Annotated in this window: 96 protein-coding genes, 3 tRNA genes and 1 pseudogene (1 of these 100 cut by a window edge); 57 read left to right on the top strand and 43 right to left on the bottom strand. The window is 68.3% G+C overall.

The genetic code is table 11. The annotated features are described in order from the left end of the window. Nucleotides 1-1,815: the 5' portion of a heavy metal translocating P-type ATPase gene (locus tag AC1D1A_RS07720; RefSeq protein ID WP_476947457.1), read on the bottom strand. It extends 105 nt beyond the left edge of the window; 1,815 of the gene's 1,920 nt are visible here — the first part of the coding sequence; its start codon is at nucleotides 1,813-1,815; its stop codon lies off the left edge, out of view. Between the two features lie 214 nt (nucleotides 1,816-2,029). On the opposite strand from AC1D1A_RS07720, the gene AC1D1A_RS07715 reads away from it, so the two are divergent. From AC1D1A_RS07715 to AC1D1A_RS07705, 3 genes are all read left to right on the top strand, one after another. Next, nucleotides 2,030-3,121: an SDR family oxidoreductase gene (locus AC1D1A_RS07715; RefSeq protein ID WP_476856167.1), complete on the top strand. Its 1,092-nt coding sequence runs from the start codon at nucleotides 2,030-2,032 to the stop codon at nucleotides 3,119-3,121. 63 nt (nucleotides 3,122-3,184) lie between these two features. Beyond that, nucleotides 3,185-4,150, top strand: coding sequence for a polysaccharide deacetylase family protein (locus tag AC1D1A_RS07710; protein ID WP_476947456.1), 966 nt, complete (start codon nucleotides 3,185-3,187; stop codon nucleotides 4,148-4,150). 53 nt (nucleotides 4,151-4,203) lie between these two features. Then, entirely contained in the window at nucleotides 4,204-7,401 is a 3,198-nt protein-coding gene (locus AC1D1A_RS07705; RefSeq protein ID WP_476859465.1) for an HAD family hydrolase, read from the top strand. A gap of 56 nt (nucleotides 7,402-7,457) precedes the next feature. Here the strand turns inward: AC1D1A_RS07705 and AC1D1A_RS07700 are convergent, their stop codons facing one another. Together AC1D1A_RS07700 and AC1D1A_RS07695 are read right to left on the bottom strand one after the other, a co-directional pair. After that, nucleotides 7,458-8,465: a zinc-dependent alcohol dehydrogenase family protein gene (locus tag AC1D1A_RS07700; protein ID WP_476849842.1), complete on the bottom strand. Its 1,008-nt coding sequence runs from the start codon at nucleotides 8,463-8,465 to the stop codon at nucleotides 7,458-7,460. 55 nt (nucleotides 8,466-8,520) lie between these two features. Then, a complete protein-coding gene (locus tag AC1D1A_RS07695) occupies nucleotides 8,521-9,432 on the bottom strand; it encodes a universal stress protein (protein ID WP_476947455.1) in 912 nt (303 codons plus the stop codon). Nucleotides 9,433-9,609: 177 nt separating this feature from the next. Between AC1D1A_RS07695 and AC1D1A_RS07690 the strand changes: the two genes are divergently transcribed. Further along, entirely contained in the window at nucleotides 9,610-10,593 is a 984-nt protein-coding gene (locus AC1D1A_RS07690; protein WP_476947454.1) for a spermidine synthase, read from the top strand. Nucleotides 10,594-10,635: 42 nt separating this feature from the next. Here AC1D1A_RS07690 and AC1D1A_RS07685 read toward each other — a convergent pair whose 3' ends face one another. Further along, complete coding sequence (locus AC1D1A_RS07685; protein ID WP_028277129.1) at nucleotides 10,636-11,553, bottom strand: LysR family transcriptional regulator; 918 nt, start codon at nucleotides 11,551-11,553, stop codon at nucleotides 10,636-10,638. A 131-nt stretch (nucleotides 11,554-11,684) separates the two neighbouring features. Here AC1D1A_RS07685 and AC1D1A_RS07680 point away from each other — a divergent pair, with 131 nt between their 5' ends. Together AC1D1A_RS07680 and AC1D1A_RS07675 are read left to right on the top strand one after the other, a co-directional pair. Next, the gene (locus AC1D1A_RS07680) at nucleotides 11,685-13,067 is read left to right on the top strand and encodes an MFS transporter (RefSeq protein WP_223914618.1); all 1,383 of its coding nucleotides are present in this window, start codon (nucleotides 11,685-11,687) and stop codon (nucleotides 13,065-13,067) included. A 78-nt stretch (nucleotides 13,068-13,145) separates the two neighbouring features. Then, complete coding sequence (locus tag AC1D1A_RS07675; protein ID WP_223914617.1) at nucleotides 13,146-13,895, top strand: 3-hydroxybutyrate dehydrogenase; 750 nt, start codon at nucleotides 13,146-13,148, stop codon at nucleotides 13,893-13,895. Nucleotides 13,896-14,007: 112 nt separating this feature from the next. On the opposite strand, the gene AC1D1A_RS07670 is transcribed toward AC1D1A_RS07675, so the two are convergent. Together AC1D1A_RS07670 and AC1D1A_RS07665 are read right to left on the bottom strand one after the other, a co-directional pair. Further along, a complete protein-coding gene (locus AC1D1A_RS07670) occupies nucleotides 14,008-14,643 on the bottom strand; it encodes a LysE family translocator (RefSeq protein WP_230007224.1) in 636 nt (211 codons plus the stop codon). 64 nt (nucleotides 14,644-14,707) lie between these two features. After that, nucleotides 14,708-16,204 (bottom strand): amino acid permease, encoded by a 1,497-nt coding sequence (locus tag AC1D1A_RS07665; protein ID WP_243181342.1) that lies wholly within the window; start codon nucleotides 16,202-16,204, stop codon nucleotides 14,708-14,710. Between the two features lie 267 nt (nucleotides 16,205-16,471). Here AC1D1A_RS07665 and AC1D1A_RS07660 point away from each other — a divergent pair, with 267 nt between their 5' ends. Further along, on the top strand, nucleotides 16,472-17,443 hold the full coding sequence (locus AC1D1A_RS07660) for an NAD(P)-dependent alcohol dehydrogenase (RefSeq protein ID WP_476947453.1): 972 nt from the start codon (nucleotides 16,472-16,474) through the stop codon (nucleotides 17,441-17,443). Between the two features lie 46 nt (nucleotides 17,444-17,489). Here the strand turns inward: AC1D1A_RS07660 and AC1D1A_RS07655 are convergent, their stop codons facing one another. Further along, entirely contained in the window at nucleotides 17,490-17,930 is a 441-nt protein-coding gene (locus AC1D1A_RS07655; RefSeq protein ID WP_230007227.1) for a protein-tyrosine phosphatase family protein, read from the bottom strand. 57 nt (nucleotides 17,931-17,987) lie between these two features. Next, complete coding sequence (locus AC1D1A_RS07650; protein WP_476947452.1) at nucleotides 17,988-18,905, bottom strand: SDR family oxidoreductase; 918 nt, start codon at nucleotides 18,903-18,905, stop codon at nucleotides 17,988-17,990. Nucleotides 18,906-19,174: 269 nt separating this feature from the next. Here AC1D1A_RS07650 and AC1D1A_RS07645 point away from each other — a divergent pair, with 269 nt between their 5' ends. From AC1D1A_RS07645 to AC1D1A_RS07630, 4 genes are all read left to right on the top strand, one after another. After that, entirely contained in the window at nucleotides 19,175-20,095 is a 921-nt protein-coding gene (locus tag AC1D1A_RS07645) for an IclR family transcriptional regulator (RefSeq protein WP_476947451.1), read from the top strand. A 262-nt stretch (nucleotides 20,096-20,357) separates the two neighbouring features. Continuing rightward, a complete protein-coding gene (hutU, locus tag AC1D1A_RS07640; RefSeq protein WP_476947450.1) occupies nucleotides 20,358-22,055 on the top strand; it encodes a urocanate hydratase in 1,698 nt (565 codons plus the stop codon). A gap of 9 nt (nucleotides 22,056-22,064) precedes the next feature. Continuing rightward, nucleotides 22,065-23,657: a histidine ammonia-lyase gene (gene hutH, locus AC1D1A_RS07635; RefSeq protein WP_476947449.1), complete on the top strand. Its 1,593-nt coding sequence runs from the start codon at nucleotides 22,065-22,067 to the stop codon at nucleotides 23,655-23,657. A 152-nt stretch (nucleotides 23,658-23,809) separates the two neighbouring features. After that, nucleotides 23,810-24,046: a hypothetical protein gene (locus AC1D1A_RS07630; protein WP_018774814.1), complete on the top strand. Its 237-nt coding sequence runs from the start codon at nucleotides 23,810-23,812 to the stop codon at nucleotides 24,044-24,046. Between the two features lie 86 nt (nucleotides 24,047-24,132). Here the strand turns inward: AC1D1A_RS07630 and AC1D1A_RS07625 are convergent, their stop codons facing one another. Beyond that, nucleotides 24,133-24,657, bottom strand: coding sequence for a cupin domain-containing protein (locus tag AC1D1A_RS07625; protein WP_476856175.1), 525 nt, complete (start codon nucleotides 24,655-24,657; stop codon nucleotides 24,133-24,135). 70 nt (nucleotides 24,658-24,727) lie between these two features. Between AC1D1A_RS07625 and AC1D1A_RS07620 the strand changes: the two genes are divergently transcribed. After that, nucleotides 24,728-25,348: a TetR/AcrR family transcriptional regulator gene (locus AC1D1A_RS07620; RefSeq protein WP_476856176.1), complete on the top strand. Its 621-nt coding sequence runs from the start codon at nucleotides 24,728-24,730 to the stop codon at nucleotides 25,346-25,348. Here the strand turns inward: AC1D1A_RS07620 and hutG are convergent. Both hutG and AC1D1A_RS07610 read right to left on the bottom strand, forming a co-directional pair. Then, on the bottom strand, nucleotides 25,329-26,288 hold the full coding sequence (gene hutG / locus AC1D1A_RS07615) for a formimidoylglutamase (protein ID WP_476849831.1): 960 nt from the start codon (nucleotides 26,286-26,288) through the stop codon (nucleotides 25,329-25,331). The genes AC1D1A_RS07620 and hutG overlap by 20 nt on opposite strands. Before the next feature lie 160 nt (nucleotides 26,289-26,448). Then, on the bottom strand, nucleotides 26,449-27,891 hold the full coding sequence (locus AC1D1A_RS07610; protein ID WP_223915341.1) for an NCS2 family permease: 1,443 nt from the start codon (nucleotides 27,889-27,891) through the stop codon (nucleotides 26,449-26,451). Between the two features lie 121 nt (nucleotides 27,892-28,012). Here AC1D1A_RS07610 and AC1D1A_RS07605 point away from each other — a divergent pair, with 121 nt between their 5' ends. Beyond that, nucleotides 28,013-28,606 carry a copper resistance CopC family protein gene (locus AC1D1A_RS07605; protein ID WP_476947448.1) on the top strand — a complete coding sequence of 198 codons (594 nt, stop codon included), beginning with the start codon at nucleotides 28,013-28,015 and terminating at the stop codon, nucleotides 28,604-28,606. A 40-nt stretch (nucleotides 28,607-28,646) separates the two neighbouring features. On the opposite strand, the gene AC1D1A_RS07600 is transcribed toward AC1D1A_RS07605, so the two are convergent. Beyond that, nucleotides 28,647-29,276: an FAD-binding protein gene (locus AC1D1A_RS07600; protein WP_476850003.1), complete on the bottom strand. Its 630-nt coding sequence runs from the start codon at nucleotides 29,274-29,276 to the stop codon at nucleotides 28,647-28,649. Nucleotides 29,277-29,748: 472 nt separating this feature from the next. Here AC1D1A_RS07600 and AC1D1A_RS07595 point away from each other — a divergent pair, with 472 nt between their 5' ends. The 6 genes from AC1D1A_RS07595 (at nucleotide 29,749) to AC1D1A_RS07570 (ending at nucleotide 37,722) form a co-directional block, all read left to right on the top strand. Continuing rightward, nucleotides 29,749-30,786 (top strand): universal stress protein, encoded by a 1,038-nt coding sequence (locus AC1D1A_RS07595; protein WP_476947447.1) that lies wholly within the window; start codon nucleotides 29,749-29,751, stop codon nucleotides 30,784-30,786. 37 nt (nucleotides 30,787-30,823) lie between these two features. Continuing rightward, nucleotides 30,824-33,556, top strand: coding sequence for a PEP/pyruvate-binding domain-containing protein (locus AC1D1A_RS07590; protein ID WP_476947446.1), 2,733 nt, complete (start codon nucleotides 30,824-30,826; stop codon nucleotides 33,554-33,556). Between the two features lie 92 nt (nucleotides 33,557-33,648). Beyond that, nucleotides 33,649-34,473 (top strand): hypothetical protein, encoded by an 825-nt coding sequence (locus tag AC1D1A_RS07585; protein WP_476947445.1) that lies wholly within the window; start codon nucleotides 33,649-33,651, stop codon nucleotides 34,471-34,473. Between the two features lie 109 nt (nucleotides 34,474-34,582). Beyond that, on the top strand, nucleotides 34,583-35,671 hold the full coding sequence (locus AC1D1A_RS07580) for a LolA family protein (protein ID WP_476870152.1): 1,089 nt from the start codon (nucleotides 34,583-34,585) through the stop codon (nucleotides 35,669-35,671). 58 nt (nucleotides 35,672-35,729) lie between these two features. Further along, nucleotides 35,730-36,785, top strand: a complete 1,056-nt coding sequence (locus AC1D1A_RS07575) for an ABC transporter ATP-binding protein (protein WP_476947444.1) — start codon at nucleotides 35,730-35,732, stop codon at nucleotides 36,783-36,785. Nucleotides 36,786-36,909: 124 nt separating this feature from the next. Next, nucleotides 36,910-37,722: an ABC transporter permease gene (locus AC1D1A_RS07570; RefSeq protein WP_263407444.1), complete on the top strand. Its 813-nt coding sequence runs from the start codon at nucleotides 36,910-36,912 to the stop codon at nucleotides 37,720-37,722. 9 nt (nucleotides 37,723-37,731) lie between these two features. Here AC1D1A_RS07570 and AC1D1A_RS07565 read toward each other — a convergent pair whose 3' ends face one another. From AC1D1A_RS07565 to AC1D1A_RS07545, 5 genes are all read right to left on the bottom strand, one after another. Next, nucleotides 37,732-39,228, bottom strand: coding sequence for a C40 family peptidase (locus AC1D1A_RS07565; protein ID WP_476947443.1), 1,497 nt, complete (start codon nucleotides 39,226-39,228; stop codon nucleotides 37,732-37,734). Between the two features lie 190 nt (nucleotides 39,229-39,418). Beyond that, a complete protein-coding gene (locus AC1D1A_RS07560) occupies nucleotides 39,419-40,339 on the bottom strand; it encodes a cation diffusion facilitator family transporter (RefSeq protein WP_476849824.1) in 921 nt (306 codons plus the stop codon). Between the two features lie 10 nt (nucleotides 40,340-40,349). Next, complete coding sequence (locus AC1D1A_RS07555; RefSeq protein WP_476886703.1) at nucleotides 40,350-40,811, bottom strand: metallopeptidase family protein; 462 nt, start codon at nucleotides 40,809-40,811, stop codon at nucleotides 40,350-40,352. Between the two features lie 9 nt (nucleotides 40,812-40,820). Beyond that, nucleotides 40,821-41,801 carry a DMT family transporter gene (locus AC1D1A_RS07550; protein ID WP_476859450.1) on the bottom strand — a complete coding sequence of 327 codons (981 nt, stop codon included), beginning with the start codon at nucleotides 41,799-41,801 and terminating at the stop codon, nucleotides 40,821-40,823. Between the two features lie 86 nt (nucleotides 41,802-41,887). Beyond that, nucleotides 41,888-42,769, bottom strand: coding sequence for an ArgP/LysG family DNA-binding transcriptional regulator (locus AC1D1A_RS07545; protein WP_476947442.1), 882 nt, complete (start codon nucleotides 42,767-42,769; stop codon nucleotides 41,888-41,890). 68 nt (nucleotides 42,770-42,837) lie between these two features. On the opposite strand from AC1D1A_RS07545, the gene AC1D1A_RS07540 reads away from it, so the two are divergent. Then, a complete protein-coding gene (locus AC1D1A_RS07540; RefSeq protein ID WP_476947441.1) occupies nucleotides 42,838-43,440 on the top strand; it encodes a LysE/ArgO family amino acid transporter in 603 nt (200 codons plus the stop codon). 143 nt (nucleotides 43,441-43,583) lie between these two features. Continuing rightward, nucleotides 43,584-44,129: a methyltransferase family protein gene (locus AC1D1A_RS07535; protein WP_476849820.1), complete on the top strand. Its 546-nt coding sequence runs from the start codon at nucleotides 43,584-43,586 to the stop codon at nucleotides 44,127-44,129. 103 nt (nucleotides 44,130-44,232) lie between these two features. Here AC1D1A_RS07535 and AC1D1A_RS07530 read toward each other — a convergent pair whose 3' ends face one another. Continuing rightward, a complete protein-coding gene (locus AC1D1A_RS07530; protein WP_476947440.1) occupies nucleotides 44,233-45,252 on the bottom strand; it encodes a PHP domain-containing protein in 1,020 nt (339 codons plus the stop codon). A gap of 200 nt (nucleotides 45,253-45,452) precedes the next feature. Between AC1D1A_RS07530 and AC1D1A_RS07525 the strand changes: the two genes are divergently transcribed. The 14 genes from AC1D1A_RS07525 (at nucleotide 45,453) to AC1D1A_RS07460 (ending at nucleotide 53,919) form a co-directional block, all read left to right on the top strand. After that, a tRNA-Glu gene (locus AC1D1A_RS07525) sits at nucleotides 45,453-45,525 on the top strand. A gap of 105 nt (nucleotides 45,526-45,630) precedes the next feature. Then, a tRNA-Asp gene (locus tag AC1D1A_RS07520) sits at nucleotides 45,631-45,704 on the top strand. A gap of 48 nt (nucleotides 45,705-45,752) precedes the next feature. Next, nucleotides 45,753-45,828, top strand: a tRNA-Phe gene (locus AC1D1A_RS07515). Nucleotides 45,829-46,070: 242 nt separating this feature from the next. After that, nucleotides 46,071-46,544 (top strand): hypothetical protein, encoded by a 474-nt coding sequence (locus AC1D1A_RS07510; protein ID WP_243181367.1) that lies wholly within the window; start codon nucleotides 46,071-46,073, stop codon nucleotides 46,542-46,544. A gap of 196 nt (nucleotides 46,545-46,740) precedes the next feature. Next, the gene (locus AC1D1A_RS07505) at nucleotides 46,741-47,262 is read left to right on the top strand and encodes an Asp23/Gls24 family envelope stress response protein (protein WP_230012588.1); all 522 of its coding nucleotides are present in this window, start codon (nucleotides 46,741-46,743) and stop codon (nucleotides 47,260-47,262) included. Continuing rightward, nucleotides 47,259-47,450, top strand: a complete 192-nt coding sequence (locus tag AC1D1A_RS07500) for a hypothetical protein (RefSeq protein ID WP_223914590.1) — start codon at nucleotides 47,259-47,261, stop codon at nucleotides 47,448-47,450. Before AC1D1A_RS07505 ends, AC1D1A_RS07500 begins: the two co-directional genes overlap by 4 nt. Next, nucleotides 47,447-47,830 carry a hypothetical protein gene (locus tag AC1D1A_RS07495; protein ID WP_476851809.1) on the top strand — a complete coding sequence of 128 codons (384 nt, stop codon included), beginning with the start codon at nucleotides 47,447-47,449 and terminating at the stop codon, nucleotides 47,828-47,830. Before AC1D1A_RS07500 ends, AC1D1A_RS07495 begins: the two co-directional genes overlap by 4 nt. Continuing rightward, entirely contained in the window at nucleotides 47,827-48,486 is a 660-nt protein-coding gene (locus AC1D1A_RS07490; RefSeq protein ID WP_476873259.1) for a hypothetical protein, read from the top strand. The genes AC1D1A_RS07495 and AC1D1A_RS07490 overlap by 4 nt, the downstream gene beginning before the upstream one ends. After that, complete coding sequence (locus AC1D1A_RS07485; protein ID WP_230007798.1) at nucleotides 48,483-49,094, top strand: hypothetical protein; 612 nt, start codon at nucleotides 48,483-48,485, stop codon at nucleotides 49,092-49,094. The genes AC1D1A_RS07490 and AC1D1A_RS07485 overlap by 4 nt, the downstream gene beginning before the upstream one ends. 148 nt (nucleotides 49,095-49,242) lie before the next feature. Beyond that, on the top strand, nucleotides 49,243-50,526 hold the full coding sequence (locus tag AC1D1A_RS07480; RefSeq protein ID WP_028277787.1) for an ABC transporter substrate-binding protein: 1,284 nt from the start codon (nucleotides 49,243-49,245) through the stop codon (nucleotides 50,524-50,526). Nucleotides 50,527-50,533: 7 nt separating this feature from the next. Next, nucleotides 50,534-51,571 carry a carbohydrate ABC transporter permease gene (locus AC1D1A_RS07475; RefSeq protein ID WP_026266860.1) on the top strand — a complete coding sequence of 346 codons (1,038 nt, stop codon included), beginning with the start codon at nucleotides 50,534-50,536 and terminating at the stop codon, nucleotides 51,569-51,571. Then, nucleotides 51,568-52,467, top strand: coding sequence for a carbohydrate ABC transporter permease (locus tag AC1D1A_RS07470; RefSeq protein WP_476859442.1), 900 nt, complete (start codon nucleotides 51,568-51,570; stop codon nucleotides 52,465-52,467). Before AC1D1A_RS07475 ends, AC1D1A_RS07470 begins: the two co-directional genes overlap by 4 nt. 10 nt (nucleotides 52,468-52,477) lie before the next feature. Beyond that, entirely contained in the window at nucleotides 52,478-52,732 is a 255-nt protein-coding gene (locus AC1D1A_RS07465) for a hypothetical protein (protein ID WP_079552393.1), read from the top strand. Nucleotides 52,733-52,851: 119 nt separating this feature from the next. Then, nucleotides 52,852-53,919, top strand: a complete 1,068-nt coding sequence (locus AC1D1A_RS07460; protein WP_476947439.1) for a LacI family DNA-binding transcriptional regulator — start codon at nucleotides 52,852-52,854, stop codon at nucleotides 53,917-53,919. Nucleotides 53,920-53,935: 16 nt separating this feature from the next. Here AC1D1A_RS07460 and AC1D1A_RS07455 read toward each other — a convergent pair whose 3' ends face one another. Beyond that, nucleotides 53,936-54,847 carry a DUF8083 family protein gene (locus tag AC1D1A_RS07455; protein ID WP_476870142.1) on the bottom strand — a complete coding sequence of 304 codons (912 nt, stop codon included), beginning with the start codon at nucleotides 54,845-54,847 and terminating at the stop codon, nucleotides 53,936-53,938. Nucleotides 54,848-54,878: 31 nt separating this feature from the next. Continuing rightward, nucleotides 54,879-55,685 (bottom strand): exodeoxyribonuclease III, encoded by an 807-nt coding sequence (locus AC1D1A_RS07450; protein WP_476873257.1) that lies wholly within the window; start codon nucleotides 55,683-55,685, stop codon nucleotides 54,879-54,881. 131 nt (nucleotides 55,686-55,816) lie between these two features. On the opposite strand from AC1D1A_RS07450, the gene AC1D1A_RS07445 reads away from it, so the two are divergent. The 4 genes from AC1D1A_RS07445 to AC1D1A_RS07430 all read left to right on the top strand — a co-directional run bounded on the left by AC1D1A_RS07445 (nucleotide 55,817) and on the right by AC1D1A_RS07430 (nucleotide 60,264). Further along, nucleotides 55,817-57,316: a CoA-acylating methylmalonate-semialdehyde dehydrogenase gene (locus AC1D1A_RS07445; RefSeq protein ID WP_476859439.1), complete on the top strand. Its 1,500-nt coding sequence runs from the start codon at nucleotides 55,817-55,819 to the stop codon at nucleotides 57,314-57,316. Beyond that, the gene (locus AC1D1A_RS07440) at nucleotides 57,316-58,464 is read left to right on the top strand and encodes an enoyl-CoA hydratase/isomerase family protein (protein WP_476947438.1); all 1,149 of its coding nucleotides are present in this window, start codon (nucleotides 57,316-57,318) and stop codon (nucleotides 58,462-58,464) included. The genes AC1D1A_RS07445 and AC1D1A_RS07440 overlap by 1 nt, the downstream gene beginning before the upstream one ends. Further along, nucleotides 58,457-59,416, top strand: a complete 960-nt coding sequence (gene mmsB, locus AC1D1A_RS07435) for a 3-hydroxyisobutyrate dehydrogenase (protein WP_476886695.1) — start codon at nucleotides 58,457-58,459, stop codon at nucleotides 59,414-59,416. The genes AC1D1A_RS07440 and mmsB overlap by 8 nt, the downstream gene beginning before the upstream one ends. 68 nt (nucleotides 59,417-59,484) lie before the next feature. Next, nucleotides 59,485-60,264, top strand: a complete 780-nt coding sequence (locus tag AC1D1A_RS07430; protein ID WP_223914579.1) for an enoyl-CoA hydratase — start codon at nucleotides 59,485-59,487, stop codon at nucleotides 60,262-60,264. 36 nt (nucleotides 60,265-60,300) lie between these two features. On the opposite strand, the gene AC1D1A_RS07425 is transcribed toward AC1D1A_RS07430, so the two are convergent. The 4 genes from AC1D1A_RS07425 to AC1D1A_RS07410 all read right to left on the bottom strand — a co-directional run bounded on the left by AC1D1A_RS07425 (nucleotide 60,301) and on the right by AC1D1A_RS07410 (nucleotide 67,036). Continuing rightward, complete coding sequence (locus AC1D1A_RS07425; protein ID WP_476947437.1) at nucleotides 60,301-63,480, bottom strand: bifunctional cytochrome P450/NADPH--P450 reductase; 3,180 nt, start codon at nucleotides 63,478-63,480, stop codon at nucleotides 60,301-60,303. A gap of 248 nt (nucleotides 63,481-63,728) precedes the next feature. Further along, on the bottom strand, nucleotides 63,729-64,727 hold the full coding sequence (locus tag AC1D1A_RS07420) for a zinc-binding metallopeptidase family protein (protein ID WP_476947436.1): 999 nt from the start codon (nucleotides 64,725-64,727) through the stop codon (nucleotides 63,729-63,731). Between the two features lie 54 nt (nucleotides 64,728-64,781). Beyond that, a complete protein-coding gene (locus AC1D1A_RS07415) occupies nucleotides 64,782-65,288 on the bottom strand; it encodes a MarR family winged helix-turn-helix transcriptional regulator (protein ID WP_223914576.1) in 507 nt (168 codons plus the stop codon). Nucleotides 65,289-65,290: 2 nt separating this feature from the next. Beyond that, nucleotides 65,291-67,036, bottom strand: coding sequence for an AMP-binding protein (locus AC1D1A_RS07410; protein WP_476856200.1), 1,746 nt, complete (start codon nucleotides 67,034-67,036; stop codon nucleotides 65,291-65,293). A 339-nt stretch (nucleotides 67,037-67,375) separates the two neighbouring features. Between AC1D1A_RS07410 and AC1D1A_RS07405 the strand changes: the two genes are divergently transcribed. Further along, nucleotides 67,376-68,509: an acyl-CoA dehydrogenase family protein gene (locus tag AC1D1A_RS07405; protein ID WP_243181414.1), complete on the top strand. Its 1,134-nt coding sequence runs from the start codon at nucleotides 67,376-67,378 to the stop codon at nucleotides 68,507-68,509. A 14-nt stretch (nucleotides 68,510-68,523) separates the two neighbouring features. Here the strand turns inward: AC1D1A_RS07405 and AC1D1A_RS07400 are convergent, their stop codons facing one another. From AC1D1A_RS07400 to AC1D1A_RS07360, 9 genes are all read right to left on the bottom strand, one after another. Next, nucleotides 68,524-70,386, bottom strand: a complete 1,863-nt coding sequence (locus tag AC1D1A_RS07400; protein ID WP_476947435.1) for a sensor domain-containing diguanylate cyclase — start codon at nucleotides 70,384-70,386, stop codon at nucleotides 68,524-68,526. 73 nt (nucleotides 70,387-70,459) lie between these two features. Then, on the bottom strand, nucleotides 70,460-71,134 hold the full coding sequence (locus tag AC1D1A_RS07395; RefSeq protein ID WP_230008106.1) for a response regulator: 675 nt from the start codon (nucleotides 71,132-71,134) through the stop codon (nucleotides 70,460-70,462). Continuing rightward, nucleotides 71,131-73,809, bottom strand: coding sequence for a DUF4118 domain-containing protein (locus tag AC1D1A_RS07390; RefSeq protein WP_476851795.1), 2,679 nt, complete (start codon nucleotides 73,807-73,809; stop codon nucleotides 71,131-71,133). Before AC1D1A_RS07390 ends, AC1D1A_RS07395 begins: the two co-directional genes overlap by 4 nt. A gap of 12 nt (nucleotides 73,810-73,821) precedes the next feature. After that, nucleotides 73,822-74,451, bottom strand: coding sequence for a K(+)-transporting ATPase subunit C (kdpC, locus tag AC1D1A_RS07385; protein WP_476851794.1), 630 nt, complete (start codon nucleotides 74,449-74,451; stop codon nucleotides 73,822-73,824). Nucleotides 74,452-74,461: 10 nt separating this feature from the next. Beyond that, entirely contained in the window at nucleotides 74,462-76,600 is a 2,139-nt protein-coding gene (gene kdpB / locus AC1D1A_RS07380; RefSeq protein ID WP_476870134.1) for a potassium-transporting ATPase subunit KdpB, read from the bottom strand. Beyond that, nucleotides 76,597-78,264: a potassium-transporting ATPase subunit KdpA gene (gene kdpA, locus AC1D1A_RS07375; protein ID WP_476870133.1), complete on the bottom strand. Its 1,668-nt coding sequence runs from the start codon at nucleotides 78,262-78,264 to the stop codon at nucleotides 76,597-76,599. The genes kdpB and kdpA overlap by 4 nt, the downstream gene beginning before the upstream one ends. Before the next feature lie 7 nt (nucleotides 78,265-78,271). Continuing rightward, a complete protein-coding gene (locus AC1D1A_RS07370; protein WP_344361134.1) occupies nucleotides 78,272-78,370 on the bottom strand; it encodes a potassium-transporting ATPase subunit F in 99 nt (32 codons plus the stop codon). 271 nt (nucleotides 78,371-78,641) lie between these two features. After that, nucleotides 78,642-80,618 carry an APC family permease gene (locus AC1D1A_RS07365; RefSeq protein WP_476932036.1) on the bottom strand — a complete coding sequence of 659 codons (1,977 nt, stop codon included), beginning with the start codon at nucleotides 80,616-80,618 and terminating at the stop codon, nucleotides 78,642-78,644. Between the two features lie 130 nt (nucleotides 80,619-80,748). Next, a complete protein-coding gene (locus tag AC1D1A_RS07360) occupies nucleotides 80,749-81,369 on the bottom strand; it encodes a hypothetical protein (protein ID WP_476932035.1) in 621 nt (206 codons plus the stop codon). Nucleotides 81,370-81,635: 266 nt separating this feature from the next. Here AC1D1A_RS07360 and AC1D1A_RS07355 point away from each other — a divergent pair, with 266 nt between their 5' ends. Next, entirely contained in the window at nucleotides 81,636-83,612 is a 1,977-nt protein-coding gene (locus AC1D1A_RS07355) for an APC family permease (protein ID WP_476874320.1), read from the top strand. A gap of 150 nt (nucleotides 83,613-83,762) precedes the next feature. Here AC1D1A_RS07355 and AC1D1A_RS07350 read toward each other — a convergent pair whose 3' ends face one another. The 8 genes from AC1D1A_RS07350 to AC1D1A_RS07315 form a co-directional block, all read right to left on the bottom strand. Beyond that, entirely contained in the window at nucleotides 83,763-83,966 is a 204-nt protein-coding gene (locus tag AC1D1A_RS07350; protein ID WP_009357211.1) for a cold-shock protein, read from the bottom strand. Between the two features lie 147 nt (nucleotides 83,967-84,113). Then, complete coding sequence (locus tag AC1D1A_RS07345) at nucleotides 84,114-85,061, bottom strand: alpha/beta fold hydrolase (RefSeq protein ID WP_476872366.1); 948 nt, start codon at nucleotides 85,059-85,061, stop codon at nucleotides 84,114-84,116. Between the two features lie 87 nt (nucleotides 85,062-85,148). Next, complete coding sequence (locus tag AC1D1A_RS07340; protein WP_476947434.1) at nucleotides 85,149-87,944, bottom strand: PEP/pyruvate-binding domain-containing protein; 2,796 nt, start codon at nucleotides 87,942-87,944, stop codon at nucleotides 85,149-85,151. Between the two features lie 166 nt (nucleotides 87,945-88,110). Then, complete coding sequence (locus AC1D1A_RS07335; RefSeq protein ID WP_079552423.1) at nucleotides 88,111-88,428, bottom strand: hypothetical protein; 318 nt, start codon at nucleotides 88,426-88,428, stop codon at nucleotides 88,111-88,113. A 144-nt stretch (nucleotides 88,429-88,572) separates the two neighbouring features. Further along, nucleotides 88,573-89,628 (bottom strand): zinc-dependent alcohol dehydrogenase family protein, encoded by a 1,056-nt coding sequence (locus tag AC1D1A_RS07330; protein WP_476851828.1) that lies wholly within the window; start codon nucleotides 89,626-89,628, stop codon nucleotides 88,573-88,575. Nucleotides 89,629-89,772: 144 nt separating this feature from the next. Beyond that, complete coding sequence (locus tag AC1D1A_RS07325) at nucleotides 89,773-90,969, bottom strand: acetyl-CoA acetyltransferase (protein WP_476947433.1); 1,197 nt, start codon at nucleotides 90,967-90,969, stop codon at nucleotides 89,773-89,775. Beyond that, nucleotides 90,966-91,646, bottom strand: a complete 681-nt coding sequence (locus tag AC1D1A_RS07320; protein ID WP_476947432.1) for a CoA transferase subunit B — start codon at nucleotides 91,644-91,646, stop codon at nucleotides 90,966-90,968. Before AC1D1A_RS07320 ends, AC1D1A_RS07325 begins: the two co-directional genes overlap by 4 nt. Before the next feature lie 82 nt (nucleotides 91,647-91,728). Next, on the bottom strand, nucleotides 91,729-92,475 hold the full coding sequence (locus AC1D1A_RS07315; protein ID WP_476856213.1) for a CoA transferase subunit A: 747 nt from the start codon (nucleotides 92,473-92,475) through the stop codon (nucleotides 91,729-91,731). A 249-nt stretch (nucleotides 92,476-92,724) separates the two neighbouring features. Here AC1D1A_RS07315 and AC1D1A_RS07310 point away from each other — a divergent pair, with 249 nt between their 5' ends. Continuing rightward, nucleotides 92,725-93,507 (top strand): IclR family transcriptional regulator, encoded by a 783-nt coding sequence (locus AC1D1A_RS07310; RefSeq protein WP_230010098.1) that lies wholly within the window; start codon nucleotides 92,725-92,727, stop codon nucleotides 93,505-93,507. 135 nt (nucleotides 93,508-93,642) lie between these two features. Continuing rightward, entirely contained in the window at nucleotides 93,643-94,548 is a 906-nt protein-coding gene (locus AC1D1A_RS07305) for an NADP-dependent oxidoreductase (protein WP_476947431.1), read from the top strand. Between the two features lie 52 nt (nucleotides 94,549-94,600). Here the strand turns inward: AC1D1A_RS07305 and nadE are convergent, their stop codons facing one another. Both nadE and AC1D1A_RS07295 read right to left on the bottom strand, forming a co-directional pair. Then, on the bottom strand, nucleotides 94,601-95,422 hold the full coding sequence (nadE, locus tag AC1D1A_RS07300; RefSeq protein WP_026539367.1) for an ammonia-dependent NAD(+) synthetase: 822 nt from the start codon (nucleotides 95,420-95,422) through the stop codon (nucleotides 94,601-94,603). Nucleotides 95,423-95,666: 244 nt separating this feature from the next. Continuing rightward, complete coding sequence (locus tag AC1D1A_RS07295; protein ID WP_223914562.1) at nucleotides 95,667-96,692, bottom strand: LacI family DNA-binding transcriptional regulator; 1,026 nt, start codon at nucleotides 96,690-96,692, stop codon at nucleotides 95,667-95,669. Nucleotides 96,693-96,926: 234 nt separating this feature from the next. On the opposite strand from AC1D1A_RS07295, the gene AC1D1A_RS07290 reads away from it, so the two are divergent. From AC1D1A_RS07290 to AC1D1A_RS07225, 14 genes and pseudogenes are all read left to right on the top strand, one after another. Next, nucleotides 96,927-97,775, top strand: coding sequence for a sugar phosphate isomerase/epimerase family protein (locus AC1D1A_RS07290; protein WP_476947430.1), 849 nt, complete (start codon nucleotides 96,927-96,929; stop codon nucleotides 97,773-97,775). 52 nt (nucleotides 97,776-97,827) lie between these two features. Further along, nucleotides 97,828-98,835, top strand: coding sequence for a Gfo/Idh/MocA family protein (locus AC1D1A_RS07285; RefSeq protein WP_476947429.1), 1,008 nt, complete (start codon nucleotides 97,828-97,830; stop codon nucleotides 98,833-98,835). 309 nt (nucleotides 98,836-99,144) lie between these two features. After that, the gene (locus tag AC1D1A_RS07280) at nucleotides 99,145-100,668 is read left to right on the top strand and encodes an ABC transporter substrate-binding protein (RefSeq protein ID WP_230008163.1); all 1,524 of its coding nucleotides are present in this window, start codon (nucleotides 99,145-99,147) and stop codon (nucleotides 100,666-100,668) included. Nucleotides 100,669-100,674: 6 nt separating this feature from the next. Next, the gene (locus tag AC1D1A_RS07275; RefSeq protein WP_476851820.1) at nucleotides 100,675-101,616 is read left to right on the top strand and encodes an ABC transporter permease; all 942 of its coding nucleotides are present in this window, start codon (nucleotides 100,675-100,677) and stop codon (nucleotides 101,614-101,616) included. Further along, nucleotides 101,613-103,487, top strand: a complete 1,875-nt coding sequence (locus AC1D1A_RS07270) for a dipeptide/oligopeptide/nickel ABC transporter permease/ATP-binding protein (protein ID WP_476947428.1) — start codon at nucleotides 101,613-101,615, stop codon at nucleotides 103,485-103,487. The genes AC1D1A_RS07275 and AC1D1A_RS07270 overlap by 4 nt, the downstream gene beginning before the upstream one ends. Next, the gene (locus AC1D1A_RS07265) at nucleotides 103,484-104,359 is read left to right on the top strand and encodes an ATP-binding cassette domain-containing protein (RefSeq protein ID WP_476872359.1); all 876 of its coding nucleotides are present in this window, start codon (nucleotides 103,484-103,486) and stop codon (nucleotides 104,357-104,359) included. The genes AC1D1A_RS07270 and AC1D1A_RS07265 overlap by 4 nt, the downstream gene beginning before the upstream one ends. Nucleotides 104,360-104,482: 123 nt before the next feature. Beyond that, nucleotides 104,483-105,319 carry a sugar phosphate isomerase/epimerase family protein gene (locus AC1D1A_RS07260; protein WP_476947427.1) on the top strand — a complete coding sequence of 279 codons (837 nt, stop codon included), beginning with the start codon at nucleotides 104,483-104,485 and terminating at the stop codon, nucleotides 105,317-105,319. 31 nt (nucleotides 105,320-105,350) lie between these two features. After that, nucleotides 105,351-106,517, top strand: coding sequence for a Gfo/Idh/MocA family protein (locus AC1D1A_RS07255; protein WP_476947426.1), 1,167 nt, complete (start codon nucleotides 105,351-105,353; stop codon nucleotides 106,515-106,517). Between the two features lie 94 nt (nucleotides 106,518-106,611). Next, nucleotides 106,612-107,673, top strand: a complete 1,062-nt coding sequence (locus AC1D1A_RS07250) for a LacI family DNA-binding transcriptional regulator (protein ID WP_476859412.1) — start codon at nucleotides 106,612-106,614, stop codon at nucleotides 107,671-107,673. Between the two features lie 85 nt (nucleotides 107,674-107,758). Continuing rightward, the gene (gene uxaC, locus AC1D1A_RS07245; protein WP_476859411.1) at nucleotides 107,759-109,165 is read left to right on the top strand and encodes a glucuronate isomerase; all 1,407 of its coding nucleotides are present in this window, start codon (nucleotides 107,759-107,761) and stop codon (nucleotides 109,163-109,165) included. Continuing rightward, nucleotides 109,162-110,607, top strand: a complete 1,446-nt coding sequence (locus AC1D1A_RS07240) for a mannitol dehydrogenase family protein (protein WP_476947425.1) — start codon at nucleotides 109,162-109,164, stop codon at nucleotides 110,605-110,607. Before uxaC ends, AC1D1A_RS07240 begins: the two co-directional genes overlap by 4 nt. A gap of 226 nt (nucleotides 110,608-110,833) precedes the next feature. After that, nucleotides 110,834-112,645, top strand: a complete 1,812-nt coding sequence (uidA, locus tag AC1D1A_RS07235; protein WP_476947424.1) for a beta-glucuronidase — start codon at nucleotides 110,834-110,836, stop codon at nucleotides 112,643-112,645. Between the two features lie 58 nt (nucleotides 112,646-112,703). Then, nucleotides 112,704-114,128, top strand: a complete 1,425-nt coding sequence (gene uidB / locus AC1D1A_RS07230) for a glucuronide transporter (RefSeq protein ID WP_476947423.1) — start codon at nucleotides 112,704-112,706, stop codon at nucleotides 114,126-114,128. A gap of 32 nt (nucleotides 114,129-114,160) precedes the next feature. Then, nucleotides 114,161-114,400 (top strand): annotated as a pseudogene (locus tag AC1D1A_RS07225) (bifunctional D-altronate/D-mannonate dehydratase); the annotation flags it as partial.

Below are 114,400 nucleotides of genomic sequence, written 5' to 3'. Positions count from 1 at the left end.
GAGGTCCACCAGTTCCTGGGACAGGGCGCCGGCGATGGCCGGCACGTAGCCCGCGGCCGCGGCCAGCATGAGGGCCACGCTCAGGCCGATGCCGATCCAGATGCTCTGCAAGGCCACCTGCACGGTGCGTTGCCCGATCCGGACAGCGGTCCCCACCTTGGAGAGATCATCGAGGATGATCACGACGTCGGCCGACTCGCCGGCCGCCGTCGAGCCGCGGGCGCCCATGGCGATTCCGACGTCGGCGACCGCCAGGACGGGGGCATCGTTGACGCCGTCGCCGACCATCATGACCGGACGGTCCGGCAGCGACCTGATGGCCTCGACTTTGTCCCGCGGCAGGCACTCGGCGCGGACGTCAGTGAGCCCTGCCTCGTCCGCGATGTGCCGGGCCGTGGCGAGCGCGTCACCGGTCAGCATGACCGTTCGGCGTACGCCCAGGGCCTTGAGGTCGGCGAGGGTGCGGCGGGTCTCCTTGCGGATGGGATCGCTCATCACCAGGGCGCCCACGAATTTTCCGCCGGCACCGACGTAGATGGCGAGCTCGCCGCTGGCCAGCCCCGCCTCCACCACGCCGGACGCCCACTCTGCGACGAACGCGGGCTTGCCCACCACCACGTCCTGGCCGTCGAACCTGGCGCGGACCCCGTGGGTGGCGAATTCGGTGGCTTCGGTGGCGGCCGCGAAGGGCAGGGCCCGGTTCCGGGCGGCCTCCACCACTGAGGCGGCCAGGACATGCGAGGAATACTGTTCCGCGGACGCCGCCAACTGCAGGACCTCGTCCTCTGCGAGGGGCCCGGCGGTCCGGATACGCAGCAGGGACGGGCGGCCGTACGTGAGGGTCCCTGTCTTGTCGAAGGCGGCCGTCTTGATCCGGCTCAGCTGTTCCAGCACCCCGGCGTACTTGACGATGACGCCGGAGTGCGCGGCGCGGCTCATGCCGCCGAGGAACGCCACCGGCGCGGCGATCAGCAGGGGGCACGGCGTGGCCACCACGAGGACCTCCGCGAAGCGTTCCGGGCTGCCGCTGATGATCCAGCCCACGGCGCCGAGCACGTACGCGAGGGCCGTGAACGGCACGGCATAGCGGTCCGCGAGCCGGACCATGGGCGCCTTGCTGTCCGCAGCCTCCTGCACGAGGGCGACGATCCGGCTGTACTGCGAATCCTCCATGCGCGCCGTGACCCGCATCCGGACCGCGGCCTCACCGTTCAGCGAACCGCTCATGAGCCCGTCCCCGGCGGACCGCTCCACCGGCAGGCTCTCCCCGGTGAGCGATGACTCATCGAAAGAGCCGGACTCGGAGAGCAGGACGCCGTCCAGCGGGACCACCTCGCCGGGCCTGACCAGCAGGATATCCCCGATCTCGACGTCGGCGGCCGCCACATCCTCGTGTTGGCTCTCCGTTGGGGTTCCGGCTGTGTGCGTTCCGGCGGCGGCGGAGCCGTTGCGCTCCCGGTGGGCCGTCTGCGGGACGCGTTCGAGCAATGCGGTGAGTTCGCCCTTTGCCCTGCCGGCGGCGTAGTCCTCAAGGGCAGTGCCGCCCGCAAGCATGAGTACGACGATCATCGAGGCGACGTACTCGCCCACCAGCACGGTGCTGACGATTGCGGTGACGGCCAGGATGTCGATGCCGAACTGGCCGCCTGCGAGCCGGCGCGCCATCCCGACGGCGAGGTAGGCCGCCACAGCCAGGGCATAGACGCTCGCAGCAGCCCGGGCTATGCCTTCCTGCCCGGAGAGCAGCAAGACCAGCACCGCCAGCAGGACGACGAGGGTCCCGGCCACGAGCGGATACCGGAGTACGAATTTCACGGATGTTCCGCCTTAGCTTCGTATCAGTTTTGGCGTCTCCCTGAATCCTACTGCGCGGCCGCGCCCGGCTTGCCGGGGACGGCCTCCCGGACCGTCCCCGGACCTCGGCATGAGAGGCTGGAAGAGCATCCGTCCCGATCAAGCGGGCCGGCGCGCAGGGACCCGATACATGCAATGGGCGCGGCGCAGCACAAGCGATGCCAGGAGGAATGACGTGCGAAGCAGTTCAGAGACCGTCGACACCCGGACCGCCCTGGTGGTGGGGGCAAGCGGAATTGCCGGATCCGCCCTGGTGGACAGGCTCGCCGAGGAGGGCTGGGACGTGGTGGGGCTCTCCCGCAATCCCCTTCGCCGCCGTGACGTGCGCCATGTGAGCGCGGACCTGACATCCGTGGAGAACCTGCGCGAGGCCCTGGCAGGTGTTTCGCCCACCCATGTGTTCTACACCGCCTGGTCCAGGCGGAAGACCGAACAAGAGAACATCGACACAAACGCGGGCATGCTGCGGAACGTCCTCGCCAGCCTCAACGGCAAGCCTGTGAAGCACGTCGCCCTCATGACCGGGCTGAAGCACTATCTGGGCCCGTTTGAAGCGTATGCGGCCGGGGAAATGCCGGACACCCCCTTTCGGGAGAGCGAGCCGAGGCTGCCGACGCCGAACTTCTACTACGCCCAGGAAGACGAGTTGTGGGCTGCGGCCGCGAAGCAGGGCTTTGGCTGGTCCGTGCACCGGGCGCATACGGTGATCGGACATGCGGTCGGGAACGCCATGAACATGGGGCTCACCCTCGCCGTTCAGGCATCCATCTGTAAGGAACTGGGCCAACCGTTCATCTTCCCGGGCTCCGAGACGCAGTGGAACAGCCTCACGGACATGACCGACAGCGGACTGCTGGCGGACCACATGATCTGGGCGGCCACAGCGGACAACGTTGGCGACCAGGCCTACAACATCGTCAACGGCGATGTCTTCCGCTGGCGGCGCATGTGGCCTGCGCTGGCCGACTACTTCGGGGTCGAGCCGGTAGGTTACAGCAACGAACCGCGGCCGTTGGAGCAGCAAATGCGCGGCATGGAAGGCGTGTGGTCGGCCATCGCCGCCCGCCATGGGCTGGCCGAACCCGACCTCGCGCAGGTCGCCTCCTGGTGGCACACGGACGGCGACTTGGGCCGGAACCTCGAGGTGGTCACGGACATGAGCAAGAGCCGGCTTGCCGGTTTCACCGGGTACCGCCGCACGGAAGACGCCTTCCTGCAGCTGTTCGACCGGTACCGTGCGGACGGCCTGATTCCGGCGGCCTCCTAGGCTGCGGCACGGGCGGGGCCTTTGAGCCCTAGCCTGCCGTAGTGCGTGGAGCCAAGGTGAAACATGGGGTCCATGACCGCGGGCCGCCGCCGGCTGTTGGTGATCGCGGCCGTGGTGGTTGCGCTGCTTCTGGCCGCCGGTGCCGCGGTCGTGCTGCTTCAGGGGGCGCCGACGGCGTCACCGCCCCCATCTGCGCCCGTCACCGCCCCGGTATCCGGACCCGTCAGCGCAAGTGCCTCCGGGACCGCGCCCCCTGCCTCCCCGTCCCCTGAACCGACCTCGGCATCGCCGGCCCCGGACACCAGCGGGCCAGTTCCGGCCGAGCCGGTTCCCGTCCCCCCGCCGAGCCGGGCACCGACGGCTCCCGCTCCCGTGCCCCCCGCGGCGCGGTTCCCCGCCGCGCTCGCCGGCCACGACGTCGAGACCATCCCGGGCGCCGGAACCGTAGTGGCCCTGACCTTCGACGCCGGCGCCAACGCTGCCGGACTGCCGAGCATCCTGCAGAGTCTCGCAGCCGCGGACGTGCGGGCCACGTTCTTCCTTACCGGCAGCTGGGCCGCCGCGAACCCCGGAGGCGTGGCGGCGATCGTCGCCGGCGGGCACCGGGTGGGCAACCATTCCATGACCCATCCGGCATTCACCGGGCTGCCCGACGCCGGCATCAAGGACCAGGTCCGATCGGCCGAACAGGCCATCCGGGCGGCCGGGGCTGACCCGCGGCCGCTCTTCCGGTTTCCCTTCGGCGACCGCGACGCCAGGACCATCGCCACGGTCAACAACCTCGGCTACCTTCCGGTGCGCTGGAGCGTCGACACCCTGGGCTGGAAAGGCACCAGCGGCGGAGCGACGGCGCGGCTCGTCGCGGACCGCGTCCTGGCGGGCCTGCAGCCGGGGGAAATTGTCCTGATGCACATCGGCTCCAACCCCGACGACGGCACCACGCTGGACGCCGCTGCCCTGCCCCAGCTGATCAGCCGCATCCGCCAGGCCGGCTATGGCTTCACCACCCTCGACGCACTCCTGGGCTAGGGGCGGGCCGAACGCCACTGTCGCGGCGCACTGATCGCTGATAGGACAGGGCCATGACGGAGTCGCCCACAGTTGCCGCCGCGCTGGCTCCCGTCGATGCCGTGATCTTTGACCTCGACGGCGTCGTGACCGATACCGGCGAGCTCCGCGCGGCAGCTTGGAAACAACTCTTTGACGACGTCATGACGGACCCCCGGCTTCCCGCTGACGCGCGGCGCGCGCCCTTCACGGACGATGACTTCGCACGCTGGATCGAGGGCCGGACCTGGGAGGACGGCGTGGCCGCATTCCTGGCCTCGCGCGGGGTCCCCATTCCCCGCGGCTCGCCCGCGGACGGCCCGGACGAGTGGACGGCGTTCGGACTCGCGCAGCGCCAGAACGGAATTTTCGAAGCCATGCTCGCGGGCCGGCCCGTGCCCGTTTTCCCCGGCACCGTGGCGCTGCTTGAGCGGCTCCGGGCCGGGCGGATCCCCGTGGTCCTCGCCACCTCCAGCCGGAACGCCGCCGCGATCGTGGCCGCCGCGGGCCTTGGCGAGGTCTTTGACCACATCGTGGATGGCCAGACGGCCCTGGACCACGATGTCGCCGGAATGCCGGCGCCGGCTTTGGTCCTCGAAGCCGTGCGCCGGCTGGAGATCACCCCCGCCCGGGCCATGGTGATCGCGGACGCCGCAGCCGGCGTGGAAGCCGGGCGACGTGGGGGATTCGGGCTCGTGGTCGGCCTCGACCGGGCCGGGCGGCGGGCTGCGCTGGAAGCCGCGGGCGCCGACGTCGTGGTTGAAGACGTCAGCGAACTGGACATCGGGCTGGTCATTACGCACCCGTGGCTGCTGGTGTACGAGGGTTTCGATCCCGCCCACGAAGGGCACCGGGAGGCGCTGACCACGCTCGGCAACGGCTACCTCGCCACCCGCGGCGCCGCCCCGGAACACCGCGCGGGGGACGCCCATTATCCCGGCAGCTACCTTGCGGGCGTCTACAACAGCGTCGCGAGCGTCGTCCAGGGCGTAGAAACCGTGGATGAGCACATGGTTAACATCCCGGACTGGCTGCCGCTGGATGTCCGGGTGGGCGACGGTGCGTGGTGGTCCGGCGGCGGCCTGACGCTCCGCAGCGAGCGGCGCACCCTGGACCTCAAGCGGGCCCTGCTGAGCCGGGAAGCACTCGTGGCGGACGACGCCGGACGGCAGCTTCAGGTACTCCAGCGCCGGCTCGTGTCCATGGCCGAGCCCCACTTGGCCGCACTGGAAACCACGCTGACCGCCGTCGGGTGGAGCGGGTCCATCAGCATCCGCAGCGGGTGCGACACCGGCGTCACCAACTCCAACGTGCCCGAGGACGCCCAACTGGCCAACCGGCACCTGACAGGGGTGGCGGTGTCCTCGTCGGAGTCTTCGTCGGAGGACGGTTCGGACGCTGCTGAGCTGACGGTTCAGGTGCAGACGTCCGGGAGCAGGATCGGGATCGCCCTGGCACTGCGGACCCGGATTTCCGGCGGCGGGGTGCCCGTCGGGGCCGGCGCAATTCCCGAGGTGGCAGGAGGGATGTACAGCCACCGCTTCGAGCTGCAGGTCACTGACGGTATCCCCGTCACGGTCACCAAGGCAGCGGCCGTCGCCACCTCCCGGGACCACGCCGTCGCCTCGCCGCTCTCGGGGGCGCTCGCGGTGCTGTCGCGCGCACCCCAGGAGTTCGACGCGCTGCTGGCGGACCACGACGCGGCATGGCGCCTGCTGCTGGCACCGTTCATCATCGAATCCGATGCCACGTCCCAGGCCCAGCTGATACTGAACCTTCACGTTTTCCATCTGCTGCAGACACTCACCACCCACACAGCCGAGCTCGATGCCGGGGTCCCGGCCCGGGGGCTCCACGGTGAAGGCTACCGGGGGCACATCTTCTGGGATGAACTCTTCGTCTTGCCGGTCCTGAACTCCCGGCTGCCCGCGGTGGCCCGCGAGCTGATTGACTACCGCTGGCGGCGGCTGGGAACCGCGCGGGACGCGGCCCGGAAGGCCGGGCTGCGCGGCGCGCTTTTTCCGTGGCAGAGCGGCAGCGACGGCACCGAGCAGACACCCAAGTTCCTGTTCAACAAGCTCTCCGGGCACTGGATGCCGGACTACTCACGCCTGCAGCGGCATGTCGGACTGGCGGTCGCCTACAACGCCTGGCAGTACTTCGAAGCAACCCAGGACCGGGGCTGGCTGACCCGGCACGGCGCCGAGATTGTGGTGGACGTCGCCAGGCTGTTCGTCTCCCTGGCGGAGCACGACGCCGCCCAGGACCGGTTCCACATCAAGGGCGTCATGGGCCCGGATGAATACCACACCGGCCACCCGGGCAACCCCGGCGGCGGCCTGGACGATAACGCCTACACCAACATCATGGCGGCCTGGGTATTTGACCAGGCGGTCTGGATCATGCATTCAGTACAGGGTTTCGACATGGAGGAACTCCGGGCACGGCTGGGGATCACGGGCACGGAAATCGACGCCTGGGCGCACCTGAGCCGGCGCATGTTCGTTCCCTTCCACGACGGCGGCATCATCAGCCAGTTCGACGGTTACGGCGCCCTGCGGGAACTCGACTGGAATCACTACCGCCGCGCCTACCGCAACATCGAACGGCTGGACCTGATTCTCGAAGCCGAAGGGGACAGCACCAACCACTACCGGCTGGCCAAACAGGCGGACGTCCTGATGCTCCTGTATGTCCTGGGCGAAGACCAGCTCCTGGGGTTCCTGCGCCGGATGGGCTACGACGTCGAGCCGGCGCAGATCGCGGCCACCGTGGACTTTTACCTGGCCCGGACCGCGCACGGCTCCACCCTTAGCCGGGTCACCCATGCCTCGGTGCTGGCGCAGCACGATCCGGAGCGGGCGTGGGCGACATTCCGGGAAGCCTTGGACACGGATCTGGACGATACCCAGGGCGGCACCACGCGCGCGGGCATCCATTTGGGCGCCATGGCAGGCTCGATCGACGTGGTCCAGCGCAGCTTCGCCGGGCTACGGATCACCCGGGACGCCTTGGACTTCACCCCGCGGCTGCCGGCCGAGCTGTCCCGGGTGGAGTTCCAGGTCCGCTACCGTGACCAGTTGCTGTCCGTGCACCTCGGGCCGGACCGGCTGCGGGTGTCCGCCGCCCCGGGGGACGCGGCTCCGGTGCTGGTGCGGGTGGGCGTCGAGAAGGTGCTGCTCCGGGCGGGCCAGGAGCACGAGTTCCGCCGGGACGCCGGGACGCCCGGCTGACGCGCCGAAGCGTGTCCCCGGCGTTGTCGTGGTGACTTGCTTGCGATGGTTCCGGGCTATGTCGTGTCCATGTGCAGCACGGCCGCTCCGGTGATCCGGTCCTCCGCCAGGTCCCGCAGGGCCCGGTCCGCGGCCTCGAACGGGTAGGCCACAGTGGTCGGGCGGAGCGGGATCTCGGCGGCGATCCGGAAGAACTCCTCGCCGTCGGCCCTGGTGTTGGCTGTGACACTGCGCAGCTGGCGCTCTTCGAAGAGCTCGTCGGCGTAGTGCAGCGGCGGAATATCGCTCAGGTGGATGCCCGCGACGGCGAGCGTCCCGCCGCGGTCCAGGGCCCGGAGCGCAACCGGCACCAGGCCGCCCGCGGGGGCGAAGAGGATCGCGGCATCCAGGGGATCGGGCGGTTGTTCCTCGGCCCCGCCCGCGAACGTCGCGCCGAGGTCCAGGGCCAGCGCGCGAGCCTGCGCGGACCGGGTCATGACGTACACGCGGGCACCCCGGTAGAGGGCGATTTGGGCCGCCAGATGCGCGGAGCCGCCGAACCCATAGATGCCCAGCCGTCCGCCGATCGGCAGTTCGGCCCGGGTCAGGGCCCGGTAGCCGATGATGCCTGCACACAGGAGCGGCGCAGCCTCCTCATCGCTGAAAGTCTCCGGGATCCGGTAGGCGAAGTTCTCCGCCACGGTGATGAGCTCGGCGTACCCGCCGTCGCGGTCCCAGCCGGTAAACGTGGGGGACAGACAAAGGTTTTCCTGGCCGCGCAGGCAGAACCGGCAGGCGCCACAGGTGCCGCCCAGCCAGGCCACGCCCACCCGTTCGCCGATGCCGAACCTGGCGGCCCCCGGTCCCTGCCCGATCACCTCACCCACTACCTCGTGGCCCGGGATGACCCCGGCGTGCCGCGGCGTGAGGTCGCCCTCGGCCAGGTGCAAGTCCGTGCGGCACACACCGCAGACCCGCACTTTCAGCAGGACTTCACCGCGTCCCGGCACAGGATCCGGGCGGTCGGTGGCCACGAGGGGGCCGCTGGACATGGGCCCCGGAAGTCCAACTTGCCATGCTCGCACCGCGGCCTCCTTCTTTGCAGCGTCTGCAGGTCCGAATCGGTTGCGCTCGCGGCGGCTAGCGGGTGACCAGCACGTTGCAGCGCGCCTTGTGCAGCACGGCGGAGACCGTGTTGCCGGCTCCGGCCGCAGGGTTGTGGGTCCCGAGCACCAGGACGTCGGCGTCGTCCGCGGCGTCGAGGAGCTCCCGGGCCCCATGGCCCTCACGCAGGGCGCCGGCAACCTCCAGCCCGGGCGCCATCCCGCGGGCCTCGTCGATGGCGCGGTCGAGCAGCTCCTGGCCGTGGAGCAGGGCATGGCGGCCGTGCTCTTCCCGTGCCCCGCCGCGCAATGGATCGACGTGGACGAGGTGCAGCGGGGCGCCGAGGACTTTGGCCAACCGGATGGCCTCGGCCACCGTGGCGGGGCTGCGGGGCGAGGCATCGACTCCCACCACGACGGGGTGGGCCCGTCGGCGCGGGCGCCGGATTATCATTACCGGGCAGGGTGCCGAGCCGGCCAGATCGATGCAGACCGAGCCGGCCACCTGGCCCAGGACGGCGCCGAGGCCCCGGCTGCCCACTACCAGCAGCCGTGCGTCCCGGGAGGCGTCGCGCAGCACGGGTGCCGGGAGCCCGGCCTCCATGACGCCGTCGACGGCGGGGCCCGGACGTTCCGGCTGTTGCCCGGTAACGGCGCGCTCGGCCCCCAGCGGTGCGCCGCCGGCCGCTTCGCGGGCGGCGCCGCGTGCCAGCTCGATGCCCTCGGCGAGGACGGCTTCCGCGGAATGCCGCAGCCCGCTGCCGGCCACGCCCTTGACAGGGCCCAGGTTCTTGGTGAAAACCGGCCACACCCAGGCATGGATCACCAGGAGGTCCAGCCCGGCCGCGGCCGCGTATTCGGCCGCCCAGCGAACGGCGAGTTGGGCGGCCCCGGACCCGCCGTAACCGACCGCCACGGTGCCGCCCTGCTGCCCTGTGGGTGCCGACATTATTCCTCCCGGCTCGTCGGACGCACCCCTTCGCCCGGCACTATGTGCAGCCCCAGTAGAACCCTGCGGCCCGGGAATGTGTAGGGGCTTTGGTCCCGCGGTCTGGCCGCGCCCGGGGCCGCCTCCGGGGCCGCCGGTGAACTAGGGTTGAAACATGCACAATGCGGGGGATAGCTGATGGCCAAGCGGGGCAAAGGGCGGGGCGCCCAAACCGCCGGGCCGGGAGTGGTGGAAGTGCCCAAGGGTTCCCGCCCGGCCGGTCCTTTGGCCGGGGTGTACTACATCGATACCGGGGACTGCGAGCTGATCCCGGACCAGGACAATTCCACCGGCTGGCTCCTGCGCATCAACGGCGTCATGAGCTCGCACATTGACCTCGCGGACCCGTTGTTCCTCGACTTCGAGTACATGCGCTGGATGGCAGCCCTGGTGGAGTCGCGCTGGCCGCGGGAGCCTGGGCCCAAGCTGCGCGCCCTGCACCTTGGCGGGGGAGCATGCTCACTGGCGCGCTATTTCCACGCCGCCTACCCGGACGCCCGCCAGGTGGTGGTGGAGCTGGACGGCAAGCTGGCCGACTACGTCCGGGGCTGGTTCGACCTGCCCAAGGCGCCGTTGCTGCGCCTGCGCGTGGGAGAGGCCCGCGAGGTCACCGAGAGCCTGACCCCGCAGACCCGGGACCTGATCATCCGCGACGTCTTCGCCGGCTCGCTGACCCCGCGGCCGCTGACCACCCGGGAATTCATCGAGCACGCCAAGCGCGTCCTGGCCCCCGGCGGGATATATGTGGTCAACTCCGGCGACGCCCCGGACCTCAAGAATGCCCGCGAGGACGCCGCGACCATCGCCGACGCCTTTGCCTACACCGTGATCATCGCGGATCCGGCCATGCTGAAGGGCCGGCGCTACGGCAACATGGTCATGGCCGGCAGCGATGTCCCGTTCGACGACGACCCCGGCCTCGCGCGGCGCCTGCTCGGCGGTGCGGTGCCGGCCCACATCTGGAACGACGAAAAGGTGCGGGCGTTCGCGGCCGGCGCCGCCGTCCGGCATGACCCGAAGTCGCCCGTTCTCGCTGAGCCGGCCGCGGAACCGCCCGTTCTCGCTCAGCCGCCCGCCGAGCCCCCGGCTGGGCCCCGCGCAGGGACGCCGACTGCTCCGTAGCAGCCCTTTTGCGGCACCATATTTGCGGCACTATAGAGGCGGCTACGGAGCAATCGATGGGGCTGCTCCGCGGCCCAGCAGGGCATCGCGGTGCGCCGCGGTCTGCTCCCGCAGCGCCTGCACGAGCGCGGCCACCGCCGGCCGGCGCATCGAATCGGGCCGGAGCACCATCCAGTAGGGCAGCAGCTCCGCGAATTCCTCCGGCAGGAGCCGGACCAGGTCCGGATGCAGGTCGGCCGCGAAACAGGGCAGGAACCCAATCCCGGCGCCGGCCCGGGTGGCCTCCACGTGGACGAAGACGTTGGTGGAGCTCAGCCCGTCCCGCATGGTGGGCACCAGCCGCCGCGGGGCGTCCAGATCGTCCACCTGCAGCATCGAATCGACGAAGTAGACCAGCGAGTGGGCCGTCAGTTCCTCCACGGTGGCCGGGGTGCCGTACTCGGCGAGGTAGCCGCGGGAGGCGTACATTCCCAGCATGTACTCGCCGAGCCGCGCGGCCTCTGCCCGGTGCACCTGCGGCTCGCCGACCACCACCTCGATGTCCAGGCCGGACCGCTGCTGGAGCGCCCGGCGCGTCACGGTGATGATCTCGACGCTGAGGCCGGGATGGTCGCGGCGGAGCCGGGCCACGGCCGGGGCGGCGATGTAGGCGCTGAATCCATCCGTCGCGGTCATCCGTACGACGCCGGTGATGGGGTCCGGGGTGTGCCCGGGCTGCTCCAGGGTGCGCACGGCACTCTCGACCTGCTCGGCCACCCGAACAGCCTCGGCACCGAGCTCGGTGAGCTCCCAGCCGCCCGAGGCGCGGGAGAGCACGCGGCCACCCAGCGCCTTCTCCAGCGCCGCGATCCGGCGGGAAACGGTGGTGTGGTTCAGTCCGAGCGTCTGTGCCGCCGTCGTGAATTTCGCCGAACGGGAGACCGCGAGCAGGACCAGCAGGTCATCGGGATTGGCGTTCATATCTGCAATTCTGCACATAGCGGGTGCTGGTTTGGCCATTGAATCGCCGTGGATGTGCGGCAATACTCAATGAAGCCATTTCAGTGCTGTGCGTCACAGCGCGTGTCACCGTGGACACTAAGGAGAATCAGATGAGCGTAAACGAACGCTCTGCAACAACCGCCGCAGCACCCGCATCCAAGGGTTCCGGGCTCAAGAAAATCGTCGCCGCATCGATGGTGGGAACCGTCGTCGAGTGGTACGAATTCTTCCTCTACGCCACCGCCGCCACCCTGGTGTTCGGCAAGTACTTCTTCCCCGCCACGGGCAACGAACTGGACGGCATCATCCAGGCGTTCCTGACCTACGCCGTCGGTTTCGTGGCCCGCCCCCTGGGCGGCATTGTCTTCGGCCAGATCGGCGACAAGCTCGGCCGCAAGCCCACCCTGCAGCTCACCATCATCATCATCGGTGTCTCCACCTTCCTGATGGGCTGCCTCCCGGGCTTCGCCACCCTCGGCTACCTGGCGCCGGCGCTGCTGGTCCTCCTGCGCTTCATCCAGGGCTTCGCCCTCGGCGGCGAATGGGGCGGCGCAGTCCTGCTCGTCGCCGAGCACAGCCCCAACAAGTCCCGTGGCTTCTGGTCCAGCTGGCCCCAGGCCGCCGTTCCCGTCGGCAACCTGCTGGCCACCCTGGTCCTGTTCATCATGTCCAACGTGCTCAGCTCCGCCGACTTCCTCAGCTGGGGCTGGCGGGTGGCGTTCTGGCTTTCCGCCGTGATCGTGTTCGTCGGTTACTACATCCGCACCCACGTCTCCGAATCGCCCATCTTCCTCGAGGCCAAAGCCCAGCTGGAAGAGGATCAGTCCGCCAGCTACGGCGTCCGCGAAGTCATCCGCAAATACCCCAAGGGCATCCTGCAGGCCATGGGGCTCCGGTTCGCGGAAAACATCATGTACTACCTCGTGGTCAGCTTCGCGATCGTCTACCTGAAGTCCGTGCACAAGTACGACACCTCCTCGCTGCTGCTGGCCCTGCTGATCGCCCACGTCGTCCACTTCCTGGTCATCCCGCAGGTCGGGCGCCTCGTGGACAGCTGGGGCCGGAAGCCGGTCTACCTCATCGGTGCCGTCACCGGTGCCACCTGGCCGTTCTTCGCCTTCCCGATGTTCGATACCCGCAACCCGGTGATCATCGTCCTGGCCGTCACGATCGGCCTGTGCCTGCACGCCTTCATGTATGCCGGCCAGCCGGCCCTCATGTCGGAGCTGTTCCCGACCCGGATGCGCTACGCCGGGGTCTCCCTTGGCTCGCAGGTCACCTCGATCTTCGCCGGTTCGCTGGCGCCGCTCCTGGCCACCCAGTGGCTCAAGGACACCGGCTCCTGGCTGCCCACCGCGATCTACCTGCTGGTCGCCTGCGCCATCACCACCGTCGCAGTGCTGAGCCTGAAGGAAACCAAGGGCATCGCGTTGGAGGACGTGGACCGGGCCGACGCCGAACGCGAAGGCCTGCCCGTAGCAGCCACCCGCTGAGCTGCTTGAGTTTTGGGCCGGCTCCAGCCACGCTGGAGCCGGCCGCCTCATCGAATTTTTGACACGGAAGGCTGAGTTATGGAAAACACGCTGAACGGACGCAAGGCCCTGGTCACCGGCGGCGCCGGCGGGATCGGCGCGGCGAGCGTCCGGGCCCTGGCGGCACGCGGGGCCAAAGTGGTGATCGCGGATAGGGACGAGGCCGCCGCCGCCGCGCTCGCCGACGAAATCGGCGGCACCGCGTGGGCCGTCAACCTGCTCGACGTCGAATCCCTCCAGACGCTCAGCCTGGACTGCGACATCCTGGTGAACAACGCCGGAATCCAGCGCATCAGCCCCATCGAGGAGTTCGATCCGGCCGACTTCCGCCGCATCATCACCCTCATGCTGGAGGCCCCGTTCCTGCTGATCCGGGCCGCGTTGCCGCACATGTACGCCAACAACTTCGGCCGCATCATCAACCTGTCCTCCGTGCACGGGCTCCGGGCCTCGCCGTTCAAGAGCGCCTACGTCTCGGCCAAGCACGGGCTCGAGGGCCTGAGCAAGGTGACGGCCCTCGAAGGTGGGGCGCACGGCGTCACCTCCAACTGCATCAACCCCGGCTACGTCCGCACGCCCCTGGTTGAATCGCAGATCGCGGACCAGGCCAAGGTGCACGGCATCCCGGAGTCCGAGGTGCTCGCCAAGATCATGCTGACCGAATCAGCGGTCAAGCGGCTCGTGGAGCCCGAGGAAGTGGCGTCCCTGGTGGCGTGGCTGGCATCCGACGACGCCGGCATGGTCACCGGCGCCAGCTACACGATGGACGGCGGCTGGTCCGCGCGGTAGCCCGTCGCCGCTCAAACCAACGCGGGGTCAGCTACGGCCCATTCAGAGGGCATTAATGGGCGCTAATTGACCCCGCGTTGTGCTGCTGGAGTTGAGCGGCTGGAGCAGCGTGCTAGTCCTTGGTGCCTGTCAGGGCCAGCGTGCCGCCCAGCCCGATCATCATCACGCCGCCGGTGGTGCTGAGAGCGGCGATCCGCCGGGGGGAGCGGGCAAACCAGTGCCGGGCCGTCCCGGCCGCGAGGGACCACGTGCTGTCCGAGACCAGGGCAATGAGCAGGAAGACCGCACCCAAGGTGGCGAGCTGCACGGGAATCGCTCCGGCCGAGTAGTCCACGAACTGGGGAAGCACGGCCACGAAGAACACAATCGACTTGGGGTTGGTCGCGCCGACGATGAAGCCCTCCCGGAGCACGCGGGCGGTCGAGGCCGGGTTCGAGGTCGACGCCGTCGCCGCTCCGCCGCCGCGGTGCCGGATCGCCTGGATCCCGAGGTAGACCAGATAGGCGGCGCCGGCGAATTTCACCACGCTGAACAGCAGCAGGGACTGCGCCAGCACCACGCCGACGCCCAGGGCCACGGCGGCGATCTGCACCACCTCTCCGGCCGCGTTTCCCAAAACGCTCAACAGGCCGCCCCTGCGTCCCAGGGCCAACGTCCGTCCGATCACGAACAGCACGCTGGGCCCCGGGATGGCGATGAGTACGAGGGCGGCAAGGGCAAAGGCCAAGAGGTTGGTGGCGGGGACCATGCCTGATCCTAACCCCGCGAGGGCCCGCCCGGGAGCGTCTTAATCCCTTGGGGGCGAGGCACCATCACCGCCCGGCGGGAACCTGCGGGAGCTGGGCGGTTTCGTCGACCAGTTCCGCCCGCGCCCGGCCGTGGCCGCGGACCCAGAGGCGGTAAGCGAGCACCAGGACGCCCAGCCAGGCGGCGCCCACGTACAGCGCCACCCGGGTGTCCTCGAAGGCGCCCAGAATCACGATCACCAGGGCCATGAACGCGATCGTCAGTATGGAGGCGGCGGGCCACCACGGCGACGGGAACTCCGACGCCGGCAGGGACTTGCGGGCGATCTCGCGTTTCATGGCGACATGGGAGGCCAGGATCATGGCCCAGACCCAGACGGTCGCGAAGGTGGCGATCGAGGCGATCAGCAGGAAGACGTCTTCCGGGATCACGGCGTTCAGCACCACCCCCACCAGCAGGATGCCGGTCATCATTACCACGGTCATCCACGGCACCCCGTGACGGGAAACCTTGCCGAAGCTCGCCGGTGCGTGGCCCTGCCGGGCCAGGCCGAAGAGGATCCGGCCGGCGCCGAAGATGTCGCTGTTGACTGCCGAGAGCGCCGCCGTGATCACCACGGCGTTGAGGATGTGGGGTGCGGCGGGGATGCCCAGGCCGCTGAAGATCTGCACGAAGGGGCTGCCGTTGCTGCCAATTTCGTCCCACGGGAACAGGCTCATCAGCACGCCGAGGGTCAGCACATAGAACAGCAGGACCCGGACGGGCACGGTGTTGACGGCCTTGGGGATGACCTTTTTCGGATCGGCGGCCTCACCGGCGGTGATGCCGAGGGTCTCCACGCCGCCAAACGCGAACATCACCACGGCGAAGGAGGCAAGGAGTCCTTCGAATCCGTTCGGGAACAGGCCTCCGTGGTCCACGAGGTTGCCGAGCCCTGGTGCCACGGTGGCGCCGCCGGCCTGGAAACCGAAGACGATGATCGCCGCCCCGCCCGCGATCATGGCGATGATGGCCGCCACCTTGATCAGGGAGAACCAGAATTCCAGCTCGCCGAACACCTTGACGCTGAGCAGGTTCAGGGCAGCCAGGAAGAAGATGATGGCCAGAATCCAGACCCAGCGCTCCACGCCGGGGAACCAGAATCCCATGTAGATGCTGAACGCCGTGACATCCGCGATGGCCACGATCGCCATCTCAAAGACGTAAGTCCAACCGGTCACAAACCCGGCCAGCGGTCCCAAGTAGCGGCTCGCGTACTGGCCGAAGGACCCGGACACCGGATGCCGCACCGCCATCTCGCCGAGGGCGCGCATCACCATGAAGACCGCGGCGCCGCCGATCATGTAGGCCAACAAGACGGCGGGCCCGGCCTTCTGGATGGCGGAGGCGGAGCCGTAGAACAGCCCCGTGCCGATCGCCGAGCCCAGCGCCATGAAGCGGATGTGGCGGACGTTGAGTCCCCGGCTGAGTACGGAGTCGACGGCTGCGCCGACGGCGGTGGCAGCGCTGCCGGTGCCGGCCTCGGCAGGAGCCGCCTTCGTAGCGGTTTGGGCTTGTTGCATGCGAATACCTTCTCGTCATTGGGAGGGGGATCGCCATCCAGCAGACCATGTCCGGCCTTGCTGTGAGGAGTCTCACGGGAACTTCGTGTCTTTGATTTCAGACTGTGCGGCGCCCCCGCGCGCGGAGCCGGCCGCCGTCGCCGTCGAACCCCAACCGGCGGGGGAGCGGCGAAAGAGCTTGACAACATGTCAGGATTTCTTCACATTCAAGGTGTCGCCCGGCGCCTGCGGTTACGGAATGGCGAGCTGACCCAGAGGAGAAGCACCATGAAAGCGATCGTCCAGGATGTTTACGGTTCCGTTGAGGTGCTGGAACTGCGCGACGTCGACGCCCCGGTGCCCGGCGACGACGACGTGCTGATCCGGGTCCGGGCCGCCGGCGTCGACCAGGGCGTCTGGCACCTCATGACGGGCCTTCCGTACCTGACCCGTGTGGTCGGCTACGGGCTCAGGAAACCGAAGACCCGGATCCGGGGCCGGGCCGTGGCCGGCCGGGTGGAGGCTGTCGGCCGGAATATCGTCGGCTTCCGGACCGGGGATGAGGTGTACGGCACCTGCGAGGGATCCTTCGCCGAATACGCGTGTGCAAAAGAAGGCCGGCTCGCGCCGAAGCCGAAAAACCTCAGCTTCGAACAGGCCGCCGCCGTCCCGATCTCGGCCGTCACGGCCCTGCAGGCGCTCCGGAACGCCGGCAGGATCCAGGCCGGGCAGGAGGTCCTCGTCATCGGCGCGGCCGGCGGTGTCGGCGCGTACGCCGTACAGCTCGCCAAGGCGTTCGGGGCGCAGGTGACGGGGGTGTGCAGCACCGCGAAAACCGATCTGGTCCGCTCCATCGGCGCGGACCACGTCATCGACTACACACACGACGATTTCGCGGACGGATCCCGGCAATTCGACCTCATTGTGGACACCGCCGGCAACCGCCCGCTCACCGTCCTGCGGCGGGCGCTCAAGCCGAAGGGCACGCTCGCGATCGTCGGCGGGGAAGGCGGAGGGCGGCTGACGGGCGGATTTCAACGCTCGCTCGGCGCCGGGCTGCTCTCCGTGTTTGTCGGCCAGCGGCTCAGAGGCGTCATGGCTGCAGAGCGGGCGGAGGACCTCCGGTTCCTGACCGGGCTCATCGAGGCGGGCGCGGTGACCCCGGTCATCGGCAAGAGCTACGCCCTGGCGGACGCGCCGGCGGCAATCCGGGACCTGCGTGATGGACACCTCCGCGGGCAGGCCGTCGTCACCGTTTGAGCCCGCTTGCCGGTTGGCCGGCGTTACGGTTTTTGGGCGGAGCCGCCTAGGGCGTTCCGGTCCGGAAGCGGGTCACGTACTGCCGCTGCCAGGGAGTTTCCACTGTCCGGCGCCGGTACTGGCGGCGGACGTAGGACACTGCCTGGCCGGGCGGGACTCCGTCCAGGATCGCGATGCAGGCCAGTGCGGTGCCGGTCCTGCCGATCCCGCGCCAGCAGGCCACTTCAACCCGTTCGGTCTCGGCCCGGCGCCAGGCCTCCCGGAACGCCTCGAGGGCATCCGGCTGGTCGACCGGCAGCCGAAGGTCGGGCCAGGGCACCCATCGGGACTCCCACCCCACGGGCGGCGGCTGCTTGCCCAGCAGGTACACGCCGAACTCGGGAAACGGCCCGGCCGGAAGCGGATAGTGCAGGCCGCGCCCACGAATGAGCCGGCCGGACGGAAGAGCCATGATGCCGTCCGCGGAAGTTTCCCACGTGTGCTTCATGAACCCGATCGTAGTCTTTCCCGCCGCCGGTTGTCCGTGACACGGAACGGCCGGATGTCAGCGGTATCCGGAGGCATCGGCGTCGAGTCCTGCTTCCTGGACCTCCACGAGGTACCTCCAGCAGTCCGGCTGCGAGCCGTCGGTGTCGGTGAAGCCGTACTCGCGGGCCAGCGCGCCGGACGAATACGAGCCGCCCGTGCGGCCGAGCACGTGGGGGTCCGCCGCCAGGGCCGCGACCGCACGCCCGACGAACAGCGGGCTTTCCGAGATCGCGGCAAAGTGCGGCTGCGTCCCGGCGGCCTCCCGCCAGTTTGCCTCGGTGACGCCAAAGTGTTCGAGCATCATCTCCGAACGCATCCAGCCGGGCGTCAGCGCCACCGCCGCGCAGCCGGAGGATCTCAGCTCCTCCGCCTGGCTGAACGCCAGGCGGAGCACCGCGGTCTTGACGAGGTCGTAAAAGACGGAGACCCGGTAGTGCTGTGCGTTGTACTCGCGGGTGCCGTCGGTCATCTCCACCACCAGGCCGCCGGGGCGGCGGTTGAGCAGCGGCAGCGCGAAGTGGCTTGTGATGAGGTGGGTGTCCAGGCCAAGGCGGAGCATCTGCAGTCCGGCATTCAGATCGTGCGCCCAGAGCGGAGTGTTCCATTCGATGAAGTCCTCGCCGCCCCAGATGTCGTTGACAAGGATGTCCAGGCGGCCCTGCTCGGCGTCGATCCGCTGCACGAGGGCTTCCACCTCCGCAGCCTGGCGGTGATCGACCTCGATGGCGATTCCAGTGCCGCCAGCGGTGCTGACAAGCCCGGACGTCTCCTCGATCGTCTCGGGCCGGTTGTAGTCCGAACGGTGGCGGGAGGTCGTGCGGCCGGTGCAGTACACCACCGCTCCTGCCTCGCCGAGGGCGACGGCGGTGCCGCGGCCGGCGCCGCGCGTGGCCCCGGCAACCAGGGCGACCCTGCCCGACAGCGCTGCATCCACGTCTGTGCCTTCCCTCCGGAACCATCCCGCATGGGGCTCAGCCGGCGACGGGCTGGTTCCAATGACCGGGCATACCACGGGGAAGCCGGCGCCCACATTCATCGGAACACCGGGGGGCTGGCCGGGCTAGGGGCGGAAGGCCCGCCGCAGGTATGTGGCCTTTGTCCGGCATTCCAGACAGCCGTTCCTGTGCGAGGCTGTCGGTTGACCGTCGCCGGGCGCATGCTTAAGTACGGGATACCGGACACCACCGACCCTGAAGAGGATCCATGCCACCCACCAATACTGCCGTGAGCCCCGCCGCCGAGACTTTGTCGGCTGCGACCGACGCGACTCCGGCGCAGTCCGCCGCGACTTTGTCCGCAGCGCCTGACACACCCGCGCCCAAGGCCGTCCACCGGGCCGCCGGAACCAAGGCGGCGTCGAAGGTGCCGGCCGCCGAGAACACGCTGCGCATCCTCAAGCTGCTGGCCTCCCGGCGCGGGCCGATGGCGGCGTCGAACATTGCCACCGCGCTGGGACTGCCGCGCTCCAGCGTCTACCACCTGCTCGGGGTGATGGAGGCGAACGGCTTCGTGCTGCACCTGCACGAGGAGCAGCGCTACGGCCTGGGCATCAGCGCATTCGAACTCAGCTCGGCCTACTCCCGGCAGGAGCCGCTGTCCCGGCTGGGCCGGCCGATGCTCGCCTCGCTCGTGGACGTGATCGGCGAAAGCGCGCACCTGGCGGTGCTGCACGGCCGCGACGTGCTCTACATCGTGGAGGAGCGGGCCAAGAACCGGCCGTCCCTGGTGACCGACGTCGGCGTCCGGCTGCCCAGCCATCTCACGGCCAGCGGGCGGGCCATCCTCGCCGCGCTGCCGAAGTCGCAGGTGCGGGCGCTGTACCCGAACGCTGCAGCCTTCACGGCCCGGCACGAAACCGAATCGCCCATCATGAAGTACTCCGCGCTGTCTTCGCATCTGGACCAGGTCCGCCAGCGCGGCTACGCCACCGAACACGGCGAGGTCACGCCCGGATTCGGTTCGATCGCCGCCGCCGTGACCGACCACGTGGGGTGGCCCACCGCCGCCGTCGCCGTGACGTTCCTGGAGGACAAGCTGCCCGCGGATCAGTGGCCGGTCCTGGCCGCCCGGGTCCAGAAGGTCGCCAACGAGCTCTCGGTCCGGATCCACGGCCGCCCCGCCTGACCGGTTGCCCCATCCCACCCCACCCCACCCCCGGTTGCGCTGTCACCTAGGGCTCCCATTCGCCCTTTTTGGCAACCGGAAGTGATAGCGCAACGGGGGAGGGGAAGGGTCTGGAATCCCGGACAGCACCCCTCCGGCAGGCCTGTTTCCGCGGCCGCTAAGGGGCTTTAGTTGATACAGAACCTCATTCCTCCGGATACACCAGGACACCAGTCCGAACAGACATCATCCGGCCACATATCCAGCGACAAAGGAGACCCTCATGGCACCCGCCGATTTCACCACCGGTGCCCGCCCGGTCAAAGCAGCCCGCGGCACCGAGCTCACCGCCAAGAGCTGGCAGACGGAAGCCCCGCTGCGCATGCTCATGAACAACCTCGATCCCGAGGTCGCCGAGCGCCCCGATGACCTGGTGGTCTACGGCGGCACCGGCCGCGCCGTCCGGTCCTGGGCCGCGTTCGACGCCATCACCCGCACCCTGGAAACCATGGAAAAGGACGAGACCCTGCTGGTCCAGTCCGGCAAGCCGGTTGGCGTCTTCCGCACCAACGAATGGGCACCGCGCGTGCTGCTGGCAAACTCCAACCTCGTCGGCGACTGGGCGAACTGGCCCGAGTTCCGCCGGCTCGAGGCCGAGGGCCTGATGATGTACGGCCAGATGACCGCCGGGTCCTGGATCTATATCGGCACCCAGGGCATCCTGCAGGGCACCTTCGAGACCTTCGCCGCGATCGCCCGTAAGCTCACCGGGGACGAGAACGGCACGCTCGCCGGCACCCTGACCCTCACCGGCGGCTGCGGCGGCATGGGCGGCGCCCAGCCGCTCGCCGTCACCCTGAACGACGGCGCCTGCCTGATTGTCGACGTCGACGAGACCCGCCTGCGCCGCCGGGCCGGGAAGCGCTACCTCGACGAGGTCGAAACTGATCTCGACGCCGCGATCGCCAAGGTCCTGAAGGCCAAGGAAGAACGCCGCGGCTGGTCCGTGGGCTACGTCGGCAACGCCGCCGAGGTCTTCCCCGAGATCCTGCGCCGCCACAACGCCGGCGAGCTCACCGTCGACATCGTCACGGACCAGACCTCCGCGCACGACCCCCTGAGCTACCTGCCCGAGGGCATCACGGTGGAGGAATGGCACAGCGAGGCTGCGGCAGATCCCGAGGGCTTCACCAAGAAGGCCCAGGCCTCGATGGCCAAGCACGTCCAGGCGATGGTCGAGTTCCAGGACGCCGGCGCCGAGGTCTTCGACTACGGCAACTCCATCCGCGACGAGGCCCGCAAGGGCGGCTACAACCGCGCCTTCGATTTCCCCGGCTTCGTCCCGGCCTACATCCGGCCGCTGTTCTGCGAGGGCCTCGGCCCGTTCCGCTGGGTGGCCCTCTCCGGCGACCCCGAGGACATCGCAGTCACGGACAAGGCCATCAAAGAGCTCTTCCCCGAGAACAAGCACCTGCACCGCTGGCTCGATGCCGCCGCCGAACGGGTCGAGTTCGAAGGCCTGCCGGCCCGCATCTGCTGGCTCGGCTATGGCGAACGCGCCAAGGCCGGCCTGCTGTTCAACCAGCTCGTCAAGGAGGGCAAGGTCAAGGCGCCCATCGTGATCGGCCGCGACCACCTCGACTCCGGCTCCGTCGCCTCCCCGTACCGCGAGACCGAGGCCATGGCCGACGGCTCCGACGCGATCGCCGACTGGCCGCTGCTCAACGCCCTTCTCAACACGGCCTCCGGCGCCACCTGGGTTTCCATCCACCACGGCGGCGGGGTCGGCATCGGCCGCTCCATCCACGCCGGCCAGGTCTCCGTCGCCGACGGCACCGACCTCGCCGCGGAAAAGCTCGCGCGCCTCCTGACCAACGATCCCGGCATGGGCGTCATCCGCCACGCCGACGCCGGCTACGACCGCGCCGTCGAAGTCGCCAAGGAACGCGGCGTCCGCATCCCGATGAACGAAACGAAGTAGGACTTCACCATGACTATCACCACGCATTCACCGCTCACCGTCACCCTCGGCTCCAGCGGTGTCACCCCCGAAGACGTCGTCGCCGTCGCCCGCCACGACGCCCACGTCACCATCGCCCAGGACGCCCTGGACGCCGTCGCCAAGGTCCGTGCCCACATCGACGACCTCGCCCACAGCGAGGTCCCGGCCTACGGGATCTCCACCGGCTTCGGGGCGCTGGCCAACCGGCACATCCCCAACGAGCTGCGCACCCAGCTGCAGAAATCCCTGATCCGCAGCCACGCCGCCGGCATGGGCCCGGCCGTGGAACGCGAAGTGGTCCGCGGCATCATGTTCCTGCGCGCCAAAACCCTGGCCTCCGGCCGCACCGGCGTCCGCCCGGTGGTGCTGCAGACCATGGTGGACGTGCTCAACGCCGGCATCACCCCGGTGGTCCGCGAATTCGGCTCCCTTGGCTGCTCGGGCGACCTCGCGCCGCTGTCCCACTGCGCCCTGGTCCTGATGGGCGAAGGCGAGGCGACCGGCCCCGACGGCACACTGTACGGGAGCAAGGATGCCCGCCCGGTCGCCGAGCTCCTCGCCGCGCACGGCATCGAACCCGTCACGCTGGCCGAAAAGGAGGGCCTGGCCCTCGTCAACGGCACCGAGGGCATGCTCGGCATGCTGCTGATGGCCATCGCGGACATCCGCCAGCTGCTTACGACGGCGGACATCACCGCCGCGCTCAGCGTCGAGGCGCTGCTCGGCACCGACCAGGTGTTCCTGCCGGAGCTGCACGTGGCGCTGCGCCCGCACCCAGGCCAGGCCGCCGCCGCGGACAACATGCTCCGTGTGCTGTCCAACTCCCCGATCGTGGCCTCGCACCGGATCAACGACACCAAGGTCCAGGACGCCTACTCGCTGCGCTGCGCACCCCAGGTGGCCGGCGCCGTCCGCGACACCGTGGACCATGCCGCCCTGGTCGCCTCCCGCGAACTGGCCGCCGCGATCGACAACCCGGTGGTCCTGCCCGACGGCCGGGTCAGCTCCAACGGCAACTTCCACGGCGCCCCGGTGGCCTACGTGCTGGACTTCCTGGCGATCGCCGTCGCGGACCTGAGCTCCATCGCCGAGCGCCGGACCGACCGGATGCTGGACCCGGCCCGCTCGCACGGGCTGCCCGCCTTCCTGGCCTCGGACCCCGGCGTCGACTCGGGCCTCATGATCGCCCAGTACACGCAGGCCGGCCTGGTCTCGGACAACAAGCGGCTGGCCGTCCCGGCGTCGGTGGACTCGATCCCGAGCTCGGCGATGCAGGAGGACCACGTCTCCATGGGCTGGCACGCGGCCCGCAAGCTCCGCCGCTCGGTGGAGAACCTGCGCCGGGTCCTGGCGATCGAACTGGTGACCTCGGCCCGGGCGCTGGACATCCGCACCCAGCTCTCCGGCGGCGAACTCACGCCGGGACCTGCGGGCGCGGCCGTGATCGCCGCGCTGCGCGACGTCGTCGACGGTCCGGGCACCGACAGGTTCCTGTCACCGGAGCTCGAAGCGGCGGATGTCCTCGTGGCCTCGGGCAAGGTCCGGGCGGCGGCCGAATCCGCCGTCGGAAATCTCGCCTGAGAAGAAACAAAATGCAGGGCAGCTGAACAATTCCCGGCGCCCCCGAAATCTTTGGCGACACGGACGGCGGGGGCCCGGGAACTGTAGTACAAATGGAGAGTCCACACCAACGAAGTTGTGGCAAAGAACACATACAAAGGGGTAGAAGTTCTATGAAAGCACGCGGCACGGTACTGTCCAGGCGCCTTGCATCCGCAGCTACGGTTTCCGACTGGAGCGGCCTTCGGGTCGGCGAACGCGTCGAAATTGTCAAGCACGCACAGGTCATTGCGGCCGGTGAGGTCGAAGAGGTCTCGGTAAGCGGGAATGTGCTCTGGCTGGTCCCCGCGGGGCCGTCCGAAACGCAGCTTTTCCTGCAGTCCGACGGCGTGCAGGTCCGCCGCAGCTAGGCTGAGCGTTTTCACCAGAAAGTCCCCGCCACGGCGGGGACTTTCTGCGTTTCGGGGCCCAGGGCCCAGATGTGGGCGCGGTGCTGTCAGTGCCCAGTGAACGGCGGCGGACCCAGCAGCACGATCCCGCCGTTTTTACGTGCCGACTCCTGGACTCTGCCAAAGTCAACCAGGCCCGGCGCGACGGATTCGCCGGCAGGGTCCCCGGCATCGTTGCCGGGGGAGAGGGGTATGCTCGCGTCCCAGTAAAAGGCCTCGCAGCATCCGGGGGTGTGCAGGCAAAGCATCCGGGCGGAGTCGGAGACCACCATGAAGGCGTGTGGAACGCCCCGCGGGGCCACGGCCAGTCCGCCGGGGCCGATCCGGTGCTCTCTCCCGTCCATATGCACGAGGATCTCGCCGTCCAGGATGTACATGGTTTCATCCGAATCGGGGTGGCTGTGCAGCGGTGTCATTTTCCCGCCGGACATCTGGTCCTCGAACAGCAGGAAGGCCCCGGCGGTCTCTTCCGCCCTGGCCTTCCAGGTGTGGACTCCGCCGCCGAAAAACCATCGGCGCTCGCCCTGGTCTTCCGCGCGGATGATGGCTGCCGGGTTGCTGGCCGTTTCCATAAGATCGCCCCTTCGCCGAGGACTACATGGGACGCGTGTCCCATGACAAGACTCGGGTACCATGAGATCCATGTCAACCCCCTATCAGGACGCCGGCCGGACGGGGCAGAAGCGCCGCACTTTTGAGGCCCTGTTGGCTGCAGCCCGCGAGGCCGTCGCGGACGGGGTCGCCCCCACCGTTGACGGCACCGCGGCAGCGGCCGGGATTGCCCGGAGCACGGCCTACCGCTACTTCCCGAGCCAGCGGGAATTGCTCGCCGCAGCCCACCCGGAAACGGCCCGGCAGTCCCTGCTGCCGGCGGATGCCCCCGAGGATCCAGCGGAGCGGCTCGACGCCGTCGTGCTGGAGTTCACACGGCTGATCCTCTCCACCGAGGCGCAGCAGCGGACCATGCTCAGGCTGTCCCTGGAACGTGACCGCGGAAAGTCGGACTTGCCGCTGCGGCAGGGGCGCGCGATCGCTTGGCTTGAGGAAGCACTCGCGCCGCTCCAGCGGAAGCTGTCCGGACCTGAAATCCGGGCGCTAGCGCTGGCCATCCGCAGTGCCATCGGGATTGAGGCCCTCGTCTGGCTGACGGACATCGGCGGTCTTACGCAGGAACAGGCTGTGGCGTCGATGCGTTGGTCCGCCCAGGCCCTGCTCGCACAGACCCTGACGTCCGGGCCGCCGCCTATCCCAGCAGCGTATTGACCAGCCGGGCCGCCACTTTGGCGGTGCGGCCGTCGATGTCGAACTCCGGGTTCAGCTCGGCGATATCCAGATGCAGGAGCTTCCCGCTCGCGGCCACCTGGCGGCACACGGCGCTGATCACCGGCAGCGGCACACCAAAGGCCGCGGGAGCGCTCACCCCGGGGGCCACGGAGGCCGGCAGCACGTCCAGGTCGATGGTCAGGTACACAGCGTCCACCTGTGCCAGGAAGGCTGCCACAAACGCGTACGCGGCGTCCGCCGAGCAGTCCTCGTCCAGCAGATAGTCCACGCCGAGCTCGTCTGCCGTCCGGAACAGCGTCCGGGTGTTGTTCGGCTCGGAAATCCCGACGACGGCGTAGCGCAGCTCCCGGCCGGCGGCTGCTTCGGCGCGGGCCATCTGGAGGAAGGGCGTGCCGGAGCTGGGCACCGGCTCATCGCGGAGGTCGAAGTGCGCATCGAGATTCAGCACGCCGACGCTCAGGCCCTCGCGCACGGCCGCCGACCCGGCCACGCCGAGATAGCTGGCAAAGGCGGTCTCGTGCCCGCCGCCGAGCACCACGGGAAGCCCGCCGGCGTCGAGCAGACTGGTGATCGCGAGCCCGGCGCGTGCCTGTCCTGCCTCTAGCGCGTCCCCGGCCACGGTGACGTCGCCGGCGTCGTGCACGGCCCGCGTCAGGTGGAACGCGAGCGGGCCGAGCGCGGCCCGGATGGCGGCGGGGGCGGCCGCGGCGCCGGTCCGGCCCTTGTTGCGCCGCACCCCGGCGTCGCTGCCGAAGCCGAGGATGACGGCGGGGCGCGCAGCAGGGACACCCGCCGGAACCGTGCCGGGAGCGTAGGGGGTCACCCCCTGCCACCAGCGCCGGTGCTCGTCGCCGTCGCCGTCGAACCTGCCGGTCCAGGGCTGGGGCGGGACATCAACGGGGAGCGCGGGAGAAACCATGCCCCTAGCTCACCGCAGCCCGGGCCGGAAAACCAGCCGGGCCGCCGTCGGACTGTCCGGAATCCCGGAAACTGAGCTTAACAACGGTTAAGCAGCGCCGGGTGGGCCACGCCCGGGTGGGCGTGGCCCACCCGGCGGCGTGACCGCGGGCGGGGCTGCGTTAGTGGATCCCCAGGACGGCCTCGATCGGGCCGATCGCGAAGAAGAGCAGGAACGCGGACGCCACGGCCCACATGAGCGGGTGCACCTCGCGGGCCCGGCCCTCGAACAGGCGGATCAGCACGAAGCTGATGAAGCCCGCGCCCAGGCCGTTGGCGATCGAGTACGTGAACGGCATGAGGGTGAAGGTCAGGAAGGCCGGGATCGCGATGCCCCAGTCCTGCCAGTCGATCTTGCCCACCTGGGAGACCATCATGAAGCCGACCACCACGAGGGCGGGGGCCACGGCCTCGAACGGCACGAGGTTGATCAGCGGGGTGAAGAACATCGCCACAAGGAACAGCAGGCCGGTCACGACCGAGGCCAGGCCGGTGCGTGCGCCTTCGCCGATGCCGGCACCGGACTCGACGTAGATCTGGTTCGAGGAGACGGAGGCGCCGCCGCCGATGATCGCGCCCAGGGCGTCCACCTGCAGCACGCGGTCGACGTCGGGGATGTTGCCGTCCTTGTCGATGGTGCCGGCCTCGGTGGCCAGGCCAACCATCGTGCCCATGGCATCGAAGAAGATGCTGAGCAGGATCACGAACGCCAGCAGGGTCGCCGCGACGAAGCCGAGGTGTTCAAAGGCGCCGAAGGGGTTGGCCTTGCCGATCAGGGACAGGTCCGGGGCCGCCCACTCGGAGAACTGCGGTGCCACGAGGGACCAGCCCTGCGGGTTGTGGTTCTTGCCGTCAAAGCTGGGCCCGATGTGCAGGATGGATTCCAGGATCACGGACAGGATGGTCGAGGCCACGATGCCGATCAGGATGGCGCCCTTGACCTTGCGGACCACCAGCGCGATGGTCAGGATCAGGCCGAAGACGAACACGAACGTCGGCCAGCCCAGGAGCTTGCCGTCGAAGCCCAGGCCGACCGGGACGGTGGTGCCGGCGACATCGGGGACGCGGCGCACGAAGCCCGCGTTGACGAGACCGATCAGGGCGATGAACAGGCCGATGCCCACCACGATCGCGGTCTTCAGCCCCTCGGGTACGGCCTTGAACACGGCCGTCCGGAAGCCCGTGAGGACCAGGATCAGCATGGTGATGCCCGAGAGCATCACCAGGCCCATCATGTCCGGCCAGGTCAGGCCGGGGTTCGTGGCCACCGTGACGGCGACGAACGCGTTGACGCCGAGCCCGGTGGCCAGGGCGAAGGGATGCTTGGCCCACGCGCCCATGAGGATGGTCAGGATGCCGGCCACGAACGCGGTGACGGCGGCGACGGCGGGGAAGCCCAGCGTGGCGCCCGAGGAGTCCGGCCCGGAGAGGATCAGCGGATTCAGCACCACGATGTAGCTCATGGCGAAGAACGTGGCGAACCCTCCGCGGATCTCGCGCGAGACGTTCGACCCCCGCTCGGATATTTTGAAATACCGGTCGAGTGCCGAGCCCTGCTTGAGCATTAGGTCTTGCATTAGTCCTCCGGGAGTGATGGGTGTTGCATATATCTTATTTGGCGCCCGAGGGCCAACCCTGCGTTTTCGCCTAGTCTGTAAGGAAGCCAACACTAGGAGTAGCCTGCCCATGCGCCGTATCCGCCAGCTTCGCAGTGCCCTGCTGGGCGCCGTCGTCCTTGTGGCCGTCCTGCTGGGAGCAGTGAGCCCGGCGTCGGCGCACGATACCGCGGAGTCCACCAGCCCGGCTGCCGGAGCAACCGTCGCGGCACCGCCGGAGCAGGTCTCGGTCACGTTCAACCACAATCCGCTCGCCCTGGGGTCGCAGATCGTGGTCAATGATGCCACCGGCGCCAACTGGTCGGACGGTCCCGTGGAAATCGTGGACAACGTCGCTGCGCAGAAGCTGAAGTCCGGCGCCCCTAAGGGGCAGTACACCGTGCACTGGCGGGTGGCCAGTTCCGACGGCCACCCGATCGAGGGCAGCTTCACCTTCACAGCGACGGCGGCTGCGGCAGGCACGACGGCGGCTGCCGCAGTCCCCACGATGGGCACCGCCCAGCCGGGGACCACGCCCGCGCCTGCCCCTGCGCCGGCCGGGTCGCAGCAGTTTCCCTGGAGCGTCATGGTCTTCGTCGCCGTCGGGGTCGGCATCCTGGTGGCCCTGGGCCTGATGGCGAAACGCCGCCTCACACCGGACGAGGGCGGCGACACCGAAGGCTGAAACAAGCCAATGCAACTCCGGCAACGCGGCCAAAGCGCTGCTAGGCGGGGGCGGCCAGGGCAAAGCCGCCGGGCAGCAGCGCGGGGATCCCGTTCGGGTGGACCTTGGCCGAGATTGCCTGTCCCACCACTTTGGCCTGACGCAGGACTTCCTTGGGCGTCGGGGTAATGAGCTCGCCCACCCCCACGAGGTACATACCCAGGGCATGCATCGCCGCCATGAGATTCTGCCCGGCTGCCATGCCAAGTTCCGAGAGCATCCGGCGCAGCTGGCTGTGGGCGCAGCGGGTCAGGACAAGGTGGTCGGCCAGCAGGACGCCGCCCGGGGTCTGGACGGCCCACTTCTCCGTGGGTGAGCCGTCCGTGCCGGCCTCCAGGAGGTCCAGCTGCAGGGCCCGGATGTTGTTCCGCACGTCGAGCTTGTGGCTTGCGGCGTAGTTGCGCAGGTGCCGCAGGATTTCGTTGCGCTCCCTCAGGCTGCCGGCGTCCGCCGCGTCGCAGCGCTGGAGCGAGGAGGTGTTGGCCGGATGGCCGGCACCCAGGAGGTCGAGCCCGTCCACAATGATGGACGCAACGCCCCGGCGCTGGAGCTCGCTGGCCACAGCCAGGCCCGAGAGCCCCGTCCCGATGACTACGGCGGTGGTCCGCTCAATCCCGCCGTACAAAGGCATGCTCGACACTGCAGGGTACCTCCTTGAAATGGTGCGAGTCGCGGGGGAAACCCCGGACGCCAACCCGTGCCTGGTTCCACAGCCCCAGCGGCTGCTTTCTGGAACACCAGTCTCGGTTCAGCAATGCCTCGAAGGATACCTAAGATTCCCGCCCGTGGATAGGGGAGGTAGGACATTGGCTGTGGTGCCGGATTCCGGCGGTTTCCGCGCTCCCGCTCCAGCGGAAACCGGCTCAAAAGCCTGAATTTCCGGGTCAGGAAACGGCGTGTTAATTCTGCGTAAATCCTTCCGCCGCGGGCGGCCGGGGGCGCCTTGCCGCCGTCTTGAATGTTCGCAATTAACCGAGAATAGTGAGGAAAATCAGGGGTTCCTGCACGCAGATTCCGGGTCGCCTCGCCGGTGGACGCCGGGCGGCAGTACTTCTGGCAGAATAGCCGCAACATCAGGCAAGAATCGCGAGGAGGCGGACCCTATGGGCCGTGAACAGGTGCATCCGGACCCGGCATGGGAGACCGGTGGCGAGCCGGCGCCGCCCCGCGGAATCGTCGTGGGAGTGGACGGCTCGGACCACAGCCACTGCGCCTTGGTGTGGGCGGCCCGTGAGGCGGAGCGCCGCCGCCGCCCGCTGCACATCGTGACCGCCTATTCCGTTCCGATCTTCGCCGCTTCCGGGCTCGACGGCGGCTACGCCACGGTGGACGACTCCGTGATCCGCGAGGGCGCCGAAGCCATCCTCAAGCACGCCATGGACAAGATCGCCTTCTACAACATCGACGTCGACGCGTCCGTCGAAAACGGGGACGCGTCCGGCGTGCTGCTGGAAATCAGCGAAACCGCGGAGCTTCTGGTCTTCGGCACCCGCGGCCGCGGTGGCTTCGTGGGCCGGCTGCTCGGCTCCGTCAGCAGCGCGCTGCCCGCCCACTCGAAGTGCCCCACCGTGACTGTGCCGCTGATCTGCGCGGACCGCCTGGGCGAAACCACAGACGACAAGCACGTCCTCGCCGAACGGGCCAAGTCGGGCAGCCAGCCGGTGGAGAACGTCGTGGTCGTCGGCGTCGACGGTTCCGAGCAGGCCCGCGTCGCCGTGCTGGAGGCCGCAGCGCAGGCCGAGCGGCTCTCCGCCCGGCTCCGCGTGGTGTGCGCGGTGCCGCAGTACACCGGCTCGCTGGCATGGGTGCCCACCCCGATGGACCGCGACGCACTGTTCGCCGACATCAAGGTCCAGCTCGACGCCGGCGTGGCCTGGCTGCGGAGCCACTTCCCCGCCCTGCAGGTGGAGACGCAGCTCGTGGACGGCTCGCCCGTCGACATCCTCGTCGACGCCAGCCGGCACGTGGAGCTCGTGGTGGTCGGCACCCGCGGGCGCGGCGGATTCACCGGAATGCTGCTGGGCTCCACGTCCGACGGCGTCCTCCACCACGCCAAGGGGCCGGTCATGGTGGTGCCGGACCGCGACGACCCGCGGCTGGCGGACAGAGCCACCTTCGGCCCGATGCTCGGCGACTCCTAGAAGGCGACGGGCCCGGCGTCGGAAGGACGGTTAACGGATGGAGCACCCCGGGACGCCGGACCCTGCCGAGGGCGGGCCGGTCCTGGCCCTTGAACGCCTCGGCCCGGACATGCTCGCCACCGTCGGCGGGAAGGCGGCGAACCTGGGCGAACTGGCACGCGCCGGCCTGCCGGTGCCCGCCGGCTTCTGCCTGACCACCACTGCGTATCTGGACGCCACGGCATCCCCGGCGCTGGCGGACGTGCACCGCGCCCTCGCCGCAACAGCCCCCGACGACCTGGCGGGGCTGGCTGCGCGTGCGGCGAAGGCCCGCGCGCTGGTGCTCGACGCCGATGTCCCCGCCGGCATCGACGCCGCCGTGCGCGCCGCCTACGCGGCGCTGGGCACCGACGCGGCGGTCGCCGTGCGGTCCTCCGCGACCGCCGAAGACCTGCCGTTTGCCAGCTTCGCCGGCCAGCAGGACACTTTCCTGAACGTGGTGGGCGCGGATGCCGTGCTGGCTGCCGTCCGCCGGTGCTGGGCCTCGCTGTGGACAGACCGCGCGGTGACCTACCGCGCGGTGCAGGGGATTGAGCCCTCGGCGGTGTCCCTCGCCGTGGTGGTCCAGCGCATGGTGGACGCGGCCGTGGCCGGGGTGCTGTTCACAGCCAATCCCGTGACCGGCCGGCGGCACGAGGCCGTCATCGACGCCAGCCCGGGGCTGGGGGAGGCCGTGGTGTCCGGGGCGGTCAACCCTGACCACTTCGTGCTCGACGGCACCACGGGACGGATCCTCGAGCGACGAATCGGGGACAAGGGCATGCTCATTCGTCCCCTGCCCGGCGGCGGCACCGAGCGGGTGGCGCAACCTGACGCCGGGCTGGCGCCCAGCCTGGACGACGCGCAACTGGCGGCACTGGAGCTCCTGGGCCGACGCGCGGAGGTGCACTTCGGCTCGCCGCAGGACCTCGAATGGGCCATCGGCCGGGACGGTGCCGTGTGGCTGACGCAGTCCAGGCCGATCACCACGCTCTATCCGATGCCGGACCGGCCTCCCTCCGGGCCGACGCCGCGCGTGTATTTGTGCTTCAGCCTGGCCCAGGGGCTGACCCGGCCCCTCACCCCGATGGGACTCGCCGGCATCCGGCTGATTGCGTCCTCGGTTGCGGGGGCCGCGCATTTCCCGGTGCCGGTGCCCCGTGACGGGCCCGCGCCGTACGCCGAGGCAGGCCAGCGCATTTTCTTCGATCTCACGCCGGTTCTCCGGAGCCAGACCGGGCGCGCCATTGTCCCCCGGGTATTCGACATCATGGAGGCGCGCTCCGCGGCCGTGCTGCGCAACCTGTTCGACGATCCCAGATTCTCCGTCACCATAGGATCGCCGTGGCCGCTCCTGCGCCACGTCGCTCCGGTGGCGGCGCGGGCGAAGGTCCCGGAGACCTTGATCCGCGGCCTCCTCCGGCCCGAGGCGGCACTGCGCCGGGCAGACCGTGTGGGCGAACAGCTCCGCGCGGCACTCGCGGTGCCCGCCGGCGCCACCGCCACGGAGCGTCTGGACCACGTCGAGCGGATCCTTGGCCAGCATGTCTTTGCCGTGGTTCCCGCGATCCTGCCGCTGCCCGCCCTGGGGTTCGCCTTGCTGGCCATGGCCGGAAAACTCGCCGGGAACCCCGGGAACGGGGCGCTGCAGGAAGTCCTGCGGGGGCTGCCCAACAACGTGACCACCGAGATGGATCTGGACCTGTGGTCGCTGGCTACTGCCATCCGCAACGACCCGGCGTCGGCGGCGGTGTTCGGGGAAGCCGCATTGCCCGAGATAGCCCGGCGTTACCGGGCGGCGGACCTGCCCGGCGTCGTGCAATCCGAGCTGCGGGACTTCCTGGGCCGGTACGGCCACCGCGCCGTGGCGGAGATCGATGTCGGCATGCCCCGCTGGTCTGATGACCCGACCCACATCCTCGGGGTTCTGGCCAACTATCTGCGCATGGATGATCCTGCGCTCGCCCCGGACCGGCAGTTCGGCAAGGCGGCCCGCGAGGCGGAGGCGCAGGTGGCCCGGCTGGTGGCAGCGGCGGGGCAGCGCAACCGCCTTCGCGGTGCACTCGCGCGGGCCGCGCTGCGGCGGACCCGGATGTTCGCCGGGCTGCGTGAGCTGCCCAAGTACCACCTCGTGGAAGCGCTCGGCGCCGTCCGGCAGCAGCTCGCAGCCGTCGGGGCCGAACTCGCCGCGGCCGGGGCCATCGATGCGGCGGACGATATCTTCTTCCTCGACCTGGCTGACGCGCACCGGGGGCTCGGCGGCGCCGCGCTGCAGGGTCTCGTGGCACGGCGCCGGGAGGCTTACGCGGCCGAACTGGGCCGCCGGCACATTCCCCGCGTGCTGCTCTCGGACGGCACCGAGCCCGAGGCGGTGCAGACCACAGCCGGCGGAAGGGGGCCGGCGGGTTCTGACGGCGGCGCGGGGCGGCTCTCCGGCACGCCGGCTTCGGCCGGCACCATCACTGCCCGGGCCCGGGTGATCCTGGACCCCCAGGGCGCGCACCTGGAACCGGGCGAGATCCTCGTGGCGCCGTCCACCGATCCGGGCTGGACGCCGTTGTTCCTGACAGCCGGCGGCCTCGTGATGGAAATGGGCGGGCCCAACTCCCACGGCGCCGTCGTCGCCCGGGAATACGGGATCCCCGCAGTGGTGGGGGTCCCCGACGCGACGTCGAGGATCGCCACGGGCCACAGCATTACGGTCGACGGCGCCGCCGGCACCGTGACGCCGTCAACGTCGCCGGCACCCTGACGCCGCCACTCTGACGCCGGCCAATTCGTGCCGGGCCGCCCGCGGCGGCGGGCTCCGCACCATGGTGTCGGCCGGCTCGCTACAGTGGGGCCATGAGCGAAGTGCGCGGCTCCGAGGGCCGGGAGCCCGGGAGCGCCGGAGTTCCTGCGGCGGGCATACCGGCGCCTGACACCCGGCCGCCCGCAAGCCCCGCGCCCGGAGCCCCCGCGCCCGCGACTGACGCCCCCGCGCCCGCGGCCCCCGCGCCCGCGACTGACGCCCCCGCGCCCGTGGACCCGGACGCGTGGCTGCCGGAGTGGTTCGTGGGGCGTCCGCTCACGGCCGGCTGGGCGTGGGCCGGGTTCTGGGCGGTGCTGATCGTGGCCGACGAGTTCCTGGATCTGGCCGGCTGGTCCTGGTACGTGCTGGTTGGCCTCGCCGCCCTGCCGACGCTGCTGGCAAGCATCGCCCTTCTGCACGCCACCCCGCGCCGCTACCTGAAGCCGCGCCGGGACTCCGTCCTGGGCCACTTCTTCGTCCGCTTCCTGGCCCTGATCGCCGCCTTCCTCGTGTGGGGCGTGTCCGTGGTCATGAGCGCCTCGATCTCAACCACCCTCCAGTCACTCGTCGGGGCGTCCGAACGCGAGGTCACCGCGGTGGGCTTCAACCTCCTGCTGGCCGCGATCCCGCTGGTGGTCTCAGTACTGTGGCTGGCCTTCATCATTCGCTGCGCCTGGTTCCTGCGGCGGCTCCGGGGCTGGAAACAAACGCCGGAACCGGGCGCCGTGCCCAAGAAGTTCCTGCGGGACAGGCCGCGGCTGAGGCGGGTGGTGGTGGGCCTGGCCCATCCCGGCCTGCTGCTCGTGGCGGGCCTGGGCACCTCCGTGCTCGCGTTCCTGCTGGGCGCCGTGGAACTGACCATTAATGTGCTGAAGTAGGATAACCGGGCCGCCGGGGCCAGGCGTACTGTTGACCTATGAGCTGCACTGAAGCGCGCATTCCCCAGGCGCGGATAGTTGGAACATCTCTTTCCGGAGCGCGGTCACGATGACGCGCACGTGGCTGCGCTGGCTGCCCGCTGCCGCCGTTCCTGCCGTTATTGCCGCCGGCGCGCTGGCCGGATCCCTGCCCGCCAGCGCCGGGGATCCCCTGCCGCCCAAGACGCCGGAGCAGGTGCTGCAGTTGATTGCCCAGCACCGCCAGCCCGCTCTCTCCGGAACCCTGGAACAGTCCTCTGCGCTCGGGCTTCCTGAGCTGCCCAAGACCGGTGCCGGCCCGGACGCGTCAGGGACGGCATGGCTCGAACTGCTGACGGGGCCGCACACCGCGCGGGTTTATCGCGACGGCCCGGACAACGCCCGCGTCCAGGTGATGGACCGGCTGGCCGAACGCAACGCCATCCGCCACGGCAACGACGTGTGGTTCTACAACTCCAAGGACAACACGGCCGCCCATGCCCAGCTCCCGGCCGACGACGCCGGTGACACAGGCCGTCACAGCGCCGGCACCGACGTCACCGCCACCCCCGACCAGCTCGCCGCGATGCTTCTGGCCAAGATCGAACCGGGCACCGACGTGGCGGTGGGCGCCGATGTCCAGGTAGCCGGCCGGCCCGCCTACAACCTGGTGCTGACACCAAAGTCCGATGCGACGCTGGTCGGGTCCATCGCAGTAGCCGTTGACGGCCAGACCGGGCTGCCGCTGGGCGTCGAGGTGAAGGCGCGCGGACAGTCGGATCCCGCCTTCCGCGTCGCCTACACCAGCCTGACCCTCGGGGCCCCCGACGCGTCGGTCTTCACGTTCACCCCGCCGCCGGGCGCCACGGTCGAGGAGATTCCGGTAAAGGAGCACAAACACGGAAACGACGCCGGGAACGCCACAGCGCCGGCGGCCAAGGACCGCGCCGGCAAGCCGGCCGTCACCGGCTCTGGCTGGGACTCGGTTGTTGAGTTCCCGGCGGGAACGGCCGGCCCGGCGTCGGACGCCACGGCCCTGCTCGAACAGGCCACCGTCCCGGTCCAGGGCGGCCGGCTCTTGTCCACCGCGCTGGTGAACGTGTTGGTGCTCGACGACGGCCGGGTCGTCGCCGGCTCCGTGCCACTGGAGCGGCTCCAGGCCGCTGCCGCACAGAAGTGATGTCCGGTGCGGTATCCGGTGGCCGACGGTTGCTCCCTGACCATCCGGTGACGGCCGCGTGAGCGCCGCCGGGCCGGCGGCCGAGCTGAGCATTGAGACCACGGGCCTGACCAAACGGTTCGGCCAGCAGATGGCTGTCGACGGCGTCGACCTGGCCGTGCCGAAAGGCGCGGTCTTTGGTTTCCTGGGCCCGAACGGTTCGGGGAAGACCACCACCATCAGGCTCCTGCTCGGCCTGGCCACGGCCACCGGAGGTTCCATGCGCGTGCTGGGCGAGGAGATGCCCGGCAAACTCAATGACGTGCTGCCCCGGGTCGGGGCGCTGGTGGAAGGACCGGCGTTCTACCCTTTCCTCTCCGGCGCCGCGAATCTGCGCCGCATGGACGCCGCGGACCCCTATGGTTCGGGCGCCACTCGGCGTGCCCGCGTCCAGGCAGCCCTGGAACGGGTGGGTTTGACGCACGCCGCGGACAAGCTGGTCCGGGCCTATTCGCTGGGGATGAAGCAGCGGCTGGGGATCGCCAACGCCCTGCTCGCCCCGCGGGAACTGCTGGTGCTGGACGAGCCCACCAACGGGCTGGATCCGCAGGGCACCCGTGAGGTGCGGAGCCTGGTGCGATCGCTCGCGGCCGACGGCGCCACGGTGTTCGTCTCCAGCCACCTGCTGGCCGAGGTCGAGCAGATCTGCACCCATGCGGCCATCATGAGCGCTGGCCGGCTTGTGGCGCAGGGAACCCTGACGGAACTGCGCGGGGCCGGCCAGGCAAGGATCCGCGTGTTGACCCCGGATCCGGGTACTGCGGCGCAGGTGCTGGCCGGCCTCGGCCTGACCGCGACCCTGGGCACCGACGGCCGTACTCCCGGTGGCGCTGCTTCCGGTGCCGCCGGCTCCGGGACCGACGCGGCCCTGTTCGCGTCCCTGCCTGGGGCTCCGGCTGCCAGGGAAGACGGAGGATCGTCCCGGTCCGTGGAGCGGGCGGCCGTGCAGCCGGAGGCCGTGGTGGCGGCCCTCGTGGCGGCGGGGGTCCGGGTCCGCGGCTTCGCGACCGAACAGGCCAGCCTTGAGGACCGGTTTGTGGCATTGACGGGGGAGGGGTTCGACGTTGTCCAGTAACAGCTCATCCGCGGGCGATCCGGCAGCCGGCCCGTCAGTTGCCCCGGCGCCGGGCCCCAACGAAGCGGCCGCAGGCGCTGGCGGGGACGGCGGGGCGGGCGCTGCGCCGGTCCGGCACGGGTCCCTGACCGGTGACCTGCTGGCGTCCGAGCTCGGGGTGCTGTTCCGCCGCCGCAGGACGTGGGCCATGTTGTGCGCGCTGGCGGCCATCCCGATCCTGATCGCGGTGGCGGTGCGGGTCTCCTCGGCCGTGCCGGCAGGCCGCGGGCCGGCCTTCCTGGACCGGATCGCCCAGAACGGCCTGTTCGTGGGCGTCACGGCAATGGTGGTCTCCGTTCCGCTGTTCCTGCCCCTTACCGTCGGCGTCGTGGCCGGAGACACGATCGCCGGAGAGGCCGGACAGGGGACCCTGAGGTACCTGCTGGTGGCTCCCGCCGGGCGGATCCGCCTGCTGATCGTCAAATATGCCGGGGCGGCCGTGTTCGTGATCGTTGCCCCGCTCGTGGTGGCCCTGACCGGGGCCGGAATCGGCGCGGCGCTCTTCCCCGTGGGGCCGGTGACCCTGCTCTCCGGCGACACGATCGGCACCGGCGAGGCCCTGGTCCGGCTCCTGCTGATCGCCGCCTATCTGGCGGTTTCGCTGCTGGGGTTGTCGGCGATCGGGCTGTTCATCTCCACCCTGACCGATGTTCCGGTGGGGGCCATGGCGGCCACCGTGGTGCTCTCTGTCGTCGCGCAGGTCCTGGACGCGCTGCCGCAACTCGAGTGGCTGCATCCCTGGCTTTTCAGCCACTACTGGCTGGACTTTGGCGATCTGCTCCGGCAGCCGGTTTCCTGGGATTCCTTTGCCGCCAATGCCCTGCTCCAGGGCGGTTACGTCGCCGTCTTCGGCGCGCTGGCCTACGGCAGGTTCATCACCAAGGACGTGCTCTCCTAGCCGCCAGTCTCAGTAACGGGCCGCGTAGCCGTACAGCTGCATCCCGGACATGGCGGCAACATCGGTCACGGTAATGCCGGCGTCGGGGTTCAGCGCCTGGACCACGCGGCCGCCGCCGAGGTAGATGGCCACGTGGTAGAAGCCCGGGGCCGAACCCCAGACGAACAGATCGCCCGGACGCGCCTGGGAGAGCGGGACATGGACGGGGGCCTGGGCGAACTGCTGGGAGGCCGTGCGGGGCAGGTACTTCCCTGCGGCGGCGAACGCATTCTGCACCAGGCCCGAGCAGTCAAACCCATAGCTCCCGGTTCCGCCGTACTGGTAGAAGAACGGCGATCCGGTCTTGCCGAGCGCCACCGAAATCGCGGTCTGGTTTGACCCGCCGGAAATCGGCGCCGGAACCGGAACGGGTACTGGCGCCGGGACCGGGGCAGGAATCGGTGCGGGGACCGGAGCAGGTACCGGTGCGGGATCCGGCGCGGACGCCGGAGCCGGAGCGGAGGCCGGTGCGGGCGCGGGTGCGGGCGCGGGTGCGGGCGCTGCAGCGGGGGCCGGCACGTCGGCGGGAGCCGGAGCGGCTGGCTGTCCTGCGGCTGAATCGTCCCGTCCCGGTGCTGCCGGTGCCGGCTGTGAACCCGTGCCAGGCTGCGGCGCTGGGCCTGCCGCCGCGGTCAGTGCTGCGAGCCGAGCCTGCTGGCGCTGGCGGTCGAGGGCGTCCACCCGGGCCGATTCCAGCGCCGCGGTGGTGTTTCTCAGGCTTGCCAGCTGGTCCACGAGCGCGCTGCGCTGCGCTTTGGCATCGGCCACGACCTGGCGCTGGGCGGCGTCGGCGCGGCCGGCGTCGGCCTTGCGGTCCGCGGCAGTCGCGGCGGCCTCGTCGGCGGCGCGGTTGGCGTCCGCTGCGGCTTCGGTCAGGGACTGCGCGGCCGTGGCCGCGTTTTCCGCGGACTCGAAGGCCCGCGCGCGTCCGGCCGTTACAGCCTCCAGCGTGGCTGCATCCTCCAGGGCCCGCCCGGAGCCGCTGACAAAGCTGCTGAGGGCCGGGTTCAGCCCGCCGTTGCGGTACAGGTCACCGGCCAGCTGGCCCAGCTGTTTGCGGGTTTTGGCCTGTTCTGCCCCGGCGGCGGCAGCCCTGGCGGCCGCCACAGCCGCCGCGTCACGGCGTGTGGCCAGCTCCACGAGGGCCTCGCCGTACGCGTTGTTTGCTTGCAGGGATGCGGCGAGGCTGGTTTCCTGGCCGGCCGACGCGTCGGCCAGAAGCCCGTCGATCCTGGTGACCTCTGCCGCCGTCGAGCTTGCACTGGACTTGGCGGCAGCGATCTCTTCCGGTGAGGGGATCTCCGGCGACGCCGGAACCCGGCCGGCAGTCTCCAGCGGCGGGCGCCCCTGCGGAGAAATCTGCGAAGAAATCAGCGGCGCGGCCTGGGCCGGGAGCGCGAGCGTTCCGAGGAGGACGACGGCGGTGCAGAGCACAGCCGTCTTGCGGCCGGATCGGATCCAACTCATGGGCAACCTCGCTGAAGTCTCAGGCTGGAGTGAGCGAGGTCGGATTTGGCGCGTGAAAGCCCTCTGCGGATCACCCAGCAGGCATGAGGCTACGTGCCAAAGGCTACTTTGGCAACACGAGTCACATGAATAACATAAACAACACGAGTGTCATTTGGCCACGTCCGTGACGGGTGTGTCCTGCCGACGGTCAGGCGTGCTGGTGGGCCTCGTGCTCTGAATGCGTGGTGGGCTCGAGCTGGAACGTGCAGTGTTCGGTGTCGAAATGGGAGCCAAGGCAGCTGGTGAGTTTGTCCAGAACCCGGTCGGCGCCTTTGGCGCCGAGCGCTGCGTCTTCCACCACCACGTGGGCGGAGAAGACGGGGACACCGGAGGTAATGGTCCAGATGTGGATGTCGTGGACGGATACCACGCCGTCCACCGCAAGGATGTGGTCGCGGATCATCTGAACGTCCACGCCCTTGGGCGTGGCCTCGAGGAGCACGTCGACGACGTCGCGCAGCAGGTGCCAGGCCCGGGGCAGGATCATGAGGGCGATGAGGATCGAGGCAATGGTGTCGGCCGCCTGGAACCCGGTGACCATGATGACCACCGCCGCCGCGATGACGGCAAAGGACCCCAGCAGATCCCCCAGGACTTCGAGGTAGGCGCCGCGGACGTTCAGGCTTTCCTTCTGGGCGCCGCGCAGGATCAGCAGGGAGACCAGGTTGGCGACGGCGCCGAGGACCGCCGCGGCGAGCATGACGTCGGTGTGGACCTCGGGGGTGGTGCCGAGCCTGCGGATGGCCTCGGTGAAGATGACCACCGAGATGACGATCAGGACCAGTGCGTTTGCCAGCGCCGCCAGAACTTCGGCGCGCTGGTAACCGTAGGTGCGCAGATCGCTGGCGGGCCGGGTGGCGATCCATGCGGCCAGCAGGGCGATGAAGACGCCGGCGGCGTCCGAGAGCATGTGTCCGGCATCGGCGAGCAGGGCCAGGGATCCGGAGACAACCGCACCGATCGTCTGCACGAGCACCACGGCGAGCGTGATGGCCAGGACGGCGACCAGGCGCTTGCGGTGCTTGCCGGTGGCAGTGATGCCGTGCGAGTGGCTGTGGTCGTGTCCCATGCCTACAAGGCTATCCCCAGCCGAGCTCGTGCAGGCGCGCGTCGCTGATGCCGAAGTGGTGGGCGATCTCGTGCACCACGGTGACGGTGACTTCCTCGATCACGTCCTCCCGGGAGGTGCAGATGTCCAGGATGGGTTGGCGGAAGATGGTGATCCGGTCCGGCAGCGAGCCGGCGTCCCACCAGGAGTCCCGCTCGGTCAGGGGCACCCCCTCATAGAGCCCCAGCAGCACGGTGTCTGGATCCTCGCCGGGCTGCGGGGTGTAGTCGTCCTCGATGAAGATCGCGACATTGCTCATGGTCTTTGCCAGATCCGGCGGGATCCGGTCGAGGGCATCACTCACGGCGGCCTCGAAATCGGCCTCGGACATCGGGAAGGGGCCGTCGTCCGGGCCGTCACCACCGTCCCCGCCGGCACTGCCCTCCCCGCCGTTCGGAACGATCGGCAGGCCGGGCGGGAGGGAGGAGGGCATAGGCAAACTCTAGCGGGACCGGCGCCGGGTCAGCCCCACGCCCACAAGGCAGATCGCGCCGCCCACCAGGCCCCAGATGGTCGGAATCTCGCCCAGGACCAGCCAGGAGATCAGGATTGTGGTGCCCGGGACCAGGTAGGTGGTGGCCGCGAGGCGTCCCGCATCAATCATCGAGAGCGCATAGGCCCAGGTGGTGAATGCGATCGCAGTGGGGAAGATGCCCAGGTAAACCAGGCCGAGGGTGGCCGGCAGGGGAGCGGACTGCAACTCGGTGACCAACTGGCCGCTGAAGGGCAGGCAGCACAGGGCGCCCACCATGATGCCGAACCAGGTGGCCTGGGCGGCCGGGAACTTGCGGAGCACCGGTTTTTGGACGATCACGCTCACAGCGGCCAGCGCGGCCGCAAGCAGGCAAAGCAGCACGCCGGCCACGTCCGCCGTCGACCGCTGGCCGGAACCAAGCGCAATCACGGCCACGCCGCCGAACGCGATGAGGCTGCCGATGATGAGCCAGCGCGGGAACCCTTCCTTCAGGATCACTCCGGCCATGACGGCCACCAGGATGGGGTTGACGTTGATCAGCAGGGCGGCCGTGCCGGCGTCGAGCATGTGTTCGGCGGCGTTCAGGGCCACGTTGTAGCCTCCGAACCACATGACGCCATAGGCGAGGATGGGCCACCACTCGCGGCCCCGGGGCAGGCCCCTGAGCTTGGGCACCACCAGCAGGCCCAGCACGACGGCGGCAACGGCCAGCCGGCCGAGCGTCAGGGAGCCAGGGGAGAAGCTCGGGCCTACGGCGCGGATGCCCACGAAGGCGGAGGCCCACAGGACCACGGTGACGATGACGGCGGCGATGCCGAGCCTGCTGATCGTGGCCGGCTGCCCGGGAGGGGGCGGCGCGGGTTGCGGGGCGGGTGCGGGGGCGGCGTGCGGAGACCCTTCGTGGGGGCCTGCGGACGGAGTGGGGCCGGATGCGGCGGTTGTTGCCATGCTGCCAATGTAGCCGTTCCCGCCTCCTCCCGGCTGGCGGGAATCGGTCACGTCTAGTCGAGATCCTGCCAACATCCCGAATGGCCTCAGCGCAGGACGCGCGCTGCCGTCCGGACAGCGGCCGCGACGTCGTTCAGCGCTGCCGAGCCGCGCCGCCACTGCTGCCAGTAGAGGGCAACGTCCACGTGCGCTCGCGGGGCGAGGGCCTCGAGCCTGCCGGCCAACAGGTCCTCGCCGATTTCGATTTCGGGCATCATGCCCCAGCCCATGCCCCAGCGGATGGCATCGCCAAACTCCTGGGCGGCCGGGACATAGTGGCGCGGCGGCTGCAGGGAGGCCCGGCTGACCCGGCGCAGCCAGCGGTCCTGCAGGTCGTCCTTGCGGTCGAAGACCACAACGGGAGCGGCGGCGAGCGTCGCGCCAGTCGCACCCGCCCCAAACCAGCGGCGGGCGAAGCCCGGAGCGCACACCGGCAAATAGCGCATGGTGCCCAGCTTGCTCGACGAGCAGCCGGGCACGGGCTGGGCTGTCTCCGTGATGGCGGCAGCGGCGGCTCCGGCGCGCAGCAGGTTCAACGAGTGCTCCTGGTCTTCACGCAGGATCTCGAGCTGGACGTTGTCACTGGCCGCTGCGAGGCCGGCCAACGCCCAGGTATGCAAGGAATCGCTGTTGATCACCAGCGTCAGGCGCGTCCCTCCGCGGGGGTGCTCCGGCTGCAGTTCCTCGGCCAGGTCCGCGGAGAGCATTTCCAGCTGCCGGGCGAAGCGCACCACGGCCTCGCCGGACTCTGTGAGTCCGGGCGGGCGCGCCCGGGTCAGGACGGGCCGGCCGACGGCGGTCTCGAGGGCCCGGACCCGCTGGCTGATCGCCGAGGGCGTCACGGACAGGTGCGCGGCCGCGGCGTCGAAGCTCCCGTGCGTCAGAATCGCGGCCAGCGTCCGGGCCTGTTCGGGGGTGATCTCCATCATTAGCCCATCTTACGTATCAGCAGAATCTTTAACTGGTTTCATCTTCGGCGGGCGCCTACCGTGGAGTGGTGATCCTTCCCCTGTTTTCCGGTCTCTCCGCCGGCCTGTCCCTCATCGTTGCCATCGGCGCGCAGAACGCTTTTGTCCTCCGGCAGGGCATCCAGCGCTCGCACGTCGTCATGGTGGTGGCAGTCTGCGCGGTCTCGGACCTCGTGCTGATCCTGCTGGGCGTCGCGGGCATCGGCATCCTCCTGGACCGGGCGCCCGCTGCCCTGGTCGTGATCCGGTGGGCCGGGGCGGCGTTCCTCCTTGCCTACGGGGCGCTCGCGGCCCGGCGTGCGGTCCGCGGCGAGCAGATGGAGAATCCCGGCGACAAGCCCGCCGCCGGCCGTGCCGCCGTCCTTGGCACCTGCCTGGCCTTCACCTGGCTGAACCCGCACGTCTACCTGGACACGGTGCTGCTGCTCGGGTCCCTCGCTGCCGCCCAGGGCGAAGCCGGGCGCTGGTGGTTCGCCGCCGGGGCCGGCCTGGGAAGCATTGCCTGGTTCACCGCCCTCGGCGCGGGGGCGCGGTTCCTGACATCCCTGTTCCGGCGCCGGACGGCCTGGCGTGTGCTCGACGCCGGCATCGCCGTCGTGATGGTCACCCTTGCCGTGCTGCTGCTGGCCTGACACGCGCCCGCCCGCCGCTCCGCCCCGCCGCGCGCCGCCCATCGCGCGCCCACGCAAAGTGTCGGGAAAGCTCAGGCTGATCCCCCGTCCCAGGGGGCGGTGGGCCCTTGTCCGCTCAACGTGGCGGGGTCACGATTGCTGGTATGACAGCATCCCCAGCTTCGGCCAGCGAACGACGGCGTGCAGCGATCGGCACAGCCGTCTTCGCGGTCGCCCCCGCAACCGCCGCGGGCGTGGTGCCGTGGCTGCTGACCCGCTGGAAAGTGGAGTCCCCGGTCCCCGGCGGGGTGCCCGCGCAGATCGCGGGCGCCATGATGATCGGTGCGGGTGCTGCCGTCATCGCGAATTCCTTTGTGCATTTCGCCGTCGAGGGCATCGGGACCCCCGCGCCATTTGCCCCGCCCAGGCAACTGGTGGTCGGCGGTCTCTACCGGTACGTGCGGAATCCGATGTACGTGTCCATTGCCGCGGCCGTCGCGGGGCAGGGGCTCCTGCTGGGCCAGCCGAGGCTCTTCCTGGCTCTGGGCATCGGCGCCATCCCGGTGGTGGCTTTCGTCCGGCAGTACGAGGAGCCCACACTGGCCCGGAAGTTCGGTGCGGCGTACGAGGAGTACCGCAGCAATGTCCCGCGCTGGCTGCCCAGGCCCACGCCGTGGCGGCCCGTAGGGCCGGAGCCGTCCCGGGCCTAGGCCTCGGCGGGCAGGCAGGGCATTGGGCGGCTGGGCATCCGCGGGCTGGGGTAGCCCTGGGCCTGGTAGCCCTGGGGCCTGGCCCAAGGCAGCTGTCCGGCCGCTATTTGCCGTTTCCGGCCCACTCCAGCAGCCGATCCAGCGGCCAGGTGGTGACGATCCGCTCGGCGGGTACCCCGTTCGAGGCCGCGCGCTCGGCACCGTACTGCAGGAAATCCAGCTGGCCCGGCGCATGGGCGTCGCTGTCGATGCTGAACAGACAGCCGGAATCGAGAGCCAGCCGGATCAGCTCGTCCGGCGGATCCTGCCGTTCGGGGCGGGAATTGATCTCGACGGCCACATTATTGCCGGCGCACGCCGCGAACACGCGCGCGGAGTCGAACTCGGACTCCGGGCGGGTTCCCCTCGGCCCCTGCAGCAGCCGGCCGGTGCAGTGGCCGAGGACGTTCGTGTGCGGATCATTGATGGCGCCCAGCATCCGCTCGGTCATGGTGCGCCGGTCGGAGCGGAGCTTCGAGTGGACGCTCGCCACCACGATGTCCAGCCGGTCCAGCATCTCCGGGGACTGGTCCAGGGTGCCGTCCTCCAGGATGTCCACCTCGATCCCGGCCAGGAGGCGGAAGTCCCCGCCGTCCGCGTTGATGTCCGCAACAATGTCCAGCTGTTCCCGAAGGCGTTCGGCGCTCAGGCCGTTGGCAATCTTGAGGTTGGGGGAGTGATCCGTCAGGGCGAGGTAATCCCGGCCCAGCGTCCGGGCGGCGTCAGCCATCAGTCCGATCGGGGACCCGCCGTCGGACCAGTCGCTGTGGCTGTGCAGGTCCCCGCGGAGGGCCGAGCGCAGTTCGGCGCCGCCGGTCGCGAGGGGTTGCTGCCCGCGTTGGCGCAGATCCTCAAGATAGTCGGGCACGCCGCCGTCGACCGCCTGCCGGATGACCTCGAACGTTCTGTCGCCGATCCCCTTCATGCTCTTGAGCCTGCCGTTGCGTGCCCGCGCTGCGACCTCCTCCGGGTCCAGGGCGCCGATAATCCCGGCTGCCTTGCGGAACGCCTGGATCTTGAAGGTGGGGGCGAGCCCGCGTTCGAGCCAGAACGCAATCTCATTGAGGGCATCAACGGCATTCATCAGTCCATCTTGCACCCACTCTGCCCGGCCCCGCCCCTATCTTGGCCCGGCTTTGTATCGGCGGGAAGGGCCGATTTTGGATAATCCGGGGGTCTGCCCTTATAGTTTTATAGTCCAGTTCGGAGGAACCCGAAAGGACAAAAACGACAGGCTTCGGCCCTTAATTTTTGCCCCTATATGTTCCGACGGATGGCGTCCTGGCCCCCATCGTCTAGCGGCCTAGGACACCGCCCTTTCACGGCGGCGGCACGGGTTCGAATCCCGTTGGGGGTACGCAAGGAACTGGTCAAACCGGGTGAAAAAGTCTGGTAGGCTAAAGGCCTTGAAAATCTGCGGTAGCGATATCGCAGACAGCAAGAACAAGCAGTAAACAAGCAAGGCCCTGTAGCGCAGTTGGTTAGCGCGCCGCCCTGTCACGGCGGAGGTCGCGGGTTCAAGTCCCGTCAGGGTCGCTCTGATTGCCGGAAGAAATTCCGGCCTTCAAGGTGACACGTCACCTAGGCTCTGTAGCTCAGTTGGTAGAGCGTTCGACTGAAAATCGAAAGGTCACCGGATCGACGCCGGTCGGAGCCACCACTGGGAAGCATCAGTTCTTTGAGAACTGGTGCTTTTCTTCTTTAACACCTTCTGGTGCTCCGCTTTATCGACGGGGGGAGGCGGGCGGCGAGGGGCGGGCGATGGGCGGCCGATGGCGGCGACCGTTTGGGGGCCGTCCAGCCGGCCGGGCTAGACTCGCACGCTGGGGAAAGAACACCAAGGCCGCCGGCAGCCCGGTCCGGGCAGGCGGCGCAATCTCAACCGAAAAGTGATTCTGCAACGTGACTTCGAAGAATATTGCCCGTCCTCTCGCCGCAACCGCCCTCCTCGCAGCCCTGGCGCTTACCGGGTGTTCGGCCCCGCAGGCCGGCAGCGCGCCTTCGTCCGCCGCGGGCACGTCCGCCGGGGGCGAGTCCACCGCTTCCGCGTCCGCCACGCCGAGCCCCAGCGGGACCTCGGGACCGTTCGGCGGCTTCACCAGCGCAGCCGAGGCGTGCTCCAAGATCTCGGAGCAGGCAACCGGCGCCACGCTCCTTCCGCTGTCGGCCGCCCAAGGCAAGACGGCGGAACTGGAACAGTTCAAAACGGAGCTGGCCGAGACGGCCGAACGCGTCCCGGACAGCCTCAAGGCCGACTTCGCCAACCTCAAGGAGGTGGCCGTTGCCGGCGTCACCGACCAGACGGTCTTCTCCAGCGGAAAGCTCCAGGCCGCCATGGCGCCGGTCACGACCTGGATCGCCACCAACTGCAAGTAGGGGGTTCGGCCAGGCCAACGCCCGCGTCGGCCCCCGGCTGACATCCCGCGGCGGACAGACGGCTGGCCTTGTCCCCGATGCAGGCCGCCCGTTCCCGCCCCCACCTGCATGGACTGTGGGAACGGGCGCCGCAAGATTCCCCCACGCGCCCCAAGGCAGGGACTAGGGTTGTGTCAAAGAGAAGGGGGAGTGCGTTATGGAATACCAGAATTCTCAACCCGTCGCCGGTCCTGCGGCCGGTCAACACGTTGCCGGGCTCGCAGCCGGTCAGCCCGGTCCCGATGCCCTGGTCAGTCCTACAGACGGTCTGTCCGCGCCGGCCGGCACCGGCCGCACGGTCATAGCGGAAACTGCCGTCGCCAAGGTAGCGGGCATCGCCGCCCGATCGGTGCCCGGCGTCTATTCGTTGGGATCAGGACCCTCACGCGCCCTCGGGGCCATCCGCGACGCCGTCGGCAACGCTGATCACGCAGCAGGCGTCCGCGTGGAAGTCGGCGAAACGCAGGTCGCCGTGGACATCGATCTTGTTGCGGTGTACGGCACCCCCCTGCAGACCCTCGCGGACCAGGTCCGCGCCGTCGTCTACGCCGCCGTCGGGGAACTGGTGGGTCTCGAAGTGATCGAGGTCAATATCGAGATCAACGACGTTTATGTGCCCGGCCCGGCCAAACCGGCCGCGTCCGCCGAGGCCCGGCCAGTCAGGGAGGCAATCCAATGAGTCTGACGGTAGTGGGAATCGCCATGGGCGCCTTCGTGGCCTTCATGTCCTTCCAGTTCGGTGTCTGGGGCTTCCTCGGCTCCCTGTTCTTCATGGCCATTGGCGCCCTCCTGGGCCGGGCCGCAGAGGGGAAGCTGGACCTGCGCAGCGTGTTTGACGCCCTCACGGGCCGGCGTTCCTCCTCATGAGCATCACGGCAGAAGCGCCGATCCCCGGCGCCGCGGTGGCCGGGCACAACCGCATCAGCACCCAGGCCCTGACGAGCGTGGCCCGGGCGGCCGCGGGGGAGGCCCTCGGTGTCCCGGCGCACGACGTCCGCGCCGACTGGTCGGACGATGACGGGCTGCTCGCCCTGTCGCTTGTCATGCCCGTCGCGGTCCCGAATCTCACCGCTGTGGTCCGGGACCCCGGCCGCGTCGCCGGATTCGGCGGTTCCATCTGGGAGCGTGCCGTCGCCGCCAAGGCCGAGATTCTGCGCCGCGTGACGGAACTGACCGGAGCGCAGCTGAGCCGGGTGGACATCCGCATCAGCGGGGCCGCCGTGCGCGGGGGAGGCCGGGTACATTGAGCCAGGACACCCAGAACGCCGGGATCGACTCCGCCGGGCACGACGCCGATGCGGTGCAGGGGAGCGCGCCGTTGGGTTCCGGCGCCGCGGGCATGGGCCGGATAGTGAAACGGGAGACGCACACATCGCGCGCTGTTGTGTCCGTGATCGCGGCCGGCCTGGTCATGGTCGTGTTCGGCTATGCGCTGCTTGAGACCGGGGTCCGTGCGATCGGGCAGCCGCCGTGGCTCGTGGATCCGCAGACCGCGGCCGAGCGGGTAGTCGCGCTCCCGGCGGGAATCCCGCCGCTTCTGCTCGGTGTCACGGGCGCTGTGATCGCGATGGCCGGATTGTTCTTCTTCCTCAATGCCGTGCTGCCCGGCCGGCGGGCACGCCACCTGCTCCCGGACCGCCGGGCCGCCGTCGTGGTGGACGATGAGGTGATCGCCGCTGCCCTGGCGCGCCGGGCCCGGCTGGCCGCCAACGTGGCCAAGGAACAGGTGATGGTGGTCGTGTCGCGGAATCGGATCACGGTCAACGTCCGGCCGACCTCCGGTGTGCCGCTGCGCCCGGACGCCGTCCTGGATGCTGTGCGCCGGGAAGTGGAGGAAATGGGCCCCTGGCCGATGCCGGAAGTGCGGATCCAGGTATCCACAGCCGGGGTGGTGGGGGCATGAACAACACCCCCCGGGCGCTGAACCGCGTACTGATTGGCATCCTTGGCATCCTGCTCCTCGCCGTCGGCGTCCTCCTGATACTGCTTGCAAGCGTCCCGGCCGTGGGCGTGTGGTGGCATGAGTGGGCCGGCGGCGTCCTGAGCTTCTGGCTCGATTTGTTCGAACGGACGCAATTCCCCCGCCGCCAGGGGAGCTGGCTGTGGCTTGCCATCTGCGTGGCGCTGCTGGTGGTGATTGGCCTGATGATCGCCTGGATTGCCCAACAGGGTACGGGCCGGACCAGCCTGCTCGTGGCAGAGGAGGACCCGGGTGAGGTGCCCGGCAACGTCGGAATCAGCGGCGGCGTGGCGGAGCAGACTCTCCGCGCGGCGCTGGCGGACCGGCCCGACCTGGCCGGCGTCACGGTCGCCGCCTACAAGATCAGCGGTGAGCCGGCCCTCAAGATCCGGGTGGAACCGCGCCAGGGCGTCGCCCCGCACCGGCTCGCCGCCGAAGTTTCCGCCCTGGTAGAGGCGCTCGACGCGGTGATCGGCAAACGCACCCCGGTGCTGATCCACATCGGATCCGGCGCGCGGTCGCGGTTCGGCCGTTCCGAGCGGGTCCGCTGAGGTGGCCGGCCGGCGGGCCACGGAATCTCCTTTGCATAAAGGTTTCATGTAAACGCTTGCATTCCGGACTGCCTGTTGATTACTGTGATGGTCGGCACACCATCAGTACGGCCGTTTTTCACCGGTACTCAGCGAGGAGCACTCCAGTATGAAAACCCGCAATTTCCTACTTCCCGTCGCCACGGCAGGCATTTTGGCTATCACCCTTTCGGCGTGTGGCGGCGGAGGTGGCGGCACTACCAGCGGCAGCGACGCCGCCTCGCAGGGCCTGGACGGGCGCGGCCCCATTACTTACGTTCAGGGCAAGGACAACAGCAACGTGGTCCGCCCGCTGATCGACAAGTGGAACGCCGCCCACCCGAACGAAAAGGTCACCTTCAAGGAGCAGACCGACCAGGCCGACCAGCAGCACGACGACCTCGTCCAGCACTTCCAGGCCAAGGACCCCGGCTACGACGTCGCGAGCGTCGACGTCGTCTGGACCGCCGAATTCGCCGCCAAGGGCTGGCTGCAGCCGCTCAAGGACAAGATGGCGCTGGACACCTCGGCCATGCTGAAGCCGACCGTTGATGCCGCTTCCTACAAGGGCACGCTGTATGCGGCACCGGAATCATCCGACGGCGGCATCCTGTACTACCGCAAGGACCTGGTCCCCACGCCCCCGAAGACCTGGGACGAGATGATGAGCATGTGCTCCATCGCCAAGACCAACAACATCGGCTGCTACTCCGGCCAGTTCAAGAAGTATGAGGGGCTGACCGTCAACGCCTCCGAGGCAATCAACTCCGCCGGCGGAGCCGTGCTGGACGAGAACGGCAAGCCCAACCTGCTCACCGCGGAGGCAAAGGCCGGCATGGCCAACCTGACCAAGGCCTACGCAGACGGCTCGATCCCGAAGGAAGCCATCACGTTCCAGGAAGAGGAAAGCCGCCAGGCATTCCAGGACGGCAAGCTGCTGTTCCTGCGCAACTGGCCCTACGTCTACAACCTGGCCACCACCGAAGGCTCCTCCAAGGTCAAGGACGTCCTGGGCATGACCGCACTCCCCGGCAAGACCGGTCCGGGCGCCTCGTCCCTCGGCGGCCACAGCGCCGCGATCAGCGTCTACTCCAAGAACAAGGCCACCGCGGTGGACTTCCTGAAGTTCCTCACCACCGAAGAGACCCAGAAGTTCTTCGCCACGCAGGGTTCGCTCGCACCGGTGCTCGGCAAGCTCTACGACGACAAGGAGCTCGTCGCCAAGCTGCCGTACCTGCCGGTCCTGAAGACCTCGATCGAGAACGCCGTGCCGCGCCCGGTCACCCCGTTCTACCCGGCCGTCACCAAGGCCATCCAGGAAAACGCGTACTCGGCCATCAAGGGCGAGAAGACTGTAGACGCGGCCCTGTCCGACATGCAGAAGTCCATCGAGTCCGCTAGCGCGGGACAGTAGGTCCATCATGGCAACTGAAGTAGGCCCGACGTCGGTCAAGGCACCGGCGTCGGGCGGGGCACCGATCCACCACGCACCCAAGGGTGTTGGGGAGGACAACCGCATCGCGACGCAGGGGCGCTGGGCAGCTTGGCTGCTGGCGCCGACCATCCTCGCATTGTCGGTAGTGATCGTGTATCCGATCATCACCGCCATTGTGATGTCATTCCAGAAGGATGCCGGTCTGGACCCCGCTACGGGTCTCTTCGTTGAGGGTGGCCCGGCCGGCTTCTCGAACTACTACAACTGGATTTTCCAGCAATGCCCGGCACCGTCCGGCGGAACCGTTGACTGCCCGCCGGGAACCCTCGGCGCGCAGTTCTGGTCCGCCACCGGCACCACGTTCTTCTTCACCATCGTGACGGTGGCACTGGAGACCGTGCTCGGCTTCTGGATGGCCGTCATCATGGCACGGGCCTTCAAGGGCCGCAGCCTGGTCCGTGCAGCCGTCCTGGTGCCGTGGGCCATCCCCACCGCCGTGACGGCCAAGCTGTGGCTGTTCATCTTCGCCTTCGAAGGCATCGGCAACAAGCTCTTCAACACCACCGTCCTATGGACCGGCAGCGAATGGCCGGCCAGGTGGGCCGTGATCATCGCGGACGTCTGGAAGACCACGCCGTTCATGGCGCTGTTGATTCTTGCCGGCCTGCAGATGATTCCCGCGGAAGTGTACGAGGCGGCCAAGGTCGACGGCGCCTCAGCCTGGCAGCGGTTCCGGATGATCACCCTGCCGCTGGTGAAACCGGCGCTCATGGTGGCCATCCTGTTCCGCACCCTGGACGCGCTGCGCATGTTCGACCTCCCGTACATCCTGACCGGCGGAGCGAACAACACCACCACGCTCTCCATCCTGGTGATCAACCAGATCAGGCAGGGCTTCAACGCGGCGGCGGCTTTGTCCACCATCACGTTCATCATCATCTTTCTGGTGGCTTTCATCTTCGTGCGCTTCCTCGGAGCGAACGTGGTGGAGCAGCAGACCGGCGCAGGTAAGGGGAAGAAATGACCGCCGCGACGAGCGCCGCAACCGAGCTGCGCGCAGAGCAGGACCGGGGGCGGAAGGCCGCGCAGAACCGCGAGAAGTGGGCCCAGAGCCGGACCTACATCAGTGCGGTCGTGATCCTCTTCTGGTGCCTGGCTCCGGCCTACTGGATGGTGGTGACGGCGTTCCGCGACGTCGGCTACACCTACGACACCTCGATCCTGCCGACTCACATCACGCTGGACAACTTCAGGACGGCGTTCGACACGTCCTTCGGCAACCACTTTGGCCAGGCACTGCTGAACAGCTTGTTCATCGGCACCGTCGTCACCCTGGTGTCGCTGGTGATCGGCGTGTTTGCCGCCTACGCACTGGCCCGCTTGAACTTCAAGTTCAAGTACCTTGTGCTGGGCTTCATCCTGGGCGCTTCCATGTTCCCCGGCGTCGCCCTCATCACCCCGCTGTTCCAGCTCTTCACGAACATCGGCTGGATGGGCACCTACCAGGCCCTGATCATCCCGAACATCTCGTTCGTGCTGCCGCTGACGGTCTACACCATGACCTCCTTCTTCCGGGAGATGCCGTGGGAGCTCGAGGAATCGGCCCGGGTGGACGGCTGCACGCAGGGACAGGCCTTCCGGAAGGTCATCATGCCGCTGGCCGCACCGGCCATCTTCACAACCGCCATCCTGGCCTTCATCTCCTCGTGGAATGAATTCCTGATCGCCAGCCAGCTTTCGTCCGACGCAACGCAGCCGGTCACCGTGGCCATTGCGAGCTTCGCCGGTGCGCAGCCGAACCAGATTCCGTACACCGCCATCATGGCTGCGGGCACTATTGTGACCATTCCCTTGGTCATCCTGGTGCTGGTGTTCCAGCGTAAGATTGTCGCGGGCCTCACGGCCGGCGCGGTTAAGTGACTGAGGCGTGATGACTGACGAGCAGAACCAGGGTCACGTGCCGGCGACGCGTCGAAAGGTGCGCTCCGGCGAGGACTTCGACATCATCATCGGGTTCCTCGGCTTTTGGGCCGTGGTGCTGCTGGTGGTCACTGTCTGGATGGAAGTGACCGCCCAGCCAGCCCTCTTCTGGGCCCTGGGTCTGCTCGCCATGTTGCTGGCCCTCTACGGGATGATCCGGCTGCGCCGGCGTTTGCCGCGCCGGACGGCCAGCCGGCACTCCTAGCAGGGGGACAGCAGCCGGGCAGGAGCCGGGCAGGATTATTCAGCCGCCGGGGGGAGGCGGACGCAACACGTCTGCGGGCAGCCGCCAGGCTTCCACGGACCGTTAATTAGGGGGCACAGGTGGCACGGACGGAACGGGCGCAGCGCGGAGGCCACTCGGGCGTCAGCATTGAGGATGTCGCCGCCGCTGCGGGCGTGTCAACGGCCACCGTATCCCGTGCCGTCCGGGGACTGCCCCGTGTTTCCCCGGCAACCCGCGAGAAGATCCTCGGCATCGCCGAATCCTTGGGCTACGTCGCGTCGTCCTCGGCGTCCGGCCTGGCGACGGGCCGGACCAAAACCATCGGCGTCCTGGCCCCGTTCGTCAGCCGCTGGTTCTTCTCCAAGGCCATCGAGGGAGCCGACCGGGAACTCCACTCCCGGCAGTACAACCTTTCCCTCTTCAACCTCGGCGGCCACGGCAGCCACCGTGAGCGGCTCTTCAGCAAGACCATGGTCTACAAGCAGATCGACGCCCTGCTGGTCCTCTGCATGGCGCTCACCCACGAGGAAATCGAGCATCTCCAGAAAATCGACATCCCGCTGGTGGTGGTGGGAGGCCACGTCGAGGAGTGCCCCTACATCGGCATCGACGACTACGCCGCGGCCGCCACCGCAGTGCGCCACCTGATCGGGCTGGGCCACACGGACATCGCGCTCCTGCACGGCGACGACGAAACCGACCTCAACTTCGACGTCCCCAGGGTCCGGATCCAGGCTTTCCACGACATCATGGGCGAGTCGCGGCTGCCCGTCCGGGCCGAATGGGACCTCTGGGGGGACTTCACCGTCCGCAGCGGTCAGGAGGCATTCCGCCGCCTCTGGGCCGCCGGCGGTGCCAAGCCCACAGCAATCTTCTGCGCCTCCGATGAGATGGCCATGGGCGTCATCTTCGAGGCCAACAAAGCCGGTGTGCGCGTCCCGGAGGACCTCTCGGTCATCGGCATCGACGACCACGACTTCGCCGAGGCCATGGGCCTGACCACAGTCGGGCAGCGCCCGGACCAGCAGGCCGAACTCGGCACCAAAATGCTGCTGGACGAGCTCGACGGCATTTCCGGCTCCGTGCAGTCCGCTGTGGCGCCGCACCGGCTGATTATCCGGACGACGACGGCGCCGCCGCTGCGCCAGTCCGCGCGGCTCAGCTAGCGGAGTTCGGGCCGCGCTAGGACGCGCGGGCCAGCTGGCGGATCGGCACCCAACGCGAGGCCAGCCGGCGGTAGGCCGCGGCGGCGCCGGTCATGTCCCCCTCCGCCAGGCACTCGATGCCGAGGCGTACGTCCAGCGGCGAATCATCCGGATAGACCTTGTCTGCCACCCCGCCGTAGTCGAGTTCCACCGCCGAGTCCGGGTGGAAGAGCTCAAGCCATTCCGTTAACTGGGTCAGGTCCTCAAGCATGTCGAGATCGGGCGCGGCGAGGGCCAGGTGCGCCACCGCATAGCTCACCCGCTCCAGCGCGTTGCTGATGCCGGCGCGGATGCGGACCGTCACAATGTGGCCGTCGGCTTCGACGACGTCGGTGGGATCCGATTCCTGGAAAAGGCAGAACCAGCTGAACGGAATGCCCCACGTGGACGCCCTGGTGTGGACCCGGCTCAGGCCGTCGTGGGCGCGCACCTCATCAATGCGTTCCTGGTGTTTGTCCCGCTGTTCTTCCGGGATCAGCAGCTGGGCCAGGGGCCCGTGGATGCCTTCCATCAGGGCATTGGCGGCCAGCCCGGCGCGGAGGACCAGCTGGCTGGGGCAGTACAGCAACCGGTCGGGCTGCGGGGCGGCCGCAGTCCCGGACCCGGCGGCGTCGTGCGCTGCGCCGGACGGGGCCCGCCTGGCCGGAGCCGCGACAACGCGCACCAGATCGGTCCGGCCGGTGGGAAACGGATCGCCGTCGGGCCGGGTGATGCGGCCCAGGGACGCCAGGAGCTCGGCGTTCTCCACAGCCGCGCGGGACGCCTGGCCGGCGCCGGCGGCCTCCAGGGTCTTCCGTTGCTGTTCGGGGAACGCCTCGAGGGGCTCGTAGATCCGGAGCGCGGAAGAGAACGGCAGCCCGGACTGTCCGTGGTAGATGCTCCCCGTCATTGGATCACGACGCTTCCCTGGCCGGCAGCCATTAGTCCGCCAGTTCCGCAATCACCGGGGCGTGGTCCGAGGCGCCCTTGCCCTTGCGCTCCTCGCGGTCGATCATCGCACCGGTGACCCGTGCCGCCAGGGCCGGGGAGGCGAGGATGAAGTCGATCCGCATGCCCTCCTTTTTCGGGAAGCGGAGCTGCGTGTAATCCCAGTAGGTGTAGACGCCGGGCCCCGGGGTGTGCGGGCGGACGACATCCTGGAAGCCGGCCTCCTCGAAGGCATGGAAGGCGGCCCGCTCAGGCTCACTGACGTGGGTGAGGCCCTCGGAGCGGAAGTAGTCGATGTCCCAGACGTCATCATCCAGGGGGGCGATATTGAAATCGCCCATCAGCGCAATCTGCGCCTCGGGGTCCTCCTTGACCCAGGTGCCGGCGTGGTTTTTCAGGATGTCCAGCCAGTTGAGCTTGTAGGGCATGTGCTCATCGTCGAGGGCGCGGCCGTTCGGGACATAGAGGCTCCAGACCCGGACGCCGCCGCACGTGGCGCCGATGGCGCGGGCCTCCTGCACGGCGTCCTTGCCGCTCTTGCCGAACACGGGCTGGTCCAGGAAGGTGCGTTCGACGTCGTCGAGTCCCACCCGGGAGGCGATCGCGACGCCGTTCCACTGGCTCAGGCCGAAGTGCGCCACCTCGTAGCCCATGTTCTCGAAGAGCTCCCAGGGGAAGTTCTCGTCCTTGCATTTGGTTTCCTGGATGGCCAGGACGTCGCAGTCCGTGCGCTGAAGCCAGGACTCCACACGGTCGGCGCGGGCACGGAGCGAGTTCACATTCCAGGTAGCAATCTTCACAGTCCCTAACTTACCGAACTTGGCCCCCGGACGAAGCCGCCGGCCGGCTCCGTCCTCTGGAAATTAGTAGGAAGTCCGAGTATATTCGGCTGCAGAGATGATCTAGGTCACATGCAAAGGAGCATTCGGTCATGGTTCGAGAACTATCCCATTACATTGACGGGCAGCGGGTTGAGGGAACCTCCGGCCGGTTCAGCGACGTCTATGATCCCTGCACCGGCGAGGTCCAGGCCCGGCTGCCGCTGGCCAGCACCGAGGAGGTGCGCAACGTCATCGCCAGCGCCGAAAAGGGGCAGGTGGAATGGGCCGCGATGAATCCGCAGCGCCGCGGCCGGATCCTGCTCAAGTTCGTGGACCTGGTCAACGAGCACATGGACGAACTCGCCACCCTGCTGTCCTCCGAGCACGGCAAGACCTTCCCGGACGCCAAGGGCGACATCCAGCGCGGCATCGAAGTGGTCGAGTTCGCCGCCGGCGCCCCGCACCTGCTCAAGGGCGAGTTCTCGGACAACGCCGGAACCGGCGTCGACGTGCACTCGATGCGCCAGCCCCTCGGCGTCGTAGCCGGCATCACGCCGTTCAACTTCCCGGCCATGATCCCGCTGTGGAAGTCCGGGCCGGCGCTCGCCGCCGGCAACGCCTTTATCCTCAAGCCCTCCGAACGGGATCCCTCCGTGCCGCTGCGGCTGGCCGAGCTCTTCACCGAAGCGGGCCTCCCCGACGGCGTCTTCAACGTCGTCAACGGGGACAAGGAAGCGGTGGACGCGCTGCTGGAGGATCCCCGGGTCCAGGCCATCGGGTTCGTCGGCTCCACGCCCATTGCCCAGTACATCTACGCCACCGCCGCGGCGAACGGCAAGCGCGCGCAGTGCTTCGGCGGCGCCAAGAACCACATGGTGATCATGCCCGACGCGGACCTGGACATGGCCGCGGACGCCCTGATCGGGGCAGGCTTCGGCTCCGCGGGCGAGCGCTGCATGGCGATTTCGGTGGCCGTTCCGGTGGGCCGGAAGACCGCGGACGTCCTCGTGGAGAAGCTGCAGGAGCGGATCGCCGGCCTCAAGGTCGGCCACAGCCTCGCCAAGGACTCCGATTTCGGCCCGGTGGTGGCGGCGTCCGCGAAGGACCGGATCGAAGGCTACATCGCCTCCGGCGTCGAAGAAGGCGCGAGCCTGGTGACCGATGGCCGCGGCCTGAAGGTGGAAGGCTACGACGGCGGCTTCTGGATCGGACCCACGCTGTTCGACAACGTCACGAAGGACATGAAGATCTACAAGGAGGAAATCTTCGGCCCGGTCCTCAGCGTGCTCCGCGCCGAAGACTACGACGAGGCCCTCCGGCTCTGCAGCGAACACGAGTTCGGCAACGGCGTGGCCATCTTCACCCGCGACGGCGACGCCGCCCGGGACTTCGCCAGCCGGGTCCAGGTGGGCATGGTGGGCATCAACGTCCCCATCCCCGTGCCGATTGCTTACTACACCTTTGGCGGCTGGAAGGCGTCCGGATTCGGCGACCTCAACCAGCACGGGGCCGACGCCTTCCGCTTCTACACGAAGACCAAGACGGTCACCAGCCGCTGGCCGTCCGGTATCCGCCAGGGCGCCAGCTTCATCATGCCGGAAGGCAGCTGATGGGGGCGGACGTTGCGCGGGTAGCGGACAGTGGAGCAGTGGCAGGCGAACCCTTGGCCGGGGAAGCAGGGGAAGTGACGTTTGAACGGCGCGGCCGCCTCGGCGTCGTGACCCTCAACCGGCCCGCGGCCGTCAACGCCCTGACGGCCGGCATGGCCGCCGCGATGCTCGAACAGCTCACGCTCTGGGCCGACGACGACGCCGTGGCTGCGGTGCTGGTCCGCGGCGCCGGGGACCGGGGCCTCTGCGCCGGCGGTGACATCGTGGCCATCTACCGGGACATGCTCGACGGCGGGGACGCCACCGCAGACTTCTGGGCCGTCGAGTACCGGCTGAACCTGCTCATCTCCGAATACCCCAAGCCGTACGTCGCGTTCATGGACGGGCTGGTGTTGGGCGGCGGCGTGGGGATCTCGGCCCACGGCTCCGTACGGATCGTCACCGAACGCACCCGCACGGGCATGCCCGAAACGACGATCGGGTTTGTTCCCGACGTCGGCGGCACCCTGCTGCTCTCCGGCTCGCCGGGGGAGACCGGCACCCATGCGGCCCTGACCGGAGCCCACCTGAGCGGCGCGGACGCACTGTTCCTGGGCCTCGCCGACTGCTTCGTGCCCTCCGGCCGTTTGCCGGACCTGGCGGCAGCGCTCGAAACCGAGGCGGCCGAGGCCGCTGTGGCCCGATTCGCCGAACCGGCACCGGCTTCAGTCCTGGCCGCACAGCAGGAATGGATCGACGCCTGCTACTCCAGCGACGACGCCGAGGAAATCCTGCGCCGGCTGCGGGCCTTCGGTGGAGAGGCGGGCGGGGAGGCCGCCGCAGCCGCTGACACCATCGAGGCCAAGTCGCCGACGGCGGTCAAGGTGGCGCTGGAATCCCTGCGCCGGGTCCGCGGCCTGAGCCTGGAGCAGGCGCTGGAGCAGGAGTACCGCGTCGGCCTGCGCTTCCTCGATGGCCCGGACTTCCGCGAAGGCATCCGCGCCCAGGTGGTGGACAAGGACCGCAATCCCCGCTGGAAGCCCGCCACCCTTGCCGAGGTCACCGGGACGGACGTCGCGGCCTACTTCGCCCCGCTGGGCGGGCGCGAACTGAAACTCTCTCCGAAAGAGAACAACGCGGAGAACAACAAGGAGAAGAACCATGTCTGACGCAGGAGCCCCGGATACCGGCACCATCGCCTTCCTCGGCCTGGGCCACATGGGCGGCCCCATGGCCGTCAACCTGGTCAAGGCCGGCTACCGGGTGACCGGCTTCGACGTCGTGCCGGCGGCCCTGGACGCCGCCCGGGAGCACGGCATTCCCACTGCCGGGACGGCTGTCGAGGCGGCGGCGGGCGCCGCCGTCGTGCTGACCATGCTGCCCAGCGGCAAGCACCTCCTTGACGCCTACCGCGGCACGGGCGGTACGCCCGGCCTGCTCGAAGCCGCCGCCCCGGGCACCATGTTCCTGGATTGCTCAACCATCAACGTGGACGAGGCCCGCGAGGCCGCAGAACTCGCGGTCGCGGCCGGCCACCGCGCCGTCGACGCCCCCGTGTCCGGAGGTGTGGTGGGCGCCGAGGCCGGCACGCTCACATTCATGGTCGGTGCCCTCCCGGAGGACTTCGAGGCCGTCAATCCGCTGCTGGAAGTCATGGGCAAGCGGGTGGTCCACTGCGGCGCGCACGGTGCCGGCCAGGCGGCCAAGATCTGCAACAACATGATCCTGGGCGTCTCGATGATCGCCGTCAGTGAGGCCTTTGTGCTGGGCGAGAAGCTCGGCCTGACCCACCAGGCGCTGTTCGACGTCGCTTCCGCCGCCTCGGGACAGTGCTGGGCGCTGACCACTAATTGCCCCGTGCCCGGTCCGGTCCCGACGAGCCCCGCCAACCGGGACTACCAGCCTGGCTTCGCCGGGGCGCTCATGGCCAAGGACCTCAACCTGGCCCTCAACGCGTTGCAGAGCACCGGCGTCGCGGCCCGGCTCGGGCCGCTCGCGGCCGAAATTTACGATACGTTTGCCGCGGAAGGCGGTGCCGGCCGGGACTTCTCGGGCATCATCACCGACATCCGGGAAAAGTCGGAAGCAGGCAAATCCGAGGCAGGCACGGCCGGGCACTAGTCCCGGACCGAAGCCAACGCGCAACATCAGAACCAGAACCAGACCAGCACCACCTAAGGGGACCACCCATGACGGAACAGTACGCAAACATCCTGGTGGAGCGCCGCGGCCGCGTGGGCCTCGTGACGCTCAACCGGCCCGAGGCCCTCAATGCCCTGAACAAGGCCACGATGGACGAGCTGGTGAAGGCAGTCGCCGGGATGGACGCGGACCCGGGGGTCGGTGCCGTGGTGGTGACCGGTTCGGCGAAGGCCTTTGCTGCCGGCGCGGACATCAAGGAAATGCAGTCCAAGGGCTACATGGACATGTACGCGGCGGACTGGTTCCGCGGCTGGGAGGACTTCACCCGGCTCCGCATCCCCGTCGTGGCAGCCGTGTCCGGCTTCGCGCTCGGCGGCGGCTGCGAGCTGGCGATGATGTGCGACTTCATCATCGCCGGGGACAACGCCAAGTTCGGCCAGCCGGAAATCAACCTTGGCGTGCTCCCCGGCATGGGCGGCTCACAGCGCCTGACCCGCGCAGTGGGCAAGTCCAAGGCGATGGACATGATCCTGACCGGCCGCTTCATGGACGCCGAGGAGGCCGAACGCGCGGGCCTGGTGTCCCGGGTGGTCCCCGCCGCGGACGTCGTCGAGGAGGCACTGAAGGCCGCCGAGGTGATTGCGTCCAAATCCAAGCCGGTGGCGATGGTGGCCAAGGAAGCGGTGAACGCCGCGTTTGAGACCGGGCTTGCCCAAGGCGTGCTGTTTGAACGGCGCGTGTTCCACTCGCTGTTCGCCACCGAGGATCAGAAGGAAGGCATGGCCGCCTTCACCGAGAAGCGGCAGCCGGAGTTCAACCACCGCTAGGCGGCACCGGCCGGCCGTGGGAGCGGCGGGCCGGCCTCAGGTGAAGATGTCGGCCACGTACCTGCCGTGGGTGCGCTCCACCTCATCCATCCAGGCCTCGGCCTCCGCCTTGGAGGCGCCGGTCGCTTCCTGGTAAATGAGGGCGCACGTGTCCCGGACCTGCGGCGCCATGTGCTTGCCGTCGCCGCAGACATAGACCGTGGCGCCCTGCCGGACCAGCTCGACGACGTCGGCCCGGTCTGCCCAGAGCCTGTCCTGGACGTATTTCAGGCCGTCCTCGGGTGCGGTGGAAAAGACCGGCCGCAGATCGAGGTTGGCTTGGTCCGCCCATGACGCGAGTTCCGAGCGGTAGAGGAAGTCGGTGTCCGGGGCGCGGCAGCCGAAGAACAGCAGGGCAGGTGCCGGCGTCGTCTCCTCGGCCTCGGCCCGCAGCGCCCGGTCCTGGACGAACCCGCGGAAGGGGGCCAGTCCCGTCCCCGCGCAGACCATGATGAGCGGGACCGCCAGGGACGGCGGCGGGTGGAAGGCCGCGTTCGAGGGGCGGACAGTAACCGCGACCCTTGACCCGGGCCTGGCCTGGGCGAGGTAGGTGGACGAGGCCCCTTCGAAGACCCCGCGGCCGGACCACGCCGGAGCCTGGATGACGGCGAAGGTAAGGGTCACGTGGTCGGGGCTCCAGAGCGGGGACGAGGAGATGGAGTACCGCCGGGGGGTCAGCTGGGTCAGCAATTGCAGGAACGAGGTGAACGACAGCTGGCATGACGGATACGTCTCCAGCAGGTCAAGGATGGAAACGCGCCTGTCGAGGATCTCGGCCGCGTACCGCCCGCGGTCCTGGGCCAGGGCCTCAAGTTCGGCGCGTTGGGCAGGATCGGCCGCGACATCCGCCAGGTCCTCGAGCTGGGTGCGGGTGGCAGGGACTGCGAGCTCCACGTAGCTGCTCAGCAGTTCGCCCACGGCCACCGGCGCGCCCGTGGGCAGGAAGGTGTCCCCGCGCTCCATGGTCAGCTGGACGTGCGAGTCGTAGTCGAGGTTGAAACGGGCCAGGGCCCGCTGCACGAGTTCGCTGGGATTCAGGGGCAGCACGGCCAGATAATCCCCGGTCCGGTAGCTCATCCCCTCGGGCAGGGCGATCTCGACATGCCGCTTGGACCGGGCGCCGGGCTTGGCCAGATCGACCAGTTCCCGGTTCGCGACGACGGTGCCCAGCGCCAGCCCGTTCTGGCGCAGCATCGGGTCCCGGACGTTGCCGACGAACTGCAGTTCCAGCTCGGGTTGAGCTGTCGGCTGGCTGGTCCGCTGCCCCAGGGCGGCGTCCACCGCGGGCCAGAATCCCGCGTACCACTCTTCGAAATCGCCGAAGAAGTCGCCGCGGGCGTTGGCTTCGCCCCGGGCATAGATCCGCGTGGCACCGGCAGCCTCGAGCCGGGCGTCGATGGCCTTGGGCACCTCCTGGTACGTCCTCGCCCAGTCCTTGTTGCCGTTGCCGAAAACCGTGTACCGGACCCCGGCGAGGGCGCCCGGCCGCAGGCCCTCGGTCCAGGCCACGAATTTTCGGGCGTTGTCCGGCGGCTGCCCCTCGTAGGAGGACGTCACGATCGCGACGAGCCCCTCCGTGGGCAGCCCGCCGGCCGCCTCGTCGAGCGGACCGATGGTGGGGCTGTAGCCGCGCCGTCCGGCGTCGTTGGCGAGGCGCTGGGCGAAGTCCTTGGACGTGCCTGCATTGGAACCGTAGAGCACCCGGATCGGGACGCCGTTGGGCGCGGCGGCCGCCGCTGCGGCTTCGGCCTGCCGTGCCTGTTCGACGTCGGCCCGGGGGCCGGCCGCGATGGTGACGTCCCGCCTGCGCACGTGGATGAACAGCCCTTCAGGCTTCATGGTCAGCGTGTGTTTGATCTGCAGCTCATAGCCCGGGTCCGCCGCCGTGACCTCGAAGCGCTGCAGGAGCTTGGCCAGGAAGAGCATGGCCTCCTGCAGGGCAAATCCCCGGCCGATGCAGGAGCGCTGCCCGTTGCCGAAGGGCTTCCAGGCATTGGCGGGGATTTCGGCGGCCCGTTCCGGGGAGAACCGCTCCGGGTCAAAGAGGCCGGCGTCCTCGCCCCAGGCCGCCTTGTCCCGATGCAGTTGCGGGATCAGGACCATGATGGGCTGGCCCGCGGGGACTTCGTAGCGGCCGCCGAGCATCGTGTCCTCGTAAGGAGTCACGTTGAACGCCGGAGCGGTGGGCCACAGCCGTAGCGTTTCCTTAAGGATCTGGTCCAGGTATCCCAGCCGGGGCAGGTGCTCGAACCTGGCGCTTTCGGTACCAAGGACCTCGTCCACTTGTGCACGCGCCTTGGCCAGGACGCCCGGATGGCGCAGCAGTTCGTAGAGTGTAAAGGACAGCAAGCCGCTGGTAGTCTCGTGCCCGGCGATCAGGAACGTGACCATCTGATAGCGGATGTTTTCATCGGATAGACGCTCACCGGTCACCGGGTCCGCCGCGCTGAGCATGGTGTCCAGGATGTCTTCGCTGCCGGGCGGGCTGGGGTTGCGCCGCCGGTCACTGATGATCTGTTCGGCGACCTCGAACATCAGGGCATGGTCTTCTTCGAGCTGGTGCCGCCTGCGCAGCATGATCTTGTTCTGCACCGGGAGCCTGCGCGCCCGGTCCCCGGATTCAACCAGGGCGCGGACCATGGCGCCGACGAACGGGTGCATCTCCTCCCGGTAGAGGCTGTTGAACCGGTAGCTGAACGAGCACAGGGCGATGGTGTCCAGCGTCAGGCGGGTGGTGCTGTCCGGAATGTCGATCCGCGCCGTGGGGCCCAGCCTCTCCCACTTGAGCAGCAGCTGCTCAACGATGTCGTCCATGCCGGCGAACATCCGCTTCAGCGCTGCAGGCCCGAACGCCGGCATCAGGATCCGGTGTGCCTTTTGCCAGTTGGGTTCCTGCGTATCTGCGGTGAACAGGCCGTCGCCGGCGAACTGCCTCACCTGCCGAAGGGCAACGCCCAGCACTTTGCCGAACCGGGACTCGTCGCACACCTCGTTGACGAGCTGCTGGGAAGAGATGGCGACGATACTGCGGTTGAAGAACTGGATGCGGACTATGGGGCCGTACCGCTCGGCCAGCTCGACGATTCCCAGGATTCCCTTGCTGGAGTCGATGTCCGGCAAATTGCCGACCACCGGCCTCGTGGGAGGCTGCGGTATGGGGACGCTGGGCGAAGTCATGGCCACTCCTAGGCGATCGCCGATGGACGCGCTGTGAGCACTGCTTACTGCCTGGCCGGACGGAACCGTCCTGCCGGAACCACGATACTCCGGTCCGATCCCGCACAAAATAGCTCCTGCCCGGCTTCGCGGGCCATCGTCCCTGACGGCCGAACGCCAAGAAGCGAAGGGTCGGAGACTGTTTTCTTCGTGCTGTCTGCCGGGACGCCCTTCTTGTCAGCGGGCGGGGTCAGCGGGCGGGGCGTTCCTTAGCCGGCGGCCGTCGCTGAGGTTCGCAGCCCGTGGACGAACTCAAGCTTGTCGATAACTGCGGCGGAAAGGACGAAGGGGTAAAGATCATCTTTCCCCATGCTGCGGTTGACCTGGTTCAGGGCAAGGGAGAGCGGCAGCCATTCGGTTTCCACAACTTCCTGGAAAGAGGTCCCCCGGGGAGTGCCTGGGATGAGTCCGAATTCCCGGGCGGTGTCGAGGGTGTCGCAGATGTGGAGGTAATGGGCGAACGACTCCGCAAAGTCCTCGTAGGGGTGCATGGTTGCGTACTTTGAGATGAACCGTTCATTCCAGTCCGCCGGGGCGCCTTCGCTGTAGTGGCGGTCTATCTCTGCCTGGTAATCCTTGGTGTCGTCGCCAAAGAGATTACGCGCCTCGCGCGTTCGTCCGTCATCGCTGAATACCAGCACCGTCTCAAAATAGTGCCCAACTTCATGCCGGAAATGCCCGAGCATCGTCCGGTACGGTTCATCGAGTTGGGTACGCATTCGTTCCCGATAGGCATCGTCGCTTTCGGCCAGATTGATGGTGATCACACCGTCAGCATGACCAATCACCACATTTTCCTTGACACTGGACAACAGGTCGAAAGCAAGTCCCCCGTCGGGGTCTTCTGCGCGCGTGATGATCGGCAGGCCCAGCCCATCGAGCTCAGCAATGAGATGACGCTTGGCCCGCTCAGCCGCAATGAACTGCGATAGGCCTTTGGCGTCGCTGTCGTTCGGTCGAGTCCGCGTGAGCTCACAGCTGAAGCATTGACTGCCGCCCTCCGGGGCAAGCCAAGTGCAACCGGAAAGCAAAAAATTAGCGCACCGGTGCCAAGTGGCTCCCGACTCATCGGTGTACTGTCCCTGACTGCCTGTTGCGACTATGGCGCGGGCGTTCCGCAGGTATGCCAAGTTAGTTCCGCAGTGCAGGCAGACCGAATTTTCAAAGTACACGCTCGAACCGCAGACACCGCAGGATTGTTTTTTCACTTCATGATCTTAGCCGCGGCCACCGGGCTTCACCCGGTGCCCGGCGCCCGGGTCTCAGCCGCTGAAATCACCGGCGTTCCGGCGGAATGTGCCCAGGATCCGGATCAGCTGGTCCACGTCCTGGTCCGCGAAGCCGGACTGGCCAAAGACCTCGGAGTTCAGCACCGCCGTCGCCCGTTTGGCCAGGGTGCGGCCTTCCGGGGTGAGTTCGATCAGGGTGGTGCGGCCGTCCGTGGGGTGCGGCGAGCGGATCACCAGCCCGGCCTCCTGGAGCCGGTCCACGGCATTGGTGACTGAGGTGGGGTGGACCTGCAGCAGCGCGCTCGCCTTGTTCATGGGCAGCGCCCCGCTGCGGGCGAAGCTGAGCAACGCGAGCAGCTCGTACCGGGCAAAGGTGAGCCCGAACGGCTTGAGCACCGTCTCGATCCGGCCGAGCAGGATCTGCTGGGTCCGCATGATGGCGGTGATGGCGGCCATCGGGGCGGCGACGTCGGACCAGCCGTGGCGCTCCCAGTTCAGCCGGGCGTCGGCAATCGGATCTCGCGGCAGCGGTGTTCCCATGTTCAGCCCTGACCCTTGAGCCCGGGGAAGTCGGAGTCGGAGTACTCGACGCCGAGGCCTTCCGGGACGGGCCCGCCGCCGTGGCGCACTTCCTCGCTGTGCCGCAGCTCCACGCGCCGGATCTTGCCGGAGATCGTCTTGGGGAGCTCGGCAAACTCCAGCCGGCGGATCCTTTTGAACGGTGCCAGGTGCTCCCGGCAGTACCGCAGGATGTCCTCGGCCAGCTCCGGGCCCGGCTGGTGTCCGGCCGCAAGAACCACAAAGGCCTTCGGCACCGACAGCTTGAGCGGGTCGGGAGAGGGGACGACGGCGGCCTCCGCCACCGCGGGGTGCTCAATCAGCACGCTCTCCAGTTCGAACGGGGACAGCCGGTAGTCGGAGGACTTGAAGACGTCGTCGCCGCGGCCCACATACGTGATGATGCCGCGCTCGTCCCGGCTCGCCATGTCCCCCGTGTGATAGTAACCGTCGCGGAAAGCCTCCGCCGTCTTGTCCGGGTCGCCGTAGTACGCCTTCATGAGCCCCACGGGGCGGGGGTCGAGGCGCAGGCAGAGCTCGCCGTCGTCAGCCTCCTCACCAGTAGCGGGGTCCACAAGCACGACGTCGTAGCCAGGCAGCGGCTTGCCCATGGCGCCGATCTTGATCGGCTGTCCCGGCGTGTTCGCGATCTGCACGGTGGATTCGGTCTGGCCGAAGCCGTCCCGGATGGTTTGCCCCCATGCGCGGTGGACCTGGTCGATCACCTCGGCGTTGAGCGGTTCGCCGGCGGATACCACCTTGGTGGGCGGGTTCTTGAGCAGGGTGAGATCGGCCTGGATCAGCATCCGCCAGACCGTGGGCGGGGCGCAGAAGCTGGTCACGGATTCGCGGTCCATCTGCTCCATGAGCGCCCTGGCGTCGAAGCGTTCGTAGTTGTAGATGAACACACACGCCTCGGCGATCCAGGGGGTGAATACATTGGACCAGGCGTGCTTGGCCCAGCCCGGCGAGGCCACGTTGAGGTGCACGTCGCCCGGTTCCATGCCGATCCAGAACATCGTGGACAGGTGTCCCACCGGGTAGGACGTGTGCGTGTGTTCGACGAGTTTGGCCTTGGACGTGGTGCCCGAGGTGAAGTACAGCAGGAGCGTCTCGTCGGCCAGGGTGGGGGCGTCGGGGGTGAAATCCGTACCGGCCGCGGCAGCATCCGCGCCGTAGTACTGCAGGGCATTGGCCTGGGCGGCGGCGGGGTCCCCGGCGCTGGCGCCGACTTCAATCAGCGTGTACTGGCCGGCGACGTCGGCGAACTTCGCGATGTTGGCACTGCCGACGGCGGCCCAGGCCGCACCGCCGCGTTCCACCCGGTCCTGGAGATCGGCCGGTCCCATCAGCGTGGTGGTGGGAATCATGACGGTCCCCAGCTTGATGCCGGCCAGCATGAGTTCCCAGAGCTCAACCTGGTTGCCGAGCATGATGATCATCCGGTCCCCGCGCCGCACACCTGCCCCGCGCAGCCAGTTGGCCACCTGGGACGAGCGCCGGGAGAGGTCAGCGAAGCTGCGCCGGGTCGCGGACCCGTCCTGTTCAACGATCACCAGCGCAGGCTTATCCGCCTTGGCCGGGTCCGCGGCGAGCTGGTCGAACCAGTCCAGTGCGAAGTTGAACTCCTCGAAGCGGGGCCACTGGAAATCGTTGCGGGCGCCGTCGTAGTCCCCGCGCAGGGCCAGCAGCCGGTCCCTTGCGGCCCGGAATTCCTCAGTCACGGTCATGGTGCACCTTTCGAAGTCCTCGGGCGCTGCCGTTCCGGGCGGTCGGTGGCACGGCGCCGTTGCCTGGGATCCACCGGCCCGGCACGGCGCCTGCCTAGTGATCCCCGTCACTGTGCAATATACTAGGACATCCAAGGGTTTGGAAGGGCGGCGCTGCTCTGCAGGCGTTGCATGACGAAGGGATACGTGCCCGTGCAGCCACAAGGACGTGCCAGCGGACCGTCGGCGCCAGCCGAATCAAATAGAGCGGAAGACAGAGCCGAATCAAATACAGCGGAAAACACAGCCGTCGCCGCATCCGAAGCCGCGGCGGAGCCGCCGTTTCCCGACGCCGACCTCATGTACATCGTGGACCTGCTGCCGCCGGACGAACAGCTCCGCTACCAGGAGGTCCGGGAATTCCTGCAGTCCCGGATCCGGGCCGCATCAATCGACTACTGGAACCGCGAGGAGTTTCCCTTTGGGCTGCTCGCCGAACTCGGCAAATACGGTTTGGGCGGGCTGCAGACGGACGGCACGTCCAAGCTCTTCAAGGGGCTCATGTATGTCGAGGTGGCGCGCGCCGACGTGTCCCTCTCCGCGCTCGTCGGGATCCACAACGAGCTGATCGTCGGCATGATCGACGAGCTCGGCTCGGAGGAACAGAAGGCGCGCTGGCTCCCTGGCCTCACCGCGTTCACCCAGCTCGGGGCGTTCGCCCTGACGGAGCCGGACCACGGCTCGGACATCGCCGGCGGCCTGGAAACCACCGCGCGGCTGGACGGCGACGAGTGGGTCCTCAACGGCGCCAAGCGTTGGATCGGCGCCGGCACCATCGCGGACTTCGCCCTCGTGTGGGCCCGGGACGTCGCTGACCAGCACATCAAGGGCTTCATCGTGGAGACGGACCGTCCGGGCTACACCGCAACCAAGATCGCCAACAAGATCGGCCTGCGCATCATGCAGAACGCGGACATCGTCCTCGACGAGGTCCGGATCCCGGCGGCCAACCTGCTGCCCGGCGCCACCAGCTTCTCCAAGGCCAACGAGCTCCTGCGCGATTCGCGGGCCTGGGTGGGCTGGCAGGGTGCCGGCATCCAGCTGGCCGCGTTCGACGTCGCGCGCGCCTATTCGCTGAAGCGCCGCCAGTTCGGCAAGGAACTGGCCCGCTTTCAGCTCATCCAGCAGCAGCTCGCCGAGATCCTGGGCAACGCGACCGCCTCCCTGGCCCTGATGGCCCAGCTGGCGCGCATCCAGGAAGAGGGCAAGCTCGAGATGGTCCAGGCCGCCATGGCCAAAGCGACCACCACGCGGCTGGCGCGTGCCTCGGTGGCGATGGGACGGTCCCTCATGGGCGGCAACGGCATCAGCAGCGACTATGAGATGGGCAAGCTCTTCGGCGACGCCGAGATTCTCTATACCTATGAGGGCAGCTACGAAATCAATTCACTGATCGTGGCGCGGGCCGTGACGGGAAAGTCCGCTTTCGTCTAGGCTCCCCGCGGGATCTAGGCTCCGAGTGTGTCAGCGCCGTCCCGCGCCTGGCCGCTCCGTGCCGGCCCGTTCTGTGCCGGGCTGTTCCGTGCCTGCCCGGCCGGGGCAGGCTGAACCGCCGGGCTGGCGTGGCCGTAGCGGGACGTGCGGTTGCGGCCGCCGTTCTTGGCCTCGTACAGGGCCCGGTCCGCGCAGTCCAGGAGCGAGCCGGCCGCGGCGTCGCTTTGCTCGCAGACTCCGGCGGAGATTGTCAGGAAACCAACTTCCCCGAACGGTTCGGACGCGATGGCCTTGCGGGCGCGTTCGGCGGCGCGCAGGGCCTCGGCGCCGTCCGTCTCCGGGAGCAGCCACACGAACTCCTCGCCGCCGAATCTGGCCACGATCTCCTCGGCGCGGGCGACCGCCCGGAGCCTGGCCGCGACCTCCGCCAGGACCACGTCGCCCGTCAGGTGGCCGTGAGTGTCGTTGACCCTCTTGAAGTGGTCGATATCCAGGACGACGGCACTCAGGCTTGTCCCGCGGGTCCGGGACTGCGCAACATGCTCGGCGAGGTGCCGTTCCAAGGCCCGCCGGTTGGGCAAGCCACTGAGGGCATCGGTAGTGGCCTGCTGTTCGAGGTCGGTCCGGGCCTCCGTGTTGCCGATGGCGATCTCGACGAGCTCCGCGAACTGGGCCAGCCGCTCCATCATCGCCTCCGTGACCCCGGTGCGCGACTTCGACGTCAGGCTCACGGCGCCCCACAGGCTGCCGCGGACCCGGATCGGCGCCGCCGCCGCAGACTGGAAGCCGCCGGCGCGCATCTGCTCCGCTGCCTGTCCACCTTCCGCCCGGTAGCGAACCAGGGCCGGCTTGCCGGTCACGGCCACCCGGACAGTGGCCGACTCGTCCGTCGGGGCGAAGATCTGCCGCCGGCTCAGCGTCGGCGGCAGCGTCGGCGCCATGGCGACGATTTCCGCCGAGGATGCGCCCGTGAAACGGACGACGGCGGCGGAATCGACGTTGAACAGGTCGCGGACAATCGCGGCGACCCGCTCAGAGATGGCTGCGGGGGCCGCGTTGCGGGCAACTTCGGTGGCTATCTCGTGCAAAGCCTCCCAAACTTTTTGTTGCTGCAGGCGCTCGGTGATATCAACCGCCACCACCATGCCGGCCGCGGCCTCGTCGTCGGAGTAGACCGGCCCGGCGTTCAGCCGGTAGGTGCGGTGGCCGATCTGCCGGCTCCAGGAGACCTCGCGGCCGGCGAGGGCAGCGAGGTAGCGCGGCTCGAGCTCGCTGGCGAGATTGCCCTTGAGCACGTCCTGGATGCGCTGGCCTTCGAGCTCTTCCCTGCGGTAGCCGAAGGTCTCCAGCTCCTGGCCTTCGGCGATCAGGTAGCGCAGCTCGGCGTCGAAGAGGAGGACAAAGACGCCGGGGACGCTCCGCGCCAGGGCGCGGTACCGGTCCATGTCCCGTTGCCGGCGCCGGTCGGCCAGGACACGCTCGGTGATGTCCGTGACCAGGACGAAGAAGCCCTGCACCGCGCCGTCCTGGGTATCGGGGGTGTAGGTCACCTCGGTGAAGCGGGACTGGCCCGCGGCATCCACCAGCGTCCGGTCGAACTGCTGCCGCTTCCCGGCGAGCGCTCCCTCGATGTGCGGCAGGTTGGCCTCCAGGACGGTCTCGCCGAGCACGTCCCGGACATGCATGCCGTGAAGCTGCTGGGGTGCGAAACCAAACCACTCGCAGTAGGCGTCGTTGGCCAGGCGGTTGCGGAGTCCCGTGTCCCAATAGCCCACGAGTGCCGGGATTCCGTTCAGGACGGCCCGCAGCTGCGCCGGGATCTCAGGCAGTGGCGACGGACCGGCATCGTCCCTGTTGAGCGGGCTGCGATTAGTCATTGCCCCAGTATCCATTGCCGGGTTGCCTGGAGGGAAACGTCAGTGTCATCGACCGCCAGCGTGTCAGCGGGACTCAGGGCATGAACCTGTAGCCGATGCCGGCCTCGGTGAGCAGGTGGCGCGGGCTGGCGGTATCCGGCTCCAGCTTGCGCCGCAGCTGCGCCATGTAAACCCGGAGGTAGTTGGTCTCCTTGGCGTAGGCCGGACCCCAGACCCTGGAGAGCAGCTGCTGCTGGGTGATGAGCTTTTCCGGATTGCGGACCAGAACCTCCAGAATCTTCCATTCCGTGGGGGTCAGCCGGACGTCCTCGTGGTCCCTGGTCACCCGGTGCTTGGCAAGGTCCACGGTGAAGGCATCGGTCCTGACCACTGATTCGTGCTCCGGTTCGACGCTGCGGCGCAGCAGGGCGCGCAGCCGGGCCAGGAGCTCGTCCAGGCCGAACGGTTTGGTGATGTAGTCATCCGCGCCGGCGTCGAGCGCCTCAACTTTGTCCTCGGAGCCGTGCCGGGCGGACAGCACCAGAACCGGCACGCTGCTGAAGCCGCGCAGCTCCTTGAGGACGCTGGTCCCGTCAATGTCAGGCAGGCCGAGGTCCAGAATGATGAGTGAGAGCGGGTTCTGAGTGGCCGCCAGCAGTGCTGAGGTCCCGTCGACGGCGGTGGTGACGGCGTAGCCGTTGGCCTGGAGCGTGATCCGGAGGGCCCTGAGCAGATGCGGGTCGTCGTCGACGACGAGGACCGCCGTCATGCTGCGTCCGGTCCGGACGTGACGGGCAGCGCATGACCACGGCGCGCCACCAGCGAGCGGGGCTCGAACGGGGCCTGGGCCCGGTGCCCGTCATACGGGGTCCCCGTCGACAACGGCAGCCGGATAATCATCGTCAGCCCTCCTCCCGGTGTAGCTTCCGCGGTCAGGCTCCCACCCATGGCGTCCGTGAACCCTTTCGCTACCGCAAGCCCGAGCCCGATCCCAGTGGCCTGCGGGGCGTCGTCGAGCCGCTGGAATGGCCGGAACATTTCCAGGACACTCTCCGCAGGGATTCCCCGGCCGTGATCGATGATCCGCAGCTCGCCGGCAGGACGCCCCCCGAGAGTCGCCGGGCTCAGCCCGCCGGCCGCCCCGACCAGGACGATGTCCGAGTCGGGGGCATATTTCACGGCGTTCTCGACGATGTTCGCAATCACCCGCTCCAGCATTCCAGGGTCGGCTTCAATCTCCGGCATGTTTGGAGGCAGGTCCACCCGCACCCTCCCCGCGGGGACGGCGCTCAGGGAACCCGGGATGACCTCATACCAGCGCACGGGTTTGAGCAGGGGATTGACGGCATCCGACGTGATCCGGGACATGTCCAGCAGATTGCCGACCAGCGCGTCCAACCTGTCCGAACACTCCTCTATCGTAGCCAGCAGCTCCTTCTCCTCTTCCTTGGTGAAATGGACGTCGTCGTGCCGAAGTCCGCCGACAGCCAGCTTGATCCCGGCCAGGGGCGTGCGCAGGTCGTGGGAAACGGCCCGGAGGATGGACGTGCGCATCGTGTTGCTCTCGGCCAGGCGCAGCATCTCCCGCCGGCTCGCCACCAGCTGCTGTCGTTCCAGCTGCGCTGCCAGATGAACCCCGAACGCCCCCAGAAGGCGCCGGTCGCTTGCGGGCAGAATCCGTCCGAACAGCACCAGGCGCGTGGAGGCGTCGATTTCTTCGACGTTGTCGCCGGCGGCATCGCTTCCGGTCCCGTCAGCGGACAGGGCAGGAATTTCACCTACGGCGGCCTGGAGACGCCACTGCCGGTCCGGGCTGGCTCCGCTGTCGCCGTCCGCGAGGCCGTAGCCCAGGCTGAAAACAGCAGCACCACGGACCTGGAAAACGCTCAGGGCTTGTTCCAGCAATGCCTGGACCGTGTCCTCCGAGCCGGCGGCACTGCGCGTCAGGTCACCGAGCGTCGTGGCTTCGGCGCGGGCCCGCGCGGCCTCCTTGGAGCGGCGGGCCGATAGGTCGACCACAAGGGCGACGGCGGCCGAGACGCCTACAAACACCAGCAGCGCCAGGAAATTCTGGGGATCGCTGATGGTGAGGTTGCCCAGCGGCGGGGTCGAAAAGTAGTTCACCAGGAGGCTGCTCCACAGTGCGGCCAGGATGGCCGGCCACAACCCGCCGATCAACGCCACCGCCACCGAGCCGGTGAGCTGGACCAGCATGGCCGCAGCCACATTCTGTTCCGGATTCAAGAGCGACAGCAGGAGTTGCAGGACCACCGGGAGCAGCACAGCAAGACCGAACCCGGCGGCCACCCGGATGCGGCCAAGGTCCCGCTGCCGTGGCGGGCGGGTTCCCCGGCCGCCGAGCGGATGGGAGACCATGTGGACGTCGATGTCGCCGGAATCGCGGACCACCCGGGTGCCGACCCCGCCGCCGAGCAGATTTCCGACCAGGCCGGCGAGCTTTTTGTGCCGCGAGATGCCGACGACGATCTGGGTGGCGTTGACGCTGCGGGCGAAGTCCAGGAGCGCGGCAGCCGGATCCTCGCCGGTCACGATGTGGTAGCTGCCGCCCAGGTCCAGGATCAGGCGGCGCTGGGCTTCCAGCGCCTGGGGCGACTCCTCGGCGAGGCCATCGGCGGACCGGACGTGGACCGCCAGCAGGTCCCCACCGCTGACGCGGTTGAGGATCCTGGCCCCGCGGCGGATCAGGACTTCTCCTTCGGGGCTGCCGGTCAGCCCGACCACGATGCGTTCCCGGGCCGGCCAGCTTTCGTCGATGCCCTGTTCGGCCCGGTACTTGGCCAGGCCCTCGTCCACCCGGTCGGCGAGCCACAGCAAAGCCAGTTCACGCAATGCCGTGAGGTTGCCCAGGCGGAAATAGTTCGAGAGGGCGGCGTCGATCTTGTCGGCAGCGTAGATCTTGCCGTCGCCCAGGCGCTGGCGGAGCAGCTCGGGGGAGATGTCCACGAGGTGGATCTGGTCCGCCTTCCGGACGACGGCGTCCGGCACCGTCTCCGCCTGGTGGACATCGGTGATGGCGCTGACAACGTCGCCCAGGGACGCCAGATGCTGGACGTTGACGGTGGAGAGCACGTTGATGCCGGCATCCAGAAGCGCATCGACGTCCTGCCAGCGCTTGGGATTGCGGCTGCCGGGGATGTTGGAGTGGGCGTATTCGTCCACGATCGCGGTCCCTGGCGCCCGGGCCAGGACAGCGTCGAGGTCCATCTCCTCGAACTCCGTGTCCCGGTAGGGCAGCTTCCGGGGTGGAATGACTTCGAGTCCCTCCAGCAGCGCCCCTGTCTCGCTGCGGCCGTGGTCCATGGCGAACGCGACGACGACGTCCTCGCCGCGCTTGCCGAGCCGGTGGGCCTCCTCGAGCATCTCGTAGGTCTTGCCCACACCCGGCGCGGCGCCCAGGAAGATCCGCAGCGTTCCACGTGCCATGCCGTCATTCTCTCACTTGGATTGTGCCGGCTGCGACGGCAGCGCGGCCGCCGCCACGGCGAGGTTGAGGGCAGTCACGTTGACCGACGGCTGGCCGAGAAACGCGACTAACCCACTGCTGGTGTGCTGCTCCATCAGGGAGGCAACGGCGTCGGTGCTGAGGCCGTTCGCTGCTGCCACCCGCGCAAGCTGCAGTTTGGCGTACTCGGGTGAAATGTCCGGGTCCAGTCCGGAACCGCTGGCCGTCACCGCGTCGGCCGGCACCGCTGCCGCATCCACGCCTTCAGCGGCGGCGACGGCGGCCCGGTTCGCGGCGACGGCCTCGAGCAGTTTCGGATCGTTGGGCCCGAAGTTGGTGGCCGAGGACGACGCCGGGTCCCACTTCACGGCCGAGGGCCGGGGGTGAAACCAGCGCGGGTCCTGAGCGCCGGCGTCGTTAGCGGATGACTGGGCGATCAAGGCAGACGCGGCCGGGTCGCCGGCGGCGTCCTTGATGATGGAGCCGTTCGCCTGATATGGCGCGATGAGCTGTGCGATGCCGAAAACGGCCAGCGGGTAGGCGACGCCGAGGGCCAGTGTGGCAAAGAGCAGGAACCGCAGTGCGGTGCCGGCCTGGCGGAGGTAGCCGGTGAGTGCGTTCATGGGGGTGTTCCTAGCCGATTCCGGGGATGAGGGAAATCATGAGGTCGATGATTTTGATGCCGATGAAGGGTGCGATCAGGCCGCCGAGCCCGTAGATCAGCAGGTTCCGCGCCAGCGCCTGGTTGGCGGAGACGGCACGGTATTTGACCCCGCGCAGAGCCAGCGGCACCAGGGCGATGATGATGAGGGCGTTGAAGATCACTGCGGACAGGATGGCTGAGGCCGGGGTGGACAGGCCCATGATGTTCAGCAGTCCGAGCCCGGGGAAGGCTGCGGTGAAGAGGGCCGGGACGATCGCGAAGTACTTGGCGACGTCGTTGGCGACAGAGAAGGTGGTCAGGGCGCCGCGGGTGATGAGCAGCTGCTTGCCGATGCCGACGATGTTGATGAGTTTGGTGGGGTCGGAGTCGAGGTCGACCATGTTCGCGGCGTCCTTCGCGGCCGGGGTTCCGGAGTTCATGGCGACGCCGACGTCCGCCGCGGCCAGGGCCGGGGCGTCGTTGGTGCCGTCACCGGTCATGGCCACGAGCCGGCCTGCGGCCTGTTCCTTTTTGATGACCGCGAGCTTGTCCTCCGGGGTTGCTTCGGCCAGGAAATCGTCGACTCCGGCTTCGGCGGCGATGGCCTTGGCGGTGATGGGGTTGTCGCCGGTGATCATGACGGTCCGGATGCCCATTTGCCGCAGTTCGGCGAAGCGGGCGTGCATGCCGGGTTTGACGACGTCGGCCAGGTGGATGGTTCCCAGGATGTCCGCCCGGCCCTCCTTGTCCACCTGGGCGACCAGCAGGGGGGTGCCGCCCTGGGCCGAGATTTCCTGTACCCGGTGGTCGACCTCCGCCGGAGTGTGCCCGCCGAAGTCGGCAACGAACGCCGCCACCGTGGAGGCCGCGCCCTTTCGAATCTGCAGCCCGTCAAGGTCCAGCCCGCTCATGCGGGTGCTGGCGCTGAAGGGAACCACGGCAAAATTGCCGGAGGAGCGTTCAAGCGTGGCCAGATCGGACCCGGTCACGCCCTTGTCCGCGGCGAGGTCCACGATAGAGCGTCCCTCGGGGGTTTCATCGGCCAGACTGCAGACCCGTGCGGCCTCGATGAGCTGGGTCCTGTCCACCTGGTTGGCGGGGAAGAAATTGACGGCGCGGCGGTTGCCGTAGGTAATGGTTCCGGTCTTGTCCAACAACAGTGTGGTGATGTCCCCGGCGGTCTCCACGGCACGGCCGGAGGTCGCCAGCACATTGTGCTGGACCAGGCGGTCCATGCCGGCGATGCCGATCGCCGGGACCAGGGCCCCGATGGTGGTGGGGATCAGGCAGACCAGCAGGGCGACAAGCACGATCGGAGACGGCGTGGCGCCGGCCAGGGCGGCGAACGGTGCCAGAGACATCGTCACGGCCAGGAACACGATGGTCAGGGACACCAGCAGGACGTGCAGCGCGATTTCGTTGGGAGTCTTCTGCCGCACGGCGCCCTCCACCAGCTTGATCATCCGGTCGATGAACGTCTGTCCAGGCTCGGCCGTGATGCGGATGACAATCCGGTCCGAGAGGACCCTCGTGCCGCCGGTGACGGAGGACCGGTCACCGCCGGATTCGCGGATCACCGGGGCTGATTCGCCGGTGATGGTCGATTCGTCGACGCTCGCCAGGCCTTCGATGATTTCGCCGTCCGAGGGGATGACGTCCCCGGCCTCGCAGATCACCACATCATTGAGACGCAGCTCCGTGCCGGGCACGTCCCGGGTGGTGCCGTTGGGCTGGCGGAGCCGGGCCTGGACGCCTTTGCGGCTGGCGCGGAGGCTGTCGGCCTGGGCTTTGCCCCGGCCCTCGGCGATGGATTCGGACAGCGTGCCAAAGAGGACGGTGAGCCACAGCCAGGCTGTGACCGCGATGCCGAACACCGACGGCCGGTACAGGGAGATCGCCGTGCACAGGCCAGCCCCCACCAGCACGGTGAACATGACCGGGGAATGGATCATCTGCCGCGGGGAGAGTTTGCGGACCGCGAGCGGCAGGGCCGCGAGGACGGACGCGAACGTGAGTTTTGCCGGGGCCTTGGTGTGGTGCTTGTGTTCGCCGGGGGTGCCGAGGGGGTTGCCGTCGGCGTAGGTCTGGGCGTCGGTGTCCGTGGCTAATGCCGTGTGAGACCGGGTCATTTGAGGAGTCCTTCTGCGAGGGGTCCGAGGGCAAGGGCCGGGAAGTAGCTCAGGGCGGTCATGATCACTGTCACGCCGAGCAGCAGCGAGCCGAACAGTGGGCCGTGGGTGGGGACGGTGCCGGCGGAGGCGGGAACCTTGCCCTGACGGGCGAGGGAGCCGGCCAGAGCCAGCACCAAGACAATCGGGAGGAGCCGGCCCAGCAGCATGCCCAGGCCCATCATGACCGACATGAAGGGGCCGGAGGTGGTGATGCCACCAAACGCGGAGCCGTTGTTGTTGGCCCCGGACGTGAAGGCGTAGAGCACTTCGCTGAACTGGTGGGGACCGGTTGCTGGCGCGTTGGCCATGCTGTCCGGCAGCAGGACGGTGATTCCGGACAGGGCCAGCACCAGGGTCGGGGTGACCAGGATGTACATGGCGGCGAGCTTCATTTCCGTCGGGCCGATCTTCTTGCCTAGATACTCCGGGGTGCGCCCGACCATCAGCCCGGCGATGAAGACGGAAATGATCGACAGGATCAGCAGGCCGTAGAGCCCGGAACCGGTTCCGCCGGGAGCGACCTCGCCGAGCATCATGTTCACCATGGCTATTCCGCCGGCCAGCGGCGGCAGCGAATCGTGGGCGACGTTGACGGCGCCGGTGGAGGTCAGAGTGGTGGAGGTAGCGAAGATCGCGCTTGGCACGGGGCCGAAGCGCTGTTCAAACCCCTCGCCCAATCCGCCGGCGGCCGCTGTCGCCGTTCCCTGCCCGGCAGCCACGGCCCAACCCATCAGCGAAATCGAAGCCAGCCACAGGGTGCCCATCACGGCGACCACCGTATAGCCCTGCTTCTGGTCGCCCACCATCCGGCCGTAGGCGTAAGGCAACGCCGAGGGGATGAGCAGGATCAGGAACACCTCAAAAAGACTGATGAAGGCGTTGGGGTTTTCGAACGGGTGGGCCGAGTTGGCATTGAAGTAGCCGCCGCCGTTGGTTCCCAGGATCTTGATGGCTTCCTGGGAGGCGACGGGACCGCCGGGAATGGTCTGGCTGACCCCGGACGCCTGGTTGACGACGTCCGTAGGCCAGAAGTTCTGCACCACACCGCCGAGGACCATCACCACAGCCGCGACGAACGCGATCGGCAACAGGACCCGGAACGAGGTCCGGGCCAGGTCCACCCAGAAGTTGCCCAGCCGGTCGGTGCGGGTCCGGGCGATGCCTCGGATCAGGGCGATAACCACGACGATCCCGACGGCGGCAGAAAGGAAGTTCTGCACCGCAAGCAGGGCCATCTGCACAAAGATGCCTACCGTGGTCTCCGGTACATAGGTCTGCCAGTTCGTGTTGGTCACGAACGAAATGGCCGTGTTCATGGCCACCCAAGGATCCACGCCGGGCAGGGATCCGCTGCCCGGCAGGACGCCCTGCAGCCGCTGGAGGCCGAACACGGCCAGAATGGACACGGCCGAGAACGCCAGGACGCTGCGCAGGTAGACGGACCAAGTCTGCTCGGTGTCGGCGTCGACCCCGGCCAGCCGGTAGAAGAGGCGCTCGGGCCGGGATGACGTTTTGCCCTCGAAAACCCGGGCCAGGTAGATGCCCAGGGGCTTGTGCACGGCCGCCAGAACGATGAGGAGGGCCGCCACCTGGGCAGCAAAGGATGCAGCGTTGAACGTCATGATCCGCTCACCACTTTTCCGGGTGGATCAGGACGGCCAGCAGGTAGCCGAAGAGGCACAACCCGGCCAGCAACAGAACGAGCCACATGATCGCGTCGGCGCTCACTTGCCGCTCTCCGGCCGGTCATCGGCACTGCCGACCATTCCGGCCAGGACGTGGCCGATCCACATGACGAACCCCATGGACACCATGAGGATTCCGATAACAGCCAGGTCGGCCATTGCAGGTTCCTTTCATCCGCGCCCCGTTTGCGGGGCTACTGAAAGTCAATCCCTGCCAAGAGCGAAATAACCGGTTCCTGATGGTTTCTTAACGCCCGGACGGCCGATCTTGACGCAGTCTTAACGGGCGCGGAAAGCGCGCCGTCCCGCGGCCATTAGCCGACGTGGACCCAGGGCCGTTTGGTGACGTCCGGTTCGGCTTCGCGGAGCACTTCGCGCGTGACCGGGGCGATTTCACCTTCGCCGAAGGCCAGGAAGCGCAGCAGGTTGGTGACCGGGTTGCCTTCGGTCCAGCGGAAGTAGATGTGCGGCATCAGCCCGGTGACGTCGCGGATGTGCAGCAGCACGGAGGCGATCGTGTTCGGCACAACTGGCCCGTGGACCTCCAGGATCTGGTAACCGTGCCGGGTGACCCCGTTGACCTCGAGCGCGGTCTCGAAGTCCGAGGAGTCGTCCACGACGACTTCGAGGAACAGCGCCTGGTAGTCCACGGGGAGGTGGCTGACCTCGATCGCGGACGTGAGCTTGTCCAGGTACGCTTCAGGGCTCAGCCGCAACGGCTCGTGGGCGATGATGGCGATCGGACCTTCCAGGTTGGCGGACATGAACTCCAATGCCTTCCGGTCCATGTGGACATGGGTCGCGTGGAGTTCGAAGGAGCGCCGGATGCGGGAAAGCAGGGAGATCACAATGATGCCCCCGATGAAGAACGCGGCGATCCGGATGCCTTCGGGCCGTTCGATGATGTTGGCCACCGTGGTGTAGATGAACACGACGGCGATGACGCCAAACCCGATAGTGCGTTTGCGCTGTTTCCCGCGCCGGGCGGACAGTGCCACCGCCACCGCGGCGGAGGTCATCAGGACCAGGACGCCTGTGGCGTAAGCGCCGCCCTGGGCGTCGACGTCGGCGTCGAACAGCCAGGTGATCAGGAACCCCACCAGGGTGAACACCAGGACCAGCGGGCGCACGGCCCTTGCCCACCCGGGGGCCATGCCGTACCGGGGCAGGTAGCGCGGCACGAGGTTCAGCAGCCCGGCCATGGCGGAGGCGCCGGCGAACCACAGGATGGCGATGGTGCTCAGATCGTAGACGGTGCCGAATCCGTTTCCCAGGTATTCGTGCGCGAGGTAGGCCAGGGCGCGGCCGTTCGCCGGGCCGCCGGGTTCGAAGTCCTGCGCTGGGATCAGGACCACCGTGGTGAAGCTGGTCGTGATCAGGAAGGCACTCATGATGACGGCGGCAGTTGTCAGCAGCCGGCGGGCACCGTCGATTCGGCCTGCCGGTTTCTCTTCCGTGTCACCGGGGCGTCCCTGGATCTGCGGCATCACGGCCACGCCGGTCTCGAAGCCGGACAGGCCCAGGGCCAGCTTGGGGAAGACGAGCAGCGCGATGCCCACCACCATCAGCGGGCTCCCGTGCTGGGTGGTCAGGGCCAGCCACCAGTCGTCCACGGCAACTGGGTGGGTCAATGTTTCGAATATTGTCGTGACTACCACGACGACGTTCAGGCCCAGGTAAATGCCCACCAGGACGACGGCGACGCCGATGGCCTCCTTGAAACCGCGCAGGAACACGGCGGCGAGCAGAGCCAGCAGGAACAGCGTGACCGCGACGTTCTGGCCCTGCATCCAGGCGGGGGCGAACGGGTTCTCGAGCGCGTGCGCGGTCGCGTCCGCGGCAGAAAGCGTCATGGTGATCATGAAGTCGGTAGCCGCGAACCCCAGCAACACCAGGACGAGCAGTTTCCCGCCCCAACGCGGCATCAGCCGCTCCAGCATGGCGATGGATCCCTCGCCGCGGTGGCTTTCGCCGGCCACCCGGCGGTATACCGGCAGTGCGCCGAACAAGGTCACGGCAACCAGGACCAGCGTGGCCAGCGGCGAAATCACGCCCGCGGCCAGGGCCGCAATGGCCGGCTGGTAGCCCAGCGTGGAGAAGTAATCGACGCCGGTCAGGCACATGACCTGCCACCACGAGTGCTTCTTCAGGTGGCTGTCGCTCACGGCCCCGGGCCCCTGATGGATACCCTTGGCGTCCTGCAGGCCGAACAGCAGCCATTTCCTGAAGTTGTCCCCGGCTCCCGGCCGTGCCGCTGAGGGATCCGAAGGCGGCCTGCTCATCGTGGTCATCTATGCCTCTCCGCGCGATGCCCACCATCGTGTTTACTGCCGACGATAACACCGGAGCCGGGAGCGGCTCCCGCCCCGGGGCCGATCTTGACGGATCTTTAACACCGGCCCGCCGGCGGCGGCACCGGTCTCAGCGGGCTGCGGCGGGGGCGGGGATTTCGATGTAGAGGATGAAACCGGCGGCAGCCGGCAGATACCAGTGCCTGCGGTGCCGTGCGGGCCGGTAGAGGTGTCCGAACGGGTCTGTCACGTGGGCATGCGCCAGCACGTCTTGGCGCCGGAGCTGGACGTCGATGTCCTCGATGCCGGACGGGTGCGAGGCAAGGCCGTCGATGTCGAGAGACCAGGCGCCCCCGGCCGGGGCTGTCCCGCGTTCCAGGGCGAGGGTTTCGAACAGGTCCGAGACCACTTCGTCCCTGGTGGCGGGGTAGAAGCGGCGGAGCCGATGCCCCTCGGGATGCGCGCCTTGTGCGTCCAGCCATGCGTGGCGGAGCCAATGGAATTCCACTTGGCCGCGGGAGGGCCCGAGGACCAGATGACGGTTCGGATCCAGGGCGAGGCGGTAGGCGCTGCCGCTGCGGTCGATGATGCACGCGGCTTCCCCGACGTACTCAAACGCCGCCAGCAGGTCCTGTTCCGACCGGTGATAGGAAAAGTCCCCGCTGTCATCGACGGCGACGAAATCCGGGGCAGTGCCGCCACGGGCCGGAAGGTCGGGCGTGTCGTGTGCCGGCCGGGACGTGGTGTTCATGCTGTTTGGCTCCTGCTGGGGATCGGATTGCGGCCACCGTGGCTGCAGCGTCCTCTTGCTTCATAACATCACCGGCGACGCCCCTCGGGACGGTCCTTAATGCTTTCCATATGCCGGCAGGCCATAAATTTGCGTTCTCTTAATGTGGCGGCTCGCCGTGGGCGTTAAGGAACCATCAGGATTGTTGGCCGGACGGTCGTGACGGCTGCGTGCGCTGGTACTCTCGCGGACGGAAGCGGCGCGATGCGTCGCCTGGAAAGGACTACATGACTACCCTCAGCCGGCCACCGGCAGACCCTTCGGCGCCGCGGCCCGACGCCGGGGAGCACTTCAAGAACTGGCTGCTGTTCGGCCTCCAGGACGCCAAGGGAATCCACCAGGGGCCCGGGGCCGTGAGCGACAGCCACCTGAAGAAACACACATGGTGGCAGGTCATGTGCCTGACCGGCGTGGACTACTTCTCCACGCTGGGCTACCAGCCCGCCATCGCCGCGCTCGCGGCCGGCGTGATTTCGCCGCTGGCCACCCTGGTCCTGGTCGCCGTGACCTTGCTGGGCGCACTGCCGGTGTACCGCCGGGTGGCCGGCGAAAGTCCGCGCGGCGAAGGGTCCATCGCCATGCTGGAGCGGCTGCTGCCGCGGTGGGGCGGGAAACTGCTCGTCCTGGTGCTGCTGGGTTTCGCCGCCACCGACTTCATGATCACCATGACGCTCTCCGCTGCGGACGCAACAGCGCACGCGATCGAGAACCCGTTCGCCCCCGACTGGATCCAAGGCCAGAACGTCGCGGTCACGCTGGTCTTCCTGGCCCTGCTCGCTGCCGTGTTCCTGCGCGGCTTCAAGGAGGCGATCGGCGTCGCCGTCGTCCTGGTGGGCATTTACCTCGGGCTGAACGTCGTCGTGGTCATCACAACGATCATCGAGGTCCTGCAGCACCCGGTGGCGGTCGACAACTGGTGGCTGGCCCTGACCACCCAGCACGGGAGCCCGCTGATGGTGGTGGGCATCGCGCTGCTCGTCTTCCCCAAGCTGGCCCTGGGCCTGTCCGGCTTCGAGACCGGCGTCGCCGTGATGCCGCAGATCCGCGGCCACGTCAAGGACACCGAGGAGAACCCTGAGGGCCGGATCAAGGGTGCACGCCGGCTGCTGACGACGGCGGCCCTCATCATGAGCGCGTTCCTCGTCACCACAAGCTTCACCACGGTGGTGCTGATCCCGGCGCAGGAGTTCCAGCCGGGCGGGCAGGCGAACGGGCGTGCCCTGGCCTATCTCGCGCACGAATACCTGGGAAACGGATTCGGCACCGTCTATGACCTGAGCACCATTGCCATCCTGTGGTTCGCCGGCGCCTCCGCCATGGCCGGGCTGCTGAACCTCGTGCCGCGCTATCTGCCCCGGTACGGCATGGCCCCGGAATGGGCCCGGGCGGTCAGGCCGCTGGTCCTGGTGTTCACGCTGGTGGGGTTCGTGATCACCTGGCTGTTCGACGCCGACGTCGATGCCCAGGGCGGTGCCTACGCCACCGGTGTCCTGGTCCTGATGACGTCGGCGGCGATTGCCGTGACGTTGTCCGCGCGCGGCCGACAGCAGCGCAAGCGCACCATCGGGTTCGGCATCATTGCCGTCGTGTTCATCTACACCACGGTGGTCAACATCTTCGAGCGGCCCGAAGGCATCCGGATCGCCGCGTTCTTTATCATCGGGATCATCGTGATCTCCCTGCTCTCGCGCATCCGGCGCTCCTTCGAGCTCCATGCCACGCATGTGCGGATGGACACCCCGGCCCTGGAATTCCTGGCCGCCAATGAATCCGGCCCCATCGCGATCATCGCCCACGAACCGCTGCGGCTCACTGCCCAGGCGTACCTGGACAAGCTCACGTCCGCGATCGAGGTCAGCCACCTCCCGCTGGACTCCCAGGCACTGTTCCTCGAAGTGGTGGTGGACGACTCCTCCGACTTTGAGACCGCGCTCGAGGTCCGCGGGGTCAGCCGGCACGGGTACCAGATCCTGGAGGTCCACGGGCCAGTTGTTCCGAACACGATCGCCTCCGTGCTGCTGCACATCCGCGACGTCACCGGGCTGATGCCGCACATCTACTTCCGCTGGACGGAGGGAAACCCGTTCACCAACCTCCTGCGGTTCCTGGCTTTCGGCGAAGGCGAGATCGCCCCGGTGACGCGCGAAGTGCTGCGGGAGGCCGAGCCGGACGTCACCCGGCGTCCATGGGTCCACGTCGGCTGAGACCGCGCCCGGCGGCAGGCGCAAGGCCACAAGTGCCTCGAACACAAGCGCCTCGAACACAAACGCCCCTCCGGAGGAATCCTCCGGAGGGGCGTTGTGGTCTTCGGGGAAAGTGTCCCGGCCAGGCGGCCGGGGCTTTTTCCGGAGTACTTAGAGCGGGCGGATGTTCTCAGCCTGCGGGCCCTTCGGGCCCTGCGTGACGTCGAATTCAACCTTCTGGTTCTCGTCCAGCGAACGGTAGCCGCTGGTAGCGATTGCCGAGTAGTGGGCGAAAACGTCGGCCGACCCGTCATCCGGGGCAATGAAGCCAAAACCCTTTTCGGCGTTGAACCATTTAACTGTGCCTGTAGCCATGCCTTTATCCTTCTGAAATGCTGCTGATCTCCGGCGGCCATAAGGCCAACGGCTGCGGAGACATTCGTCCGCTGTCCCCAACGTACGGTGCGACGGGCCGCGGTGCAAGGGTCTGACGGGGGTCTTCGTCCCGGCCGGCCGCTTTCGTCAGGCCGAGACGGTGGCGTCGAAGAGCGCAATCAGGTCCCGGCTGATCTGGTACGGCGAGGTCTCGGACGGGCTGTGGCCCGCGCGGTAGACCGAAATCCGCGCACCGATCGACTGCGCGAAGCTCCGGTGCAACGCCAGCGGCCAGAGGTCGTGTTCGCCGACTGCGACAAGCTTTGGCAGCGTCGCGGCCGCCAGCACCCGCCGCAGATCCGGGGTGTGCTTCATAAGGCCGATGATGTCGACCACCGAGGCGCGGCGCGTGAACGCGAACCGGCTCCTGACGAACCGCAGCCGCTGCGGCGCCACCCGGGCAATATTGCTGCGGATGCCCCAAATCATTAATGCGGTGCCGACCCTGGAGGTGACCCAACAGCTGACCCAGCCAGCCAGGCGCACGTAGCGGAGGCTCTGCCCCGGCTCCGGCGGGCAGCTGATGAGGGTCAGACTGCGGAACTTTTCTGGCCGCTGGACGAACGCCAGCTGGGCAACCACCGCCGCGAAGGAATACCCCACGACGTGCACCGCGCCTTGATCGGTGTCCAGCATGGCCAGGAGATCGTCGCGGAACAGCTCGTAGTCGTAGCAATTCCGGGGCGGAACGAGGTTTTCGGGCCCGGCCTGGGCGGATTCGTACTGCCCGGCGATGTCGCAGCTGAGGACGAAGTATCCGGCCGCGGCGAGCTCGGGCAGCATGAGGATGAAGTCTTCCTTGGAGCCGGTCGCGCCCGGGACTAGCAGGACGCGCGGCTTCCCGGGATCTCCGGCAGCGATCGTCGCCAAGGTCCCGCTCGGTGCCTCGAACTCACCGCGCATCACGCCTGCCGGAAGGACGGCCCAGTCGAAGTCGGGCAACGCGGCGTCCCGGCGGGCGGCATCGTCCACCAGCCCCGAACCAAAGCCCTCGGGAACCGGGCCGCCCTGTGCGTTACTGCCGGCAGACGCCATCTAACTAACATAGCCCCCTGCTGGCGGCGTGGCGGAGGTCCCGCTGCAATTCGAAGGCCCGGCGCCGGCCGGTCCGGAGGTTCACGCTCAGCCAGCCAGGCTGCCGGCGGCCGTCGCAGGGGAGAGCGGGGAATCCACCTGCCGCACCGTTCCGGCCGATCCGTCCACGGTCACGGTCTCACCGGTCCGCAAACGGGTGGTCGCGTCCGGCACGCCCACCACCGCCGGGATGCCGTATTCGCGGGCCACCACGGCGCCGTGCGAGATCACCCCGCCCATTTCCATCACCAAGGCGCCGGCCGTCATGAACAGCGGCGTCCAGCCGGGGTCGGTGGAGGGTGCCACAAGGATTTCCCCGGGCTCAAGGTGCGCGCCCACCGGATCCAGGATGACCCGGACCGTTCCGGTGGCGGTGCCGGCCGACGCCGGTGTCCCGGCGAGGGCGCCGGAAGCGGGGGACTTGGCCATCACGGCCGCCTCGACGTCCGTGCCGTCGGAGAGCAGGAGCCGGGGAATCCGGCGCCGGCGCAGTTCGACGTCGTAGATCCGGTGGCGGCCCGCGACGATGCCCTTGAGGTCGGCACCCCGCAAACCCACACGGACCTCGTCGAATTCCAGGAAATACACGTCGTCCGCGGCGGCGATCGCACCGGACCGGGCCAGCTCGATGCCGATCGCGTTGAGCTGGCGGTGCATTTCCGCGAGGGCGAGGATGATGTAGAACTTGGGCAGTTCGCGCAGTCCGGACAGCTGGCGGGTCCGGCGCAGGCAGAATTCCACCAGCCGGGCACGGATCCGGCTCCGGACCCTGGTCCGTTCCACCAGGCTGCGGATCCTGGCCTCGGCATGTTCCTCGGCGCGGGCGAACTGCCGGTCGGGCGCCTGCTCGGGGTCGGCCACATGAAGGTAGTTCGAGATCATCCCGAGGATATGGTCCGGCTTCTCCGACCACCGCGGCATGCCAAGGTCGATCTCCGCCACGGCGCGGTGGCCGTAGCGGTCCAGGAACCCGTGCAGGCCGGTCTGTGCCACTGCGGGCAGCGAGCCGGCCTGGTACAGGGCGGCCAGTTCCCTTGGCCCGTGGGCCAGGAACACCTCCCGGGACGCGGCATGCGCGCCGATGGTGACGGCCAGTTGCCAGAGCTCGAGGTCCATCTCGGTGGTGACATTGTTGGGCAGACCCCGCAACACGGCCTCGAGTTCCCGCGGTGCCGCGATGCCGCGCAGCAGCCTGCGCGCCCCGGCCAGCATGAGGTACCCAACGGACGGTCCGGGCAGCGTCGCCAGGATCAGCCCGTCCACGGTGTTCTCCAGGATGCGCTGGGCGTGATCGAGCCGGCCAAAAGTGGTGGCCGGCTCCGGCAGGACAAGCTCGGATTGAAGTCGATTTCCGTAATCGAAGGCGCGGCGCAGTTCGGCGGACGGCCGCACCGCGGCCCGCACCAGGGACGGAAGCAGCCGGACCGTCAGGCCCAGGCCGGCCATGGTTCCGGGATCGCGCCCTGCGCTATTGCCCGCTGCGCCGCTGCCAGTCCCCGCCTGTCGGGGGGCCAGCCTGCCCGCTGCACCGTGCCGTGCCCGCCGGGACGGCCGTTTGCGCACGCCGAACCGCGGGTCATCCAGGAGTGCCGGAAAAACCGCGCCGGACCTGCCGTCCGCCAGCGGCAGCATCCGCAGCAGGTAGCGGCGGCCGTACCTGTTGCGCACCATGGGCGTCACGTCGACATACATCCGCAATCCCGGGTTGACGTACCGCCACGGCCCGTTGCGGTTCCGCATTGAGCCCAGCACGGAGAGCCCCATGGGGGTCAGGGGCCTGGTCAGGCCCTGGAGCAAGGTGCCGCACAGGTAGACGCGGGGGTCGGCGTCGGCCCCTGCCTCCGCGCCGAGCGGTTCGGCGGCCGCAGGCTCCGGCAGCGGATACAACGTCGTGATGGGCCGCGACTGGGTCACCCAGATCCTGCCCGCTGCGTCGATCACCCATTCCACATCCTGGGGTGTACCGAACAGCCGCTGGACGGTATCGCCGAGGGCCGTGAGTTCGCTGATCCGGGCGTCGTCCAGGCTCGGCCGCCGCCGGACTGCCGTCCCCTTCGGTGAACGGAGAAGGATGCGTCCCGTGGCCGTATCCACGACGAAATGGTCCGGGTTCACGCTGCCGGAGACCACCGCCTGGCCGGGCCCCGCGCTCGCATCGATGACCGTTTCAGTCCGGGTGCCCGTCACGGGATTGGCGGTGAAGAGCACGCCGGCGCTGGTGGCGGTGATGAGGTCCTGGACGACGACGGCGAGCCCCACCTCACGGTGGCTGATCCCGTTGGCGGCGCGGTAGGCCACGGCCCGTTCGGTCCAGAGTGAGGCCCAGCAGCGCCGGACCGACTCGACCACGGCGTCGGCTCCGGAGATGTTCAGGAAGGAATCCTGCTGGCCGGCGAAGCTGGCGAAGGGCAGGTCCTCGGCGGTGGCGGAGGACCTGACCGCCACTGTGGCCCGGCTGCCGAGCGCGGCATACGCGCCGCGAAGGGCGGCATCGACGTCGGCGGGAATCGGCGCGGTCACGATCATTTCCCGCGCCTGCCGGGCCAGTTCGCCCAGGTCCGGTCCGGGCCGGGCCAACCCGGGGCGGCCTGGCTGGCCGGGGCGGGAGCCGCCGTCGCCTGGTTCGCCGTTGTCTGTTTCGTCGTCGTTCGAAGGGCCGGGCCGCGCGGCGTCCAGCCGGGCCGCCAGCGCGTCCAGTTCGGCCGGGGCCGCCTTTCGGTAGGCAACCGTGGTGAGGCAGAATCCACGGGGTACGCGGAATCCGGCGGCCGTGAGCTTGCCGAGGTTCAGGGCCTTTCCGCCCACGAGCGGCAGGGGAGCGGAACCCAGTGCGCTGAGATCCATGACGAGACTTTCCGGCGCCCTGCCATCTGCAGAACCCATTTCCCTGCTCCCACGTCCTGTCCGCGTCTTCAATCCACGTGTTCACGCCACGTATTCAAGCCGCGGGCGGCCTCCGGGTCCTGAGTCCGGCGGCGCGGCGGCACCTCCGCCAAGCGAGCCTGCCGGCCTACTGGCCGGCGTCGGCCTCGCCGGTGTCTTCCCACATAAGATCCAGGTTGCGGAAGACCGGAGGGCCGTCGCACAGGGCGGCCATCTGCGCGGCGAATTCGGAGGTCTCGGGCCGGTTGGAGTTCTCCATGGCCGACTCGTAGGAGTCGAATTCCACGATCGTGAGGTACGTTCCGGGGCGGTCGCGGTCTGCGGTGGCCATGATGCGGCGGAAGGTCGGGGCAGTGGTTCCCTCCGTCCTGGAGGGCCGGCCGAGTTGCTCGATCTCCTCAATGCGGGAGGTCTGAAATTCGATGATCTGCACGAACCTGGCCATGACGGCTCCCTTGACGGCGGCGGATGCTGATGCGCTTCACGCTAGACCCTCGTCCTTGCCCGTGCAAGGGCGGGAGCTAGCAGTACAGCTAGGCCGGCGCGGGCGGCCGCGCGGGTGCAAGCGCGGCCGCCGTCGAGATCCCGGCTAGGGGGTCAGGAGGACCTTGATGGCGCGCCGTTCGTCCATCGCGCGGTAGGCCTCGGGTGCCTCCTCAAGCGGCATGACCGAGTCGAACACGCGGCCCGGATTGATGGTGCCGTTCAGCACGTCCGCCAGCAGTTCCGGGATGTACGTCCTGGCCGGGGCCATGCCGCCGCCGATCGAGATGTTGGTGTCGAACAGGAAGCGCAGCGGGGCTTCGGCGCCGCCGGTGGGGACGCCGACAAAGCCGAGGGCGCCGCCAGGGCGGACGCTGTGCAGGGCCTGTTCCATGGATTCCTTGGTCCCCACGCACTCCAGCACGGAGTCGGCGAGCACACCGCCAAGCAATTCGCGGACCTTGGCGACGCCCTCGTCCCCGCGTTCGGCGACGATGTCCGTGGCCCCGAATTCGCGGGCGATCGCCTGGCGGTCGGCGTGCCGTGACATGGCGATGATCCGCTCCGCGCCGAGGCGCTTGGCGGCCAGGACGCCGCAGAGCCCGACGGCGCCGTCGCCGACCACCACGACCGTCCGGCCGGGACCGGCCTTGGCCGCGAGGGCTGCGTGGTGGCCGGTGGCCATGACGTCGGAGAGCGTGAGCAGGCTGGCGCGGAGGGCGTCGTCCGGGTCGGTGACGCCCGGGACCTTGACCAGCGTGGACTCGGCGAGCGGTACGCGCACGGCCTGGCCCTGGCCGCCGTCGATCCCGTGGCCGGTGTCATCCTTGCCGCCCCAGCCGGCGAGGTGGTCGCAGGCGACCGTGACGCCGTCGAGGCACTGCGGGCACGCGCCGCAGCTGACCACGAACGGGGCGATCACGTAGTCGCCCACGGCGAGGTCTTTGATGTCGTCGCCGATGCTTTCGACCGTTCCGATGAACTCGTGCCCGATCGCGGACGGCTTGTGGGTGGGCTTGACCCCGCGGTACGGCCAGAGGTCCGAGCCGCAGACGCAGGAGGCGGTGACCTTCACGATGACGTCGGTGGGCAGCTGAAGGGTGGGGTAGTCGCGGTCTTCGACTCGGATGTCGCCGGGACCGTGGATGATGGTGGCGCGCATGGGTGCTCCTCGCATTGTGGTGGATGGGCTGGGAACGAGTTTAGTCCCGTGGCATGCCGGCCACGCAGGCGAGGACAAGCAACGCGGGGTCAGATACGGCCCATCAAGCCGCCCGGCATGGGCTGTATCTGACCCCGCGTTGCTTTAGAGGGCTTCGAGCACGCTGACGTAGTTGGCGATGCCCACGCCGCCCATATTCTGCACCGCGGCCCGGCGCGGGTTGGCCAGCTGCATGTCGCCGGCGGTCCCGGTGAGCTGCATCGCGGCGATGACGTGCTGGGAGACGCCGGTGGCGCCGACGGGGTGGCCCTTGGCCTTGAGCCCGCCCGAGACGTTGACCGGCAGCTTGCCGTCCTTGAAGACCCAGCCTTCTTCCAGCGCCCGGGCGCCCTGGCCGCGTTCGGTCAGCCCCATGGCCTCGTACATGAGCAGTTCGGCAATGGTGAAGCAGTCGTGGACTTCCGCGAAGTCGAGCTCCTCCAGCCCGACGCCGGCCATCCCCAGGGCCCGCTGCCAGGAGGCGCGTGTGGCGGCGAATTCGGTGGGGTCGCGGCGCTCGGCGGGGAAGAAATCGTTCGCCTGGCCGAAGCCGGCGAGCCGCACCGGGGCGGTTGCCCCGCCGGTAGGGGCGACGGAGAGGACGACGGCGGCGGCGCCGTCGGAGACGGGGGAGCAGTCGGTGCGGCGCAGCGGGTCGGCCACCATCGGGTTCTTGTCCGAGACGGTGCGGCAGAATTCCTCGCCGAGGTCCTTGCGGAGCTGGGCGTAGGGGTTGTCGACGCCGTTGCGGTGGTTCTTCGCCGCGATGGTGCCCAGGCCGTCGCCGAGTTTTCCGTTGCTGTCGCCGTAGCGCTTGCCGTAGTGCTTCGCGACCTCCGCGAAGAGCCCGGTGAACCCGGTGGTGGAGGCCTTGCCGGCCATGTCGTAGTCCGCGCCGAGCAGGGCCGCGCCCACGACGTCGGCCCCGGCGTGGGTCATCTTTTCGGCGCCGATCACCAGGACGGTCTTCGCGGTGCCGGCAAGCAGGGACTTGGTGCCCTGCTGGAATGCGGCCGAGCCGGAGGCGCAGGCGTTCTCCACCCGAGTGGAGGGAACGTTGGCCAGTTGATCCGAGACCTGCAGTGCGAGGGAGGAGGGGAAGGCCAGCGGCATCATGCCGGAGTTGAACTGGCCGAGGTAGATCTCATCGATCTGGCCGGGCTCGATCCCGGCGTTGCCGATCGCCTCGGTGGCGACCTGCACGATCAGGGACTCCAAGGTTTCTTCGCTCAGCTTGCCGAACCGGCTGTGGCCCCAGCCGGTGAGCAGGACGTCCTTGCCGAACTGGTCTTTGAGGCTCATGCCGTCGCTCCTTCAAATTCGAGCGCGACATCGAAGTAGGCTTCGGTTTTTTCGCGGATTTCCTCCACGGTGACGCCGGGTGCGAGGCGCGTGAGCGTGAGGTTCCGCCCGCCGCCTGCTTTGTGTTCATTCTTCACAAGGTCGAAGACCGCGAGGTCGCTGATGATGCGGTCCACGCAGCTGAGCCCGGTGAGCGGCAGCGTGCATTCCTTGACGATCTTGGCGCTGCCGTCCTTGGCGTTGTGCTCGGTGAGGACCACGACGCGCGGGGTGCCGGCCACGAGGTCCATGGCGCCTCCCATGCCCTTGACCATCTTGCCGGGGATGGTCCAGTTGGCGAGGTCGCCGGCACCGGAGACCTGCATGGCGCCCAGGATCGCGACCTTCACGTGACCGCCGCGGATCATGCCGAAGGACGTCGCGGAGTCGAAGATGCTGCCGCCGGGCAGGACCGTGACGGTCTGCTTGCCGGCGTTGATCAGGTCCGCGTCTTCCTCGCCCTCGAAGGGGAACGGGCCCATGCCGAGCAGGCCGTTCTCGCTCTGCAGGACAACGCGGACGCCGTCGGGCAGGTTGTTGGCCACCAGCGTGGGGATGCCGATGCCAAGGTTGACGTAGTCGCCGTCGTTCAGTTCTTCGGCCGCGATTGCGGCCATTTCATCTCGGGTCCAGGCCATGGTGGTTCTCCTTGGAAAGTCAGGGTGCAAAGGGTGGGGCGCCAACGCCGGCGCGCCCGGGGTGGGCGGCGCTCGGGCCGGATTAGACGGTGACGGCGGAGGCGGCCTGCGCCGCCGCCGCTTCCGCTGCGGGCCGCGGGCGGACGGTGCGCTGTTCGATGTCCTTGACGCGGCCGCTGGCCTGGACCAGGCGCTGGACGAACACGCCGGGGGTGATGATGTGGTTCGGGTCCAGCTGGCCGGGCTCGACGATCACTTCGGCCTCGGCGACCGTCACGGCTCCGGCGGTAGCCACCACCGGATTGAAGTTCTGCGCGGTGTACCGGTAGATCAGGTTGCCGTCGGTGTCGGCCGTGTGGGCGTGAACCAGGGCGACGTCGGCCTTGATGGCGCGCTCCTGGACATAGGTCTCGCCGTCGAACTCCGCCAGCGGCTTGCCTTCGGCGACGAGGGTGCCCACGCCGGTCTTCGTGTAGAACGCCGGGATGCCGGCGCCGCCGGCGCGCAGCCGCTCAGCAAGGGTGCCCTGCGGGGTGAACTCCACCTCCAGCTGGCCGGCGAGGTACTGCTCGGCGAAGAGCTTGTTTTCCCCAACGTAGGACGCGATGACCTTACGGACCTGGCCGCCTTCGATCAGGACCCCGAGGCCCTTGCCGTCCACGCCCATGTTGTTGGAGACGACCGTCAGGTCCTTCACCCCGGAGTCCCGCACCGCCTCGATCAGGTCAGCGGGGATCCCGCTGAGCCCGAAACCGCCGACGGCGAGCGTCATGCCGTCGCGCAGTACGTCCTGCAGAGCGGCCGCTGCCCCGGATTTCACCTTTGACATTGCATCTCCTCATTGAGCTCGTCTTGCTATCCACCCCGGCAATCCACTTTGTGGACTCCATGTCTGAAGAAGGAGCCTATGGTGTGTCACAGACCACTGTCAACGTGGAGTCTCACCGCTAACTGGCGGAATTTACAGTGTGGACGCTACCCTTGGGACTATCCATTATGTGGATACCTGATGGTAAAATTGGGTAAAAGCAGCGTGGGAGAAAGCATCATTCAGTTCCGGGCCGACGTGAGGCAAGCAATGAATACAACCCCCGTCCAGGGCGCCCAGGTGGTCAGCCGGGCAGCCGGCCTGCTGCGCCTGGTCGGCCGGAAGCCGGAGGGCTGCCCCCTGGTGGAGCTCGTGCGCGAATCCGGCCTGACGCGGCCCACCGTGCACCGGCTGCTGAGCTCGCTCGCGGCCGAGGGGCTGCTGGACCAGGACCCGGGCAGCGGCAACTGGGTCCTGGGACCGGAGATCCTGCTGCTGGGGTCCGTGGCCTCGGCGCGCTTCCCCCTGGAGGACATCGCGAGGCCGAGCCTGCGCCGCCTGGCCGAAGAGACCGGCGAAAGCGCGTTCTTCTCCATCCGCCGCGGCAACGAGACCGTGTGCCTGCTCCGGGAAGAAGGCAGCTTCCCGGTCCGTTCCTTCGTGCTGCACGAGGGGGTGCGGTTCCCGCTGGGCGTCGCCTCCGCCGGCACCGCCATCATGGCCTTCCTGCCGGCACAAGAGCAGGAAGAACTGCTCGCCAACTGGGCAGCCCATGCCGGCAGCTTTGCGGCCGCGCACACCGCAGCACTGGTCAGGGAGAACCTGGAAGCGACGCGGCAGGCCGGCTATTCGGTCAATCCGGGGCTGGTCCTGGAAGGCAGTTGGGGGATGGGTGCGGCGGTCTTCGACCAGCGGGGGCGCCCCGCCTGGGCGCTGTCCCTGACCGGCATCGAACCGCGCTTCCGGGAGGACCGGCGTCCGCAGCTGGGGCGGCTGCTCCTGGAAGAAGCGCACCGGATCTCCACGCTGCTGACCCGCTCGCCAGGCGCCTGACCCTCGTCACGGCCCCGGTTCGGCTCAGGCTGCCTCGGACAATTCAACTTGCCGGGCGACCCTTGCGCAGCCGCCGCTTGTGCCAGAAGCTGGCAGCACAGGCCGCAGCGCGTCGAGCCGAAGGAGCAAAGCCCCGTGAAAGACACCAAGATCTCTTTCGATCACTATGGCAGCCCGGACGTCGTCACCGTTGGCGAGGAGAAACCGCCGGTTCCGAGGGAGAACGAGGTCCAGGTGGGAATCCGCGCCGTCGGCGTCAACCCGGTGGACTGGAAAGTCGTCGCCGGCTACCTGGAGCCGTACCTTGCCCTGGACTTCCCTGCAGTTCCCGGCTGTGAGGCGGCAGGAATCGTGACCGCCGTTGGCCCCGGCGTGACCGGCTATGAGGTGGGTGACGACGTCATCTGGAATGGCATTTCCGGGGCCTACCGTGCCGTGGCCAATTTTCCGGTCGACCAGCTGACGCCAAAGCCCGCGGGCATCGATTTTGAGCAGGCGGCATGCGTCGCGATAGCTGGCGGCACAGCGTATTCGGCGCTGGTTCAGCTTGGCATTGGCATGGGGGACACGGTCCTCATCCAGGGCGCAGCGGGCGGGGTCGGCTCGGCGGCGGTCCAGATAGCACGGCACCTCGGCGCCCGGACCATCGGCACCGCTTCAGAGCAGAACCACGACTACTTGCGCGGCCTCGGCGCCGTGCCTGTGGCCTATGGCGAAGGGCTCGTCGAACGCGTCCGCGCACTGGGCACTATCACCGCCGTCGTGGACACCTTTGGCGGGGAGGAGACGACGACGGCGACGGTCCATTTGCTCGGCGGCCACGGCGCCGCGGTGACCACAGTGCCTGGAAAGGAGGCCAACGCCGCCGGAATTGCACCGGTCAGGCTGCTGGACGGACGGGTAGCGGAGGCGGCCCGGCTGTCGGCCGGGGGAAAGCTCCGCTTCAGCATCCAGGAGCGGATTCCCCTCACCGATGCGGCCCGGGCATTGGTCATCAGCCGCGCAGGCCATGTCCGGGGCAAACTCGTGCTGATCCCGTGATTGGACCCCCGCGGGGCGAGCCTGCAGCCCGGCCCGGGGCTCTCGGCTCAGGCTATTTCCACCAGGTGTCGAAAATCGTCACCGGGACCGTGCGCTTGTGGCGGGTCCGCAGGTACATCGCCTCGATCCGTTCGGCAGCGGCATCGGGTACGTCACGGCCCTCGAGGTAGTCATCGATCAGGTCGTAGCCCAGGCCGAGTTCGTCCTCGTCGGTGCGGCCCGGCTTGCCGTCCAGCAGATCCGCCGTCGGAACCTTTTCCCAGATCCGGGCCGGTGCGCCGAGTTCCGCCAGCAGGGCGCGGTTCTGGCGCTTGTTAAGGCCGAACAGCGGCAGGATGTCCGCGCCGCCGTCGCCGAACTTGGTGAAGAACCCCGTGACGGACTCGGCGCCGTGATCCGTGCCGATCACCAGGTAGTTGTGCTCGCCGGCCAGGGCGTACTGGGCAATCATCCGGGTCCGGGCCTTGGTGTTGCCCTTGTGGAAATCGGAGATCTCCGTGCCCACGGTCTTCTCGAACTCGTCCTCGAAGCCATCTACTGCGGCCGAGATGTTGAACGTCCATTCGGTCTTGGCTCGCACGAAGTCCAGGGCCGCCTGCGCGTCGTCCTCGTCATGCTGGACGCCGTAGGGCAGCCGCACGGCCACGAAGTTCGCCTCGGTGCCCTCGGCCTCGAGTTCCTCGACCGCCAGCTGGGCCAGCCGCCCGGCCAGGGAGGAGTCCAGGCCGCCCGAGATGCCCAGGACGAAGCCCTTGGTGTGGGTGGCCGTCAAGTATTCCTTCAGGAACGTCACGCGTTTGCGCACCTCCCCGGCAGGGTCGATCCGGGGCTGTACGCCCATTTCCTCGATGATCTTCGCCTGGAGTTCACGCATGCCTCACAGCCTAGTCAGCGGTGTCAACAACGCTCAACTATTGCGCCCGGACCGGCGGCTGACGGGCGGATCCGGCGTCGAAATGGCTTCGGTTCCGGACGGCGGCTACGGTTTCGGACCGTTGCGACTTGGATCCCCGGTGCGCCGGTCCGAATTCGGCGCCCCTGTCCGGAACCGCCGCGAAAACCTCACCACCGGCCGACGCCTGCCCGGTCCTGACTGGGCACCGGGCCGGACGCCGGGCCTATTGAGCCTGCCGCACCGGACCGGTGGAGCCGCGGACCGTGAGATGGGTGGGCATCACGGACCGGCTTCGGGTGCCACCGCCGGCGAGCGGGTTCAGCTGGGCCAGCAGCATGGACACCGCCACGCGGCCGGCCTGCTCGATCGGGGAGGCCATGGTGGACAGCGGCGGATTGCAGAAGTCGGCGCCAAAGATGTCGTCGCAGCCCACAATGCTCATGTCCTGCGGGACGCGGATGCCGCGTTCGCGAAGGCGCTGGAGCATGCCGATGGCGATGAGGTCGTTGAACGCGAGGCAGGCGGTGACCCCGCTGTGGACGGCGGCGTCCGCGGCTGCCGCGCCGGACTGTGTCTTGGGGGCGAACGGACCGAGCCGGCGCACCTCCACGCCGCGTTCCTCGGCAGCGACGGACAGTGCGGTCCACCGCCGTTCGCTGGACTGCGACGTCGTCGGGCCGGCCACATAGGCCACCCGGGTGTGCCCCAGCGAGATCAGGTGGTCCAGCGCCTGGCTGGTGCCGGACGGGGTGTCGATCAGGACCGCGGGAACGCCGGGCACGTCACGGTTGATCGCGACCATGGGCATCTTCGCCGCCGCGTTCAGCAGAGCTTCGTCGCTGAGCCGGGATGCGGCAACGATGATGCCGTCGGCGCTCTTGCGCAGCTGCTCCACGGTGCTGGCCTCCACCTCGTCGGATTCTTCCGTGTCCACCAGCAGCTGGGTGTACCCGGCCGCCTTGAGCTGGAGCTGGGTTCCCCTGATGAGGTCGAAGTAGAACGGGTTGGTGATATCCGGAACCAGGACTCCCACCGCGCCCGTGCGCCCGGAACTCAGCGCCTTCGCCTGGCTGTTGGGGGTGTAGTGCAGCCGGGCCGCGGCCGCCTCGATCCGCTGCCGTGTCCTGATGTTGACCCGGTCCGGCGTGGAGAGGGCACGGGAAACCGTGGAGGCCGCCACGCCGCAGAGCGCGGCGATGTCATGGATGGTGGCCGGGCGGTCCACTGCTGCTGGTTGCGTCGTCGCCACGGCGCTCCTCTCTGAACGTGGTGGCCGGGCCGAGGTGGCCGGGGGCGGGTGGCCGGGCTGTGATTGCCGCCACAGGGCCGGTCAGCAAAGCATGCCACAGATTGTCAGAATTTGGCAACCGGTTGTCATTTGAGTGCGGTGATGGCTAGACTGGGGCCCACACCGTTTGTGAACTGCGTCACCGCGCCGGAGCCGGAAGCTGCCCGCGGCGGCCGCGAAACCCAGGAGATCCGCGTGAGCAAAACACCACCCGCAGTCTGGTCGCTGTCAGGTTTCGGCGACGAAATAGATCCGGACCCGGCAGTTCAGGCCGCCGTGCTCCTGGCGCTGGGCGCAAGCCACATCGAGGTCCGCAGCGCCTGGGGCACGAACGTCTCCGAGCTGGAGCCCGCGCAGGTTGCCCGGCTCAGGGAAATCCTGGATGAAAAGGGCCTCAAGGTCTCGGCCGTGGCCAGCCCCATCGGGAAGGTGGACGTGAGCCTGCCGGTGGAGCACGAGCTGGCACGGCTCCGGCAGATCATCTCGGTAGCCAGGGGGCTGGATACACAATACGTCCGCATTTTCTCCTTCTTCCGGGCGGAAGGGCGCAGCGCGGAAGACATCCGCGACGACGTCCTGGCCCGTATGGGCGCCCTGGCGGCGCTCGCCGCGGAATCCGGCGTCGTGCTCCTGCACGAAAACGAAAAGGGCATCTATGGCGATACTCCGCAGCGCGTGCTGGACATCATGGAATCCGTGAACTCGCCCGCGCTCCGCATTGCGTGGGACAACGCCAACTTCGTCCAGGTGGGCGTCAAGCCCTACACCGAGGGCTACGCCATGCTGCGCCCCTACCTCGAGTACTTCCAGGTCAAGGACGCGCTCGCCACCACCGGGGAAGTAGTCCCCTCCGGTGAGGGCGACGGCGAACTCGACGCCACCATCGCCGCCCTCAAGGCGGACGGTTACGCCGGCTTCGCCTCGCTGGAACCCCACCTGGCCAGCGCCCACGAACTCGGCGGCTTCTCGGGCCCGGCGGCCTTCGGCACCGCGGCCCGCGCCTTCGCCGCGCTGGCCGTGAAAAACCAGATCGAACTCGTGTAATCGGCCTTCTTTAGCAGGCATGCACCACCACTAGGGAAAGAGGGAACTCCGGATGCCAAAGGCGGCAATCATCGGCTGCGGCGACGTGTCGGTCGTTCACTTTGAAGCACTTGCAGGGATGGACGGCGCCGAATTGGTGGCCGTCTGTGACCCGGATCCGGCACGCCGGGCGGCGGCGCAGGAGGCCCGCGGCGTCCCCGGCTTCGCGGACTACCGCGACATGCTGGAGGTGGCAGCTCCCGACGTCGTGCACATCACCACCCCGCATCACGAACACGCGGCGATCGCGATCGAATGCCTGCGCCGCGGTGTCCACGTGGTGCTGGAAAAGCCCCTGGCGCACACCCTGGCCGAGGGCGAAAGACTGCTGGCCGCGGCTGCCGACAGCACGGCGAAAATTGCCCTGTGTTTCCAGAACCGCTACAACGCCCCGGTGCAGGAAATGCGCCGGCTGCTGGACTCCGGCGAACTGGGCCAGGTGCGGGGGGCCTCGGCCACGGTCATGTGGCACCGGGATGCCGATTACTACCTCAGCCGGCCCTGGCGCGGAAATTGGGCCGAGGGCGGCGGGGGGCTGATGATGAACCAGGCCATCCACACCGTTGACCTGCTGCAATGGCTGGTGGGCGACGTCGTCGCGCTCGCAGGCAGCGCCTCGACCCATGCGCTGGCAGAAACCATCGAGGTGGAGGACACTGCGGAGTTCGCCGCGCTGCACAGCAGCGGGGCGCGCTCCGTCTTCTACGCCACCCTGGCCAACACCGTCAACGCACCCGTCACGCTGGACATCAGCACCGAGAGGGCAACATTGAGCCTGCGCGGGGACCTGACAGTCACTTACGACGACGGGCGCAGCGAGGTGGTGCGGGAACGCACCAAGGGATCGGGCGGCCGGTCCTACTGGGGCGTTTCGCATGCCCTGCTGATCGCAGATTTCTATGCCGGACTGGCGCAACCGGGCCCGTTCTGGATTGACGCCGCCGAAGGGGCGAAGTCGCTGCGGATCGTAAAGGAACTCTACCGCCAGTCCTACCCCGGCTCTGAGGAAAAAGTGTCCTGACCGAAGCCGCCGCCGCGACCGTGCGCGGCCATGCGGACTTCCGTTGCGCTGCTTGTGCACTCCGCTGCGAACGTCGTGCTTGCCCAGTACGTGCGCCCCTCAGGCGCGCCGCGCTGCGTCTCCGTCCGGTGCCGTCGTAGTGCTTGGCCACGCCCGGATTCGCAATAATTCAAAAAATAATGACAACCGGTTGCCAGATGTGGCAACCCAACGTACGCTGAACCCACAAGCGGCGGTGTGGCCCAAGCCACATTGCCGCCATCAACGTCCGTGCAGCGGACCTCGAGAAGCGATCCAAAGGAGCCAACAATGAAGTTCGGTCCCAAGGCAGCAGCTGCTGCCCTCATCCTCAGCGCATCCCTCGCGCTCACCGCCTGTGGCGGCGGCGCCGCAGCAGGCGGCGCAGGCACCACAGCCACGTCCCTGACGCTCGGCACCATCCAGGACGTCCGGTCCTGGGATCCGGCCCAGGCCCATGTGGGCCATATCCTCCAGCCGTACCAGGCCGTCTACGACACCCTGATCCTGCGCGAGCCGGACGGAAAGCTCAGCCCCATGCTGGCGACGGCCTGGAAGTACAACGCAGCAAACACCAAACTGACGGTGGACCTGCGCTCGGACGTCACCTTCAGCGACGGAGCAAAGTTCGACGCCGAGGCTGCCAAGGCCAACATGGACCACTTCAAGACGGCCAATGGTCCGCAGATGGCCCAGCTCAATGCCGTCAAGGACGTGGCCGTTGTGGACGCCGATACCATCGACATCAACCTCAGCACCCCGGACCCGGCCCTCGAGTACTTCCTCAGCCAGGCGGCCGGCCTGATGGGCAGCCCCAAGGCGCTCGGCACCGAGGGCATCAAGACCGAGCCGGTGGGCTCCGGGCCCTACGTGATGGACAAGGCCGCGTCGGTCAAGGACTCCCAGACCGTGTTCACCGCCCGGAAGGACTACTGGAACAAGGATCTGCAGAAGTACTCCAAGCTGACCTTCAAGATCCTGACCGACCCCACCGCCCGCACCAACGCCCTGGTCTCCGGCCAGGTGGACGCCACACTCCTGGACCCCAAGAACGGCAAGCAGGCCGAAGGCGCCAAGATGAAGCTGGCCGCCAACGAGGTGGACTGGCAGGGGCTGCTCCTCCTGGACCGTGACGGGGCCAAGAACCCCGCACTGCAGAACGTCAAGGTCCGCCAGGCCATCAACTACGCCTTTGACCGCAAGACCATCCTCGACCAGGTCCTGTTGGGCCAGGGCACCCCGACGTCCCAGCCGTTCGGCAAGGCCAGCGGCGCCTGGACCGAAGAACTGGAGAACTACTACAGCTACGATCCGGCCAAGGCCAAGCAGCTCCTCAAGGAAGCCGGCTATGAAAACGGCGTGACCCTGGAAGTCCCCAGCATCCCCGACTTCCAGACTCAGATTTCCGTGGTCCAGCAGCAGCTGGCAGACGTCGGTATCACCCTGAAGATTGGCGCCGCGCTCACCAACACCTTCACCTCCGATGTGGCTGGACAGAAGTACACCACCATGTACTTCTCCCTCTTTCAAGGCCAGCCGACAGTTGCCATCAACCAGATCATCTCCACCAAGGCGCTCTACAACCCGTTCAAGAACGCGTCGCCGGAGCTCGACGCCAAGATTGACGCCGTGCGCAACGGCGGGGCTGACGCGGGCAAGCTGGCCCAGGAAGTGAACAAGTACGTGGTGGAGCAGGCCTGGTTCGCGCCGCTGTTCCGCGTCAACCAGATGTACTACCACAACGCCAAGGTCGACGTCACACCCCAGATCCAGCAGGCCGTTCCGTCCATTTACAACTACTCACCCGCCAAGTAGGACACCATGATCAGGTTCATTGCGAAACGACTGGGCAGCGGGCTGGTGGTGCTGCTTGTTGTCTCGGCGCTCACCTTCTTCCTGCTCTATATGTCCAGCGGGAGCATCGCCAGGAACATCCTGGGCGATCAGGCCACCGCTGAGCAGGTGGCGATGAAAGAACACGAGCTGGGGCTGGACCAGCCCCTGCTGACCCGCTACTTTGCCTGGGTGGCCGATGCCCTCAGCGGAAACCTGGGCGCCTCCTGGTTCTCCTCGGAACCGGTGGCCAACTCCCTGGCCACCCGGATTCCGGTGACCATGACCATGGTTTTCGCCGCAATGATCCTGATCGCAATTTGTGCCGCACTCATCGGTGTCTTCGCCGCGGTCAAGCGCGGCTGGGTGGACAGGGTGGTCCAGGTTGGCGCCATCATCGGCGACTCCGTTCCGGGGTTCGTGATCGGCGTCATCCTGGTCACCATCCTGGCCATCCAGCTGGGCCTGTTCCCGGCCACCAGCACCATTTCCCCGGATTCCGGGGCCGACGCGTGGGTCTATTCCATGTCGCTTCCGGTGATAGCCCTGCTGATCAACGGCGTCACCGGGGGCGCGCAACAGATCCGCAGCGCCGTCATCAAACAACTCGAGCGGGACTATGTCCGCACCCTGCGCAGCCGCGGGATCGGCGAGCGGGAAATCCTGTTCAAGCACGTCCTGCGCAGCGCCGCGCCGGCCGGCCTGACGGTGCTGAGCCTGCAGCTGATCGGCATGCTGGGCGGCGTGGTGATCATCGAGCAGATCTTCGCCCTTCCCGGCATGGGTCCGATGGCGGTCGCCGCCACCGGCCAGTCGGATCTTCCGGTGGTGATGGGCGTCGTGATGTACACGGTGGTCGTCGTCATTGTGGTGAACCTGCTGGTGGACATCCTCAATGGCTGGCTCAACCCGAAAGTACGTGTGTCATGAACAATTCCTCCGAAGAAGCCGCCGCAACCGCGGCATCCGCCGCCATTCCGATTCACCCCGGCCAGAGCGGCACCGTGGTCCGGTCCACCGTCATCCGGCGCCTGTTCAGGAACCCGCTGGGCATCGTTGCCATGACCATCCTGCTGGCGATCTCGCTCCTGGCGGTACTCGCCCCGGTCCTGGCGCCCTTCGAGCAGAACTACGCCAACATCGCCAAGACCCTCGCCGCCCCGGACTCCGTAAACATCCTCGGAACGGACAGCGCCGGGCGCGATGTCTGGAGCCGGCTCCTGTACGGCGCGCAGCTGACGCTGCTTTCCGCCCTGCTCTGCGCGGGCGTGGCCATTGCCATCGGCCTGCCGTCCGGCCTGGTCGCCGGGTACTACGCCGGCAAATTCGAGGCAGTCTCCAACTGGGTGGTCGGCATCCTCATGAGCCTCCCCGGGCTGATCGTGCTGCTGACCATCCGGGCGGCCTTCGGCCCTTCGGTCTGGATGTCCATGATCGCCTTCGGCATCCTGATCAGCCCGTCCTACTTCCGGCTGACCCGCACGGCCGTCCAGTCGGTGCGCAACGAGCTCTATGTCGACGCCGCACGGGTCTCCGGGCTGTCCGACCTCAGCATCATCGCCCGCCACATCTTCTCCGTGGTCCGCGCCCCCATCATCATCCAGACCGCGGCGATCGCCGGTGTGGCCATCGCCATTCAGTCCGGTCTGGAATTCCTCGGCCTGGGCGACCCCACCAAGGCCACCTGGGGCGTGATGCTCTCGGAGGGCTTCAAGAACGTCTACCTCACTCCCACGCTGCTCTTCTGGCCGGCACTGGCCATGGCGCTGACCATCGGCGGCCTGGTCCTGCTGGGCAACGCCATCCGCGATGCCCTTGAAGACGGCGAAAAGATCACGCATCGCAAGAAGCCAAGGGGAAGCGGCATCAGCAAACGCACGACGGCGCCGCCGCACCTCCCCGCCCGCCCGTCGCGGAAGTCAGTGGCCGCCGTCGACCCCGGAACCGAACACCACCTGGTCAAGGTGACCAATCTCGGCGTCGGCTATCCGCAGGCAGACGGCTCCATCAAGAAGGTCGTCGACGACGTCTCCTTCCACGTGGACCGCGGCGAGATCCTGGGCATCGTGGGCGAATCCGGTTCGGGCAAGTCCCAGACCGCCTTCTCCATCCTGGGGCTGCTGCCGGACAATGCCCGCATCGTGGCCGGCTCCATCCAGTTCGATGGCAACTACACCGTTGCCCCGGGCGAGGAACGCGTCAGCCAGGAGCGCCTGTCCAAACTGCGCGGCAGGCGGATTTCCTACATCCCGCAGGAGCCCATGAGCAACCTGGACCCGGCCTTCACCATCGGCTACCAGCTCGTGACGCCCATGGTCCGCGTCCTCGGCATCTCCAAGGCCGAGGCCAGGAGGCGGGCATTGAAGCTGCTCACCGACGTCGGAATCGCCAACCCGGAACGGACCTTCAACGCCTACCCGCACGAAGTCTCCGGCGGCATGGCCCAGCGCGTCCTGATCGCCGGCGCCATCAGCTGCGAACCGGACCTGGTTATTGCCGATGAGCCCACCACGGCCCTGGATGTCACGGTGCAGGCGGACGTGCTGGACCTGCTGCGCGAGCTCCAGCAGCGCCTGAACATCGGCGTCATCCTGGTGACCCACAACTTCGGGGTGGTGGCGGACCTCTGCGACCGTGTGGCTGTCATGCAGAACGGCCGGCTCGTGGAGGAAGGATCCGTCCGTGACATCCTGCGCAATCCGCAGGAGCCTTACACGCAAACGCTCCTGGCATCGATGCTTGAGGGCAAGGAACCCATGTCCATGCTCGTTTACACCGGCCAGAAGGAGCCAGTCGCATGAGCCCCACCGACAGCGCTCCGCTGCTCGCGGTAGACCAACTGATCGTCGAGTACCCCAGCAAGAAGTTCCGGGCCAAGCCCTTCCGCGCCCTGACGGACATCAACATCACCATCGGCCGCGGCGAAACCCTCGGCCTGGTGGGGGAGTCCGGTTCCGGCAAGACCACGCTGGGCCGCGCCATCCTGGGGCTGGCCCCGGTGACCGGCGGGAAGATCAGCTTCGACGGCAAGGACATCAGCCGCGCCACCCGCAAGGACCGGCGGGTCCTGAGCCGTGACCTGCAGGTGGTGTTCCAGGATCCCTACACCTCGCTGAACCCGGCCTTGGAGATCGGCGACATCCTCGCCGAACCACTGGGCGTGCAGGGCATGGACGCCACGGCGGCCAAAAAGCGTGTGAGGGAACTGCTGGACCAGGTGGGTCTGCCCGCCGACGCCATCAACCGGCTGCCGCGCGAATTCAGCGGCGGACAGCGCCAGCGCGTGGCGATCGCCCGCGCCCTGGCCCTCTCGCCCAAGCTGATCGTCTGCGATGAGCCGGTCAGCGCACTGGATCTCTCCACCCAGGCCCGGGTGCTGGACCTGTTCCTGCAGATCCAGAAGGACACCGGTGTGTCCTACCTCTTCGTCTCCCACGACCTCGACGTCGTCCGGCACATCAGCCACCGCGTCGCCGTGATGTACCACGGGGAGATCGTCGAACAAGGCCCGGCCGGCGTCGTCACCACCGACCCCGACCACCCCTACACCCAGCGGCTGCTGCTCGCCTCCCCGGTCCCGGACCCGGACCGGCAGGAACAGCGCCGCGCGGACCGGCACCGCCTGCTCGAAACGCAGCGCATGCAGCACGAACAAGCGGGCGCCCTCGCCTGAGGCCACCCGCGCCGTCAGGCAGAACGGCCGGCGCCTTGGCGGCAGCACCTAACCGGCACGAAGGGCCCTTGCGGGTCCGTAACACCACGGAGGAATATAGTGGCCAAAATTGGCGTACAAGCGATGATGCTGAAAGACAGCTTCGCCGAAGTGGGGGCGTTCGAGACGCTCCGCAAGGTGAGCGCGATCGGATACAACGCCGTCGAGATCTCCCAGATCCCGATGACCCCGGAGAACGTCGCCGAGCTGGACCGCGCCCGGAGCGAACTGGGCATGGACATCGCGGCACTGTCCGTCGCGATGGAGACCCCCAAAGGCCGTCCCGGGGACTCCCTGGCGGAGCACTTCGACAAGATCGTGGCGGACGCCAAACGCCTGGACTCCAGCCTCCTGCGGATCGGCATGCTGCCGTTCCCGGCCATGAAGTCAATCGCGGCAGTCGTTGATTTCGCCAAGGAGGCCAACGAGTACGCGCAGCGCCTGCAGGAACAGGGCCTGAGCCTGTATTACCACAACCACCACATCGAGTTCGCGAAGTTCGACGGCAAATTCATGCTGGACATCATTGCCGAGAACTCCCCGGCTATGGGCATGGAAATCGATGTGCACTGGGTGCAGCGCGGCGGCCTGGACCCGGTCCGGACGCTGCAGAAGTACGCCGGCCGCACGGCCATGGTCCACCTGAAGGACTACCGGATCGGAGAACTGCCGGAGTCCTCGTTCGGGCTCCTGGATTCCGGGGACATCATGGGCTTCATGACCGAGTTCAAGAATGTGGTCCAGTTCGCTGAAGTGGGCGAAGGCAACCTGGACTTCGCATCCATTGTTCCGGCCGCCCAGGCCGCCGGCGCCCGGTACCTGCTCGTGGAGCAGGACGAACTCTACGGGCGCACCGTCTGGGACGCGCTGCAGACCTCCCACGACAACCTGGTGGCGCTCGGCCACGCCGACCTTTTCTAGCCCACCCCCACTGACTACGGAGAACCACCACATGAGCAAGCAAGTACGCCTGGGCATCATCGGCCTGGGCCAGCAGGGCGGCGCCTACGCCCAGTTCATCACCGACGGCCTGGTCGCGAACATGGTGATCGGCGCCATCTGCGACACCGACCCCGCGAAAAAGGAACTGGCGGCCGCCAGGTACCCCGACGCGCCCTTCTACGACGACTACATCACGATGCTGGAAAGCGGCGACGTCGATGCGGTCGTGACGTGCGTGCCGCACTTCCTGCACCCGGAAATGGGGATCGAGACCCTCAAGCGCAACATCCACGCCCTCGTGGAGAAGCCGGCCGGCGTCTACACCAAGCAGGTCAGGGAGCTCAACGAATTTGCCGCGGGCAAGCCCGAACTGTCCTTCGCCATCATGTTCAACCAGCGCAACAACCCGCTGTACCAGAAGCTGAAGGAGATCGTCGACGGCGGCGAGATCGGCGGGATCCGCCGCACCAACTGGATCATCACCAACTGGTGGCGACCGCAGGGCTATTACAATTCCAGCGAATGGCGCGCCACGTGGGGCGGCGAGGGCGGCGGCGTTCTGGTCAACCAGGCCCCGCACCAGCTGGACCTGTGGCAGTGGATCTGCGGCGTGCCGAAGTCCGTCTACGCCAAGGTGGCCTACGGCTTCCGCCGCGACATCGCCGTGGAGGACGAAGTCACTGCCGTGGTGGACTACGGCAACGGCGCCACGGGCGTCTTCGTCACCGCGACGCACGACCTCGTGGGAACCGACCGCTTCGAGATCCTGGGCGACCAGGGCAAGATCGTGGTGGAGAACAGCAAGACCGCCACCGTGACCCGCCTGAAGAAGCCCGAGCGTGAACTCAGCGACGGCATGGGCATGGACGATGTCCGCAAACTCTTCATGGGCGAGCTCAATCCCGGCGAGTACTACACCACCGAGGTCATCGAGTTCGAGTCCGCCTGGGGCGCGCAGCACTCCGGCGTCCTGGCGAACTTCGCCGCCAACATCCTGGACGGCACGCCGCTGCTGGCCCCGGGATCGGACGGCATCAAGGGTGTCCGGCTGGCCAACGCCATCCACCTCTCGAGCTGGACCGGCACGGAATTGGCGCTGGACTTCGACGAGGACGAGTTCCTCGCCGAGCTGAACAAGCGCATCGCGGACGAGGGCAAGTTCGCCGAGCGCTCCTAGCCCGCCCCGCCCAGCCGCAGCAGGGGCCGTTTTGAGCACTCAAAACGGCCTCCGCTGCGGGCTGGTTGGGTTGTTTCCTCGTTAGGATGGGGCGGTGACTGAACCCAAGACGCCGGACGCTGCCGCAACAACAGACCCGGCCAAGAAGCACTCGCGGTCCGGAAAGTCCCACGCCACCATCTACGACATTGCCAAGGTTGCCGGCGTCAATCCTTCGACCGTCTCACGGGCGCTGAGCAAGCCCGGCCGGGTCAGCGCCAAGACGCAGAAACTCATCGAGGACGCGGCCGCCGAGCTGAACTACCAGGTCAATCCGTTCGCCCGCGCGCTGCCCACCGGCCGCACCAACACCTTCGGCCTGATCGTCGCGGACATCACCAACCCCACCTTTTTCGACATCATCCGCGGGGCGGAAACGACCGCCACGCTGCGGGACTACACCCTGGTGCTGGCCGAGTCGGCCGAGTCCGGCGTCACCGAACTGACGGCAGCACGCCGGATGATGGCCACCGTGGACGGCCTCATCCTGGCCAGCCCCCGCATGGACGACGACGACATCCGCGCCATCGCCCGGGACAAGCCGGTGGTGGTCATCAACCGCGAGGTCGACGGCGTGCCGTGCGTGGTTCCCGACGTCAACAAGGGCATCAGCGAGGCAGTCCGCAGCCTGGCCGCCAACGGGCACCACAAGGTTGCCTTTGTTGCCGGGCCGCCGCAGTCCTGGATGTCCGCGCGCCGCTGGGAAGGCGTGCAGGCGGCCTGCGAGTGGTCCCGGCTCGAAGCCGTGCGGCTGGAATCCACCAAACCCACGGTCGACGGCGGCCGCCAGGTGGCGCGCGACGTCCGGGCAAGCGGCGCCACGGCGGTGCTGACCTACAACGACCTCCTGGCCATCGGGCTCATGCAGGAACTCCAGGCCGCCGGCATGGTGGTCCCGGACCAGATCAGCATCGTGGGTTTCGACGACATCTTCGGCGCGGATTTCACCACGCCACCGCTCACCACCGTGCGCTCGCCGCTGGGGGAGTGCGGCGCCGGTGCCGCGACCCTGCTCCTTGATCTGCTGCACGGTGCGGGGGAACCGGCCGCCACGCTGCGCGTCGAGACGGAGCTGGTGCTGCGCGGCTCGAGCGGGCGGCTGCTGCCCGCGGGCTAGCCACACCTGTGAGGCCATCCGCAGCTTGATGGCAATTATTGGCAACCGGTTGACAAATGCCGGAGGCAAGCCGGACCATTGATCTATGTCACAGTCGATTGCCGCCAACCCAGACCGGCTTCTGCCCGCGGATCCCGGAACGCGCAGCATTGCGCGCGACCTCCTCCAGCGCGTCCAGGACCTCCCCATCATTTCCCCGCACGGGCACGTTGACGCCGCCGTCATCGAGCACAACAGCCCCTTCCCGGACCCGGCAGCGCTGCTGGTCAGCCCGGACCACTACGTCACCCGGCTGATCCACGCCAGCGGCGTCCCGCTGGACCGGCTCCGGGGCTCGGCCGCGGCGGAACCGGACTCCCGCACGGTCTGGCGCGAGTTCTGCAAGGCCTGGCCGCTCTTCGAAGGCACGGCCTCCGGCTACTGGCTCCGCACCCAGTTCAGCAGCGTCTTCGGCCTCCGGCAGGAGATCAGCGCCGAAACCGCCGACGCCAGCTACGACGCGATTTCCGCCAAGCTGCTGGAGCCCGGCTTCCGTCCCCGCCAGCTCTTCAAGGACTTCAACATCGAGGTGCTGGCCACCACCGACGACCCCCTGGACAGCCTCGCCAGCCACGCGGCGATCGCCGAGGACCCCACCTTCCACGGCCGCGTCCTGCCCACCTTCCGCCCCGATGCCTACCTCAACATCGCGCACCCCACGTGGAGTGCGAATGTTGACCGGCTTATTGCGGCAGCGGGCGACGGCGCCGCCGGCTATGCCGGCTACATCACCGCCCTGGAAAACCGGCGCCGCTACTTCGTGGACCACGGCGCAGTCTCGGCCGACCACGGCGTCCGGACCCCGGCAACGCTCAAGCTCGACGCCGGCGACGCGGCCAGGCTGTTCGACCGCGCCCGCTCGGGCCAGGCCACGGCGGCCGACCGCGACGACTTCGAGGCCCACATGATGTACCAGATGGCACGGATGTCGGTGGAGGACGGCCTGGTCATGACCATCCACCCGGGGTCCTACCGCAACCACCACGAACCCACCTTCAACGCCTTCGGCGCCGACACCGGCCACGACATCCCGTTCGCCGTCAACTACACCGAGGCGATCCGTCCGCTGCTGCAGGACTTCGGCACCGCCAAGGACTTCCACCTGGTGCTCTTCACCCTCGATGAGACCGTGTTCTCCCGCGAACTCGCGCCGCTGGCGGGTTTCTACCCGTCGGTCTACCTCGGTGCGCCATGGTGGTTCCTGGACGCGCCCGACGCCATGCTGCGCTTCCGCTCGGCCGTGACCGAAACCGCAGGATTCTCCCGCTCGTCCGGCTTCATCGACGACACCCGCGCCTTCTGCTCCATCCCCGCGCGCCACGATGCCTCCCGCCGGATCGAGGCCTCCTTCCTGGCCAGGCTGGTCGCGGAGCACCGCGTCAGCGAGGACCGCGCCCATGAACTGATCGTCGACGTCGTGGACGGCTCACCCCGACGGGTGTTCAAACTGTGAGCGCCGAACTGACATCCGCACAGGAATCCGAGGTCGAGGCCGCCGTGGAACTTCCCCACCTGAGCCGCCGCCTGCACCCCGGTGCGACGGCGCCTGTGCGGATCGTCCATCTGGGGCTGGGCGCCTTCCACCGCTCGCACCAGGGCTGGTACACCCACCAGGCGTCCGACGCAGCGGACTGGGGCATTGCGGCCTTTACCGGACGCCGCCCCGACGCCGCCCTGGCGCTGGCCGAACAGGACGGGCTCTACACGATCGTGAACCGGGCCGACGGCGGCGACACCTTCACCGTTGTCAGCAGCATCGTCGAAGCCGTGGACGGGGCGGATGTCCAGCGCCTGGCGGAGCTGGTTGCCGCGCCGGCCACCGCGGTGATCACCCTGACCATCACCGAGGCGGCCTACCGGCTCCGCGCCGACGGGCAGCTTGACCGCGCCGCGCCCGACGTCGCCGCCGACCTTGCGCTGCTGGCGTCCGGCAGCGCCAACCCGGCGACGCCGCTGGGCCGGCTGGTGCTGGCCCTCGCCGCCCGCCGGGCTGCCGGGGCGGGACCACTCGCCGTCGTCTGCTGCGACAACCTTTCCAACAACGGCACCGTCGCGCACAATGCCGTGGCAGGCATGGCCGGGGCGTGGGACGCGGGCCTGGCCGGATGGATCGACGCCAACGTCAGCTTCGTCAGCACCTCGGTTGACCGCATCACTCCCCGCACCACGACCGCGGACATCGCCGCCGTCCAGGCCGCGTGCGGCTACCGCGACAATTCGCCCGTGGTGGCCGAGCCCTTCTCCAACTGGGTGCTCAGCGGGGAGTTCCCCGCCGGGCGGCCGCGCTGGGAAGACGCCGGAGCCGTGTTCGTCGCCGAGATCGAACCGTACGAAAACCGCAAACTCTGGCTCCTGAACGGCGCGCACTCCCTGCTGGCCTACGCCGGCCAGCTGCGCGGCCACACCACCGTGGCCGAGGCCCTGGCAGACCCGCTGTGCCTGCGGGCCATTGAAAGCTTTTGGGACGAGGCGGAGGCAAATCTGTCCGGGCCGGCGGGACATGCCGCCGAGCTGCAGATCCCGGCCTACCGCGCCGCCCTGCTGGAGCGATTCGGCAACGCCCGGATTGCCCACCACCTCGCACAGATCGCCATGGACGGCAGCACGAAGCTGCGGATGCGCGCCGTTCCGGTGCTGCGGGCCGAGCGTGCCGCGGGCAGGCCCGGCGCGGCGGCCGCGCTCATGATTGCCGCCTGGATGGACTACAGCGCCGCCTCGGCCGCGCTCCAGGATCCGCTCGCCGAGGAGGCAGCCGCAGCCAATCGGCTCGCGGGCGCCGAGCGGACCCGTGCACTGTTGGCCCTGGTGGATCCGGCCCTGGCCGGTGACCGTTCCGTCGTGGACCTCATTGAAAGCTTGCGCGGAACGTTCGGGGAGCAGGCTGTCTCCCCGTAACGCCCTGCGGGCAAGCACTGCTGCCCGGCTCCCGGATCATCGGGAGCCGGGCAGCAGTGTTTCAATGAACAGCGGAGTTTCAATGAACTTTCAACAAAATGATGGCAACCGCTTGCCATTTGATTGCCAAGTGATTAGGATTACAGCAAGAGCACAAACCGGCCCCGCGGCCGGACCCTAAAAACCCTCCCCGGCACTGCCCGCAAAGACGCGATAGGACCTCCCAATGCTCAAGCCCCAGGCCAGCGAAACCCGCGAGATCGTCAACCTCGACGGCCTGTACCGCTTCAAGGTCGACCATGACCGCTCCGGCCACCGGGACGAATGGTTCAAGGCGCCCCTGGAAACCGGACTGGAAATGGGCGTCCCGGCCAGCTACAACGACGTCTTCCCCGACAAGGCCATCCGGGACCACGTGGGCTACGTCTGGTACCAGCGCGACGTGCGCGTCCCGCGCGGCTGGGCAGGGGAGCGCATCCACGTCCGCCTCGACTCCGCCACCCACGAAGGCATGGTGTGGGTGGACGACACCCTGGTGGCACAGCACACCGGCGGCTACATGCCGTTCAGCGCAGACATCACGGACCATGTGACACCCGGACAGGCCTTCCGCCTGACGGTCTCGGTCAACAACGAGCTCACGCAGGCCACCATCCCGCCCGGGACCATCACCGTCACCGGGGACGGCCGCCGGCAGCAGAGCTACCTCCACGATTTCTACAACTACGCCGGCCTGCACCGCAGCCTCTGGCTCTTCAGCACCCCCGCGGTCACGGTCGATGACATCACCGTCGTCACCGGCTTCGAAGGAACCGCCGGCAGCGTCGACTACACGATTGCCACCGCCGGCGGAACCGGCAGCGAAACGGTCACCGTTTCCCTCCGCGACGCCGACGGCGTCGAGGTCGCCCGCGCCGACGGCGCCCGCGGCACCCTGGCGGTCGCCGACGTCGTGCTCTGGAAGCCCGGCGCGGCCTACCTGTACAGCCTCACCGCGCAGATCCGGGACGGCGGCCGGCTGCTGGACAGCTACACCCTGCCGGTCGGCGTCCGCACCGTGGAAGTCAGCGGCAAGGAATTCCTCATCAACGGTGAACCGTTCTACTTCACCGGCTTCGGCATGCACGAGGACCACGTGGCCATCGGCAAGGGCCACAGCAACGCCCAGATGGTCAACGACTTCCAGCTCCTGGACTGGGTGGGCGCCAACTCGTTCCGGACCTCGCACTACCCCTACGCCGAGGAAGTCATGGAGTTCGCGGACCGGCACGGCATCGTCGTGATCGACGAAACCGCCGCCGTCGGGCTGCACCTGGGCTTCGGCGCCGTCTTCGGCGGCATCGCCAAGAAGACCTACGTCGAGGGCGGCGTGGACGCCAACACCGCCGCCAACCACCGGCAGGCGATTACCGAACTCGTCGCCCGCGACAAGAACCACCCCTCCGTCGTGATCTGGTCGATCGCCAACGAACCCAACGGTTCCGAGAAGGGTACCCGCGAGTACTTCGCACCCCTCGCGGAGCTGACCCGCAGCCTGGACCCCACCCGGCCCGTCGGCTACGTCAACGTCCTGTTCGACACCCCGGACAAGGAACTGCTCGGGGACCTGTTCGACGTGATCATGCTCAACCGCTACTACGGCTGGTACGTCGATAACGGCGACCTCGAAACCGCCGAGCAGCACCTCGAGAAGGAGCTGCGCGAGTGGGAAACCAAGTACGGCAAGCCCATGATCATGACCGAGTACGGACCGGACACCATGCCCGGCTTCCACTCCATCTATGAACAGCCCTGGAGCGAGGAATACCAGGCAGCGTTCCTGGCCATGTACCACCGGGTCTTCGACCGGGTCGACGCCATGGTCGGTGAACAGGTCTGGAACTTCGCGGACTTCCAGACCTCCAACGGCATCATGCGCGTTGACGGCAACAAGAAGGGCGTCTTCACCCGGGACAGGCGGCCCAAACCCGCCGCCTATGCCCTGCGCCAACGGTGGACGGCACTGGCCGGCACCAAGAACAGCACCTCCAAGGCGTAGGCCTCACCGCACATTTTTCGCCGGACCCAGGTCCGGCAACGGGTAAAGGAGCCCAATCATGAAAAAGCTGAACAAGCTCAGCATCGTCGGCTATGGCGCCGGCGACGCCGCAAACAACCTCGCCTTCACCACCGCCACCATGTTCCTGCTCGTGTACTACACGGATGTGGCCGGAATCTCCGCCGCGGCCGCCGGCACCCTGCTGCTGGTGGTGCGGATCTTCGACGCCTTCGCCGACGTCTTCGCCGGCCGCGTGGTGGACCGGACCTACAGCAAGCGGTTCGGCAAGTTCCGTCCGTTCATCATGTTCGGTTCCATCCCGTTGCTGCTGCTGAGCGTGGCCACCTTCTCCATCCCTGAGCTCGGCGAATCCGGCACCCTGCTCTACGCCTACGTCACGTACGCAGCCCTGGGCCTGGCCTACAGCCTGGTCAACATCCCCTACGGCTCCCTCGCCGGCGCCATGACCCAGGACCCCGCGGAACGCGCCAAGCTCGGCTCCGCCCGGATGATCGGCGGAATGCTGGTCGGCTCCGCCCTTGGCATCTTCGTGGCCCCTTTGATCAAGCCGGGCGCCAACCTGCAGGCAACGTTCACCACCATCACCCTTGTCTTCGTCGTCATCGGCGCGGCCCTGTACCTCTTCACCGTCCTGACCGCCAAGGAGCGGGTCCACCGCGCCGTCCCCAACGTCACGTTCAAGCAGAGCATGGACACCCTCAAGGGCAACAGGCCGCTGCTGATGCTGTGCGTGAGCTCCTTCTTCTTCCTGACCGGCTACCTGGCCCTCACCTCGGTCCAGCTGTACTACCTCCGCGATGTCCTGGGCCGGCTGGACCTGTACCCCGTACTGTCCATCACCCAGCTCGTCCTCACCTTCGTGCTGGCCGGGTTCATGCCGAAGCTGGTCCGGAACCTTGGCAAGAAGCGCGTCTACATCTTCTCTTCCCTGCTCACGGTCATTGGCGGCGCCATCGTCTTCTTCACCCCGGCAAGCCAGGTCTGGATCGGATTCACCGGCCTGATCATCAGCCTCGTGGGCGTGCTGGCGGTCAACATCGTCGTGTGGGCGCTCGAGGCCGACACCGTGGAGTACGGCGAATGGAAGACCGGAGTCCGGACCGAGGGCATCACCTACGCGTTGTTCTCCTTCACCCGCAAGACCGGACAGGCCGTCGGCGGTGCCCTCGCCGCCTACGCCCTGGCCCTGGGCGGCTACAAGTCCGGCGCCGTCCAGACGCCCGACGCCGTCTTCGGCATCCAGATCGCCGCAGGCGCCCTGCCGGCCGTCATGACCATTCTGGCCGTGCTCGTCATGGCCAAGTACACGCTTACCGATGCCATGCACGCCCGGATCCTCGCCGAGATCCAGGCCCGCCGCACCGGCGGCGACAGTTCTTCGGCCGGCGTTCGGCCGTCCGGCGCCGCCGGCGGTGCCCCCACCGTTCCGGCCGGCGCCGGGCCGCTGGCGCCGGGCAACTAAGACACCCCTGTAAGAGCAGAAAAGGACCTGTTGTGAAAATCATTGCCGCTGAAGTGTTCGTCACCAGCCCCTCCCGGAACTTCGTGACCCTGCGGATCACCACCGAGGACGGCGTGACCGGGATCGGGGACGCGACCCTGAACGGGCGCGAGCTCGCCGTGGCCGCCTATTTGAAGGAGCACGTCGCGCAGCTGCTGATCGGCAAGGACCCGCACCGGATCGAGGACACCTGGCAGTTCCTGTACCGGTCCTCGTACTGGCGCCGCGGCCCG

It is taken from the genome of Arthrobacter sp. P1_B9 (assembly GCF_056406495.1).
This window is presented reverse-complemented; position numbering and strand designations above follow the sequence as displayed.

Excerpts from the sequence above, each read along its gene's own strand:
- AC1D1A_RS07710 (WP_476947456.1), top strand. The coding sequence starts at position 3,185 with ATGGGGTCCATGACCGCGGGCCGCCGCCGGCTGTTGGTGATCGCGGCC.
- AC1D1A_RS07705 (WP_476859465.1), top strand. The coding sequence starts at position 4,204 with ATGACGGAGTCGCCCACAGTTGCCGCCGCGCTGGCTCCCGTCGATGCC.
- AC1D1A_RS07695 (WP_476947455.1), bottom strand. The coding sequence starts at position 9,432 with ATGTCGGCACCCACAGGGCAGCAGGGCGGCACCGTGGCGGTCGGTTAC.
- AC1D1A_RS07690 (WP_476947454.1), top strand. The coding sequence starts at position 9,610 with ATGGCCAAGCGGGGCAAAGGGCGGGGCGCCCAAACCGCCGGGCCGGGA.
- AC1D1A_RS07685 (WP_028277129.1), bottom strand. The coding sequence starts at position 11,553 with ATGAACGCCAATCCCGATGACCTGCTGGTCCTGCTCGCGGTCTCCCGT.
- AC1D1A_RS07680 (WP_223914618.1), top strand. The coding sequence starts at position 11,685 with ATGAGCGTAAACGAACGCTCTGCAACAACCGCCGCAGCACCCGCATCC.
- AC1D1A_RS07675 (WP_223914617.1), top strand. The coding sequence starts at position 13,146 with ATGGAAAACACGCTGAACGGACGCAAGGCCCTGGTCACCGGCGGCGCC.
- AC1D1A_RS07670 (WP_230007224.1), bottom strand. The coding sequence starts at position 14,643 with ATGGTCCCCGCCACCAACCTCTTGGCCTTTGCCCTTGCCGCCCTCGTA.
- AC1D1A_RS07665 (WP_243181342.1), bottom strand. The coding sequence starts at position 16,204 with ATGCAACAAGCCCAAACCGCTACGAAGGCGGCTCCTGCCGAGGCCGGC.
- AC1D1A_RS07660 (WP_476947453.1), top strand. The coding sequence starts at position 16,472 with ATGAAAGCGATCGTCCAGGATGTTTACGGTTCCGTTGAGGTGCTGGAA.
- AC1D1A_RS07655 (WP_230007227.1), bottom strand. The coding sequence starts at position 17,930 with ATGAAGCACACGTGGGAAACTTCCGCGGACGGCATCATGGCTCTTCCG.
- AC1D1A_RS07645 (WP_476947451.1), top strand. The coding sequence starts at position 19,175 with ATGCCACCCACCAATACTGCCGTGAGCCCCGCCGCCGAGACTTTGTCG.
- hutU (WP_476947450.1), top strand. The coding sequence starts at position 20,358 with ATGGCACCCGCCGATTTCACCACCGGTGCCCGCCCGGTCAAAGCAGCC.
- hutH (WP_476947449.1), top strand. The coding sequence starts at position 22,065 with ATGACTATCACCACGCATTCACCGCTCACCGTCACCCTCGGCTCCAGC.
- AC1D1A_RS07630 (WP_018774814.1), top strand. The coding sequence starts at position 23,810 with ATGAAAGCACGCGGCACGGTACTGTCCAGGCGCCTTGCATCCGCAGCT.
- AC1D1A_RS07625 (WP_476856175.1), bottom strand. The coding sequence starts at position 24,657 with ATGGAAACGGCCAGCAACCCGGCAGCCATCATCCGCGCGGAAGACCAG.
- AC1D1A_RS07620 (WP_476856176.1), top strand. The coding sequence starts at position 24,728 with ATGTCAACCCCCTATCAGGACGCCGGCCGGACGGGGCAGAAGCGCCGC.
- hutG (WP_476849831.1), bottom strand. The coding sequence starts at position 26,288 with ATGGTTTCTCCCGCGCTCCCCGTTGATGTCCCGCCCCAGCCCTGGACC.
- AC1D1A_RS07610 (WP_223915341.1), bottom strand. The coding sequence starts at position 27,891 with ATGCTCAAGCAGGGCTCGGCACTCGACCGGTATTTCAAAATATCCGAG.
- AC1D1A_RS07605 (WP_476947448.1), top strand. The coding sequence starts at position 28,013 with ATGCGCCGTATCCGCCAGCTTCGCAGTGCCCTGCTGGGCGCCGTCGTC.
- AC1D1A_RS07600 (WP_476850003.1), bottom strand. The coding sequence starts at position 29,276 with ATGCCTTTGTACGGCGGGATTGAGCGGACCACCGCCGTAGTCATCGGG.
- AC1D1A_RS07595 (WP_476947447.1), top strand. The coding sequence starts at position 29,749 with ATGGGCCGTGAACAGGTGCATCCGGACCCGGCATGGGAGACCGGTGGC.
- AC1D1A_RS07590 (WP_476947446.1), top strand. The coding sequence starts at position 30,824 with ATGGAGCACCCCGGGACGCCGGACCCTGCCGAGGGCGGGCCGGTCCTG.
- AC1D1A_RS07585 (WP_476947445.1), top strand. The coding sequence starts at position 33,649 with ATGAGCGAAGTGCGCGGCTCCGAGGGCCGGGAGCCCGGGAGCGCCGGA.
- AC1D1A_RS07580 (WP_476870152.1), top strand. The coding sequence starts at position 34,583 with ATGACGCGCACGTGGCTGCGCTGGCTGCCCGCTGCCGCCGTTCCTGCC.
- AC1D1A_RS07565 (WP_476947443.1), bottom strand. The coding sequence starts at position 39,228 with ATGAGTTGGATCCGATCCGGCCGCAAGACGGCTGTGCTCTGCACCGCC.
- AC1D1A_RS07560 (WP_476849824.1), bottom strand. The coding sequence starts at position 40,339 with ATGGGACACGACCACAGCCACTCGCACGGCATCACTGCCACCGGCAAG.
- AC1D1A_RS07555 (WP_476886703.1), bottom strand. The coding sequence starts at position 40,811 with ATGCCCTCCTCCCTCCCGCCCGGCCTGCCGATCGTTCCGAACGGCGGG.
- AC1D1A_RS07550 (WP_476859450.1), bottom strand. The coding sequence starts at position 41,801 with ATGGCAACAACCGCCGCATCCGGCCCCACTCCGTCCGCAGGCCCCCAC.
- AC1D1A_RS07545 (WP_476947442.1), bottom strand. The coding sequence starts at position 42,769 with ATGATGGAGATCACCCCCGAACAGGCCCGGACGCTGGCCGCGATTCTG.
- AC1D1A_RS07535 (WP_476849820.1), top strand. The coding sequence starts at position 43,584 with ATGACAGCATCCCCAGCTTCGGCCAGCGAACGACGGCGTGCAGCGATC.
- AC1D1A_RS07530 (WP_476947440.1), bottom strand. The coding sequence starts at position 45,252 with ATGAATGCCGTTGATGCCCTCAATGAGATTGCGTTCTGGCTCGAACGC.
- AC1D1A_RS07505 (WP_230012588.1), top strand. The coding sequence starts at position 46,741 with ATGGAATACCAGAATTCTCAACCCGTCGCCGGTCCTGCGGCCGGTCAA.
- AC1D1A_RS07500 (WP_223914590.1), top strand. The coding sequence starts at position 47,259 with ATGAGTCTGACGGTAGTGGGAATCGCCATGGGCGCCTTCGTGGCCTTC.
- AC1D1A_RS07495 (WP_476851809.1), top strand. The coding sequence starts at position 47,447 with ATGAGCATCACGGCAGAAGCGCCGATCCCCGGCGCCGCGGTGGCCGGG.
- AC1D1A_RS07485 (WP_230007798.1), top strand. The coding sequence starts at position 48,483 with ATGAACAACACCCCCCGGGCGCTGAACCGCGTACTGATTGGCATCCTT.
- AC1D1A_RS07480 (WP_028277787.1), top strand. The coding sequence starts at position 49,243 with ATGAAAACCCGCAATTTCCTACTTCCCGTCGCCACGGCAGGCATTTTG.
- AC1D1A_RS07475 (WP_026266860.1), top strand. The coding sequence starts at position 50,534 with ATGGCAACTGAAGTAGGCCCGACGTCGGTCAAGGCACCGGCGTCGGGC.
- AC1D1A_RS07470 (WP_476859442.1), top strand. The coding sequence starts at position 51,568 with ATGACCGCCGCGACGAGCGCCGCAACCGAGCTGCGCGCAGAGCAGGAC.
- AC1D1A_RS07465 (WP_079552393.1), top strand. The coding sequence starts at position 52,478 with ATGACTGACGAGCAGAACCAGGGTCACGTGCCGGCGACGCGTCGAAAG.
- AC1D1A_RS07455 (WP_476870142.1), bottom strand. The coding sequence starts at position 54,847 with ATGACGGGGAGCATCTACCACGGACAGTCCGGGCTGCCGTTCTCTTCC.
- AC1D1A_RS07445 (WP_476859439.1), top strand. The coding sequence starts at position 55,817 with ATGGTTCGAGAACTATCCCATTACATTGACGGGCAGCGGGTTGAGGGA.
- AC1D1A_RS07440 (WP_476947438.1), top strand. The coding sequence starts at position 57,316 with ATGGGGGCGGACGTTGCGCGGGTAGCGGACAGTGGAGCAGTGGCAGGC.
- mmsB (WP_476886695.1), top strand. The coding sequence starts at position 58,457 with ATGTCTGACGCAGGAGCCCCGGATACCGGCACCATCGCCTTCCTCGGC.
- AC1D1A_RS07430 (WP_223914579.1), top strand. The coding sequence starts at position 59,485 with ATGACGGAACAGTACGCAAACATCCTGGTGGAGCGCCGCGGCCGCGTG.
- AC1D1A_RS07425 (WP_476947437.1), bottom strand. The coding sequence starts at position 63,480 with ATGACTTCGCCCAGCGTCCCCATACCGCAGCCTCCCACGAGGCCGGTG.
- AC1D1A_RS07415 (WP_223914576.1), bottom strand. The coding sequence starts at position 65,288 with ATGGGAACACCGCTGCCGCGAGATCCGATTGCCGACGCCCGGCTGAAC.
- AC1D1A_RS07410 (WP_476856200.1), bottom strand. The coding sequence starts at position 67,036 with ATGACCGTGACTGAGGAATTCCGGGCCGCAAGGGACCGGCTGCTGGCC.
- AC1D1A_RS07405 (WP_243181414.1), top strand. The coding sequence starts at position 67,376 with ATGTACATCGTGGACCTGCTGCCGCCGGACGAACAGCTCCGCTACCAG.
- AC1D1A_RS07400 (WP_476947435.1), bottom strand. The coding sequence starts at position 70,386 with ATGACTAATCGCAGCCCGCTCAACAGGGACGATGCCGGTCCGTCGCCA.
- AC1D1A_RS07395 (WP_230008106.1), bottom strand. The coding sequence starts at position 71,134 with ATGACGGCGGTCCTCGTCGTCGACGACGACCCGCATCTGCTCAGGGCC.
- AC1D1A_RS07390 (WP_476851795.1), bottom strand. The coding sequence starts at position 73,809 with ATGGCACGTGGAACGCTGCGGATCTTCCTGGGCGCCGCGCCGGGTGTG.
- kdpC (WP_476851794.1), bottom strand. The coding sequence starts at position 74,451 with ATGAACGCACTCACCGGCTACCTCCGCCAGGCCGGCACCGCACTGCGG.
- kdpB (WP_476870134.1), bottom strand. The coding sequence starts at position 76,600 with ATGACCCGGTCTCACACGGCATTAGCCACGGACACCGACGCCCAGACC.
- kdpA (WP_476870133.1), bottom strand. The coding sequence starts at position 78,264 with ATGACGTTCAACGCTGCATCCTTTGCTGCCCAGGTGGCGGCCCTCCTC.
- AC1D1A_RS07365 (WP_476932036.1), bottom strand. The coding sequence starts at position 80,618 with ATGACCACGATGAGCAGGCCGCCTTCGGATCCCTCAGCGGCACGGCCG.
- AC1D1A_RS07360 (WP_476932035.1), bottom strand. The coding sequence starts at position 81,369 with ATGAACACCACGTCCCGGCCGGCACACGACACGCCCGACCTTCCGGCC.
- AC1D1A_RS07355 (WP_476874320.1), top strand. The coding sequence starts at position 81,636 with ATGACTACCCTCAGCCGGCCACCGGCAGACCCTTCGGCGCCGCGGCCC.
- AC1D1A_RS07350 (WP_009357211.1), bottom strand. The coding sequence starts at position 83,966 with ATGGCTACAGGCACAGTTAAATGGTTCAACGCCGAAAAGGGTTTTGGC.
- AC1D1A_RS07345 (WP_476872366.1), bottom strand. The coding sequence starts at position 85,061 with ATGGCGTCTGCCGGCAGTAACGCACAGGGCGGCCCGGTTCCCGAGGGC.
- AC1D1A_RS07340 (WP_476947434.1), bottom strand. The coding sequence starts at position 87,944 with ATGGATCTCAGCGCACTGGGTTCCGCTCCCCTGCCGCTCGTGGGCGGA.
- AC1D1A_RS07335 (WP_079552423.1), bottom strand. The coding sequence starts at position 88,428 with ATGGCCAGGTTCGTGCAGATCATCGAATTTCAGACCTCCCGCATTGAG.
- AC1D1A_RS07330 (WP_476851828.1), bottom strand. The coding sequence starts at position 89,628 with ATGCGCGCCACCATCATCCACGGTCCCGGCGACATCCGAGTCGAAGAC.
- AC1D1A_RS07325 (WP_476947433.1), bottom strand. The coding sequence starts at position 90,969 with ATGAGCCTCAAAGACCAGTTCGGCAAGGACGTCCTGCTCACCGGCTGG.
- AC1D1A_RS07320 (WP_476947432.1), bottom strand. The coding sequence starts at position 91,646 with ATGGCCTGGACCCGAGATGAAATGGCCGCAATCGCGGCCGAAGAACTG.
- AC1D1A_RS07315 (WP_476856213.1), bottom strand. The coding sequence starts at position 92,475 with ATGTCAAAGGTGAAATCCGGGGCAGCGGCCGCTCTGCAGGACGTACTG.
- AC1D1A_RS07310 (WP_230010098.1), top strand. The coding sequence starts at position 92,725 with ATGAATACAACCCCCGTCCAGGGCGCCCAGGTGGTCAGCCGGGCAGCC.
- nadE (WP_026539367.1), bottom strand. The coding sequence starts at position 95,422 with ATGCGTGAACTCCAGGCGAAGATCATCGAGGAAATGGGCGTACAGCCC.
- AC1D1A_RS07285 (WP_476947429.1), top strand. The coding sequence starts at position 97,828 with ATGCCAAAGGCGGCAATCATCGGCTGCGGCGACGTGTCGGTCGTTCAC.
- AC1D1A_RS07280 (WP_230008163.1), top strand. The coding sequence starts at position 99,145 with ATGAAGTTCGGTCCCAAGGCAGCAGCTGCTGCCCTCATCCTCAGCGCA.
- AC1D1A_RS07275 (WP_476851820.1), top strand. The coding sequence starts at position 100,675 with ATGATCAGGTTCATTGCGAAACGACTGGGCAGCGGGCTGGTGGTGCTG.
- AC1D1A_RS07270 (WP_476947428.1), top strand. The coding sequence starts at position 101,613 with ATGAACAATTCCTCCGAAGAAGCCGCCGCAACCGCGGCATCCGCCGCC.
- AC1D1A_RS07265 (WP_476872359.1), top strand. The coding sequence starts at position 103,484 with ATGAGCCCCACCGACAGCGCTCCGCTGCTCGCGGTAGACCAACTGATC.
- AC1D1A_RS07260 (WP_476947427.1), top strand. The coding sequence starts at position 104,483 with ATGATGCTGAAAGACAGCTTCGCCGAAGTGGGGGCGTTCGAGACGCTC.
- AC1D1A_RS07255 (WP_476947426.1), top strand. The coding sequence starts at position 105,351 with ATGAGCAAGCAAGTACGCCTGGGCATCATCGGCCTGGGCCAGCAGGGC.
- uxaC (WP_476859411.1), top strand. The coding sequence starts at position 107,759 with ATGTCACAGTCGATTGCCGCCAACCCAGACCGGCTTCTGCCCGCGGAT.
- uidA (WP_476947424.1), top strand. The coding sequence starts at position 110,834 with ATGCTCAAGCCCCAGGCCAGCGAAACCCGCGAGATCGTCAACCTCGAC.
- uidB (WP_476947423.1), top strand. The coding sequence starts at position 112,704 with ATGAAAAAGCTGAACAAGCTCAGCATCGTCGGCTATGGCGCCGGCGAC.